Source organism: Cloacibacterium sp. Arc13 (assembly GCF_041431305.1).
GTDB classification, from domain to species: domain Bacteria; phylum Bacteroidota; class Bacteroidia; order Flavobacteriales; family Weeksellaceae; genus Cloacibacterium; species Cloacibacterium caeni_B.
In genome coordinates, this window is the sequence record NZ_JASMRM010000001.1 from 174,292 (window position 1) to 289,634 (window position 115,343).

The 115,343-nt window shown below is 32.8% G+C and carries 110 protein-coding genes and 3 tRNA genes (2 of these 113 only partly in view); 48 read left to right on the forward strand and 65 right to left on the reverse strand.

Translation table 11 applies throughout. The features are described 5' to 3' along the window. The 4 genes from QO190_RS00840 to QO190_RS00855 form a co-directional block, all read left to right on the forward strand. Nucleotides 1-1,545, forward strand: the 3' portion of a protein-coding gene (locus tag QO190_RS00840; protein WP_371460803.1) for a patatin-like phospholipase family protein. The gene continues 612 nt to the left of window position 1, outside the view; 1,545 of the gene's 2,157 nt are visible here — the last part of the coding sequence; its start codon lies beyond the left edge, outside the window; the stop codon is at nucleotides 1,543-1,545. A 12-nt stretch (nucleotides 1,546-1,557) separates the two neighbouring features. Continuing rightward, entirely contained in the window at nucleotides 1,558-1,968 is a 411-nt protein-coding gene (gene ybeY, locus QO190_RS00845) for an rRNA maturation RNase YbeY (protein WP_371460805.1), read from the forward strand. A gap of 182 nt (nucleotides 1,969-2,150) precedes the next feature. After that, the gene (mnmG, locus tag QO190_RS00850) at nucleotides 2,151-4,016 is read left to right on the forward strand and encodes a tRNA uridine-5-carboxymethylaminomethyl(34) synthesis enzyme MnmG (RefSeq protein WP_371460806.1); all 1,866 of its coding nucleotides are present in this window, start codon (nucleotides 2,151-2,153) and stop codon (nucleotides 4,014-4,016) included. Nucleotides 4,017-4,086: 70 nt separating this feature from the next. Continuing rightward, complete coding sequence (locus QO190_RS00855) at nucleotides 4,087-4,905, forward strand: class I SAM-dependent methyltransferase (RefSeq protein WP_371460807.1); 819 nt, start codon at nucleotides 4,087-4,089, stop codon at nucleotides 4,903-4,905. Between the two features lie 182 nt (nucleotides 4,906-5,087). On the opposite strand, the gene pgk is transcribed toward QO190_RS00855, so the two are convergent. Continuing rightward, nucleotides 5,088-6,278 carry a phosphoglycerate kinase gene (gene pgk, locus QO190_RS00860; RefSeq protein WP_371460808.1) on the reverse strand — a complete coding sequence of 397 codons (1,191 nt, stop codon included), beginning with the start codon at nucleotides 6,276-6,278 and terminating at the stop codon, nucleotides 5,088-5,090. A gap of 657 nt (nucleotides 6,279-6,935) precedes the next feature. Here pgk and QO190_RS00865 point away from each other — a divergent pair. The 7 genes from QO190_RS00865 (at nucleotide 6,936) to tsaB (ending at nucleotide 13,305) form a co-directional block, all read left to right on the forward strand. Then, nucleotides 6,936-7,367 (forward strand): RpiB/LacA/LacB family sugar-phosphate isomerase, encoded by a 432-nt coding sequence (locus QO190_RS00865; RefSeq protein WP_104793017.1) that lies wholly within the window; start codon nucleotides 6,936-6,938, stop codon nucleotides 7,365-7,367. Nucleotides 7,368-7,437: 70 nt separating this feature from the next. After that, on the forward strand, nucleotides 7,438-9,585 hold the full coding sequence (rnr, locus tag QO190_RS00870) for a ribonuclease R (protein ID WP_371460809.1): 2,148 nt from the start codon (nucleotides 7,438-7,440) through the stop codon (nucleotides 9,583-9,585). A gap of 111 nt (nucleotides 9,586-9,696) precedes the next feature. After that, entirely contained in the window at nucleotides 9,697-10,383 is a 687-nt protein-coding gene (locus QO190_RS00875; RefSeq protein WP_371460810.1) for a LysE family translocator, read from the forward strand. After that, complete coding sequence (locus QO190_RS00880; RefSeq protein ID WP_371460812.1) at nucleotides 10,380-11,309, forward strand: LD-carboxypeptidase; 930 nt, start codon at nucleotides 10,380-10,382, stop codon at nucleotides 11,307-11,309. Before QO190_RS00875 ends, QO190_RS00880 begins: the two co-directional genes overlap by 4 nt. 23 nt (nucleotides 11,310-11,332) lie before the next feature. Next, nucleotides 11,333-11,704, forward strand: coding sequence for a YraN family protein (locus QO190_RS00885; protein WP_371460813.1), 372 nt, complete (start codon nucleotides 11,333-11,335; stop codon nucleotides 11,702-11,704). Nucleotides 11,705-11,797: 93 nt separating this feature from the next. Further along, nucleotides 11,798-12,547 carry an SDR family NAD(P)-dependent oxidoreductase gene (locus QO190_RS00890; RefSeq protein ID WP_371460815.1) on the forward strand — a complete coding sequence of 250 codons (750 nt, stop codon included), beginning with the start codon at nucleotides 11,798-11,800 and terminating at the stop codon, nucleotides 12,545-12,547. 86 nt (nucleotides 12,548-12,633) lie between these two features. Then, nucleotides 12,634-13,305: a tRNA (adenosine(37)-N6)-threonylcarbamoyltransferase complex dimerization subunit type 1 TsaB gene (tsaB, locus tag QO190_RS00895; RefSeq protein WP_371460817.1), complete on the forward strand. Its 672-nt coding sequence runs from the start codon at nucleotides 12,634-12,636 to the stop codon at nucleotides 13,303-13,305. Between the two features lie 179 nt (nucleotides 13,306-13,484). On the opposite strand, the gene QO190_RS00900 is transcribed toward tsaB, so the two are convergent. Both QO190_RS00900 and QO190_RS00905 read right to left on the reverse strand, forming a co-directional pair. Beyond that, the gene (locus QO190_RS00900; protein ID WP_371460818.1) at nucleotides 13,485-15,953 is read right to left on the reverse strand and encodes a tetratricopeptide repeat protein; all 2,469 of its coding nucleotides are present in this window, start codon (nucleotides 15,951-15,953) and stop codon (nucleotides 13,485-13,487) included. Nucleotides 15,954-16,030: 77 nt separating this feature from the next. Continuing rightward, nucleotides 16,031-16,591, reverse strand: coding sequence for a Maf family nucleotide pyrophosphatase (locus tag QO190_RS00905; RefSeq protein ID WP_371460819.1), 561 nt, complete (start codon nucleotides 16,589-16,591; stop codon nucleotides 16,031-16,033). Between the two features lie 162 nt (nucleotides 16,592-16,753). Here QO190_RS00905 and QO190_RS00910 point away from each other — a divergent pair, with 162 nt between their 5' ends. Continuing rightward, a complete protein-coding gene (locus QO190_RS00910; RefSeq protein ID WP_371460820.1) occupies nucleotides 16,754-17,101 on the forward strand; it encodes a hypothetical protein in 348 nt (115 codons plus the stop codon). Between the two features lie 51 nt (nucleotides 17,102-17,152). Here QO190_RS00910 and QO190_RS00915 read toward each other — a convergent pair whose 3' ends face one another. From QO190_RS00915 to QO190_RS00940, 6 genes are all read right to left on the reverse strand, one after another. Then, the gene (locus tag QO190_RS00915; RefSeq protein WP_371460822.1) at nucleotides 17,153-17,671 is read right to left on the reverse strand and encodes a KdsC family phosphatase; all 519 of its coding nucleotides are present in this window, start codon (nucleotides 17,669-17,671) and stop codon (nucleotides 17,153-17,155) included. A gap of 82 nt (nucleotides 17,672-17,753) precedes the next feature. Further along, complete coding sequence (locus QO190_RS00920; protein WP_371460824.1) at nucleotides 17,754-18,509, reverse strand: Rossmann-like and DUF2520 domain-containing protein; 756 nt, start codon at nucleotides 18,507-18,509, stop codon at nucleotides 17,754-17,756. Nucleotides 18,510-18,635: 126 nt separating this feature from the next. Continuing rightward, nucleotides 18,636-19,541, reverse strand: coding sequence for a glycosyltransferase family 9 protein (locus tag QO190_RS00925; protein WP_371461065.1), 906 nt, complete (start codon nucleotides 19,539-19,541; stop codon nucleotides 18,636-18,638). Nucleotides 19,542-19,585: 44 nt separating this feature from the next. Then, nucleotides 19,586-20,005 (reverse strand): SufE family protein, encoded by a 420-nt coding sequence (locus tag QO190_RS00930; RefSeq protein ID WP_371460825.1) that lies wholly within the window; start codon nucleotides 20,003-20,005, stop codon nucleotides 19,586-19,588. Nucleotides 20,006-20,147: 142 nt separating this feature from the next. Further along, a complete protein-coding gene (locus tag QO190_RS00935; protein WP_371460826.1) occupies nucleotides 20,148-21,266 on the reverse strand; it encodes a glycosyltransferase in 1,119 nt (372 codons plus the stop codon). Nucleotides 21,267-21,278: 12 nt separating this feature from the next. Beyond that, a complete protein-coding gene (locus QO190_RS00940; protein WP_069799835.1) occupies nucleotides 21,279-21,497 on the reverse strand; it encodes a uroporphyrinogen decarboxylase in 219 nt (72 codons plus the stop codon). A 159-nt stretch (nucleotides 21,498-21,656) separates the two neighbouring features. Here QO190_RS00940 and QO190_RS00945 point away from each other — a divergent pair, with 159 nt between their 5' ends. After that, on the forward strand, nucleotides 21,657-24,173 hold the full coding sequence (locus tag QO190_RS00945) for an ATP-dependent Clp protease ATP-binding subunit (RefSeq protein ID WP_371460828.1): 2,517 nt from the start codon (nucleotides 21,657-21,659) through the stop codon (nucleotides 24,171-24,173). A 29-nt stretch (nucleotides 24,174-24,202) separates the two neighbouring features. Here QO190_RS00945 and QO190_RS00950 read toward each other — a convergent pair whose 3' ends face one another. Continuing rightward, on the reverse strand, nucleotides 24,203-24,664 hold the full coding sequence (locus tag QO190_RS00950; RefSeq protein WP_213197128.1) for a hypothetical protein: 462 nt from the start codon (nucleotides 24,662-24,664) through the stop codon (nucleotides 24,203-24,205). 2 nt (nucleotides 24,665-24,666) lie between these two features. Next, nucleotides 24,667-25,191 carry a hypothetical protein gene (locus tag QO190_RS00955; RefSeq protein WP_371460830.1) on the reverse strand — a complete coding sequence of 175 codons (525 nt, stop codon included), beginning with the start codon at nucleotides 25,189-25,191 and terminating at the stop codon, nucleotides 24,667-24,669. Between the two features lie 108 nt (nucleotides 25,192-25,299). On the opposite strand from QO190_RS00955, the gene mnmA reads away from it, so the two are divergent. Both mnmA and QO190_RS00965 read left to right on the forward strand, forming a co-directional pair. Beyond that, complete coding sequence (mnmA, locus tag QO190_RS00960; protein ID WP_213197126.1) at nucleotides 25,300-26,487, forward strand: tRNA 2-thiouridine(34) synthase MnmA; 1,188 nt, start codon at nucleotides 25,300-25,302, stop codon at nucleotides 26,485-26,487. Between the two features lie 130 nt (nucleotides 26,488-26,617). After that, on the forward strand, nucleotides 26,618-27,847 hold the full coding sequence (locus QO190_RS00965) for a DUF6051 family protein (protein WP_371460831.1): 1,230 nt from the start codon (nucleotides 26,618-26,620) through the stop codon (nucleotides 27,845-27,847). Here QO190_RS00965 and QO190_RS00970 read toward each other — a convergent pair. The 10 genes from QO190_RS00970 to QO190_RS01015 form a co-directional block, all read right to left on the reverse strand. Beyond that, nucleotides 27,835-28,275: a hypothetical protein gene (locus QO190_RS00970; RefSeq protein WP_371460832.1), complete on the reverse strand. Its 441-nt coding sequence runs from the start codon at nucleotides 28,273-28,275 to the stop codon at nucleotides 27,835-27,837. The two genes, QO190_RS00965 and QO190_RS00970, sit on opposite strands and share 13 nt — an antisense overlap. A 27-nt stretch (nucleotides 28,276-28,302) precedes the next feature. Further along, nucleotides 28,303-29,043, reverse strand: coding sequence for a LytTR family DNA-binding domain-containing protein (locus tag QO190_RS00975; RefSeq protein WP_104793032.1), 741 nt, complete (start codon nucleotides 29,041-29,043; stop codon nucleotides 28,303-28,305). 117 nt (nucleotides 29,044-29,160) lie between these two features. Further along, nucleotides 29,161-29,472, reverse strand: coding sequence for a 2TM domain-containing protein (locus QO190_RS00980; protein WP_371460833.1), 312 nt, complete (start codon nucleotides 29,470-29,472; stop codon nucleotides 29,161-29,163). A 4-nt stretch (nucleotides 29,473-29,476) separates the two neighbouring features. Continuing rightward, nucleotides 29,477-29,773 carry a 2TM domain-containing protein gene (locus QO190_RS00985; protein WP_165785711.1) on the reverse strand — a complete coding sequence of 99 codons (297 nt, stop codon included), beginning with the start codon at nucleotides 29,771-29,773 and terminating at the stop codon, nucleotides 29,477-29,479. 2 nt (nucleotides 29,774-29,775) lie between these two features. Next, a complete protein-coding gene (locus QO190_RS00990; RefSeq protein WP_371460835.1) occupies nucleotides 29,776-31,119 on the reverse strand; it encodes a 2TM domain-containing protein in 1,344 nt (447 codons plus the stop codon). Nucleotides 31,120-31,142: 23 nt separating this feature from the next. Beyond that, nucleotides 31,143-31,436: a 2TM domain-containing protein gene (locus QO190_RS00995; RefSeq protein WP_069799820.1), complete on the reverse strand. Its 294-nt coding sequence runs from the start codon at nucleotides 31,434-31,436 to the stop codon at nucleotides 31,143-31,145. Between the two features lie 214 nt (nucleotides 31,437-31,650). After that, entirely contained in the window at nucleotides 31,651-32,307 is a 657-nt protein-coding gene (locus tag QO190_RS01000) for a hypothetical protein (RefSeq protein ID WP_371460836.1), read from the reverse strand. 132 nt (nucleotides 32,308-32,439) lie between these two features. Beyond that, on the reverse strand, nucleotides 32,440-34,656 hold the full coding sequence (locus QO190_RS01005; protein WP_371460837.1) for a TonB-dependent receptor domain-containing protein: 2,217 nt from the start codon (nucleotides 34,654-34,656) through the stop codon (nucleotides 32,440-32,442). A gap of 96 nt (nucleotides 34,657-34,752) precedes the next feature. Further along, the gene (locus QO190_RS01010; protein ID WP_371460838.1) at nucleotides 34,753-35,658 is read right to left on the reverse strand and encodes a GyrI-like domain-containing protein; all 906 of its coding nucleotides are present in this window, start codon (nucleotides 35,656-35,658) and stop codon (nucleotides 34,753-34,755) included. Between the two features lie 130 nt (nucleotides 35,659-35,788). Continuing rightward, nucleotides 35,789-36,676, reverse strand: coding sequence for a GLPGLI family protein (locus QO190_RS01015; RefSeq protein ID WP_371460839.1), 888 nt, complete (start codon nucleotides 36,674-36,676; stop codon nucleotides 35,789-35,791). A 150-nt stretch (nucleotides 36,677-36,826) separates the two neighbouring features. On the opposite strand from QO190_RS01015, the gene QO190_RS01020 reads away from it, so the two are divergent. The 3 genes from QO190_RS01020 to QO190_RS01030 are packed head-to-tail and all read left to right on the forward strand — an operon-like array spanning nucleotide 36,827 to nucleotide 39,920. Next, a complete protein-coding gene (locus QO190_RS01020) occupies nucleotides 36,827-38,617 on the forward strand; it encodes a DUF885 family protein (RefSeq protein ID WP_371460840.1) in 1,791 nt (596 codons plus the stop codon). Nucleotide 38,618: 1 nt separating this feature from the next. Next, on the forward strand, nucleotides 38,619-39,200 hold the full coding sequence (locus tag QO190_RS01025) for a Crp/Fnr family transcriptional regulator (protein WP_104793041.1): 582 nt from the start codon (nucleotides 38,619-38,621) through the stop codon (nucleotides 39,198-39,200). 15 nt (nucleotides 39,201-39,215) lie between these two features. Beyond that, nucleotides 39,216-39,920: an MBL fold metallo-hydrolase gene (locus tag QO190_RS01030; protein ID WP_371460841.1), complete on the forward strand. Its 705-nt coding sequence runs from the start codon at nucleotides 39,216-39,218 to the stop codon at nucleotides 39,918-39,920. Here QO190_RS01030 and nth read toward each other — a convergent pair whose 3' ends face one another. Continuing rightward, entirely contained in the window at nucleotides 39,921-40,541 is a 621-nt protein-coding gene (nth, locus tag QO190_RS01035) for an endonuclease III (RefSeq protein ID WP_371460843.1), read from the reverse strand. Between the two features lie 147 nt (nucleotides 40,542-40,688). On the opposite strand from nth, the gene bcp reads away from it, so the two are divergent. Further along, on the forward strand, nucleotides 40,689-41,135 hold the full coding sequence (gene bcp, locus QO190_RS01040; protein WP_371460845.1) for a thioredoxin-dependent thiol peroxidase: 447 nt from the start codon (nucleotides 40,689-40,691) through the stop codon (nucleotides 41,133-41,135). Nucleotides 41,136-41,246: 111 nt separating this feature from the next. On the opposite strand, the gene QO190_RS01045 is transcribed toward bcp, so the two are convergent. The 4 genes from QO190_RS01045 to QO190_RS01060 form a co-directional block, all read right to left on the reverse strand. Then, nucleotides 41,247-41,759: a GNAT family N-acetyltransferase gene (locus QO190_RS01045; RefSeq protein WP_371460846.1), complete on the reverse strand. Its 513-nt coding sequence runs from the start codon at nucleotides 41,757-41,759 to the stop codon at nucleotides 41,247-41,249. A 5-nt stretch (nucleotides 41,760-41,764) separates the two neighbouring features. Next, on the reverse strand, nucleotides 41,765-42,832 hold the full coding sequence (locus QO190_RS01050; protein WP_371460847.1) for a calcium:proton antiporter: 1,068 nt from the start codon (nucleotides 42,830-42,832) through the stop codon (nucleotides 41,765-41,767). Between the two features lie 17 nt (nucleotides 42,833-42,849). Further along, nucleotides 42,850-43,326 (reverse strand): YdeI/OmpD-associated family protein, encoded by a 477-nt coding sequence (locus QO190_RS01055; RefSeq protein ID WP_371460848.1) that lies wholly within the window; start codon nucleotides 43,324-43,326, stop codon nucleotides 42,850-42,852. A gap of 166 nt (nucleotides 43,327-43,492) precedes the next feature. Beyond that, nucleotides 43,493-45,625, reverse strand: a complete 2,133-nt coding sequence (locus QO190_RS01060; RefSeq protein ID WP_371460850.1) for a S46 family peptidase — start codon at nucleotides 45,623-45,625, stop codon at nucleotides 43,493-43,495. Nucleotides 45,626-45,718: 93 nt separating this feature from the next. Between QO190_RS01060 and QO190_RS01065 the strand changes: the two genes are divergently transcribed. From QO190_RS01065 to QO190_RS01095, 7 genes are all read left to right on the forward strand, one after another. Beyond that, a complete protein-coding gene (locus tag QO190_RS01065; protein ID WP_371460851.1) occupies nucleotides 45,719-46,135 on the forward strand; it encodes an META domain-containing protein in 417 nt (138 codons plus the stop codon). A 110-nt stretch (nucleotides 46,136-46,245) separates the two neighbouring features. Then, nucleotides 46,246-46,509, forward strand: a complete 264-nt coding sequence (locus QO190_RS01070) for a SemiSWEET family sugar transporter (protein ID WP_371460852.1) — start codon at nucleotides 46,246-46,248, stop codon at nucleotides 46,507-46,509. A 70-nt stretch (nucleotides 46,510-46,579) separates the two neighbouring features. Further along, nucleotides 46,580-46,846: a SemiSWEET family sugar transporter gene (locus tag QO190_RS01075; RefSeq protein WP_213197109.1), complete on the forward strand. Its 267-nt coding sequence runs from the start codon at nucleotides 46,580-46,582 to the stop codon at nucleotides 46,844-46,846. Between the two features lie 48 nt (nucleotides 46,847-46,894). Beyond that, nucleotides 46,895-48,106, forward strand: a complete 1,212-nt coding sequence (gene hflX, locus QO190_RS01080; RefSeq protein WP_371460853.1) for a GTPase HflX — start codon at nucleotides 46,895-46,897, stop codon at nucleotides 48,104-48,106. A 196-nt stretch (nucleotides 48,107-48,302) separates the two neighbouring features. Beyond that, complete coding sequence (locus QO190_RS01085; protein WP_371460854.1) at nucleotides 48,303-48,956, forward strand: DUF4919 domain-containing protein; 654 nt, start codon at nucleotides 48,303-48,305, stop codon at nucleotides 48,954-48,956. Nucleotide 48,957: 1 nt separating this feature from the next. After that, on the forward strand, nucleotides 48,958-49,674 hold the full coding sequence (locus QO190_RS01090; RefSeq protein ID WP_371460855.1) for a DNA alkylation repair protein: 717 nt from the start codon (nucleotides 48,958-48,960) through the stop codon (nucleotides 49,672-49,674). 3 nt (nucleotides 49,675-49,677) lie between these two features. Further along, a complete protein-coding gene (locus QO190_RS01095; protein ID WP_371460856.1) occupies nucleotides 49,678-50,016 on the forward strand; it encodes a DUF6122 family protein in 339 nt (112 codons plus the stop codon). Here QO190_RS01095 and QO190_RS01100 read toward each other — a convergent pair. Next, nucleotides 50,011-50,397, reverse strand: coding sequence for a group III truncated hemoglobin (locus tag QO190_RS01100; RefSeq protein WP_371460857.1), 387 nt, complete (start codon nucleotides 50,395-50,397; stop codon nucleotides 50,011-50,013). The genes QO190_RS01095 and QO190_RS01100 overlap by 6 nt on opposite strands. A 62-nt stretch (nucleotides 50,398-50,459) precedes the next feature. Between QO190_RS01100 and QO190_RS01105 the strand changes: the two genes are divergently transcribed. Together QO190_RS01105 and QO190_RS01110 are read left to right on the forward strand one after the other, a co-directional pair. Further along, the gene (locus QO190_RS01105; protein ID WP_371460858.1) at nucleotides 50,460-51,392 is read left to right on the forward strand and encodes an ion channel; all 933 of its coding nucleotides are present in this window, start codon (nucleotides 50,460-50,462) and stop codon (nucleotides 51,390-51,392) included. Nucleotides 51,393-51,427: 35 nt separating this feature from the next. Then, the gene (locus QO190_RS01110) at nucleotides 51,428-51,916 is read left to right on the forward strand and encodes a YkgJ family cysteine cluster protein (protein WP_371460859.1); all 489 of its coding nucleotides are present in this window, start codon (nucleotides 51,428-51,430) and stop codon (nucleotides 51,914-51,916) included. A 71-nt stretch (nucleotides 51,917-51,987) separates the two neighbouring features. On the opposite strand, the gene gdhA is transcribed toward QO190_RS01110, so the two are convergent. From gdhA to QO190_RS01125, 3 genes are all read right to left on the reverse strand, one after another. Next, nucleotides 51,988-53,346 (reverse strand): NADP-specific glutamate dehydrogenase, encoded by a 1,359-nt coding sequence (gdhA, locus tag QO190_RS01115; RefSeq protein ID WP_104793057.1) that lies wholly within the window; start codon nucleotides 53,344-53,346, stop codon nucleotides 51,988-51,990. Nucleotides 53,347-53,531: 185 nt separating this feature from the next. Then, complete coding sequence (gene dprA, locus QO190_RS01120; protein WP_371460860.1) at nucleotides 53,532-54,635, reverse strand: DNA-processing protein DprA; 1,104 nt, start codon at nucleotides 54,633-54,635, stop codon at nucleotides 53,532-53,534. A gap of 24 nt (nucleotides 54,636-54,659) precedes the next feature. Next, a complete protein-coding gene (locus QO190_RS01125) occupies nucleotides 54,660-55,430 on the reverse strand; it encodes a rhomboid family intramembrane serine protease (RefSeq protein WP_371460861.1) in 771 nt (256 codons plus the stop codon). Nucleotides 55,431-55,595: 165 nt separating this feature from the next. Between QO190_RS01125 and QO190_RS01130 the strand changes: the two genes are divergently transcribed. Continuing rightward, on the forward strand, nucleotides 55,596-56,702 hold the full coding sequence (locus QO190_RS01130; protein WP_371460862.1) for a DUF3078 domain-containing protein: 1,107 nt from the start codon (nucleotides 55,596-55,598) through the stop codon (nucleotides 56,700-56,702). Between the two features lie 75 nt (nucleotides 56,703-56,777). Here the strand turns inward: QO190_RS01130 and QO190_RS01135 are convergent, their stop codons facing one another. From QO190_RS01135 to QO190_RS01160, 6 genes are all read right to left on the reverse strand, one after another. Next, entirely contained in the window at nucleotides 56,778-57,236 is a 459-nt protein-coding gene (locus QO190_RS01135; protein WP_371460863.1) for a hypothetical protein, read from the reverse strand. 20 nt (nucleotides 57,237-57,256) lie between these two features. After that, the gene (locus QO190_RS01140) at nucleotides 57,257-58,792 is read right to left on the reverse strand and encodes a YifB family Mg chelatase-like AAA ATPase (RefSeq protein WP_371460864.1); all 1,536 of its coding nucleotides are present in this window, start codon (nucleotides 58,790-58,792) and stop codon (nucleotides 57,257-57,259) included. Between the two features lie 179 nt (nucleotides 58,793-58,971). Continuing rightward, a complete protein-coding gene (locus QO190_RS01145; RefSeq protein ID WP_213190182.1) occupies nucleotides 58,972-59,529 on the reverse strand; it encodes a hypothetical protein in 558 nt (185 codons plus the stop codon). A gap of 115 nt (nucleotides 59,530-59,644) precedes the next feature. Continuing rightward, nucleotides 59,645-59,848 carry a hypothetical protein gene (locus QO190_RS01150; RefSeq protein ID WP_213190181.1) on the reverse strand — a complete coding sequence of 68 codons (204 nt, stop codon included), beginning with the start codon at nucleotides 59,846-59,848 and terminating at the stop codon, nucleotides 59,645-59,647. A 114-nt stretch (nucleotides 59,849-59,962) separates the two neighbouring features. Then, complete coding sequence (locus QO190_RS01155) at nucleotides 59,963-60,736, reverse strand: hypothetical protein (RefSeq protein WP_371460866.1); 774 nt, start codon at nucleotides 60,734-60,736, stop codon at nucleotides 59,963-59,965. A 316-nt stretch (nucleotides 60,737-61,052) separates the two neighbouring features. Further along, nucleotides 61,053-63,179 (reverse strand): elongation factor G, encoded by a 2,127-nt coding sequence (locus tag QO190_RS01160; RefSeq protein WP_371460867.1) that lies wholly within the window; start codon nucleotides 63,177-63,179, stop codon nucleotides 61,053-61,055. A 346-nt stretch (nucleotides 63,180-63,525) separates the two neighbouring features. Between QO190_RS01160 and QO190_RS01165 the strand changes: the two genes are divergently transcribed. The 4 genes from QO190_RS01165 (at nucleotide 63,526) to QO190_RS01180 (ending at nucleotide 68,134) form a co-directional block, all read left to right on the forward strand. Continuing rightward, nucleotides 63,526-64,926 carry a nucleoside recognition domain-containing protein gene (locus tag QO190_RS01165; RefSeq protein ID WP_069799765.1) on the forward strand — a complete coding sequence of 467 codons (1,401 nt, stop codon included), beginning with the start codon at nucleotides 63,526-63,528 and terminating at the stop codon, nucleotides 64,924-64,926. 96 nt (nucleotides 64,927-65,022) lie between these two features. Further along, nucleotides 65,023-66,336, forward strand: coding sequence for a TolC family protein (locus QO190_RS01170; protein ID WP_371460868.1), 1,314 nt, complete (start codon nucleotides 65,023-65,025; stop codon nucleotides 66,334-66,336). A gap of 126 nt (nucleotides 66,337-66,462) precedes the next feature. After that, nucleotides 66,463-67,068 carry a SprT-like domain-containing protein gene (locus tag QO190_RS01175; protein WP_371460869.1) on the forward strand — a complete coding sequence of 202 codons (606 nt, stop codon included), beginning with the start codon at nucleotides 66,463-66,465 and terminating at the stop codon, nucleotides 67,066-67,068. Then, nucleotides 67,055-68,134 carry a mannose-1-phosphate guanylyltransferase gene (locus QO190_RS01180; RefSeq protein ID WP_371460871.1) on the forward strand — a complete coding sequence of 360 codons (1,080 nt, stop codon included), beginning with the start codon at nucleotides 67,055-67,057 and terminating at the stop codon, nucleotides 68,132-68,134. The genes QO190_RS01175 and QO190_RS01180 overlap by 14 nt, the downstream gene beginning before the upstream one ends. A gap of 38 nt (nucleotides 68,135-68,172) precedes the next feature. Here the strand turns inward: QO190_RS01180 and QO190_RS01185 are convergent, their stop codons facing one another. The 8 genes from QO190_RS01185 to QO190_RS01220 all read right to left on the reverse strand — a co-directional run bounded on the left by QO190_RS01185 (nucleotide 68,173) and on the right by QO190_RS01220 (nucleotide 74,685). After that, on the reverse strand, nucleotides 68,173-68,643 hold the full coding sequence (locus tag QO190_RS01185; protein ID WP_371481225.1) for a hypothetical protein: 471 nt from the start codon (nucleotides 68,641-68,643) through the stop codon (nucleotides 68,173-68,175). Nucleotides 68,644-68,805: 162 nt separating this feature from the next. Next, on the reverse strand, nucleotides 68,806-69,657 hold the full coding sequence (accD, locus tag QO190_RS01190; RefSeq protein WP_069799756.1) for an acetyl-CoA carboxylase, carboxyltransferase subunit beta: 852 nt from the start codon (nucleotides 69,655-69,657) through the stop codon (nucleotides 68,806-68,808). Nucleotides 69,658-69,711: 54 nt separating this feature from the next. Further along, nucleotides 69,712-70,782 carry a class II fructose-bisphosphate aldolase gene (fbaA, locus tag QO190_RS01195; protein WP_213190175.1) on the reverse strand — a complete coding sequence of 357 codons (1,071 nt, stop codon included), beginning with the start codon at nucleotides 70,780-70,782 and terminating at the stop codon, nucleotides 69,712-69,714. 74 nt (nucleotides 70,783-70,856) lie between these two features. After that, a complete protein-coding gene (locus QO190_RS01200) occupies nucleotides 70,857-71,723 on the reverse strand; it encodes an NAD kinase (RefSeq protein WP_371460873.1) in 867 nt (288 codons plus the stop codon). 30 nt (nucleotides 71,724-71,753) lie between these two features. After that, entirely contained in the window at nucleotides 71,754-72,407 is a 654-nt protein-coding gene (locus tag QO190_RS01205) for a CBS domain-containing protein (protein WP_371460875.1), read from the reverse strand. Nucleotides 72,408-72,592: 185 nt separating this feature from the next. Next, on the reverse strand, nucleotides 72,593-73,468 hold the full coding sequence (locus QO190_RS01210; RefSeq protein WP_371460876.1) for a DMT family transporter: 876 nt from the start codon (nucleotides 73,466-73,468) through the stop codon (nucleotides 72,593-72,595). Nucleotides 73,469-73,574: 106 nt separating this feature from the next. Further along, nucleotides 73,575-74,237, reverse strand: coding sequence for a leucyl/phenylalanyl-tRNA--protein transferase (aat, locus tag QO190_RS01215; protein WP_371460877.1), 663 nt, complete (start codon nucleotides 74,235-74,237; stop codon nucleotides 73,575-73,577). Nucleotides 74,238-74,304: 67 nt separating this feature from the next. After that, the gene (locus QO190_RS01220; RefSeq protein ID WP_213197088.1) at nucleotides 74,305-74,685 is read right to left on the reverse strand and encodes a DUF3127 domain-containing protein; all 381 of its coding nucleotides are present in this window, start codon (nucleotides 74,683-74,685) and stop codon (nucleotides 74,305-74,307) included. A 164-nt stretch (nucleotides 74,686-74,849) separates the two neighbouring features. On the opposite strand from QO190_RS01220, the gene QO190_RS01225 reads away from it, so the two are divergent. The 3 genes from QO190_RS01225 (at nucleotide 74,850) to QO190_RS01235 (ending at nucleotide 75,111) form a co-directional block, all read left to right on the forward strand. Continuing rightward, nucleotides 74,850-74,931, forward strand: a tRNA-Leu gene (locus tag QO190_RS01225). Nucleotides 74,932-74,945: 14 nt separating this feature from the next. Next, nucleotides 74,946-75,018 (forward strand) — tRNA-Gly (locus QO190_RS01230). A gap of 9 nt (nucleotides 75,019-75,027) precedes the next feature. Next, a tRNA-Leu gene (locus QO190_RS01235) sits at nucleotides 75,028-75,111 on the forward strand. Nucleotides 75,112-75,303: 192 nt separating this feature from the next. Here the strand turns inward: QO190_RS01235 and QO190_RS01240 are convergent. The 9 genes from QO190_RS01240 to QO190_RS01280 form a co-directional block, all read right to left on the reverse strand. Further along, nucleotides 75,304-76,257, reverse strand: coding sequence for a hypothetical protein (locus QO190_RS01240; RefSeq protein ID WP_371481227.1), 954 nt, complete (start codon nucleotides 76,255-76,257; stop codon nucleotides 75,304-75,306). Nucleotides 76,258-76,277: 20 nt separating this feature from the next. Then, nucleotides 76,278-76,559, reverse strand: coding sequence for a hypothetical protein (locus tag QO190_RS01245; protein WP_371460881.1), 282 nt, complete (start codon nucleotides 76,557-76,559; stop codon nucleotides 76,278-76,280). Next, a complete protein-coding gene (locus tag QO190_RS01250; RefSeq protein ID WP_371481229.1) occupies nucleotides 76,559-77,023 on the reverse strand; it encodes a terminase small subunit in 465 nt (154 codons plus the stop codon). Before QO190_RS01250 ends, QO190_RS01245 begins: the two co-directional genes overlap by 1 nt. Nucleotides 77,024-77,059: 36 nt before the next feature. Continuing rightward, a complete protein-coding gene (locus QO190_RS01255; RefSeq protein WP_371460884.1) occupies nucleotides 77,060-77,662 on the reverse strand; it encodes a hypothetical protein in 603 nt (200 codons plus the stop codon). 37 nt (nucleotides 77,663-77,699) lie between these two features. Then, nucleotides 77,700-77,987, reverse strand: coding sequence for a helix-turn-helix domain-containing protein (locus tag QO190_RS01260; RefSeq protein ID WP_371460886.1), 288 nt, complete (start codon nucleotides 77,985-77,987; stop codon nucleotides 77,700-77,702). A gap of 98 nt (nucleotides 77,988-78,085) precedes the next feature. After that, complete coding sequence (locus QO190_RS01265; protein WP_371460888.1) at nucleotides 78,086-78,922, reverse strand: hypothetical protein; 837 nt, start codon at nucleotides 78,920-78,922, stop codon at nucleotides 78,086-78,088. A 1-nt stretch (nucleotide 78,923) separates the two neighbouring features. Continuing rightward, nucleotides 78,924-80,240 carry a tyrosine-type recombinase/integrase gene (locus QO190_RS01270; protein ID WP_371460890.1) on the reverse strand — a complete coding sequence of 439 codons (1,317 nt, stop codon included), beginning with the start codon at nucleotides 80,238-80,240 and terminating at the stop codon, nucleotides 78,924-78,926. Between the two features lie 266 nt (nucleotides 80,241-80,506). Further along, nucleotides 80,507-83,377 carry a type I restriction endonuclease subunit R gene (locus QO190_RS01275; RefSeq protein WP_371460892.1) on the reverse strand — a complete coding sequence of 957 codons (2,871 nt, stop codon included), beginning with the start codon at nucleotides 83,375-83,377 and terminating at the stop codon, nucleotides 80,507-80,509. A gap of 89 nt (nucleotides 83,378-83,466) precedes the next feature. Further along, a complete protein-coding gene (locus tag QO190_RS01280; protein ID WP_371460894.1) occupies nucleotides 83,467-84,390 on the reverse strand; it encodes a tyrosine-type recombinase/integrase in 924 nt (307 codons plus the stop codon). Nucleotides 84,391-84,518: 128 nt separating this feature from the next. Between QO190_RS01280 and QO190_RS01285 the strand changes: the two genes are divergently transcribed. Then, on the forward strand, nucleotides 84,519-85,769 hold the full coding sequence (locus tag QO190_RS01285) for a restriction endonuclease subunit S (protein ID WP_371481231.1): 1,251 nt from the start codon (nucleotides 84,519-84,521) through the stop codon (nucleotides 85,767-85,769). A 4-nt stretch (nucleotides 85,770-85,773) separates the two neighbouring features. On the opposite strand, the gene QO190_RS01290 is transcribed toward QO190_RS01285, so the two are convergent. The 12 genes from QO190_RS01290 to QO190_RS01345 form a co-directional block, all read right to left on the reverse strand. Further along, a complete protein-coding gene (locus QO190_RS01290) occupies nucleotides 85,774-86,937 on the reverse strand; it encodes a restriction endonuclease subunit S (RefSeq protein WP_371460896.1) in 1,164 nt (387 codons plus the stop codon). Nucleotides 86,938-87,075: 138 nt separating this feature from the next. Beyond that, nucleotides 87,076-87,561, reverse strand: coding sequence for a hypothetical protein (locus QO190_RS01295; protein WP_371460897.1), 486 nt, complete (start codon nucleotides 87,559-87,561; stop codon nucleotides 87,076-87,078). Continuing rightward, the gene (locus QO190_RS01300) at nucleotides 87,558-88,307 is read right to left on the reverse strand and encodes a DUF3800 domain-containing protein (protein WP_371460899.1); all 750 of its coding nucleotides are present in this window, start codon (nucleotides 88,305-88,307) and stop codon (nucleotides 87,558-87,560) included. The genes QO190_RS01295 and QO190_RS01300 overlap by 4 nt, the downstream gene beginning before the upstream one ends. 6 nt (nucleotides 88,308-88,313) lie before the next feature. Next, nucleotides 88,314-89,873, reverse strand: coding sequence for a type I restriction-modification system subunit M (locus QO190_RS01305; RefSeq protein WP_371460901.1), 1,560 nt, complete (start codon nucleotides 89,871-89,873; stop codon nucleotides 88,314-88,316). Nucleotides 89,874-89,984: 111 nt separating this feature from the next. Further along, nucleotides 89,985-91,148 (reverse strand): hypothetical protein, encoded by a 1,164-nt coding sequence (locus tag QO190_RS01310; protein ID WP_371460903.1) that lies wholly within the window; start codon nucleotides 91,146-91,148, stop codon nucleotides 89,985-89,987. A gap of 256 nt (nucleotides 91,149-91,404) precedes the next feature. Continuing rightward, nucleotides 91,405-92,340: a toprim domain-containing protein gene (locus tag QO190_RS01315; protein WP_313027003.1), complete on the reverse strand. Its 936-nt coding sequence runs from the start codon at nucleotides 92,338-92,340 to the stop codon at nucleotides 91,405-91,407. 222 nt (nucleotides 92,341-92,562) lie between these two features. Continuing rightward, nucleotides 92,563-93,801 carry a primase-helicase family protein gene (locus tag QO190_RS01320; protein ID WP_371460905.1) on the reverse strand — a complete coding sequence of 413 codons (1,239 nt, stop codon included), beginning with the start codon at nucleotides 93,799-93,801 and terminating at the stop codon, nucleotides 92,563-92,565. Between the two features lie 61 nt (nucleotides 93,802-93,862). Then, complete coding sequence (locus QO190_RS01325; RefSeq protein WP_116100112.1) at nucleotides 93,863-94,141, reverse strand: helix-turn-helix domain-containing protein; 279 nt, start codon at nucleotides 94,139-94,141, stop codon at nucleotides 93,863-93,865. Nucleotides 94,142-94,434: 293 nt separating this feature from the next. Continuing rightward, entirely contained in the window at nucleotides 94,435-95,658 is a 1,224-nt protein-coding gene (locus QO190_RS01330) for a phage integrase SAM-like domain-containing protein (protein ID WP_371460908.1), read from the reverse strand. A gap of 276 nt (nucleotides 95,659-95,934) precedes the next feature. Next, nucleotides 95,935-96,951 carry a type I restriction enzyme HsdR N-terminal domain-containing protein gene (locus QO190_RS01335; protein ID WP_371460910.1) on the reverse strand — a complete coding sequence of 339 codons (1,017 nt, stop codon included), beginning with the start codon at nucleotides 96,949-96,951 and terminating at the stop codon, nucleotides 95,935-95,937. Between the two features lie 50 nt (nucleotides 96,952-97,001). Then, a complete protein-coding gene (locus QO190_RS01340) occupies nucleotides 97,002-97,745 on the reverse strand; it encodes an NUDIX domain-containing protein (RefSeq protein ID WP_371460912.1) in 744 nt (247 codons plus the stop codon). Continuing rightward, nucleotides 97,735-98,958 (reverse strand): sugar MFS transporter, encoded by a 1,224-nt coding sequence (locus QO190_RS01345; protein ID WP_371460914.1) that lies wholly within the window; start codon nucleotides 98,956-98,958, stop codon nucleotides 97,735-97,737. The genes QO190_RS01340 and QO190_RS01345 overlap by 11 nt, the downstream gene beginning before the upstream one ends. Before the next feature lie 192 nt (nucleotides 98,959-99,150). Between QO190_RS01345 and QO190_RS01350 the strand changes: the two genes are divergently transcribed. The 11 genes from QO190_RS01350 to mutL form a co-directional block, all read left to right on the forward strand. Further along, the gene (locus QO190_RS01350) at nucleotides 99,151-101,943 is read left to right on the forward strand and encodes a SusC/RagA family TonB-linked outer membrane protein (RefSeq protein ID WP_371481233.1); all 2,793 of its coding nucleotides are present in this window, start codon (nucleotides 99,151-99,153) and stop codon (nucleotides 101,941-101,943) included. Nucleotides 101,944-101,962: 19 nt separating this feature from the next. Beyond that, nucleotides 101,963-103,414 (forward strand): RagB/SusD family nutrient uptake outer membrane protein, encoded by a 1,452-nt coding sequence (locus QO190_RS01355; protein WP_371460918.1) that lies wholly within the window; start codon nucleotides 101,963-101,965, stop codon nucleotides 103,412-103,414. A gap of 111 nt (nucleotides 103,415-103,525) precedes the next feature. Then, nucleotides 103,526-104,923, forward strand: a complete 1,398-nt coding sequence (locus QO190_RS01360; protein WP_371460920.1) for a glycoside hydrolase family 30 beta sandwich domain-containing protein — start codon at nucleotides 103,526-103,528, stop codon at nucleotides 104,921-104,923. 11 nt (nucleotides 104,924-104,934) lie between these two features. Then, nucleotides 104,935-107,154 carry a glycoside hydrolase family 3 N-terminal domain-containing protein gene (locus tag QO190_RS01365; RefSeq protein ID WP_371460923.1) on the forward strand — a complete coding sequence of 740 codons (2,220 nt, stop codon included), beginning with the start codon at nucleotides 104,935-104,937 and terminating at the stop codon, nucleotides 107,152-107,154. 49 nt (nucleotides 107,155-107,203) lie between these two features. After that, nucleotides 107,204-109,126 (forward strand): sialate O-acetylesterase, encoded by a 1,923-nt coding sequence (locus tag QO190_RS01370; protein WP_371460925.1) that lies wholly within the window; start codon nucleotides 107,204-107,206, stop codon nucleotides 109,124-109,126. Between the two features lie 20 nt (nucleotides 109,127-109,146). After that, nucleotides 109,147-109,986 carry an endonuclease/exonuclease/phosphatase family protein gene (locus tag QO190_RS01375; protein WP_371460926.1) on the forward strand — a complete coding sequence of 280 codons (840 nt, stop codon included), beginning with the start codon at nucleotides 109,147-109,149 and terminating at the stop codon, nucleotides 109,984-109,986. 3 nt (nucleotides 109,987-109,989) lie between these two features. Continuing rightward, entirely contained in the window at nucleotides 109,990-111,051 is a 1,062-nt protein-coding gene (locus tag QO190_RS01380; protein WP_371460927.1) for a family 16 glycosylhydrolase, read from the forward strand. A gap of 12 nt (nucleotides 111,052-111,063) precedes the next feature. Continuing rightward, nucleotides 111,064-112,506, forward strand: coding sequence for a glycoside hydrolase family 30 beta sandwich domain-containing protein (locus QO190_RS01385; RefSeq protein WP_371460928.1), 1,443 nt, complete (start codon nucleotides 111,064-111,066; stop codon nucleotides 112,504-112,506). Between the two features lie 16 nt (nucleotides 112,507-112,522). After that, nucleotides 112,523-113,950 carry a glycoside hydrolase family 30 beta sandwich domain-containing protein gene (locus QO190_RS01390; RefSeq protein ID WP_371460929.1) on the forward strand — a complete coding sequence of 476 codons (1,428 nt, stop codon included), beginning with the start codon at nucleotides 112,523-112,525 and terminating at the stop codon, nucleotides 113,948-113,950. An 82-nt stretch (nucleotides 113,951-114,032) separates the two neighbouring features. Next, nucleotides 114,033-114,749 carry a class I SAM-dependent methyltransferase gene (locus QO190_RS01395; RefSeq protein WP_371460930.1) on the forward strand — a complete coding sequence of 239 codons (717 nt, stop codon included), beginning with the start codon at nucleotides 114,033-114,035 and terminating at the stop codon, nucleotides 114,747-114,749. 74 nt (nucleotides 114,750-114,823) lie between these two features. Further along, nucleotides 114,824-115,343 carry the 5' end (the start) of a DNA mismatch repair endonuclease MutL gene (gene mutL / locus QO190_RS01400; protein ID WP_371460931.1) on the forward strand. The gene runs 1,259 nt beyond the window's last position, so the window shows 520 of its 1,779 coding nt (coding positions 1-520); it begins with the start codon at nucleotides 114,824-114,826; the stop codon falls past the right edge of the window.

Here is a 115,343-nt window from a genome sequence, read left to right on the forward strand (position 1 = left end):
GGCGATAGTATTTATGTAGACGGAGCAATGACGGTGAATTATCCTTCAGAATTTCTAAAGAAGAAGGGAATAGACATTGTAATCGGTGTAGATCTAAATCAAGGGCTTAACAAAAGGGATAAAATCAATAGCATTGTAGATATTTTGAATCAAATCATTGATTTTGGGATTGTAGAAGAAACCAAAAATCAAATAAAATTTACGGACGTAAATATAAAACCTAATCTTGAAGGTTTAGGAGTAACCAGTTTTGATGATAAAGCCAAAATTCTAAAATCTGGCTACACAGAAGCGATGAAATATGTAGAAGTATTTGATAAACTTCCTAAAAAAGGCTACGAATATCTTAGAATTCCTATCAATCCTATTTATTCTAATATCTATAAAATTGATGCATTAGAATTAGAAAATAATAAAATTTACAGCAAATATTACGTTCAAGGAAAGATGAATCTCCTGATTCCATCGGTACAAACCTATGGAAAGATTAATAAAATGGTAGATAAACTCTACGCTACCAATAACTATAAAATTATCAATTACGATATTATTCAACGAGATAACAGAAATATTCTAAAACTGAATGTAAGTGAAGACGACACAAGATTTTTCTTAAAATTCGGTCTGCATTATGATGAGATTTTCAAATCTGGATTATTGGCTAATATTACCATTAAAAGACTCGTTTTTAAAAACTCTAACATCTCTATAGATGGTGTTTTCGGGGACAAACCAAGATATTACATCAATTATTTCATTGATAACGGTTATATTCCAGGATTTGGCTTCTATGCTTCTGGAATGAGCTTTGATACAGAAAATGCAGACGGAACTGCGGTCAACAAGTGGAATTGGTACAGAAATGAAGCGTTTATTCAATCCATTTGGAAAGATAAATTTGCATTTGGTCTAGGTTTAAGCCATGATAATTTCTCTACTACAGAAATTATCACCAATAATGAAAAATTTGGCAATTATTTCAACCCTTTCATGTTTATGAGAGCAGATAATCAAGACAGTAAATCTTTCCCAAAAAGAGGATTTTATACCAACATAGAAGCAAAAATTTATAACATTTTTGATGACGAGCAAAATAAAAGAGCCTTCCAAATCAAAGCAGATTTACGAGGAAATTTTCCTATCACCAAATGGTTAACTTATCGTTTATCTTCTTTTTATGGAATTTCTATCAATCCTGTTAATGATTTTTACCAATATCATTTAGGAGGAGTTTTTGACCAAAGAATCGTTAATTTTGTAAGATTTAACGGGTATAACCTTGGCGAAGAAAAAGGAAATAATATTTTTACGGTTTCTAATAACTTTCAGTTTAATTTTTACAGAAATTTTTATGTGATTGCAGGAATTAATTCAGCCAATATTTTTGAAAATTTTGATGATTCTAAATTTCTTGATTTGAAATATAATTCAGCCGCAATTACACTAGGATACGACTCACCTTTTGGTCAGGTAAAACTTAATTACAGTCACGCATTTAAATCTAAACCTGGAATTTTCTCTGTTGTTCTTGGTCACTGGTTCTAAAAATATAAATTAATGATACATTTTTTTTACGAAAATATAGACGAAAATATAGACGAAAATCTTAAAAATTGGATCGAAAATATCATTATTTCCGAAGGAAAAAAACTCGGAGAAATCAATTATATTTTCTGTGATGATGAATATTTGCTCAAAATCAATCAAGATTTTTTAGACCATGATTATTACACAGACATCATTACTTTCGACCAAGTTCGCGGAAAAACCATTTCAGGAGAGATTTTTGTATCTTTGCAGCGAATTAAGGACAATGCTAGTCTTATTTCAAAAAATTACGAAGAAGAAAAGAAAAGAGTAATTGCACACGGCATTCTTCACCTTTGTGGTTATAAAGATAAAACCGAAGAAGAACAAATAACAATGCGTGCAAAAGAAGATTTTTATTTGTCATTAAAAACACAATAAGATTTTCAGAAGCTATTCACGCATTCCACTTTTACTCCTCACTCTTAAGATAAATCCAATGCTTGTTGCGGGCTAACCGTTGCAATCGGGGCTATTTACACTCCGTAATTTGTAAAAAAATTATACAATGTTTCACGTGAAACATTAAAAAAAATAGAAAATTTATAAATAAATAGATATAAATGTTATTTAACGAAACATATGATGTAATCGTAGTAGGAGCTGGTCACGCTGGTTGCGAAGCTGCTGCTGCTGCTGCTAATCTAGGTTCTAAAACCATGCTTATTACGATGAATATGCAAACCATCGGACAAATGTCTTGTAATCCAGCAATGGGTGGTATTGCAAAAGGTCAAATTGTAAGAGAAATAGATGCAATGGGTGGTTTTAGCGGAATTGTAGCTGATAAATCTGCCATTCAATTCAAGATGCTTAACCTTTCAAAAGGACCTGCAATGTGGTCTCCTAGAACACAAAATGATAGAATGAAATTCGCAGAAGAATGGCGATATGTTCTAGAAAATACACCAAATCTTGACTTTTTTCAGGATATGGTTAAATCTTTAATCATCAATAATGGCAAAGTAGAAGGCGTAATTACTTCTTTAGGTATAGAAATTAAAGGAAAATCTGTGGTTTTAACCAATGGAACTTTCTTAAATGGCCTTATTCACGTTGGTGATAAACAGTTAGGAGGAGGAAGAATGGGAGAACCAAAAGCTTATGGAATTACCGAACAATTGGTAGATTTAGGCTTTGAAGCTGGTAGAATGAAGACAGGAACACCAGTTCGTGTAGACGGAAGAAGTCTTGATTATTCTAAAATGGAAGAACAAGCTGGAGACGAAAATCCTCAAAAATTCAGTTATTTAGATACTCCAAAATTAACGAAACAACGCAGTTGTTACATTACTTATACCAATGATACTGTACACGAAATTCTAAGAACTGGATTTGATAAATCTCCAATGTTTAATGGTACTATCCAAAGTATTGGACCAAGATATTGCCCAAGTATTGAAGATAAAATCAATCGTTTTGCAGAAAGAAATCGTCATCAATTATTTGCAGAACCTGAAGGTTGGAATACGGTAGAAGTATATGTAAATGGCTTTAGTTCTTCATTACCAGAAGATGTTCAATTGAAAGCATTACATCATGTTCCTGGCTTTGAAAAAGCTAAAATTTTCAGACCTGGTTATGCAATAGAATATGATTACTTCCCTCCTACTCAATTAAAGCATACTTTGGAAACTAAATTGATAGAAAACCTATATTTTGCAGGTCAAATTAATGGAACTACTGGTTACGAAGAAGCAGCAGGACAAGGTTTAATGGCAGGAATTAATGCTCATAATAAAGTTCACGAAAAAGATGAATTCATACTTAGCAGAGATGAAGCATATATCGGAGTTTTAATAGATGATTTAATTACCAAAGGAACCGAAGAACCATACAGAATGTTTACTTCTAGAGCAGAATACAGACTGCTTTTAAGACAAGATAATGCTGACATTAGATTGACAGAAAAAGCTTACAATCTTGGTCTAGCTAAAGAAGAAAGACTCAAAAATATGGAAGAAAAAGTAGCTAAATCTTCGGAATTAGAAGAATTTTTAAGAGAAACTTCTTTAAAACCTGGTATTATCAATCCTATCTTAGAAGCTAATGAAAGTTCACCGGTAGACCAAGCTTATAGAGCTGCACAAATTCTTACAAGACCTAACCTTTCCTTAGAAAAATTAACTGCTATTGATTTCATCAAAGAAAAAGTAGAACAGTATAATGAAGAGCAAAAAGAACAGGCAGAAATCAATATCAAGTATAAAGGTTATATAGAAAAAGAAAGAGATAATGTAGCCAAATTACAAAGATTAGAAACCATTAGAATTCCAGAAGATTTTGATTATTCTAAAATTTCATCTCTTTCTGCAGAAGCAAAACAAAAGCTCAATAAAATTCAACCTAAAACCATTGCACAAGCCGGAAGGATTTCTGGTGTTTCTCCAGCAGATATTAATGTATTGCTAATTTATTTAGGAAGATAATAACAAAATGTTTCACGTGAAACATTTTTGAAATTTGTAATAAATTTAGATTGGACTTAGCAAATTAAATATGAAAATTAGAGATCATTTTTTAAGCAAAGAAATTTTTGAAATTAAAGAAACCGAAATAGAAGGAATTTTTAAGACCTACCCTATTCCAGAAAATTTAGGTAAATATTATGAGAGTAAAGATTACATTTCTCATCATCAAGATTCTAATTCTTTAAAAGAAAAAATTTACAAATTTGCCCAATCTTTTAATCTCAATTATAAAAGAAATATTCTTTCTTCTGTAAGTTTTGAAAATGCTAAAGTTCTAGATTATGGTTGCGGCGCTGGTGAATTTTTGAAACATATAGAAAATGATGTTCAAACTTTGGGATATGAACCAAGTGACGCTGCCAGAAATTTTGCCAAGCAAAAAACTACCAAAACAAAATTTATAAAAAACTTAAATGAAATAGAAAATGGTAGTTTAGATGTTATTACGCTTTGGCATGTTTTCGAACATATAGAAAATCAGACTGAGATACTCTCATTATTTTATGACAAATTAAAATCAAACGGACATTTAATAATTGCGGTTCCTAACTGTACTTCTTACGATGCTAAATATTATAAAGATTTTTGGGCAGCTTATGATGTACCTCGTCATATTTTTCATTTCTCAAAAAAAGGAATGGAAAAATTTTTTAACACCGAAAATTGGAAATTAGAAAAAATCAAACCTCTCCTACTCGATTCTTATTACATTTCTATTTTGAGTGAAAAATATAAGAAAAATCCACTTTTTTGGATTTGTGGAGGAATTCTTGGAGCAATTTCTAACATAAAAGCATCAAAAAACGGCGAATTTTCAAGTTTGTTATATATTATCAAAAAAATCTAGAAAATCGATTTTTAAGCTATTTCTGAAAGTCAATTTTCAGCTATTTTGATAAAAATTCTAGTTTTTGGAAATTTTATACTTTAAAAAATTCTTTCTATTATAAAATAAAAAAAATCTTCAGAAAAATTTCTGAAGATTTTTTTTAAACCTTTAAACTTAGATAAAGTTTAAATCAAAATTTTTTAATTATTAATCGCAGCAACTCCTGGAAGTTCTAAACCTTCTAAAGATTCTAACATAGCACCTCCTCCTGTTGAAACATACGAAACTTTATCTGCATATCCGTTTTGTTTAACAAAAGCAACAGAATCACCTCCACCAACTAAAGAGAAAGCTCCTAATTGTGTAGCTTCGTCTATACTGTCTCCTAAGGCTTTAGTTCCGGCTGAGAAATTCTCCATTTCAAAAACTCCAATCGGTCCGTTCCAAAGAATAGTTCTAGAATTCATAATCACATCATGGAAGATTTCTCTAGTTTTAGAACCTGCATCCATTCCCATCATATTTTCTGGAATGTGATAAATATCTACCTCTTCTCTATGTGCATCATTATTAAATTCATCTGCAGCAATTACGTCTACAGGTAAGAAAACTTTTACATTATTTAATTTAGCTTTTTCTAAAATTTCTAAAGCCAAATCCATTTTATCAGCCTCTAATAAAGAAGTTCCGATATTTCCGCCTAAAGCTTTAATAAAAGTAAAAGACATTCCACCTCCGATAATTAAATTATCTACAGCTGGCAAAATATTTTCGATAATGGTAATTTTAGTAGAAACTTTAGAACCACCCAAAATAGCAGTTACTGGTTTTTCACCACTTCCTAATACTTTATCTATCGCTTCTAATTCTTTAGCCATCAATAAACCGAAAAATTTAGTTGAAGGGAAAAATTTAGCAATTACAGCAGTAGAAGCATGAGCTCTGTGAGCCGTACCAAACGCATCATTTACATATACATCTCCTAATTTTGCTAATTTTCCTGCAAATTCTTCATCTCCAGCTTCTTCTTCATTATAAAATCTAAGGTTTTCTAACAATAGAATTTCTCCTGACTGAAGGTCTGCAGCAGCTTTTTCTGCTACTTCTCCTATACAATCAGAAGCAAATTTCACTTCTTTTCCTAATACCTTAGAAACTTCATCTACTATCTGAGAAAGAGAAAACTCTGGATTTACTTTACCTTTTGGTCTACCAAGATGCGTCATGATAATTACAGAACCTCCATCATTTAAGATTTTATCAATCGTAGGTTTTGCAGCAACTATTCTGGTATTATCCGTTACTTTTTTATTTTCATCTTGAGGTACATTGAAATCAACTCTAATTAATGCTTTTTTTCCAGCGAAATTAATATCATTAATGGTTTTCATAAATTTTTTTCTTTTTAAAGTTTTTAGATTATTCTGCTTTTTTTAAGCTTTACAAATTTAAGATTTCTAAAATGGCAAAAAGAAAAATCCTGAGAAAAATTTCCACAAACTGACGAAAAACATTTTCTAACATATTTTCTTCTTTTTAATAAAAAAAGAAATGAATACTATTGTTGTAGTTGTGAATAATGGGGAAAACTATTTTCTAATTTTTTTACGGAAAGAGTTGTAGTACAATTCATAAGTTTTCCATATTATAAAAGATTAATAATCAAATAAATAATAAGTTTACTAACAATTGTGAATATCTCTTATTTCATGCATATATTGAAAAACATGTTATGGAAAAACTAAATAATTTGACCTCAAAAAAATAGATAAACAAAATCTATAATCTTGCAAGATTTTTTCTATTACACAAAAATTCTTTACCTTTTTATTTTATTTAGCAGAAGTTTTAAACATAGTAATTAACATTCTGTTAATAATTGTGTAACATTCTCTTAAATTACTGTAAATTAGGATAATACAATTGAAAGTAATTTGCTGAGATTTTCTTAAACACTTGATTTTAAAGCTCATTTAAAAAATCGATTTTAAAATTTAATCCACAATTCACATTTAAAGTGTTAATTTTGTAGAAATAATAAGAATAAAATGAAAAAAATAGCAATCGCCGCAGATCACGCAGGCTATGAATACAAGGAATTTGCAAAGAAACAATTAGAAGGAAAATACGAGTTGGTAGATTTTGGAACCCATGGTTTAGATTCTGTAGACTATCCAGATTTTGTACATCCTGCTGCAAGTGCTGTAGAAAACGGAGATTGTGAATTTGGAATTTTATTTTGTGGAAGCGGACAAGGTGTACAATTAAGTGCTAATAAACACCAAGGAATAAGATGTGCTCTAGCTTGGATGCCAGAAATTGCAGAATTATCTCGCCAACATAACAATTGTAATATGGTTGCAATGCCAGCCAGATTTATTGCCAAAGAATTGGCGCTAGAAATCATAGAGAAATTTCTCACCACCGATTTCGAAGGAGGAAGACATCAGAACAGAGTAGATAAAATCACTTGTAAATAAAACCATCTCCGACGAAAGTTGGAGATTTTTATTTAAATTTATAAAAATTAAAAAGAACACTAAAACATATATGAAACAACAACATAAATCACAAAAACAAGACCAGAAACTTCGCGATATTGGGAAGCTCATTCTGCGTTTTATGAATAAAAAAGCGTCTAAAATCTATAATTACAAACAGATTGCTGACGGAATAGAATATAAAAATCCTAGACAAAGAGAACTCGTTATTCAGGCACTTCATAAATTGAAAGCCGAAGATAAAATTAAGGAAACGGAGAAGAATAAATTTATTGTAAACCTTCAAATTACCGATACTTTAACTGGAGTTATCGATTTTGCAGCCAATGGAAATGCCTATGTAAAAGTAGAAGGAGTAGAAGATGATGTTTTTATTCATCAAAAAAATGTAAAAGATGCTTTACAAGGTGATACGGTTCTTATCGTAACGTATCATTTTAAAGGTAAAAAACTAGAAGGTTCTGTTTTAGAAGTTCTAGAACGTGCAAATGATACTTTTGTAGGAACTTTTCAGTTTGTTCCGCATAAAGATTTTGGATTTGTAGTCATTGATAAAAAACAAATTAACAACGACTTCTTTATCCCGAAAAATAAAATAAACGGCGCTAAAGATGGCGAAAAAGTTGTGGTAAAAATGCTGAATTGGGATGCTAATTCTAAAAATCCAGAAGGCGAAATTATTCAAGTTTTGGGACTTCCTGGAGAACATGAAACTGAAATCCACTCTATTTTAGCAGAATATGGTTTACCTTATGAATTTCCACCAGAAGTAGAAGCAGAAGCAGATAAAATCAATAGAAAAATTACTGCTGCAGAAGTGAAAAAACGCAGAGATATGCGTAAAATTCTCACTTTTACGATTGACCCAAAAGATGCAAAAGATTTTGATGATGCCCTTTCTTTACAGAAATTAGAAAATGGAAACTGGGAAATTGGTGTTCACATTGCAGACGTTTCGCATTACGTAAGACCCGGAACTATTTTAGATGATGAAGCGTATAACAGAGCAACTTCAGTTTATTTGGTAGACAGAGTAGTTCCTATGCTTCCAGAAGTTTTGAGTAATGATGTTTGTTCGCTTCGTCCCAATGAAGATAAATTCACATTTTCAGCAGTTTTTGAATTGAATGACAAAGCTGAAGTTCAAAATCAATGGTTTGGAAGAACAGTTATTCATTCAGACAGAAGATTTACCTATGAAGAAGCGCAAGAACGAATTGAAACGAAAATAGGCGAATTGGCAGAAGAAATACTGGTATTAGATCAACTCGCTAAAATTCTAAGAAAAAATAGAATTAAAAATGGAGCAATTACGTTTGACAGAAGTGAAGTAAGATTCAATTTAGACGAAAATAATGAACCTATTGGTGTTTACTTTAAAATCAGCAAAGATTCTAATCATTTGATTGAAGAATTTATGCTTTTAGCGAATAGAAAAGTATCTGAATTTGTTTCACTAACTAGAAAAGGTGAAACTACAGGAAATACTTTTGTGTATAGAGTTCACGATGATCCTAATCCTACAAAATTAGAAGCATTGCGAGAATTTGTAGGAACTTTCGGATATAAAATGAATCTTGCCAATTCTAAAAAAGTAGCAGAATCACTCAATAATTTATTGCGAGATGTAAAAGGAAAAGGTGAAGAAAACATGATTGAAACTCTTGCCATGCGAAGCATGAGTAAAGCAGTTTATTCTACCAATCCTATTGGACATTACGGTTTAGGATTTGAATACTACTCGCACTTTACCTCTCCTATTCGTAGATATCCAGATTTAATTGCTCATCGTTTGTTACAGCATTATTTAGATGGAGGAAAATCTCCTTTTGCTGCAGAATACGAAGAATATTGCAAACATTGCAGTGATATGGAACGTCTCGCATCAGATGCAGAAAGAGATTCTATTAAATTTATGCAAGTAAAATTCATGGAAAAACATGTAGGAGAAGTTTTCGAAGGGGTGATTTCTGGAACTGCAGACTTCGGATTCTGGGTAGAAATTCCAGAAAACGGCGCAGAAGGTTTAATTAAATTGCGTGATTTGATGGATGATTCTTATTTCCATGAAGCTAAAACCCATTCTATCGTAGGAATGAGAACAGGTAAAACCTATCAATTGGGTGACACGATAAAAATTAAAGTGGTGAAAGCAAATTTGGTTGCTAAACAATTAGATTTTAAAGTGGTGGATTAATGCTATAAATCGCAAAGAATTAACTTTAAAATTTGTAAGATTTTAGTTCAACCAATAAGCAAAGTTTTAAAAAATATTAATCTTTAAATACTTATTTCTTACCTTTGTTAAATGCTTGAACTTATACTTTCGGCAATCGGATTAGGATTTATGTTGAGTCTTGTTTTCATAGGACCAATATTCTTTTTATTGATTGAGACTAGTTTTTGTAGAGGTCACCGTCATGCTTTGGCATTAGATTTAGGCGTGATTACTGCAGATATTTTGTGTATTGTTGCTGCTTATTTTGCCAGCGCAGATTTGGTAGAACTTATAGACAAACATCCAGGATTTTATAGAATCACAGCACTAATTATTTTGGTTTATGGTATCTTTATGATGGTTACCAAAACTCAAATGCATATAGCTAATGAGAAAAAAATCATCAGTCAAAATTATTTCAAAACCTTTGTTAATGGCTTTTTGTTCAATATTCTGAATGTAGGGGTTATTTTATTTTGGTTGGTTACCGTAATTTCGGTGAGAAATGAATATCCAGATTTGCAGAATTTCTTACTCTACATCAGTTTAGTGATTGCGACTTATCTTGTGATAGATTTACTCAAAATATTATTAGCCAAGCAATTTCACTATAAATTGACCCAAAACTTAGCCAATAAAATCAGAAAAACTGTAGGGATTATTCTTATCATTTTTAGTTTTTTCATCTTTCTGCAGAGTTATAAAAAATTCAATCAGTTTGATAAGCGTTTAGAAGAAGCAGAAAGCAAAGAAATCCTCTATCAAAAAGCAAAATGAAAAATATTATTTTTCCTAAAAATTTAAAAAAAGGTGACCAAATAGCCATTATTTCTCCTGCAGGATTTGTAGAAGAAGCATCACTTCAGAGTACTATTAATCTGATAAAATCCAAAGGCTACGAACCTATTTTAGGAAAATATACCCTTGGTAAATTTGAAAACGGTTACAATTATTCGGGAACCGAAAAAGAAAGAATTCAGGATTTAAATTGGGCTTTCAATAACCCAGAAATTTCAGCAATTTGGGCTTCTAGAGGTGGTTATGGTTGTCAGCATTTATTGAGACATCTCAAACTTTCAGAATTCAGACAAAATCCGAAATGGTACATTGGTTATTCTGATAATACAGTCATTAATAGTTATTTACTTAAAAATAATTTCGCTTCTATTCACGGACAAACCGTTAAAACAGCTAGTTTCGGGGTTTCTGAAGGAAGCTATGAAGATATTTTCAAAATTTTAGAAGGAAAAAAAATTCAATATTCCGTAGAAAAACATCAACTCAATAAAAACGGAAAAACAGAAGCAGAGCTCATTGGTGGAAATTTAGCTTTGATTTATGCCCTTTTAGGAACGCCGTATTCATTTGATTTCAAAGATAAAATTCTTTTTATAGAAGATATTGGCGAGAATTTTTATGCACTTGACAGAATGTTGATAAGCCTTGATTTGGCAGGAGTTTTCAGAAAAATTAAGGGATTAATCATCGGCGGAATGACCAATATGGGCGATGCAAAAGAAAATAAAAACTACGAGGAATCATTCGATGAATTCGCTTACGAAATCATTGCTCAAAGAATCAAAAAATACAACTTCCCTACTCTATTTGGCTTTCCAAACGGACATATTTTTGACAATAGACCATTAATTATTGGCGCAAAAGTTAAAATTGAGGTTGAGGAAAAGGTAAAAGTAGAATTTTAGCACGTTAAGCTCGGAACTCATTTATGGCAGAACACAATGATTTTGGTAAACTTGCAGAAGAATTGGCAGAGCAATTTTTAGTTGAAAAAAACTATAAAATCTTGGCCAAAAACTTTCGTTTTCAAAAAGCAGAAGTAGATATCATTACAGAATTTGAAGGGAAAATAGTAGTGATAGAAGTAAAAGCGAGAGGAACAGATATTTTTATGGAACCTCATGAAGCGGTGACCAAAAAGAAAATTAAATCCATCGTTTCTGCCACAGACGAATACCTAAAATCTCTAAATATAGACAAAGAAGTAAGGTTTGATATTATTTCTGTCCTTCCAGACGAAACAGGAAAACTTAAAATTTCACATTTAGAAGACGCTTTTGAAGCATTTGATGCGAATTAACTCTCGCATTCTGTGCTGATTATGCAGAAATTTTTTAAAAATTAATTATAAAATCAGCATAATTTGCTAAATCCGCGAGAAAAAAATATTAAAATGAAAACAATATTCATCACTGGTGCAACTTCAGGAATAGGAAAAGCTACCGCAGAAACTTTTGCTAAACAAGGTCATAGATTAATCATTTGTGGTCGTAGAAAAGAAGTTTTAGAGCAATTACAAATTGAATTAAGCAATTTAACAGAAGTGTACAGTTTGGTTTTTGACGTAAGAAACCAGCAAGAAGTAGAAAATGCCATCCATTCACTTCCAGAAGATTGGAAAAACATAGATGTTTTGGTGAATAATGCAGGAAACGCTCATGGTTTAGAATCGATTTCCGAAGGAAATATTGCAGATTGGGATGCGATGATGGATGGAAATGTAAAAGGACTGCTTTATGTTTCTCAACCGATTATTAAAATCATGAAAGCAAGAAATACAGGTCATATCATCAATATTTCTTCGGTTGCTGCGAGACAAACGTATGCAAACGGTGTGGTGTATTGTGCATCAAAACGTGCTGTAGACGTTATTTCTGAAGGAATGAGAATAGAACTTACAGAATTTGGAATTAAAGTGACTAATATTCAGCCAGGAGCTGTAGAAACTGATTTTTCTAAAGTAAGATTCAAAGGAGATGAACAACGTGCTGCAACTGTTTATGCTGGTTATGAAGCACTGAAAGCAGAAGATATAGCAGATGCGATTTCGTATTGTGTAAACGCGCCAGAAAGAGTTTCTATTGCAGAATTATGCATTTATCCAAAAGCACAAGCAGAACCGAGAACGATTCACCGTAAATAATTTGTTGATTTGTTAATGTGATGATTCGTTGATTATCTTTGCAAAAATTATCACATCATCACATTTTCAAATTACCACATCAAAAAATGAAAATCCTCCACATAGAAACCTCGTCTAAAAACTGTTCAGTTGCTATTTCTGATGGCGAAGAATTATTATGTCTTTGCGAAGAAGTTTCAGAAAACTATAAACAGTCAGAATCGCTACACACTTTTGTAGAATGGGCTTTAGAAGGCGCAGAAATTTCTCTGAAAGATATTGAAGCAGTTTCATTAGGAAAAGGTCCAGGTTCTTACACCGGACTTAGAATTGGCGCAGCTTCGGCAAAAGGTTTTTGTTATGGACTGAAAGTTCCTCTCATTGCTGTCAATTCTCTGGAAACGATGATAGAGCCGTTTTTAGGTCAAAACTATGATGTAATCATTCCATTAATCGATGCGAGAAGAATGGAGGTTTATTGCGCCGTTTTTGATGGAAATTCAGGGGAGATGTTGACGGAGACAGAAGCAAAAATCTTAGACGAACAATCTTTTAAAGAATTAGAAGGCAAAAAAATCCTTTTCTTAGGAGATGGAGCCAAAAAAGCGCAAGAGATTTTACAAATTTCGGGAGCAGATTTTAATGAAAATGTGTATCCATCTGCGAAATATCTCATCAAAAAATCGGTTGAGAAATTCAACCGACAAGATTTTGAAGACGTGGCGTATTTCGAGCCGTTTTATTTAAAAGATTTCCACGGGGTAAAGAAGAAATCATAATCTTCAATCCTTCCTATTTATCACGCAAAGATTTCTTAAAAATTGGTATAAGAATAAGAAAGCAAAGAAGCGAATAAATTCGCCTTTTAAGCGTTTGCTTTTTCATTCGCCAAAGCGAAAAAACTTTGCTCAATCTGTTAAAGATTGTAAAAATTTAAACTTTGCGTTCAGTAAACTGCTTATTTTTTAGGTTTTAAATCTTTTGGTTGTTGCGGATCATCTTGTTGGATTTCTTGCAAATTCCTTTGTTTAGAATTATTTTGCTGAATTCTTTCAGGATTTGTAGAGCTAGAATTCGCATTCTGTGGCGCAACTGCTGGTTCGTTTTTCGGTGAAATAGGATTTCCATTATCATCGAACTGTTCCACTTTTATATCGCTTTTCAGATATTGAAGCATTTCCTTTGCTTTTATACCTTCAGGAGTTTTCGCATAATTCAACATTAATTGTTCTAGTTGAAGAATCATGATTTCTTTTCCTGCAGTTTTTCCTGTGTTAAAGGCATTCAACAAGGTAAATTTAGGAACCAAAACATCTTTTGGATATTTCTGTAAAGTTTCTTCAATCAATTTTTTAGAATCGTCAAATTTTTCTTCGGAGTAAAGAGCAAAAGCTTGTGTATAGATTTTTTCTACTTCAGAATCAGAAGTGGTGAAATCTGCTTTCTTAGGATTTTTCACAAATTCTGCATAAGAAGTGTAAGGATATTTCTCTAAAATCAACTGTTTCGCACGTTCTGCAGCGCTAGGATTTTTCTCATAATTCATAGAAAAAATTTGATACAATGCTTGCAATTCTGTTTCTTCATCAGTCTTAGAATCTACCAAATTGTACAATGTTTTGGTGGCTAAAGAAGTATTAGAAAAGAAGTTTTCGTACATTCTTCCCAAACCAAGACTTGCCGTATCTCTGTCTTTTTTGAGTGCTAAAATTTCTTCTGTTTTGGTCGGAATTTTTTCAATATAGAAATCAGGTTCATATCTTCTAGGATCTGGAGCAGCCGTAATTCCGAGTGCTTCATTTTTAAGATCTTCTATAGAATTCATTTTGGTAGAAGTTCGCCAATTATCTGTAAGTGCTCTATTTCCCCAGATTTGCTTAAATTCTTTTTCGCCTTTAGAAATACTGGCTTGATTGGCAAAATAGAAGCCTTTACTTCCATTAAAATCCAAGAAAGAATTGTTGTTGTCATTATTTCCTAACAAGGCAAAATCTACGGTTTCTACTCTATTTTTGCTTTCTTTTTCTGCTTTTTTACGTTCGAGTTCTTCCTTTGCTTCTTTGGCTTTTATGCCTTCAATATGTTTGTTAAAAAAGGCAATTCGCTCATCATTAGACATTTTAGTCAGTTTCAGAATGCTGTCGTTCTTTTTGATGAGATAATAATTTTTAGAAATGTCTTTTATGTTTTCGGTAAGCGATTTCAGTTCTTCTTTTGCAGGTGCATAATTCATCGCGGCATAAGCAGAATCGTAATAAACACCAGCGCTTAGATAGTCATTATCTTCAAAAAACTTTTTCCCGATTTCATAGTAAGCCAAACCTCTAACTTGAGGATCAGATACTTTTTCTTTAATAGATTTCTGGAAAAATTCTTGTGCTTCTTCCTTTTTACCAGCTTTTTTCGCCATTAAACCTAGCGCATAATAGAATTCATTTTTTCTAGAAGCATAGGTTCCTTTTTTGCTGATTTTTTCCAAATATTCTTTTGCGCCATCGTAATCATCATCTTTTCCATTGAATGTTTTGGCGATTTCTACTTGAGATTTTACTTCAAATTCAAAATTTCTGGCGTTTTTATAAGCAGTCACGAAACTTTCTCTCGCTTCTTCATTTTTGCCAAGATTGGCAAGGATTTGTCCACGAAGAAAAGCAATTCTGCTTCTTAATTTTTTGTTTTTATTGAGTTTATACGCACTTTCTAATTCTGTTACTGCTTCTTCTTTTTTACCAGCGTTTAAAAGCATTTCCGAATAGAAAATACTCAGTAATTTTTTCTCAGATTTTTTGAGTTTTTTATTTTCTTTCAACTCACGGAAGGTTTCATCTGCACGGTAATAGTCCTTCATTTTTCCGTAAGTGTAGGCTTCGTAAACTTTGGCTAAAGAAAGTCTCTTGTCTTTTTTATAAATTTTTTGAACTGTATTGAGTGCGTCAAGTGCTTCCAAAGGCTTATTTTTGAACAATCTGGCTTTTGCTAAAACAAGATAAGCATCAAAAATAGTTTTGTTTTTTTCTTCGCCTTTAAACATCATCGAATGTTTATCAATCGCTTTTTGAGCCTTCATTTCTGCGATTTCTAAAGTGCTTACTCCAGTATTGGCAACAGAAGCTCCAGTTTCGGTGTCATCTCTGTAAAAATCTTCTGGTGCTACTCCTTCTTCGTTATCAGAAACGCCTAAATTTTCCATTTGAGCAGAAGAAATCTGCTCTTCGTAAGTGAGTAATTTAATGTAAGGCGCATGAAAATTATCTCGGTAAGATTTATCTCGCTGTTTCAATTCAGCATTGAGCGCTTCTTCTCCATTGAACAAAACATTGTAAAAAGTGGTGAAACCTTGATATTTACGGTTCAAATAGCCATCTTTTCTTGGCGAACAAGCCAAAAAAACTGCAGAACCTAAAGCGAGAAGTATATATTTTTTCATGGAGTGCTTTAATAACTGAAATTGCCACAATTTATTGTTATTGAGGCGAAAAACATTCAGTAAAAATAAGGAATTTTTTAGAAACCTAAATCTTTTAAAGTTTCGTAAACCAAATGTGTAGGCAATCCCATAATCGTGTAAAAACTGCCATTGATTTTTGAAATTTTTGCCATGCCTAACCATTCCTGAATTCCGTAGCTTCCGGCTTTGTCAAATGGATGATAATTTTCGATGTAAAAATTGATTTCTTGGTCAGAAATTTCTGAAAATTCTACATCTGCTATATCAGTTTTAGTGATAATTTTTTCAGAACTTTTAAATGAAACAGCGGTGTAAACTTGGTGAGTTTTCCCTGACAAATGTTGAAGCATTTCTACCGCTTCTTCTCTATTCTTAGGCTTTCCGAGAACTTTTCCTTCAAAGGTAACAATCGTATCAGAAGTGAGCAAAATTTCATTTTTTTCTAAATTTCTATAAGCACCTGCTTTGAGTTCCGAAAGGTATCCTGCAATATTTTCTACGGATAAATTTTCTGGAAAAACTTCGTCACAATCTATAGAAACCACCTCAAAATCAAAACCTAAACTTTGTAAAAGTTCTTTTCTTCTGGGTGAATTAGAGCCGAGTAATATTTTCATTTTTTCTTTGTAAAGTTGTAAAGTCGTAAAAGTGTAAATATGTTGTAATCTAAAAATGATTTTTAATCAAGCAAAATTAGTATTTTTGAGATGAAAAAAAACTTAAAGTAATGAAAGATAATGGCCATATTGACTTTTCAAAAGTTCAAATTAAAGTTTTTTTTGATTTTAGGTATTTGTATTCTTTTGGTGATAATTATTACAAAATTTCAATCTAATTCTTTCGACTACAATAAAAGTGAATATGATGCAATTAGAGAAAAAAAATATTCAGGTAAAATTGTAAATCTTTTCGAGGAAAGAAATCAAGGAAAGAGGTTTAAAGAAGTAAAATTAGAAAATGGCATAACAAAAGAAATTCCCTTTTTTATTTATGATAAACTCCAAGTTGGAGATTCCATTATAAAGAATAAAAACTCTGATTCTGTACTTTATTTAAGAAAAAATAAAATTATTGTTAGTGAAGATATTAACCAATTCTATAGAGAAAAAATTAAAACACTAAAATAAATTTTTTCATTCTCCCACTCTCCCACTCTCCAATTCTACAAACTCTCCCACTTAAATAGACTGCGTATCATCATCTTCCCAATTTCCTTGCACTTTCATGACTTGTTCTATCACGTCTCTTACAGCGCCTTTTCCACCGTAAATAGGAGAAATATAGTCCGAAATTTCTTTTACTTCTGCTACAGAATTTAGCGGACAAGCCGAAATTCCAGAAATTTTCATCATTTTGATGTCTGGAATATCGTCTCCCATCGTAAGAATTTCTTCGTTTTGAAGTTGATATTTGGCTTTAAACTCTTCGAATTTTTCTAATTTATGATGCACTTTTGAATAATAATCAGTGATACCCAAATAATGTATTCTGTGACGAACCATTGGGTCATCTCCGCCCGTAATAACACAGATTTTATATTTCTTTTTCAATGCTTTTACCACTGCAAAACCATCTAAAACATTCATCACTCTGCACATGTTTCCTTCTGGCAATAGATAAACGCTACCGTCTGTGAAAACACCGTCTACATCAAAAACAAAGGCTTTTATATTTTTTAATTTTTCTAAATGACTCATATTTTCTATGTTGTAAAGTTGTAAAACCGCTAAGTTGTAAAGTTGTAAAAAATACGATTAACGACTTTACAAATAAGCGATTTTACTCAAAATGATACATTTTCTTTATCGATTCGTTTAAGGTTTTATAGATTTTTAGTTTTTCTTCATCGGTTAATAAAGATTCATGAAGTTTTAGCACTTTTTCATCATTTCTAATAGCAGGTCCAGTTTGTGCCAATTTTGGTTCTAATTCATGTATTTTCTGGGTAGTTTCGTCAATTAATGGTAAGAAATAATCAAACGGAATTCCTTGACTATCAGATATTTCCTTAGCTCTCGCGTACAAATGATTCACAAAATTACAAGCAAAAACCGCGGTCAAATGAATGTATTTTCGTTTTTCATCATTGGCAAGCATTACGTTTTTAGAAATTTTAGAAGCCAAATTTTTCAAAATTTCTTCATCATTTTCATTTTCTGCATCTATGAAAAAAGGAATTTTAGAATAGTCTAAATTTTTAGATTTTGAAAACGTTTGAAGCGGATAAAAAACTGATTTTCTGTAATTTCCACTCAATGCTTCACGTGAAACAGAACCAGAAGTATGTGCAACCAAAGCATTTTCATTTTTGATGAGCGATGAAACTTCAGCAATCGAAGAATCACTCACCGAAATAATGTACAAATCTGCATCAGCAAGCGTTTCCGTAGAAAAAGGAATGGAAAATTGCTCCGAAATTTTCTGAAGTTCGGTAGTATTTCTTCCAAAAATTTGAGAAATAGGAATTTGAGCTTCGGTAAAAGCTTTTGCTAAGTGAAATGCCACATTTCCAGAACCGATGAGTACAATTTGCATAAAGCAAAGATAAGAAATACAAGTATTTATTGAGATTAAAATTTAAACATTAAGTCTCTATTAAGGGATTAAGTTCATTAAGAAAACATCTTAGATGTTTTTAAAAAATTATGAATGAAATTAAATCTAAATTTTCTTCAAGATTTCTAAAATTTCTATTTGGTTAAGGCAAGCATAATCCCCACGGAAACAAGGTTTATTGCCAAAAACAGAACAAGGTCTGCATTCTAAATCTGTAATTTCTACAATGTCATTTTCGGACTGTCCGTATCCTAAAAAGCCAGCGAAATAATGAGTAGCTCCCCAAACCGAAACTACTCTAGTTCCCACCAAACTTGCCAAATGCATATTGGCAGAATCCATAGAAATCATGAGTTCTAATTCAGAAATTTTCTGAAGTTCTTCTCTTAGTGAAAGTTTCCCAGCGAGAGAAGTTACATTTTCAATCTCTTGCTCCCATTTTGATAGAATTTCTACTTCCTTTTTTCCGCCACCAAAAAGATAAATTGGATGATTTTTAGAAAGTGTTTTCACCAATTCTAGAGATTTTTCAATGGGAAGCATTTTCCCTGCATGTTGAGCAAAAGGAGCAAATCCAATTCCAGATTTTTGTTGAGTTTTTGGCAATAATTGATGAGAAAGTTTTAGGGTAAAACCTAATTTTCTGAAAACATCTGCATAACGTTCTGTAGTTGATTTCAGTGGTTTTTTAATTTTATTTTCCTTTCTCGTAAGTAATTTTTTTTCGGTTCTTCCTTTGTCAAGTGTTGCCGTTTTTTTGAAGAAAAAACTCAGAATTTTAGTGCGCAAAACATTGTGCAAATCGGCTACAAAATCGGGCTGAAATTCCTTTTTCAGTTCTAAAGCCAATTTTCTAAGTCCGAAAAATCCTTTGTAATCATCCAGATTTACGCCACGAAAAGTCAATCGCTCTACTCCATCGAATAAATCAGCAAAGTTTTTTCTGGAAACGAAAACAATTTCTGTGTCAGGATTTTGTGCCAAAAATTCTTTCAGAACGGGCACAATCATCGCCACATCTCCAAAAGCTGAAAAACGATATGCTAGGATTTTTTTCACGATTTTAACTGAAATGCAACCGCGTAGAACTTAATTTGTTTCGTCATTGCCATCAAACCATTGGCTCTAGAAGGCGATAAAAATTCTTGCAAACCGATTTTTGAGATAAAATCAAAATCAGAATCCAAGATTTCTTGGGTAGAATGACCGCTGTAAATTCTCACCAAAAGTGAAACAATTCCTTTCGGTAAAATTCCGTCAGAATCTGCATTGAAGAACAATTTTCCGTCTCTAAATTCGGCGTCTAACCAAACTTTTGACTGACAACCTTTAATCAGATTTTCGTCTGTTTTTTTATCTTCAGGCAAACCTTTCAGTTCTTTTCCCAAGTCTATAATGTATTCGTATTTCTGTTCCCAATCGTCCAGAAACTCGAATTCTTCTATGATTTCTTGTTGTTTTTCTTGAATTGTCATGGTACAAAGGTAAGAATTTTTAGAAACAGAAAATTTCTAAATATTTTCACTTGTAGTCCCGCTTTTCGCTGCAATTCCTCGTGCAGCAACTTTCGCCAAAGCTTACTGCGGGATTTTCGCTGCAATCGGGGTTATCAATTGGTTATTCGCTTCTTTTGAACTGTCTATGTTGTGGAGCTACTCTTTCATAAAGCTCTAGAATTTTAGGGGTTTCATTTTCCCAGCAAATTTCTTGGGAAGCAATTTCCAGTTGAGGAAGATAAGAACTTCTCCCCTTTTCTAAAACGGTTTTTACTTTTTCGGCCAAATGTTTTGGTTCGTGAGAAGTGATGAATTCTCCTACATGATAATTTTCTACAATTTTCTGCATTTCGGGGAATTTAGAAACCACTACAGGAACTCTGGCTTGTATGTAATCTGAGATTTTATTCGGAAGTGAGTAGTAATAACTTAAACCTTTATTTTCTTCGATGCTTAAACCTACATCTGCTTTTTCGGTAATTTTTCTTAAATCATCTGGATGTAGATTCCCTAAGAATTTTACTTTATTTTCTAGATGTAATTTTTGGACAAGTTGTTGATATTCTTCTAAAAAAGGACCTCTTCCTGCAATATGAAATTCTGCATTTTCAATAAATTTCATCGCTTCAATCATTTTATCAATTCCTCTAGAATAATTGATGGTTCCTTGGTAAAGAATGATTTTAGGAGAATTTTCAACGAAACTTTTCGGTGGTTCTGATTTTTGAGGAAAATTTCTAATGACGATGGGCCTTTTAATCTTATAATTGGTTTCAAACCAGTTGGCATAAGAATCATTTGCCGTTATAAAATATTTGATTTTTCTAATCAAAGCATTTTCCAGAAGTCTCCAAACATGCTGAACCCAACGATTGGTAACAGTGGGCATTTCGGTAAAAATCTCGTGACTGTCCCAAACTAAAGGAATTCCTTTGATTTTTGAAACCAAATAATTGGGTAAAAGTGCATCTAAATCGTTGGCGTGAAGAGTTGTATTTCGGTCGGCTTTTTTCATCAATACCAAGAATAATTTCCACTGAAATTCTAAGTAAGCGAAACGTAATTTTTTGGACTGTAAAGAAATTCTTGAAAATGGATAAGGCCTTTTCATTTCGGGATTTCCGCCCCAATTATTGCCTATTACTTCTATTTGGTAAGCATTTTCGTGCAAGGTTTTGCAGAATTTTTCCACACGCTGATCGGTGTATAAATTATTGAAAACGCTTACCAAAATTTTCATTATGTAAAACTTTTAATCGTGTTTTATTAAATGATAAAGTTGTATAACGCAAAGAATTGCGTTAGGAATAATGATAGGCCACAACATTCCGCTGAAAACACCATAAATTACAAAAGCGATACAACCGATAAGATTAATCACTCTAATTTGCTTAATGTTTTTCACCATAAAGCTCAGCACTACAAAGAATGATGCAGCATAACCTACATAATTTGCCCAATTCGCGTCCATTTCAAAAAATTTAAGACGACAAAATTACTAATTTCCTGCTATTAATTTTGTAAAATAATGTCATAAAGTCATAATATAAGTTTGGTAAAGTATTTGTAACTTTGATTTACGAAATCAATTCATATTGACTTCATTAGAATTTTATTGAGAGAAATTATCATGGAAAATAAATTTTCAGAAGGCTTAACCAAAGTCTTCAAACACAGTAAAAGCGAAGCAAAACGTTTGCATAGCGAATTTTTATCGACTGAACATTTCTTGCTGGGAATTATTCAGACGGATAATTCAGCTAAAGAAATATTAGAAAATCTTCAGGCAGATCTTACTCAGATTCGCAGAAAGATTGAAAATATGAACGTAAATACCAATCCTTTTTCAGAAGAAAAGGAGAATGTTTCTTTCACCAAATTAGCAGATTATGCGGTAAAAAGAGCAGATTTAGAATGCAGACAATACAGAGCTTCAGAAATTAATACTGTTCATCTTTTGTTAGGAATTCTCTATAAAATGGAAGATCCTACTACCAATATTTTAAGCGCTTACGAAATTGACTATGATAGCGTAGCTAAAGAATATCAATCTATGCTTAAAAACTCTGGTCAGTTGCCAAAAAGTTCTGCGTATGATGATGACGAAGAGCGTGAAGAATATGGTCAAATGAAAAAGCCTACTGGAAATCTAGGAACAGGAAAAAGCAAAACGCCAACTTTAGATAATTTTGGTAGAGATCTTACTGCGCTAGCTTCTGAAGGGAAACTAGACCCTGTAATTGGTAGAGAAAAAGAGATTGAAAGAGTTTCTCAAATTCTGTCAAGACGTAAGAAAAACAATCCGCTTTTGATTGGGGAACCAGGCGTTGGTAAATCTGCCATTGCAGAAGGTTTAGCGCTCAGAATCATGCAGAAAAAAGTATCTAGAGTTCTGTTTAACAAGCGTGTAATTACGTTAGATTTAGCAAGTCTAGTTGCAGGAACTAAATACAGAGGTCAGTTCGAAGAGAGAATGAAAGCGATTATGACCGAGTTGGAGAAAAACAGAGACGTTATCCTTTTCATAGATGAGTTACACACGATTGTTGGTGCGGGAAGTTCTACAGGAAGTTTAGATGCTTCTAATATGTTTAAACCTGCTTTAGCAAGAGGCGAAATTCAATGCATCGGTGCGACTACTTTAGACGAATACCGTCAGTACATCGAAAAAGATGGTGCTTTAGAAAGACGTTTCCAAAAAGTAATGGTAGAACCTACTTCTGTGGAAGAAACCATTTTGATTTTGAATCAAATTAAAGACAAATACGAAGATCACCATAATGTAACCTATACAGACGAAGCGATTGCAGCGTGTGTAAACCTTACTTCGAGATATATTACCGATAGATTCCTTCCAGACAAAGCGATTGATGCGATGGACGAAGCAGGTTCTAGAGTGTATATCAAAAATATGAAAGTTCCTACTGACATCATTGAGCATGAAAAGCAAATTGAAGAAATTAAGGAACTGAAACAAAAAGCGGTAAAAGCCCAAGATTATTTAGAAGCGAGAAAATTAAAAGATGAAGAAGAGCGTTTACAACTAGAATTGGCAGTAGCTCAAGACAAATGGGACAAAGAAGTGAAGGAGAAAAAAGAAGTGGTAACCGAAGAAAATGTAGCTGAGGTAGTTTCGATGATGTCTGGAGTTCCAGTAACAAAAGTGGGCAAAAACGAGATGGATAAATTAGCCAATATGGATAATTTACTCAACGGAAAAGTCATTGGCCAAGAAGATGCTGTGAAAAAAGTGGTGAAAGCCATCCAAAGAAATAGAGCAGGTCTTAAAGATCCAAACAGACCGATTGGTACATTTATTTTCTTGGGAACAACAGGTGTTGGTAAAACCGAATTAGCAAAAGTAATGGCTCGTGAATTATTCGATTCTGATGATGCATTGATTAGAATAGACATGAGTGAATACATGGAGAAATTCGCAGTTTCTAGATTGGTAGGAGCGCCTCCAGGATATGTAGGTTATGAAGAAGGCGGTCAATTAACTGAAGCGGTTCGTAGAAAACCTTATGCGGTAGTTTTATTAGACGAAATAGAAAAAGCACACCCAGATGTTTTCAATATTTTATTGCAAATTTTAGATGAAGGTCACGTTACCGATTCTTTAGGCAGAAAAGTGGATTTCAGAAATACGATTATCATCTTGACGTCTAACATCGGAACCAGAGATTTAAAAGATTTCGGGGATGGAGTAGGATTCGGAACTTCTGCGAAGAAAACTTCTTCTGATGCGAGAGCGAGAGCAACCATAGAAAACGCTCTGAAAAAAGCTTTTGCACCAGAATTCTTAAACAGAATAGATGATATTATCATCTTCAATTCTCTTGAAAAAGAAGACATCAAGAAAATTATTGACCTTGAGTTAAATAAACTCTACAAACGTCTCGAAAAACTAAACTACAAAGTAGAATTAACAGACGAAGCTAGAGATTTCATCGCAGAGAAAGGTTGGGACAAAGATTTTGGAGCAAGACCTCTAAAACGTGCAATCCAAAAATATATAGAAGATTTATTGGCAGAAATGTTGGTAAATAAACAATTCTCTGAAGGCGAAACCGTAGTTCTCAAACTAAACGAAGCCAAAGATGCTTTAGAAGGTGAAACCCAAAAGAAATCTAAACAAAAAGCATAAAGCAAAACCTCCGAAATTTCGGAGGTTTTTTATGATTTAATTTTTGAAGAAAATTTAGAAAAAAGATATGTAAATATTGCAGATATTATAGACATTAACAAAGTTAACCAGCCAAATAAAAGAAGACTAAAAAAAGATAAGTATAATCCACCTGTCAACATTTCAAAAGGATTTGCGGGTCTTCCACCTAAAGAATCTACAAAGCTACCATTAATATAAAATCCTAATGTTGCAATTATACTATCAATAATAAAGCAAAAATAATGATTTAAAGTACCTGATAGTAAAGTGACAATAATGATTTTAAAAATATTAAAATTGTCTTTTCTAACTATTATTTTCCATAAAAAGAAAGATATGATAAAATTAGAAATTGGCAGAGTGACTATAAATATTTCGTATCCATCTCCAATAGATAGTAAATAAACAATTATTCCAATAAATATTCCAAAAATGGAATTTAAAATTCCAAATAATAAATAGCTTTTCATTTTTACAACCCAAAAACCACCCCAATATTAGGCACAAAACCACTGCTGAAAATACTGCTGTTTTGTTTCCAAAGTACGTTATACATTCCGCCAATCTGCAAATAAGAATTGTTGCCCATTCTCTGCATATAACCGCCACCAATGTAAAGTGCAGCTTCGTTTGAACTGTATTTTTCTTCTGAAGATTTTACTTTTTGACTGATAAAATATTCCTGAAATTGAGAACCCAAATAGAAATTTCTGCCCAAATAATAATTCACAAATGGCCCAATTCCAAACAAAGTAGAATAAGAATAAGATGAGTTTTGCCAATTGAGACTTCCCATCAAACCTGTTTCTAAATTTTCAGAAATTTTATAGCCTACTCTTGGTGCAATATGTACTGCAATGCTGCTATTACTGCCAAAACCGCCAGTTAAACCAGCATAACCACCAAAAGTCCATTTAGAGTTTTGTGTAGAGTTTTCCACCTGTGAAAATGCCGAAAAAGACATCAGCATCAGAAAGAAAAGAGATAATTTTTTCATTTTTAGAAAATTTCTATGATTCAAATTTAGCAGAAAAATTTCAAATGAGTTTTTAATTCGTAATTTTGCAGTCGTAAAACTTTCCCTTAACGAAAGCGTAACTCAATTATGAAAATAGTAGTCGGTTTATCAGGAGGTGTAGACTCCAGCGTTGCAGCGTATTTGTTGCAGAAACAAGGTCACGAAGTCATCGGACTTTTTATGAGAAATTGGAACGATGCTTCCGTAACTTTAGAAGATGAATGTCCTTGGATTGAAGACAGTAATGATGCTCTTTTAGTGGCCAAAAAACTGGGAATTCCGTTCCAAGTGATTGATATGAGCGAACTCTACAAAGAACGTATTGTAGATTATATGTTTGCCGAATACGAAAAGGGGAGAACTCCTAATCCTGATGTTTTGTGCAACCGAGAAGTAAAATTCGATGTTTTTCTAGAAACCGCACTTTCACTAGGTGCAGATAAAGTAGCAACAGGACATTACGCCAGATTAGATTCTTTTACCAATGAAAATGGGGAAGAAGTGTATCAACTTTTAGCTGGGAAAGATAATAACAAAGACCAAAGTTATTTCTTGTGTCAATTGAGTCAAAAACAGCTTTCTAAAGCACTTTTCCCGATTGGTGAACTTACCAAACCAGAAGTAAGAGAAATTGCCAGAGAAATGGAATTGGCAACTGCGGATAAAAAAGATTCTCAAGGTCTTTGTTTCATCGGGAAAGTAAGTTTACCGACTTTTCTTCAGCAACAATTAAAAGCCAAAGAAGGCGAAATTGTAGAAATTTTCAGTGATTTTGCTGAATATCACAAAGAAAAACCTGAATTTTCTTCAAAATTAGAAGAGTTGGAATATTTGTCTGCAAAAATCCATTACAAAAAATCAGACGGAAAAGTAATTGGCAAACATCAAGGTGCACAATTTTACACAATCGGTCAAAGTAAAGGTCTCGGAATTGGCGGTCATAAGGAATCTTGTTTCCTCATTTCCAGAGACATGGAAAATAATTTAGTGTATGTAGGCGAAGGAAGAAATTTCCCAGGATTATTTAGAAAAGCTTTGAAAATTGACAATTCAGAATTGCATTGGGTTCGTGAAGATTTACGCCTTAAAAACGGAGAATCTATGGAAGTTTTGGCGAGAATTAGATACCGTCAACCTCTAGAAAAAGCCACGCTTTATCAGTTTGAAGAAGGATTTTTCATAGAATTCGAAAATCCTCAATCTGCGATTGCAGAAGGACAGTTCGCAGCTTGGTATGTAGGCGAAGAATTATTAGGAAGCGGAGTGATTTCTTAGAAATTTTAAAAATATAAAGTAAAGCAGTCTGTCTTAGGCTGCTTTTTTTAGTTTAGAAAAAAAACCTTATCAATAAAGGCTTTTAAGCAATAAAAACTTTTATTTTGAAGTTATAATTAAAATGATGCTTATGAATTACAATGAACTCTATGAAATTTTAAAAGAAAACTTTGAAAAAGAAGGAAATTTCAAAATAATTGAAGACCTAAATGTAACGATAGAAACCATTCATTTTCATTCTAAAAAAGCAGATTTACTCAATGGTTCTTTTTATACCACATCCTGCGAAAAACACCTAACACATTTCAAAGAAAGCAATGAAAAACAAACGCTTTACGGTTTTTCCAGTATTGATGTAAAAGATTTTGACATCGAAAGAAATAAACATTTCGACTATTATATTCTCAAAAGAGCAGATGTAGAAATCGCCGAAGGAACGCTCATTTTTTTCCATGGATTGAACGAGAAAAAGTGGGATAAATATTTACCTTGGGCTTATGAATTGGCTCAAAAAACCAAAAAAGCCATCATTCTTTTCCCGATTGCATTTCACATGAACAGAGCCGAAGAAATCTGGAGTGACAGACGTGCAATGGTAGAAGTAGCACAGTTTAGAAAGAAAAATTATCCCGAAAACACCAATTGTTCATTTGTAAATGCAGCCATTAGTTCACGGTTAGAAGCGCATCCTCAGAGAATTTTTTGGTCTGGTTTTCAGACGTATTCAGATGTTATTCAAGTGGTGAAAGATATTAGAAATCAGAAGATTAAAAGTATTTCAACGGAAACTTCTATTGATTTATTTGGCTATTCTATTGGTTCATTTTTGTCGATGATTCTAAAAATGGCAGACCCTGAAGGAATTTTTGAAAATTCTAAATTATTCTGTTTTTGTGGCGGAATGACGATTGACAGAATGTTCCCGATTTCTAAATACATTATGGATGCAAGAGCTGCCATAAAAATGCAAACCGTTTTTGCAGAATTGTTAAGCTCTGATTTTCAGTCAGATGAAAGATTAGGTCATTTTCAAGACGAGAAATTACATCCACAGGAAAGTTGGTTCAAAATGATGTTGAGATACAATTATTTCCAAAAAGAAAGAGAAGACAGAATTAAAAAACTGCATCATCAAATTAAACTCTATGTCCTTGAAAAAGATGAAGTTGCACCACCTATGGAAGCGCTCAATACTTTGCAAGGCGGTTACAGAAATATAAAAACTGAGGTAGAAATTCAGGATTTTCCTTATGAATATTCGCACATGGTTCCGTTTCCTTTAACCAATAAAATTCAGAAAGAGGTTACGGAAGCTTTTCAGCATTTTATCAATTCTGCGAGTGAGTTTTATAAGGGTTGATTTGGTCCAAAACAGTCTTTAAAACTAAAATATAGAATTATTAAAGCTAATCCTCCAAAGATTATTTGGTCTATTAAAACATCATAGCGATATTTGGGAAGTTGATGTTCTGGATAATCAATTTCCCAAACCTTTGTATTAGCAAATTTTGTTAAAATTTCTGGAGTTATTGGGATTCTTTCTACGCTATCATAAGGAGGTTTAAAGAATATTTTTCCAATTGAAAAGTTATTGCTAATTTCTTCTTCATTATGAAAATACCATAAATAGTTATTAAAATTGACATTATATTTTTTGTGATAGCTTCCAAGAAATTCATCCATATCATCACCATAAATCCCTAAAGAAAAAATATCAGTGTCAGGAAAAATATTATCTTCTTTTAAGAAATCTTTTGTAAAATCTACAATTTCTTCTATAGTAATCATTTTCAATTTTGCACTTTCAATTTTCAATTACTTCACCAACCAATCTTTAAAATCTTTCACACGTTCTCTGCTAACTGTAATTTCTTCGGCTGGTTGCGCTTGTAATTCTACTTTATAATTCGGTGAAGTATGAATGTTTTTGATACAATCTGAACTGATGATAAACTGTCTGTTTACACGGAAAAACGTTTTTTCATTCAAAACTTCTTCCAATTCATCTAAGGTAAAATCTGTCGGAAAACTGCGTTCTAAAGTCTGTGCATAAACAATTTTGTTTTCAGAATAAAAACAGCAAATTTCTTCAGTTTTGATGACCTTCAAATTATATCCAATTTTCACTAGAATTCTAGATAATTTCGGTTGATTTTCTTTGATTAAAGATTTCATTTCCAAAGCGTTGTGTGTTTCTTCTGAAGGCAAAAAACTTTTGAATTTTTCAATTGCTTTGGCTAAATCTTCTTCTGAAATTGGCTTGAGAAGATAATCTATGGAATTGAGTTTGAAGGCTTTTAAGGTATATTGATCAAAAGCAGTAGTGTAAATGATGAAACTTTTGGTAGGAACTTTCTCAAAAATATCAAAAGACAAACCATCACCCAAAACGATGTCTGAAAATATCAGTTTCGGATGTTCGTTTTTACTGAACCAATCTACAGCGTCTTCCACAGAATGGAGCGTTGCAACCAATTGTAAATCAGTAAAATTGCTTAATAATCTTTCGAGTTTTCTCGCGGCTGGTTTTTCGTCTTCTATAATTACTACTTTCATATTTTCAATTCAAAGTTCAAGGTAAAGTTTGGTTTTCTAATGTCATTCTGAGTGAAGTGAAACGGAATGAAGAATCTATTTTTAAGAATAATTTCATCTCCAAATTAGCTCATTTTTTCAAATTTTCAAATTTCTATTTCTTTCCATCAATTCACGTATTTTCTTTTCTTCCCAGTTTTTTCCGAGGATAAAATTAGGCAAGAAAACGGATAAACCATGAGCAAAAAGTCCAATTCCCCAAAGTCCGATTCCCCAGAATTGATTCTGCTTGAAAAACGTTTCAAAAGAATCGTATTTTATGGATGTAGACAGAATTAAAAACAAGTTGACCAAAACATAAACCAAAGCGTGAATATAGAAACCTTTGATTTCTTTCACCCTTTTTCTGGCTCTTTCGTATTGAATATTTTTATCGTTTATAGGTTCCATTTTTTTAATTTTTTTGTTTGTATTTCTCCATTAATTCTTTGGTTTTTCTTTCTTCCCAATTTCTGAAATAAGGTGTGAATAAATAAATTCCGTAACCCAAAAGAAAAATTCCCCATAAGATAACTATCCAAACGCTGTAATTTCTAGAAATATTAAGAAGATTCCCGTCATAATTTCGGCTAACTATGAAATAACCCACTGCTAAATATCCCAAAACCATGTAATAATACGTTCTGATGTCTTTTACTCTTTTTTGAGCTTTTTTGTAAGCAATTTCGTTGAATTTATCTTGATTTTTCATAATTATTTCCATTTTCTGGCGTTTTCTTCTTCTTTTTCCATGTATTTTTTGATTTGGCGTTCTTCCCAATCTGTTCCGATTCCGAAAGTCTTAATTCCGTGAGAAATTACACCGATTCCCCAACCTAACATTGGCCACCAAAACCAATGATATTTAGGCGAAGTTTGGAAATTAATAAAAATTAAAAATGGAATAAAAATGCAGTAAGAAATTAAGTTTCCGTAGAAACCTTTGAGTTCTTCTACTCGTTTTGCGGCTTTTTCGTAAGCCAATTGTTCTTGTGATGGAGTATATGGATTCATAGGGTTCATTTTTTCTGTTAAAATAGGGAGTTTCACACGGAAGAAAGCTTCAGATTTTTCTACGAAGACATTTCTTTCGGTTAATAAATTATATCTCGAAACAATGTTTGCCAAACCTACTCCTGTAGATTTATTCGGCAATTCTCTGGTTTGCAAATTATTTTCGATGATGAGGTTTCCTTTTTCTGTAAATATTTTGATATTCAATGGTTTAGATGAGGTGGCAAAATTGTGTTTAATAGAATTTTCGAGCAAAAGTTGCAAAGAAAGTGGTACTACAAAACCTTTTTTGTCTTCCTCTGAAATGTTGAAATCAAAGGTTACAGCATCTTCAAATCTGGTTTTCAACAGTTCGCAATAGGTTTTGGCAAAATCTATTTCTTCTTCCACCGAAACCAGTTCCTTGTCTTTTTGTTCCAAAACATAGCGATAAATCTTCGACATAGAATTGGTAAAACGTTGCGCTTGAATAGGATTTTCTTCAATTAAAGAGTCTAAAACGTTCAGAGAATTGAATAAAAAATGCGGGTCTAATTGATTTTTTAAACTTTCAAATTGCGCATTGGCAGATTTGGCGATGAGTTTTTGTTCTACTACTTCTTTTTTGGTAGAGTTTTTCCACGCCGCCATAAAACCTCGAGCGTGACCAATTGCCGAAATCATAATCGCAAAATTGATGAAAAACCAATTGATGAAGTTCATCTCACCGGTGAAGAATTTTTCTGGATTTTTGCCTTGTATAACAATGAAATTCAAATAATTACAAAAATAAACCAGTGCAATATTCATCACCAAAGTTCCTACAATCGCCGCGATGGTTCTTTTGCGGGTTTCCTCTGTCCACGAGAATTTAGAATCTAGATAATCGTTTAAAAAACCGTTTCCTAAACCTATGAAAAACGTGTACATTCCAGAAATAAGGAAAGTAACAGAGTATCTTTCGAATGTTTTTTCTCCACCATCGATTAAGAAGATAAAAAGACTTACAATAATATTGATGTAGAGTAGGTTAAGCGCCGCTTTTTTGATTACCTCGAGTTTCATTTTCTAAAAATAATATTTTAAAATTATTTTTCGTTTAAAATTTCTTGGATTTTTCTTTCTTCCCAGTTTCTGCCTAAAAACAGCTCACCACCAAAAACCGATAAACCATGAGCCAATAAGCCGAAACCCCAGAAAAAAGCCGTGTAATAATTATCCATGTCATTAAAACCTTTTCCGTCTGCAATTGCATTAGAGAAAATAATAAATACGTTTACCAGTACGAAAACCAAAGCGTGCGTGTAAAAACCTTTGATTCTTTTTACGTGCTTTCTAGCGTTTTCTAGTTTCTGTTCTTGTGTAGTTTTGTACGTTTCCATAGTGTTTGAATTTTAAAAATTAATATTTTGTGATTGGGTTAAATTTCTTGATGTAAAGGTAGTTTTATAAGAGGCGCTTTCAAATTTTAGTTGACTGAACCGTCATTTTTGTATACTGAAATGTAAAAAAGAGGTTGGTTTTTTAGTTAAAGAAAACTATAGAAAATAAAAACCACGAAATTTCCGTGGTTTTTAAAGCAGTTTTTTTTGAAAACTATTTCGCTTGAGCAATAAAATAATTCGCTTCACCTTGTCCCCAATTTGGGTCAAGAGACGATTTTATTTTGTAAGTTTTGAACTGTTCTAAAGCTTTCTTAAAAAGTTCAATTCCTTTCGTTTTGCTTCCGCCGAATTGTTCTGGAGTGAAATATAAATCTTCGGCTTCCATAATTGTAATTCTAGGATTTTCTGGATCTAATTTTTTAGCGTCAGCAAGAGCATTTTGAGCAGCGAGACCTTCAGTCTGGTATCTTTCCATAGGGTTTACCATCATTTTAAGTCCGTGATTCATTTTTTTCAAAATATAGATTTCTGCATTATTCGGAGAAAGTGCTTCTGCTTTGTCAATGTAATTTTGAGCTTCTTTTGCCACTTCGTCTAGTTGTGCAATTTGGTTTTGTTGCATCAGTGTTCTTCCTTTTTTTAGAATAGAAAAAGCAGCGTAATAATACGGTTGCCAAAGTGTTTTTTCTTTGTCTCCAATTCTTGCAAAATCATTGGCTTGAGCAGTGTAATCATCTGGATTAGGTTTTGGCATTTCGATGGTTTGAACTTTCGGCATCATGGCTTTTTCGTAAGCAGTTTGTGCAAAAGTGTAAGTGGTAGATAGGCTAATCGCAAGCGTAAGAATGGTTTTTTGTAAAGTTTTCATATGTAATATTTTTTAGTTGTTTCAATTTTATGGTTCAAAGATATTTTGAAAGAAATTTTCTAGAAATTTTAGTTCACCGAACTGTAGTTTTTCTTGACTGAATGGTTTGTATGGTCAATTTTGGACTTAATTCTATAAGTTATTATTAATGGCTTCTTGAGTTCTGTCTGTCCCGAAACTGATGAATGCACCGATGAAAACAAAAGTATTGGTAGGAGGAACGATGGCTCTAGATTTCAATCCATTGCTCGAAAAATTGTATCCAAATTCATTTTTAGTTCCTAGAACGTTATTGATAGAAAGCACCAAAACAGTAAAAGCTCTCGCATCTTTTTTGCCTAAATTCGGTAAATAATTAAGGCTGAAATTCACCGCTTGATAATCTTTTACAAAGCCTTGATTTTTGAGAACAGTATTGCCATTTTCGGTCACGAAATTGTAATATGGTCTTCCAGAATTATAATTGTAAGAAATATTAAATCCTGTTTTCCAATTGGTTACAAATTTTTTAGCCACCACAGAAAGTGTATGTTTTGCCGCGAAATTGGGGAATAGACTTTCGGTGTAATTCAGGTAATCTCTTTTAGAATCTAGGTAAGAATAAGACACCCAATAATCTATATTTTTCAAAGATTTTTTATCTCGCCAAAATAATTCTACACCTTTTGCATATCCACTTCCGTTATTATTTACAGCGATAGGTCTGTAAAAATCTGTGGTGGTTTTTATTAAATCTTGATATTTTTTGTAATACGTTTCCAATCTCAAACTTCTTCCATCTGCTGCTCTTTGAACTTGAAAAATATAATGGTCAGCTCTTTGATAATTGGGTTGATAATTTTCGGTGAAAAATCTACTTTCAGGATTTTGGAAGAAAGTTCCGTAAGCTAATGAACTCGTCCAATCTTTAGAAATTCTGTAAGCCATGGCAAATCTTGGCGAAAAATTCCAACGGTTGATCGAAGAAGAGTTTTCTGCTCTTGCTCCTATTTTTAAAGATAAATCATTGCTGATTCCCAAATCGGTTTCCGCGAAAAGTGATGTGATATCATCTCTAAATTCATAATTTTTTTGAGCGATGGAAACCCAAGTTTCTTCTTTGGTTGTATTCAGTTCTATTCCTGCTCTTATTGCCGAAATTTTAAATAATTTTCTCTCCATCAATGCTTTGGCGTTGAAATAATTGCCTTTAGAATCTATATCATTATTGAATGGAGAACTTCCGTTTTGGTCTACATTAGAAAAATGAAGAATATTTTGATTATAAGTATATGAACTCCCAAGATTCAAAGTATATCTCCCAAATTTTTCTTTGTAAGAAAGCGAGTGAAATGTATTTTTCCCGTTTTGATTGATTTTATCAGAAGAAGTTTCGTCGTCTAAATTGGGAGAAGAAAGCTTCATAGAACTGGTGTCATAACTTCCGTAATATTTGATAAAACCGCCTCTTGACGTTTTAATTCTGAAGTTTCCATTGCCACCGAAACTGTTAGGTGCTTTTTCGAAATCGGTATTGAATTTTAGAATTTTCTTCATGAGTTCTAGGTTAGAATAGCCTAAAGAAATTCCGTAAGAATGTGTTTTTTCTTGATTAACTCGCTGAATTCCACCACTTGCAAAAATGGGAGAAATCCCAAAATCCGCAGCATTTCTCTCTGGTAAATCGATACTTTCCAAAGCTAAAACTCCAGATAAAGCTTGTCCGTAAACTGCAGAATAACCTCCACTGGAAAATACATTTCCTTTAAAAAGTGAAGTATTCAATCTATCCATCGCTTTAATTCCGGGTACAGAATTTCCGAAATAATTATTGACCAAATTTCCATCCATAAAGAATTTGGTTTCCGTTCCGGTTCCTCCTCTCACGAAAAGACCTTCTGATTCTCCCACTTTTTGAACTCCAGGTAAGGTTTCTAGCGCCGATGAAATTTGACCATTTGCTCCAGCTGTTGTGTAGACGTCAATGGGCGTCAATAGAGTAGTGGCGCGTTTTTTATCGCTGGCTTCTATACTTCCCGCAGAAATGATTACTGCATCTATTTCGCTCACCGATTCTTTTAGTTCAGCATTTAGAATAAGGTTTTTGTCTTCAATTTGAATAGATTTTTCGATTTCTATAAATTTAGGATGAGAGAAAATCAAGGTTTGGCTTCCTTTTTCAGAAGTTTCAAACTTATAATTTCCTGTTTCATCTGTTGTAGCGCCATCATAAGTATCTTTCAGCGTTACAGAAACATCTTTCAGCGGTTTGTTATTTCTTCCTAAAACTTTTCCAGAAATGGTAATTTGAGCAATTAAGGTAAAAGTAAACACAAAGGTAAAGAGTAATGTAAAAATGCGAGTTTTCATAATTCTGTTTTTGATGAAGCAAAGGTATCTCTGCTCATTTCCGAAAAGAAATAAGTTTTACTGAACCGTAAAAAATAGAAACTGAACCGTAGAAAATTACAAAATAGGAATGCAGAAATCTACCAAACACTTTTTCTCAGGGTGTTCTTGGTAATCATTATGGTAAATTTCATAAGGACATTCTTTTCTGAACTTGTGTCCGTTTTCGTTCATCCAAAGGAAAAGTGCGTTCCAAGCAGTTTCGAATTCGGGAAGCGTAATTTCTTGTCGAGAAACGATATATTTCCCTTTTGGCAAAATTTCTAGAAAAACTTCGCCTTCATTTTTGATGGCTTCTTCTAGCAACATTCCTGCGTGAATTCTCACTTTATTGGGAGCACTAACTTTGAAACTATCGTGATAAACGGTAATCATTTTCACATTTTCTCTAGGGAAAATATTTTTAGAAATTGCCCAAGAAATAAGGGTGTTGTAAGCATTTCCTATATTTTGTATACCAATGCTTAATACTGATGCAATCTGCATTTCTGGCATTTCTTTTATTTGGATATTGGCTTTATTTTCCATAAAAAATTTCATTTGTTCTAGTTGGTAAAGATATTGCTCGAAAACGACTTCTTTTTGTCCGATATTGCTGATAATGGTTTGAATTTTCTTAAAATTTTCTGGCGAATTTTTTCTAAAAGCAGCAGGAGAAATCCCAAAGTGCTTTTTGAAGGTTTTGCCAAAAGTAGAATGACTATTGTATCCTATTTCCAAGAAAATCTCTTCTAAAGATTTATCTTTTTTCAAAGAAAGCATCATGGCAGCTTTTTCCATGCGTTTTCTGGTGATGTAACTTAGCAAAGTTTCACTGGTAACCGCGCGAAAAATTCTATGAAAATGAAAAGGCGAGTAGTAGCCCATTTCTGCGAGTTTTTCCAGAGGAAGTTCATCGTCCAGATGTTGGTCAATGTAATCTAAAACCTTTCTAATTCTTGCAAGATGTTCTTGTGAAGTCAACCGATTATTTTTTACAAATATAGAACTAAAAACCACAGCGCAATGGTCTATTCTTGCTCTTATAAAATGCAAAAAACTCGAAGACGAATCCTCGAGTTTTCTGTTACAAAAGTTTAATATGAAGGGAATTTTATTTTTTCGCTTTTTCTGGAGTGTAGATTTCTACGGTATTATTGCTTGCGTTGTAGAAATCTTTAATTGATTTTTCTTGATCACTCATCATTTCACCCATCGTTTTATCATTTCCTGGCATTTTCATCGCTTTCATTTCTGGAGTGATTTGTGCTCTTATTGATGCAAAAGGATCTTTTTTATATTCCTCAAAAGAAGATTCAAATTTATCTCTGTTGATAATCGTTACCTCATTTCTCGCACCGAATTGTGCCGATAGTTTTTCGCTGTAAGAAAGTTCTTCAAATTCTTTTAGCGGTTTATTCGCTGTTAAAACCCAAGAGAAATTTTTATCAGCATCTTCTATTTTTACGATTAATCCTGGTAAACCAGAGAATTTATACGGACCATCTGGGAAAGGAATAGATTCTGTAAACCAAGCCGTCCATTTTCTTCCACCAAATTCTGTGGTAGCTTTTTGAGCTTCGTATTCGCCTATTTTTTGTTTATCGTTTGATATTTTCCAGTTGAATTTTGGCTCTTCATTATATCCAAAAACAGAATTCAGCATTCTTTCGCTAAAGTTTACCTTCATGGTAGGATATTCTTTAGTGATTTTATAAGCAAATTTTGGCATTTGGAAAGACTTTGATAAATCTTTGAAAACACCTGCTTTTTGCATTTTTTCAACTTCAATTTTTAGAACAGAATCCTGTGAAACCGTCAAGTAATCTCTATAAAGTGATTTTTTATCGGTTACGTCTAGAATCATTACTGTTTTTTGTAAAGAGTCTATTCCTTTTTTGGGTTTAAAGGTTAATTCATAAAAAAATCTATTAGCAGACTGTGCATTTGCAAGAACTACTAAAAACAATAAAGCAAAGCTTAAAGATTTATACCATTTCATTTTTTAAATTTTATTAATTAGTAAGGGATTTTTTACTTTGTTACAAAAATTTATGAAAAAAATTACTCTTAATGCTTTAAAACTATTTTTTTATGATTTTAAAATCCACATTTACAGATAATTTATATTTTTGTTTAAAATTTAAGACAAATGAGATTCTTTAGAGCGCCTATTTTAGGAATATTTGCAATGATGCTTTTCGTTATCAGTTGTAAAAAATCAGACATTGCTTTGCCAAAATCCGAAGCCAATATAGACAGCATTGCTTCTAAATATTATGAAGGTTACCTGAAAATGTTTCCTCTGGAAGCTACTATGCAAGGCGATAATAGATATAATGACCAATTGCCAAATGCGATCAGTCAGGATTTTATTTCTAAAGAAATCGGTTTCTATACCGAAACTCAAAAAAAGTTGCAAACTCTTGATTATGAATCTCTTTCGGATAAAGACAAAACCGTTTATGATGTTTTAGATTTTACCTTAAAAGATAAGATTGAAAAGTATGCGTATCATCCAGAACTGATGCCTTTTAACCAATTTGAAGGTTTGCCATTAGATTTTCCCTTGTTAGGAAGTGGAGATGGAAATCAACCGTTTAAAACGACTAAAGATTATGATAATTTCTTGAAAAGAATAGATGCCTTTGCCGTTTGGATGAATACTGCCGAAAAGAATTTCAGAGATGGAATGAAACAAAATGTGATGCTTCCAAAAAAACTGGTGGTGAAAATGATTCCTCAAATGAGAGGTGAAGAGATTATTTCTGAAAATTTTGATAAAAATATTTTCTACGGCCCTATCAAAAAAATTCCAGCCAATTTTTCTGCTGCAGATAAACAAAAGTACACCGTACTTTATCAAAACGCCATCAAAACGCAAATTATTCCTGCTTACAAAAGAATGGGTGATTTTCTAGAAAAAGAATATTTGCCAAAAGCGAGAAATACAGATGGAATTAACGCTATTCCAAATGGAAGCAATATTTATACTTATCTCGCAAAATCTTGGACTACCACTAATCTTACTCCCGATGAAATCAATAAAATTGGGTTGAGAGAAGTAGCCATGTTAAGAGCAGAAATGGAGAAAGTAAAAACTCAATTAGGTTTTAAAGGAACACTCGAACAATTTTTGGTAAGTCTAAAAACGGATAAAAAAGCAATGCCTTATAAAACGCCAGAAGAAGTAATTGCCGCGTTTAATGGGATTTTAAAGAAAATTGAACCTAAGCTTCCAACGATGTTTAGTCAATCTCCTAAAACGCCGTTTGAAATAAGAAGAACCGAAAAATTTAGAGAAGCAAGTGCAAGTGCAGAATACAAACCAGGTTCTGCAGACGGAAGCAGACCAGGAATTTTTTATACGCCTATTCCAGATGCTACTCAATATAATGTAACCAATGGTTTTGAATCTTTATTCCTACACGAAGCTATTCCGGGACATCATTATCAAGTTTCGCTTCAACAGGAAAATATGGAAATTCCTAAATTCATGAGATTTGGTTGGTTCGGAGCTTATGGAGAAGGTTGGGCGCACTATACCGAAACTTTAGGGCCAGAGTTTGGTTTGTACACCGATCCTTATCAAAAAATGGGTTATTTAAGTGATCAAATGTTACGTGCAGTTCGATTGGTGGTAGATACAGGAATTCACACAGGGAAAATGACCAGAGAAGAAGCGATTCAATATTATCTGAACAATATTTCTGATTCTGAAGAAGGTGCAACCGCAGCAATTGAGCGTTATATGGCGATTCCGGGACAAGCATTAGGTTACAAAATCGGTTCGCTTAAATTTTTAGAATTAAGAGCTAAATATCAAAAAGAACTTGGTAAGAAATTTAGTTTGGCTAAATTCCATGATGAAATTCTGAACCAAGGATGTCTTCCATTATCCGTTTTAGAAAGAAAGATGGAACTTTGGGCAAAGAAACAGTAAGATGACTTCCAAAGAAATTTTTTCAGGGCAAATTTTAGAATTTGTAGATATTTCCGTTGAAGAATTAGAGAAATTTTTCAATTCTTTTGAGAAAAGAAAATTAAAAAAAGGCGAATTTTTTATAGAAGAAAATACTTATTGTAAAGAAATTGGCTTTATTGTAAAGGGGTTCTTTAATTCATTTATTTTACAGGTAGATGGTACAGAAAAAACCGTTTGTTTCAATCTAGAAAAAGGTTTTTTGACTTCTTATGAAAGTTTCATGAATGATAAAAGATCAGATATTTCTATAAAAGCACTTGAAGATTCTGAAATTTTGGTGCTTAAGAAAAAAGATTATGTTCATTTAATTTCTCAAAACCCAAAATTAGAAAAACTTACCCTAAAGATTTTAGAACAAAGTCTTGAAGAAAAGTTGAAATATGTTTCTTTTTTGAACGAGATTAAAGCAAAAGATAAAATAAAAAAGTTTAAAACTATTCAACCAAATGTTTACAAAAGACTTACACAAGAACAACTTGCTGCTTTTCTAGGAATTACGAGAAGAACGGTTTCCCAAATCATCAATAATGAAGAATTTTGAGAAATTTTTCTCAAAATGAAAGGAAACATTCTAATTACTTTTGCCAAAAAAATTATGAATTTAATTGCAAAAGAAGTTTATCAAATCCCGCTTTTATTTAGAAATAGCATTAATTGTTATCTAGTAGAAGGTTATGTAATAGATTCTGGTATCAAAAGTTCTTTTAATAAAATAAAAAAGAATTTATATGGAAAAGATCTAAAAGGTCATGTGATAACCCATGCTCATCCAGATCATCAAGGAAGTTCTCATTTACTGTGTAAAACTTTCGATATTCCTTTTATTTGTAGTGAAAGGGATAAAGAAAACGCAGAATCAGGAGAAGTTACCTCAGAATATCCATCAAAAAATTTAGTAGAGAGATTTCAAATGAAGTTTTGGGCAGGAACAGGATACACGGTTTCTAAAACGCTACGAGAAAATGATTATTTAGGAAGTTTCAGAGTTATAGAAACGCCAGTTCATTCTATGGGGCATATCTCTTTTTTTAGAGAAGAAGACGGAGTCCTTATTGCGGGTGATGTTGCCACAAACATGAATTTACTCACTACAATTCCTGGTTTACATCTTCCACCAAAAATGTTTACTACAAATCAAGATTTAAACGTAAAATCACTTCAGAAACTATCAGCATTAAATCCCCAAATTATTTGTTTTGGACATGGACCAATTCTTTATAATAAGGATAATATTTTCCAAAAATTTGTAGAAAAAATCTGATTATTTCTCAAAAAGCATCTTCGTGAGGTAATCTTTCTCCTGATTTCCTCTGGCTGGAGAATATTCTCTGCCGTAGAAAATGATTTGAAGGTGAAGTTTATTCCAAGTTTCTTTAGGGAAAAGTTTTTTGGCGTCATTTTCAGTTTGAACCACGTTTTTTCCTTCGGTTAATTTCCATTGTTTCATCAATCGATGAATGTGTGTATCTAGTGGAAATGCAGGCACACCAAAAGCCTGACTCATTACTACACTCGCCGTTTTATGACCTACTCCCGCTAAATTTTCTAAATCTTCAAAATTAGAAGGAACTTCGCCGTTATGTCTTTCCAGAAGTTGATTGGCCATGATTTTTAGATTTTTGGCTTTGGTGGTAGACAATCCGATTTCTTTAATCAATTCCTTGATTTCAGGTTCTTCCAATGCTGCCATTTTTTCTGGATTGGGAGCTACAGAAAACAATTTGGGAGTGACTTCGTTTACTTTTTTATCAGTAGTTTGTGCAGAAAGTGCAACTGCAACCAATAGTTCATAAGCATTTCTATGGTTCAGTGGAATAGGAACTTCGGGATAGATTTTTTCTAACTCAGTCATTACTATTTTTGCACGCTCTTTTTTAGTCATTTTCTGTAAATTTGAGCAAAAATAAGAAACTCTCGCTGATTTTACAGATTAAGCTGATTGTAACCTTTCAAATTTATTTGAAACTAGTTATCTCAATTTCTTAATCAAGTTAGAGTGTTTTAAATCATAATCTAAAATTTTATAATTATGTTAAAAATAGGTGATACACTTCCTACGTTTCAATTAGATAATCAAGACGGAAATCTGGTTAAATCTTCAGATTTCAAAGGAAAAAAATTGGTGGTTTTCTTTTATCCGAAAGCCAATACGCCAGGTTGTACAGCAGAAGCTTGTAACCTTAATGAAAATATAGAACACTTAACGAAACAAGGTTTTACGATTTTGGGAATTTCTGCAGATCCTGTGAAAAATCAAAAAAAATTTCATGATAAATTCGGGTTTAAATATGATTTATTAGCCGACGAAAACCATGAAGTTTGTGAAAAATTCGGGGTGTGGCAACTCAAAAAATTCATGGGAAAAGAATTCATGGGAATCGTGAGAACTACCTTTTTATTTGACGAAAATTCTGTTTGCACAGAAGTCATCGAAAAAGTAGAAACCAAAAATCACGCAGCTCAGATTTTGAAGTAATTTTTTTTAGATTGTCATTCTAAACGAAACGCAGTGAAGTGAAGAATCTGTTCTATATTAAAGAGATTCTTCATTCCGTTTCACTCCATTCAGAATGACAGATAATTTTATTTAAATATCAGCTTCGAAATATAATAATTCTTCTGGATCACCATCCATGAAGAATTTTTTTTGGAATTTTAAACCTAGTTTTTCTAATAATTTTCTGGAAGCGTGGTTGTATTCTACCGTAATTCCGCCCAATTTGGTAATGTTGAAATCATTTTTAACCAAATTTTTTAGAAAACTAGCACTTTCATAGCCATAACCTTTTCCTTCAAATTCTGGCAAAAAAGCAAAACCAATATCAGGAGCATTGTCGGTGTTTTCTCTAGCGTAAACTCCACAAGTTCCCATTTTAGAAGAATCTTCCTTTAGAATTACGGTGAAACTTCCGTAACCTAGTCTTTCAAACTGAGGAAAACATCTATTGCGAATGTAGTTTTCGGCGTCTTCTATGGTTCTTACGTTTCTGTCACCAATATATTTGATGAAACTTTCAGAATTTAAAAGTTGAAGAATAAATTCGGCATCCTCTAAATCTGTAGGTTTGAGTAAAAGTCTTTCGGTTTCGTAGGTTTTCATATCAATTAAGGATAAATTACAGTAAAAATATAAGCTGCTAAGTTCACGAGTAAAACTACACCGTAAAGAATGTTGGTTTTTCCTCGACTTAGCGATAACATGGTGATAAAAATAGACAATCCCAGCAAAACCATCGATTTATAATCTAATCCTAAAACAAGGTCTAAATCAAAAATACTGCACACTACTGCAACTGCGGGAATAGTAAGTCCAATAGAAGTCAAAGCGGAACCTAAAGAAAGATTGAGGCTGGTCTGTAAATCATCTTTTCTGGCTGCTTTAATGGAAGCGATTCCTTCTGGTAATAAAATCACTGCTGCAATGATAACTCCAACCAAAGATTGTGGCAATCCTGCATTTCTAATGATGGTTTCTATAGGTGTAGAGAGTTTTTTTGCCATTAATACTACAATTCCTAGACAAACCAATAAGGTAATAAAACTAAGAATACTTTCTTTAAAAGTAGGAACAGAAACCTTTTCTTCTTTGTTTTTGGGTAAAAAATAATTTCTATGTCTCACCGTTTGAACCAATAAAAAAGTGCTGTAAATGGTGAGACAAGCTATAGAAACAAAAATCAATTGAGGTTGCGTATAAACAGGACCATTTGCACTGGTGGTAAAATTAGGAAGAATAAGAGTAAGCACTAAAATAGCAATCAAGGAAACGAGTAGGGAATTGGCAGAAGTTCTGGCAAAAAACTGTTCGTGAAATTTCACACTTCCTACCAATAAACTTAAACCTAAAACACCGTTTAAAATAAGCATTACCGCTGCAAAAACGGTATCTCTGGCGAGATGTGAGGTTTCTTTTCCTCCTGCTGTCATGAGCGAAATAATAAGTGCTACTTCTATAATTGTAATAGAAATCGCCAAGACAATGGTTCCAAACGGTTCGCCAATTTTATGTGCGATGACTTCTGAATGGTGTACTGCAGAAAACACACTTAACATTAAAAAAACGCCACAAAGCATTAAAATAACTGTACTGTCTGAATCGGGAATTAAAAAGTAAATAACCCAAGCTAAAATAGGAGCAATAACCGTCCAATGGAAAAGTTTTTTTAATTTCATACGCGTTTATATATAATTTATATTCCTTTTTTACCTGCTAAAATCATTTCTATCAATTTTACCTTTCGGTTTTCTCTGGTTTCTGGTTTTTTGGCATCGGTAATCCATCTCATGTATTCTTTCCGATGCGTGTAAGACATTTTTTGATACATTTCAAAAGCATCTTTGTTCTTTTCGAAAACTTCTAAAACATCTTCAGGAATTTCTACAATTCTTTCATCTTGGTCTTCCCAAAGTTTCACTGCAACCTTATCGCCAAACGTTTTCCCAAGTTGTTTTCTCACCTCTTGAGTTAATCCAAGAAGATGACCATCACTTTTCATTTTGGCAAGGCTTCCTCTGTATTCTACTTTTTCGTCAAGCAAAGCTTTGATTTTTACCTGACCTTTTTTGCCAAATAATTCTTCTGTAGAGAAAGGAAAATCTACAAAGGCAGCGTTCATAGTGCCATTTTGCTTAATTTCTGCTTCAAAAGTGATGTAATCCGTTGTCATTTTTATGAATTTTGAGAAAAAAGAAACATTTAAAAAATTATGATTTCCTAAAAATAAGAAAATTTGAGTTTTTATAAAAGTTTTTTAAAAACTAAACGGAGTAAAAAGTAATAAAAAACCTCGAAGAAATTTCTCCGAGGTTAATTTTAGAAGCAACAAAGTTGCCTTATTTTCTGATAGTCATTTCGTTTAATAAATAACCAGCTCCGTGATATTTATCCATTACCCAAAGTAAGAATCTTACATCTAGGTTAATGGTTTTTTGCCATTGTTTTTCGAAAACGATATCTCCAGAAAGTGCTTCAGAGTTACCATCGAAAGCAAGACCAATTAATTCACCATTTCCGTTTAAGATAGGAGAACCAGAGTTTCCACCTGTAATATCATTATCTGATAAGAAGTTTACAGGCATGTAACCTTTTTTGTCTTTGTATGGACCGAAATCTTTTTTCTTGTATAGATCTAACAATCTTTGTGGTAAGTCAAACTCTGCGTCGCCTTTTTTGTATTTAGCCACCATACCTTTCATATCAGTATAGAAGTTATCTTTTACGCCATAATATTGTCTGTCTTTTCTGATTGGTAATCTATCTACTTTACCGAAAGTTACTCTCATAGTAGAGTTAGCATCTGGATAGAATTCTTTTTCTGGCATAGATTTTCTAAGACCGTCAAAATATAATCTAGTGTTTTTAGCAAATTGGTCATCAGCTTTTACATATTTGTCTCCAAACATCATAGCTTCTGCTACCATAATTCCTGAAAATTTGTAAAGCGGATCATTTTCTAGAACAGCTAAACTAGGATTTTCGATGAATTTAAGTAAAGATTCTTTGGTGCTGAAAATAGAAGTTTCTGCTTGGTTAGCTAATTCTGCTGGATTAGAATATTTCATTACCGGAAGTTGATAATCAAACGGTACTTTGTTCTTATAAAGAGAAAGTAAAGTTTGTAACATATCTTTTTCTACTACTGGGTGGAAACCATCGTAAGAAGCTTCTACACCAGCAAGAAGTCTAGCTTTCATAGCAGATTTACCTGCTTCGTTTTGCTCAATATAAGATTTAAGAGCAGCGCCAATTCTGTAAGGAAGAACTGCATATTTAGCATTTCTTTGGAATTGAGTAGCGTAGTTTCTTTCTAAATTTCTATCAGCAATCAATTTGTAATATGCTTCGATTTCTGAAAGAACATTTCCGTAAGTAGCTTTGTTTTCTGCTAAGTTTGCCCATTCTTGGAATTTAGCTTCTACTTTTTGTTTGTCTGCAACTGTTCCGTTTTTGTTTACAGATTCTATGGTTCCAGCTCTGTTCTTCCAGTAGTTTGCTACAGAAGCGTATTGAGAAGCGTAATCTAATCTGATTTGAGTGTCTTTGTCCATGTACTTCTTCATCACATCCATTGCAGATTTAGAAGCTTCTACCCAACCGATATAATCTTTAGTCACCAATTGATTGATTCCATAAGAAGTTAAATATCTGTTCGTTCTACCAGGATAACCCATAATCATGGTGAAATCACCAGGTTTTACGCCTTTCATAGAAACAGGAAGGTGATATTTAGGTTTTAATGGAACGTTGTTTAATGAATATTCTGCAGGATTCCCGTTAGCATCTCCATAAATTCTGAAAACAGAGAAGTCACCAGTGTGTCTTGGCCATTCCCAGTTATCGGTATCACCACCGTATTTACCAATAGATTCTGTAGGAGTTCCTACTAATCTTACGTCTTTATAATCTTGATATACGAAATAGTAGAATTCATTTCCGCTGAAGAAATCTCTTACTACTACAGTATATTTACCATTTTCTGAATTTTCTTTTTGGATGGCTTTGTATTCTGCTTCGATTACGGCGCGTCTTTCGTCAGCAGACATTTGAGGATTAAGTTTCCCGTTGATTCTTGCAGTTACATCATCCATTCTTACTAAAAATCTCACATAAAGATTTTTTGCAGGAAGCTCTTCTTTGTTGTTCATGGCGAAGAAACCATCTTTTAAATAATTTTTTTCTGGCGTAGAAAGTGCTGCAATAGCATCATAACCACAGTGGTGGTTAGTGAAAAGCAAACCTTCTTTAGAAACTACTTCTGCGGTACAACCACCATTAAACTGTACGATGGCGTCTTTTAGGCTAGAGTTGTTTACAGAATAAATTTCTTCTGCAGTTAATCTAAGACCTTGTTTTTGTAAGTCTTTTCCGTTTAATCTCTTTACGAGCATCATCAGCCACATTCCTTCGTCTGCACGCATTTGTGCAAAGCTTAATAGAAATGTGAATAGTAAAAATATTCTTTTCATTGATCTAAAAAATTTTATGGGTAAATGTATGAATTAAAAGCGATTTTTGAAAATTGGTATATAATTTGACTGGTCTGTTACAAATTACCTATGATGAAAACACGTTTTTTTATAATCAGTTTATTATCAATTTCATTTTTTATGATGAGTTTTGCTCAACAGAAAGAAGTTTCTTCACTGAAAAGAAAGTGGATGTTGGTTGAATTTCAAGGATTTACCAAAGAAGAACTCATTCAGAAAAAAGCATATCTAGACCTAACTCACTTGGAAAAAGGAGGTGGCGCAAAAATGGGCTGCAACAGTATTTTTTTCTCTGTAAAATTGAAAAATAATCACAGAATACATTTCTCAGGAGTTGGTTCTACCATGATGTATTGTGACGGAAACATGAAATTAGAAGAAAACTTCGGGAAATTATTACCTACGATAACCAAATATCAAGTAAAAGGACATTTTTTGACTTTGAAAAATAAAAATGGACAAACCATGAAATTTGTTGCCGAAGATTGAGACTGATAGTTTGATATAAAGTAGATTTGATGAAGATTTTGAAAAAATTCGCAAATTTGAATTAAAAAAAATCATCATATCAACTCATCATCATATTAACACATTATCAAATGAATTTTAACCCAGAAATTCTCGGCTTGGTTGCAGGAACATTGTCTTGCATTACCTTTGTTCCGCAAATTTTTAAAACTTGGAAGTCTAAATCGGTGAAAGATATTTCTGTAACGTCTTTTATGATTGTGGTGACCAGTACTTTAATTTGGTTGGTTTACGGAATTTGGAAAGAGCTTCCTTCAGTAATTCTCACCAATGTAGTGGTTTGTATATCAGCAGTTATTATGCTTTTGCTCAAGTGGAAATATTCTGAAAAGTAAATTCTATAAAAGATTCTCTAAACCTTGAAATGTTCTTTTGGAGAAAAGGAATTTTCTTTGAAAGAAAAACATGAATATCAATCCGGAAGTCTTTGGGTTTATAGCTGGTGGAATTTCCTCAGCGCTTTTTATCCCTCAAATTATTAAAATTTTCAAGGAAAAATCAGCCGAAGAAATCTCTTTGCTCACTTGTATTATAGGAATCATCAGCAGTGTGCTTTGGTTGTATTATGGTGTGGTAAAAGACAGCATTTCTATGATGGTGACTAACAGTATTTCTATCGCCATCACCGTTTTTTTATTGATTTTAAAATGGAAATTCTCAAAATCTCTATGATAGATGAATATATATTACCTTTGTAAAATAATGTAGTCAGTAAACCTTATGCTCGAAAAAAAAGAACATCAATACGAAAAAGCCGTTTTAGTAGGCTTAATTACACAGCATCAAGACGAAGAAAAACTTACCGAATATCTCGATGAGTTAGAATTTCTTGCCTATACTGCAGGTGCAACTGTAGAAAAACGCTTTACGCAAAAATTATCTCAACCAGATTCTAGAACCTTTGTAGGAAGCGGAAAAGCAGAAGAAATTAAAAATTTTGTAAAAGAAAACGAAATAGGAACCGTTATTTTTGATGACGAACTTTCACCTTCTCAATTGAAAAATTTGGAGCGAGAAACGGAAGTAAAAATCCTCGATAGAACCAATCTTATCCTTGATATTTTTGCACAAAGAGCACAAACTTCTTACGCAAGAACTCAAGTAGAACTCGCTCAATATCAATATCTTTTACCAAGATTAACCAGAATGTGGACGCACTTAGAACGTCAAAAAGGAGGAATCGGAATGCGTGGTCCTGGTGAAACCGAAATTGAAACTGATAGACGTATTATTCGTGATAGAATTACGCTTCTAAAAGAAAAGTTGAAAACCATTGATAAACAAATGGCGACTCAACGAAATAATCGTGGAAAAGTAGTGAGAGTTGCGTTGGTAGGATATACCAACGTAGGAAAATCTACTTTGATGAATGCGCTTTCTAAATCTGAAGTTTTTGCAGAAAATAAACTTTTTGCAACGCTAGATACTACCGTTCGTAAAGTAGTGATTGGAAATTTGCCGTTTTTATTGACAGATACGGTTGGCTTCATTAGAAAATTGCCGACTCAGTTGGTAGAATCTTTCAAATCTACGCTTGATGAAGTTCGCGAGGCTGATTTACTCATTCACGTAGTAGATATTTCTCACGAAAGTTTCGAAGACCACATTGATTCTGTGAATCAAATTCTCATGGAAATCAATGCGCATCAGAAACCTATGATTATGGTTTTCAATAAAATAGATGCTTTTGCTTATGAGAAAAAAGACGAAGATGATTTAACTCCAGCTACCAAAAAGAATATTTCTCTAGAAGAATGGAAAAAAACGTGGATGGCAAAATCTAAATATCCTACGGTTTTCATTTCGGCTTTATCTAAAGAGAATTTTCCAGAAATGAAGAAAATGATTTACGATGAGGTTCATAAAATTCATATTTCTAGATTTCCATATAATGATTTCTTGTTTGAGTATTTCGAAGACGAGGAGAACTAGAGTGTGAGAGTTAGAGAATTGTAGAGTTGGAAAATTTTAGAATTATGGAGTGAGTTCTGGAGGAACGAACGATGTTTAGCATTGGAATTTATTCCAATGAAATAGAAATTGATGAAAGTGAGTTCCGTAGGAACTATAGGTTTGTAGAAAAATAATAACCATTAAAATAAGTTCGTAGGAACGACAGAAAAATCACATGAAAAGTTTTTTAAATCTATTTTTGATATTTTCATTTCAGTTTTATTTTTCTCAAATTAATATTGAGGAAATAAAGAAAAATGTCACCGTAAATCCTCAAAAATATTATTATGAATATTTAGAAATTTTCAAAACTGCTCCAGAAACACTTTCTCAAGAACAACTTAATTATATTTATTACGGGAATAATTATGTAGATTATGGATATGACAGATTAACATTTAATCAAAAATCTGGTAAAATTTCAAAATTCGCACATAATAGAATTTCAAAGAAATTTGCAGAGAAAATTTTACTAGACGCTTTACCTCTCTATGAACAAAATCCATTAAATAAAGAACTTTTACTTTGTTTGTCAGATTTGTATAAAGCTAAAAGTGACCAAGAAAAAAGCGATTTTCATTATAATCAATATCAGCTTCTAATTAAAACCATAGAAAAAAGTGGAAATGGAAAGTTAGACAATTCAGCTATTCTAGTGACAAGTTTTCAAGATTTGATGCTCTCTGTAGAAAAATTTTCTATTGTATTTGTTCCTGGTCTTGATTTTAAAGAAAAAGTTTTACCAGATGGTTCTTGGCTTTACATTTTCAAGAATGGTCTTGATTTATTTTTTGTAAGATTAGTCCACCATAAAGACGCATTTAAATAAAATGAAATTCCACAACCAAATCCTTGAAGCCTTACAATTTCTTTCTACACCAGAAAAGAGAGATTTTTTGCCATATTTTTTTAAAACAGGAAAAGGCCAATATGCAGAAGGTGACCAATTCATTGGTGTAGTGGTTCCAGATTCTAGAAAGTTGGTGAAGGAGTATTGGCAGAAAGCATCTTTAGATGATGTTCAAGAAATTTTGAAATCAGAATTTCACGAGATGAGATTAGTGGCGCTGTTGATTTTAGTAACAAAATTTGAGAAATCTAAAGACGAAAAAGAGAAAAAAAATCTCGTTGATTTTTATCTAAAAAATACAAAGTATATCAATAATTGGGACTTGGTAGATTTGTCTTGTTATAAATTATTAGGAAGATATTGTTTTGAAAATCAGAAAGATGAAATCTTGAAAAAGTTATCGAATTCTGAAAACATGTGGGAAAAACGCATCGCCATTGTGGCTACAATGTATCATATCAAAAAAGGAAGTCATGATCTAACCATAGAATTGGCACTGAATAACTTGAATCATTCACATGATTTGATGCACAAAGCAAACGGTTGGCTTCTAAGAGAAATGGGCAAAAAAGATGAAGAAAAATTAATGAATTTTTTGAAAAAACATTACCAAAATATGCCCAGAACTTCACTTCGCTATGCGATTGAAAAACTAGACGAAGATTTACGCCAAGACTTTTTAAAAGGAAGAATTTAAACTTTGGAAATTGCAAAAATCATAACACACTATTTTTTACACTTGATATTTCCAGTGTTTATAGCGCTTATTTTCTTTAGAGAAAATTGGAAAAAGGCTTATTTCATTATGTTAGCCACCATGTTGGTAGATGTAGATCATGTTTTTGCTACGCCAATTTTTCAGGAGGGAAGAAGCAGCATTGGTTTTCATCCATTGCATACTTATCCTATGATTTTTTTATACTTTTTAGGCGTTTTATTCCTGCGAGGAAACTACAGAATCATAGCAATAGGATTGCTATTTCATATGTTTACAGATTTTCAGGATTTTTATTTCTGGAAATGGTTAATGAAATTATAGTTTTCTCAGTTTGGTATCCATTTCCATTTTATAGGACATTAAACTGGCAATATTTTCGGCTTTATATTTGGCAGATTCTGCAATTTCTCCAGAGAATAATTGGTCTACAGTAGATTTCCAAAGGCTCAACCACGTGTCAAAATGATGTTTTTCCATTGCCATTTTTTCATTAATCGGGAAATGAGCACCCATTGGATTTCCGTCAAATTTCACATCAGCAAATAACAAAGCTTGCCAGAAAATGTACATTTTAGGCAAATGTTTTTCCCAATTTACTTGGGCGATTTCTTCAAAGAAAAAAGCGATTTCTGATTCTCGAACGCTTTCGTAAAAGGTATTAACGAGTAGTTGTATATCTTGAGTGGTGGTAATGTCTTTCATTTTACAAAAATAAGATAAATTTATCTTAATTAAATAATTTTAACTTTTTTTACATTTGTGTTATGGGAAAACGAAATTTAAAAATCAAGGAAGAAAAAGATAGTGGCTTTTCTGCCATTGCTTCTGGAAGATTTACCAATAAAGATGGGCAATATAATGTAAAAAGAACAGGAATTAACATTTTTGATCGTTATAGTTGGTATCATACTTTTTTATTATTACCAAGATTTAAATTTATTGGCATTTTAGTTATTTCTTACATCATTGCAAATTTATTTTTTGCGTCTATTTATTATGCTATTGGGATAGAACATCTCACAGGAATTGATAAAAGTTCGCCTTTTCAGGAGTTTGTAGATGTATTTTTCTTCAGTGCTCAAACTTTTACTACAGTAGGTTATGGTAGAATAGCTCCAGTTGGTGCTTTAGCAAGTTTTGTGGCTACATTCGAAGCATTTTTAGGATTATTGGGATTCGCCATTGCTACTGGTTTATTTTATGGAAGATTTTCTAGGCCAAGAGCATTTATAAAATTCAGCGAAATAGCTGTAGTAGCACCTTATGAAGATGGAATGGCCATAATGTTTAGGGCCGCTCCTTTTAAAAATAATATGCTTTCAGAAGCCGAAGTTACCATTACCGCAGCCATTGAAGAAAAAATAGATGGAAAAATGGTAAGCAGTTTCTATCAATTAGAACCTACTTTGCCTAAAATAAATAGTTTTAGTCTCAATTGGACAGTAGTACATAAAATCCACAGTGAGTCTCCTTTTTACGGATTCACCGAAGAAGATTTTAAAAATACAGATATAGAATTAATCATTATGATAAAAGCTTTTGATGAAGTTTTTGCCAATACAGTAGTTCAAAGAACCTCTTATATAACTCCCGAAATTATCTTTGGCGCAAAATTTTTGCCGATGTATCATTCTTCTGAGGACAATAAGACTACGATTTTGGATTTGGATAAAATTAATGACTATCAAAAAGTATAAATTTAGATTTCAAAAAATATATTAGCTTTCCTTTTATGGATTTAGAATTTTATAAAAACCAAGCTTTACAGAAGCAAAAAGAGCACAAAAAATTTCTGGAAAATCTCAAGAAAAAACCGCCGAAAAATTTAGATTATGTGGTTCAAGAAGTGCATGATGAGGTTTTCGAGGATATAGATTGTTTAGCTTGTGCCAATTGTTGCAAAACTACAGGTCCGCTTTATACTGAAAAAGACATCGAGAGAATTGCTAAACATCTCAGAATGAAACCAGCAGATTTTGAAGCAAAATTTCTAAGAATAGACGAAGATAATGACAAAGTGCTGCAAAATTTACCTTGTTTTTTCCTGAATGAAGATAACACGTGTTCTATCTACGAAGTAAGACCAAAAGCTTGCAGAGAATATCCTCATACTGATAGAAAAAAGATTTATCAAATTAATAACCTTATGTTGAAAAACACGGTAATTTGTCCAGCTGCTTTTACGTTTGTAGAGAAAATGATGAAAAACCTTGCCAAATAAAAAAGTCTCGAATAAAATCCGAGACTTTCTACCGTTTTACGGGTCTTTATTTTGAAAAAATCATCAATTATTTATACAACACCTTGTGCAAGCATTGCTTCAGCCACTTTTACGAAACCTGCAATATTAGCACCTTTTACATAGTTTACGTATCCATCTTCTTCTTTACCGTATTTTCTACAAGCATTGTGAATACCAATCATAATTTCTTTCAGTCTAGCGTCTACTTCTTCAGAACTCCAGTTTAATCTGATTGAGTTTTGCGTCATTTCTAGACCAGAAGTTGCTACACCACCAGCGTTAGAAGCTTTTCCTGGGCTGAATAAAACTTTATTATCTAAGAAATAGTTAATAGCGTCTAGAGTAGAAGGCATGTTTGCAGCTTCTACTACACATCTACAACCGTTTTCCACTAAATTTTTAGCATCTTCTAGGTGAAGTTCGTTTTGTGTAGCAGCAGGAATAGCCACGTCACATTTTACTTCCCAAGGTCTCTTACCAGCATGGAATTCTGCAGTTGGGAATTTCTTAACGTAATCTTCAGCTCTGTTGTTTCCAGAAGCTCTTAATTCTAATAAGAAATCTATTTTTTCGCCAGTAATACCGTCTTTATCATAAACATAACCATCAGGACCAGAAATAGTTACTGCTTTTCCGCCTAATTCCTCTATTTTTTTGATAACTCCCCAAGCTACGTTTCCGAAACCTGAAACTGTTACGATTTTATCTTTGAAATCTTCGCCTTTTGTTTTTAGCATTTGTTCACCAAAATATACTACACCATAACCTGTAGCTTCTGGTCTGATTAATGAACCTCCGTATGCTAAACCTTTACCAGTAAGAACTCCGGTAAACTCATTTCTAATTCTCTTGTATTGACCGAAAAGGTAACCAATTTCTCTAGCACCTACTCCGATATCTCCTGCAGGAACGTCTGTTTCAGGACCGATATGTTTACACATTTCCGTCATGAAAGATTGGCAGAAACGCATAATTTCGTTGTTTGATTTTCCTGTTGGGTCAAAGTCAGAACCTCCTTTTCCACCACCCATTGGTAGAGTAGTTAATGAGTTCTTGAAAACTTGTTCGAATGCTAAAAATTTAAGCACTGATAAGTTTACTGTAGGATGGAATCTGATTCCTCCTTTATATGGTCCGATTGCAGAGTTCATCTGAATTCTGAAACCTCTATTTACCTGAATTTCACCTTTATCATCTACCCAAGGAACTCTGAAAATGATTACTCTTTCAGGTTCAGCCATTCTCTCTAGAAGCTTCATTCCTCTGTACTCTTCTTTGGTTACAATAAAAGGAATAACTGTAACTGCTACTTCTTTTACCGCTTGTAAAAATTCTGGCTCATTTGGGTTTTTTGCTTCAATTTTCGCAACGAACTCTTGTATTTTTTGTTCGATAGTGTTTTGTTCCATAGATGTTATGAATTATTAAAGACAAATTTAATTTTTTTTTCTATTCTCACAAGGAATATTTTGACTTTAATGAAAATTATATAAATTATGTTAAAAATTTTATTAAATTCATAATTATAATGTTTCTATTAAGGAAAACATGATGTTATGTGAAAAATAATGAAATATTAAAAAATTGTGAATTTTTAAATTATAGAATATTGCTTTCCGGAAAGTGCTTTAATGTATCCTTTTAACTCAAAATCAAGCAAAATGGGCAATAATTTATAAGGAGGAATGTCTAGTTTTTCGCTCAAGTCGTCTAACGAAATTTGAGGTTGAGAAGCAATCGCGTCATAAATCGGTTGCAACTCTTTGCTCAGTTTAATTTCTCTCGCAGCAAAAAGGCTTCCTATCTTTTCTTTTTCTTTACCCAATTGCAATTCGTCTAATATTTCTTCAAAATTTTGTAAAATTCGGGCTTTATTCTGTGCGATGAGCAAATTACAACCTTGGCTGTACTTATCATTGATTTTTCCAGGCAAGGCAAAAACTTCTCGGTTATAATCATTGGCATAACTTACAGTACTCATAGAACCGCCACCAAAAGCCGTTTCTACCACAATGGTAACAGGCGAAAATCCTGCTACAATTCTATTTCTTTGCAGAAAATGTTCTCGGTCTGGTTTTTCACTAGAATTAAATTCTGTAAGCAAAGCGCCATCTTGTTCTAAAATTTCTGCGGCTAATTTTTTATGCTGAGAAGGATAAATAAGATGCAAACCATGAGCTAAAACTCCTGCTGTTTTCAGTTGGTTTTTTAAGGCTTCTGTATGAGCGCAACCATCTGTTCCGAGTGCCAAACCACTTACGATGAGCACTTTTTTATTTTTTAAAATTTCTAGAAATTCTTCAATGAAATGTTTGCCATAACTCGTCATGTTTCTGGTTCCTACGATGGAAATGGGAGTTAAACTTTCGTCTATACTTCCTTTTTGGTAAAGAATTGCAGGAGCATCATCACAGTTAGAAAGCAATTTTGGAAGTTCTTTTAAATGGCGAAGATTAATTTTAATGTTATTTTTTTGACAGAAATCAATTTCCTTTTCTGCGAATTTCAAATAAGTTTCGTTGCCGATTTCTTGAGTAATTTTTGAGCCAATTCCCGGAATTTCTTTCAGCAATTTCTTAGAAAGATGCCAAGTTTCTTTGGCAGAACCTGTAATTTCTACCAACCTCATAAAATTTACATCGCCAATAAGCGGAGTAGCGCGTAACGCTATGGAATAAAGATGTTCTTCATGTAACATTCTCAAAAATAAGAAAAAATCGCTTTACTTTTTTCTGATTTCGTCTAAATGTTCCCAGATTTCTTCTTTCTTTTTTTGTTGCATTTCTAGAAAATGTTCAGGATGACCTTCGATGTATTCTTGCCAAAGTTTATCGTCTTTTTCGCTGTAATAATTTGGGAATTCCCAAATGAATTTTTTCTTTTTTTCTTGATGTTTTTTTCTGAAAATAAGCGCCAGAGAAATGCCTACTACTGCTCCAGAAAGATGAGCTTGCCAAGAAATTCGGCTGGGTTCGTCTAATCGATAGAATAATTCTTCTGGAAAAATCCCCCAGATTAAACTTCCGTAATACAAGGCGACTAAAAGGGAAACGGTAAGCAGTTTTTTGTCTTTTCTAAAAATTCCGCTGAAGAATAAGAAAAATGCAAGCATATATACAATTCCACTCGCTCCGATGATGCAGGTATAAGTAGCTTCTTGTCCGAAAAAATTCATGGGTGGCAGTAACCAAACTACGAGTCCTGTAACAATCCATCCGTAAAAAAATACAGGATTGGCCAATTTAGGATAAAACTGATAAAGCAAGAAAAGCAATGCTGCAATCGGTACAGAATTACTAGCGATATGTTCTAAATTTCCGTGTAAGAGTGGAGAAAATATTACGCCTTTTAATCCTTCTGGAACCAGAGGAATAAGAGAGCCTTCACAGTTTTCTACAAAACCGATGTGTTGTAAAAAGAAACCTAACCACATGGCAGAGAGCATGAAGAGAGGAATTAAAAGCGCTTTGATGTGGATGGTGTTTTTTAGCATAAATAAAATGTGACTAAATAAATGCCAAGACAATTTTATGGAAAATTTGACTATAAATCCCCGATTTTTTTAAAAATTATAGACAAAAAGTAAGATTTTTTCGTTTTCAAGACTTCCATTCGTTTTACAAATTGTATTTTTGAACTGGTTTTTTAAATTTTGAAAATGAAGAAGTTGTTAATTTTTGTGTTCGGTTGTCTATCTATAAATATGTATTACTCCCAAATTGAGAGTAAAAGAATTCTAGATTCCATCAGCGCAGAAAACTGGAAAAAAAACATCCCTAACTTAGATTCTTTGGCAGAAATTAATTTGCAAAAAATAGATGTAAAGCACAAGGATTCCATTATTCTAAAAACCGATAAAATTACTGCGGAACTCGGCACAGAGATTCCTATTACACCGTTTCAATTGATTAAGACCAAAGAAGAAAAAGTTTGGTATTTCTATGGTCAAAACAATATGGTTTTTAATCAGGCGAGTTTCAGCAACTGGAATTCTGGGGGAAATAATAACATTGGGATTTTAGGGAAAATCAATTATAATTTGAGTTTCAAAAAGCGAAAGCATTATTTAGAAAATAATTTCCAATTAGGATACGGCATTGTAGCAGCAAGCGGGCAAACCACCAGAAAAACAGAAGATTTCATCAATATCATGGCAAATTATGGTTATGATTTAGGAAGGAATTATTACTTGTCTTCAGGTTTGCAGTTTATTTCTCAGTTTGCGCCGGGTTATAATTATGTGAAAACGCCAAGTCCGAATTTTGATGACAGAATTTCTAAATTTTTAGCTCCAGCATATATTAATACGGGTATTGGTATCTCGTATAATCCTAATGAAAATTTCCAAGTCATTTTTAGACCAATTAATGGTAAGTTTACCATCGTAGCAGATAAACATTTGCAAAAAGTAGGTTTTTATGGTTTAGAAAAAGATGGTCAAAGTCTCAGAAAAGAGTTAGGAGCCATGGTGAATATTTTGTACAGACAAAAAATTTATAAAGACATTAATTTGGTGAATCAATTGAACTTCTTTACCAATTATTTATATCATACAGAACGAGTGGATTTTTCTTACAACGGTCAATTAAATTTCAGAGTTAATAAGTTAATTTCTGCCAATGTAAGTGCAGATTTATTGTATGACCATGACCAAATTAAAAGAATGCAGTTTAAGCAAACTTTAGGTTTAGGTTTCTCTTATAATTTAGGAGTAGAAAACCAAGATAAGCCGAAAATTAAAAAAGTGGTAAAACCGTTTTTATAATATAATTTGAATAATTCAGCGAAAATTAAATCCACCAAATTTTTGGTGGATTTTTTATTTAAGTAGAAATATCTATTAATTCATCATCGCAGCAGCTCCCACTCCAATTAGAGCAATGAAAATAATAATTGCATAAAGAGAAAGCATGATGATGGTCAAAATTCCTATAAATTTATAATGAGATTTTAAAAACTCAAAAGCGTCTCTAATAGCGTTGTTGTCATTGTTTTCAATTGCCTTTTTAGTATTTTCTGAAAATTGATATAAGTAAGAAATTGGGAAATAGTATAAAACCGCAAATGCTAAATAAAAGAGCATCATAAATATCTTCCCACCAAAAGGAAAATCTCCACTAGACATTACTGATGACGGTGCAAAAAGCATTACTAATGAACCCAACACCATTAATCCAATTCCTACGAAACCTAAAATGGCTAGAAACTTAGCCCATTTTGCAGTTTCTTTTAAAAATTCTTTTGAACGCCAATCGATAATCAAATTTTCGCCGTTCTCTACATGTAAATTGTCTTCCATAAATTATATAGTTTAAAAAATTAAGCATTCCAAAATTCTCTATCCAGACTTCTGTATTGTATGGCTTCAGAAATATGATGAGAAAGAATATGTTCTGATTGTTCTAAATCTGCAATGGTTCTAGAAACCTTCAAAATCCTGTCATAAGCTCTCGCCGAAAGATTTAGTTTTTCCATGGCGTTTTTGATGAGGTTTTTAGAATCTTCATTCAGTTCGCAGTATTTTTCAATTTCTTTAGGCCCGATTTGAGCATTGTAACTAATATCTAAATCTTGGTAGCGCACATTTTGCATTTCTCTGGCTTTCAAAACACGCTCCCGAATTGCAATACTGCTTTCGCCTTTTCTTTTGTCTGAAAGTTGCTCGAATTCTACTTTTTGAACTTCTATATGAATATCAATTCTATCTAACAAAGGACCAGAAAGTTTGTTCATGTAGCGTTGCATTTCAAATGGAGAAGAAGTATTATTAGGATCATCAGGGAAATAACCACTTGGACTTGGATTCATACTTGCTACCAGCATAAAACTTGCAGGATAATTCACCGAAAATCTCGCTCGGGAAATGGTTACTTCTCTGTCTTCCAACGGTTGACGCATCACTTCTAGAACCGTTCTTTTAAATTCTGGCATTTCATCAAGAAATAAAACACCATTATGCGCCAAAGAAATTTCGCCAGGTTGAGGATAACTTCCGCCACCAACTAAAGCCACGTCAGAAATCGTGTGATGCGGACTTCTAAAAGGCCTAACTGTCATCAAAGAATTATTGGCGCCCATTTTTCCTGCCACAGAATGAATTTTGGTGGTTTCCAAAGCTTCTTTCATGGTTAAAGGTGGCAGAATACTTGGAACACGTTTAGCAAGCATGGTTTTTCCACTTCCGGGAGGACCGATGAGAATAATGTTATGACCACCAGCTGCGGCAACTTCCATCGCTCGTTTTGCGGTTTCTTGTCCTTTCACTTCAGAAAAATCAAAAGGAAAATGGTCTATTTTTTCTTGAAATTCTTTTCGGGTGTCAAATTCTGTTCTTTCTAGCGGAATATCTTCGTTAAAGAAATCAATAACTTGTTTAATGTTTTCTACACCGTACACTTCCAGATTATTGACTATTGCGGCTTCTCTTACGTTTTGTTTGGGTAAAATAATGCCTTTGAAACCTTCTTCTCTGGCTTTTATGGCAATGGGCAGAACGCCTTTTATCGGTTGCAAACCTCCGTCTAAGGAAAGTTCGCCCATGATGATGTATTTTTCTAAATTTTCGGCTTTTATTAAGTCTGAAGCAGCCAAAATCCCAATAGCAATGCTTAAATCATAGGCAGAACCTTCTTTGCGCAAATCTGCAGGAGCCATGTTAATGGTGATTTTCTTACCCGGAATTTTGTAGCCTACATTTTTGAGTGCGGCATTAATTCTATAGCTGCTTTCTTTAATGGCATTATCTGGTAAGCCTACAAGATGATAGCCTACTCCGCCTGTGTCTACATTAACTTCTATAGTGATGGTTTGCGCCGAAACGCCATGAATTGCGCTCCCGAAAATCTTTACTAGCATTTTGGTTATTAATTTTTTATAAAAGTAAAAGTAAGGATTTTTTTGAAATGAAAAAACCTCAATTTTTGGTTGAGGTTTTATGTATTGTTTAGGATTTAAATCTGTAATGTAGGGGTGTAGTTTAATTGTCTTTTCCTCTCGTCTTTTACAAATAATATTTTGCCTTTTTTAGTCTCTTTTTATTTTATAATTGTCCACTTTTTAGATTCTGTAGGTTTTAATCTTTTTAGAGTAAACTTTTTAAAATCCTTTGTTTGATACTCTAATTGAAATCTTTCATCGCTGAAATTTTCGCTATTAACATCTTTTACAAAACGCATAATTAGTCCCAAATGAAAGATTCCATTTTTGTCTTTTTTCAAAACTTTTCCAATGGATTGCCAACCTTCGATATATTCAAAATGTCCATTTTTAGGTGAATATTTATTTACTTGCTCAATCGTTGGATTGGTTTCTATTTGAATTAACTTATTGTTTTTTATCCAAAAAGTCTCCACTATTGAATAAGTAGCCCTATCATTTTCCCAGCCAATAATTTCTCCAGGAATACTTTCCCAGACATTTGGCTCTTGCTCAACCTCGTCAATTTCAGAAATAAATTTTTTCAGGATTTCAATAGAGTATTTTTTGTATTTAAATTCTTTTTGAACTTGTTTTAGAGTAATTTTTGCTACCGAATTTTGTGCAAATAAAAACCCTCCCAAAAAAATAGAAGAAATGATTAAAAGTTTTTTCATGATTTTTTTAATATTAATTAGGTTATATTTAAACCAAGCAAATCGCTTTTTCCTGATTACTAAATTATGAAAAAAAAGTAATATGAAAAGCATGTTGTGGCTAAATTTCTGATTACTAACCTAAAAATATACGTTCTGAAATTATAATTTGCGGTTTTGGAATGGTTTTTTTAGGTTCTAAACTTATCTTTTTAGGTTTTTGAGAAAAAAATATACGTTTCCAGCTGCGCAAAGTCTCCTGACTTTGAGCCCAATTACTCATCATAATTACTATATTTCCAAAACTCACTTGTTTTATCATTTTTTCAATCTTGCTCAAAGTTGCAAACTTTGCGCAGCTGGGGGGGATTTTTTTGAAATGAAAAAACCTCAATTTTTGGTTGAGGTTTTGGTTATTTTTATTTCAGATTTTGAGTAGAAGCGTCAGTTTTCTTTACGCCATTCCAGCAATGTTTATAAAATTGAATTGTTTGGTTGTCAGATTAAATTCTAAATAAACATTACAATTGCCACCATCGTGCATATCTGATTCATAATATTGATAGCTTTCTAATAAAAAGGAAGTCTTACAAAAGAAACGCGCTTGAATTAGTATTTCATTTCTACTGTTTTTCACTGCAACAATCTGTTTTAGGTATTCATTGAAATTTCTTAATTTTTTATTTTTGAGAAATTCCTTTTGAAAAATTTGATCTAACACTGATAATTCTCGAGTGTTTAAATCGTAATTTGAGTAATCTTGTTGCCATTCACCATTGTCAAAATTCTTATTTAACGTGAAAACAGCATAGTTGGGAAATTTATCCAGGTTAAGATTATTTTTAACAGGTAATGTTGTTTTCTCAATTTTCATTCTATCTGGGTTTTCACCATCAATAAACTCAATAAATCCATTTTTCAAAACTGCTGTTTCTGCGTTATTAAAATCAAGTTTAAAAGGATGAAATTTAATTGAATCCTTATTTATTTTCACTAGTCCTTCAAAAGTTTCATTCTTATTATGATTGGGTTCTCTTAAATTTTCTATAAACGTGTAAGTGCTGTCTGAAAATATTGTTAAAGTTCTTTTAACTACTTTAATGTTATTAAAATTTTGCGTTGCGATTAATAATGTTTCTTTCTGTTTATGGTTTTTTTTATCAAGCTTTGAACAGTTTGAAAAAAATAACAAAAAGGTCATTAAAGTTATTTGAATTAAGATTTTCATAAAATTTTGCCTAACACTCAAATATACAAAAGTTTTAAGAACTTAATATCTCTCTTATTTTCTTTAACTCAAGTTCGAGTCAAAGTCCACTCAAGTTTTAGGTTTGTTCGTGGCTTGTTCGTAATTTATGGTACTTTTCTGAGGCTGATTCGAAGGAAACACGAACAAACCACGAACAAACGTAGAGCAAGACTCCTAAAAGACTGCTTTTTGAGTGCTACTTACTTGGTGAAATTTTTATCAAGAAAAAAGAATATGCACCCAACAAAAAACCCCAACTTGCGTTGAGGTTTTCTTCGAAATTATATTAGAAAAACTATGCTTCTACTTTTTCAGCAGCATGTTTTTTCACGAGGTCTTGTTGTACATTGGCAGGAACTAATTGGTAGTCACTGAATTTCATAGAGAATTTTGCTCTACCTCCTGTTAATGAGCGCAATGTAGAACCGTAATCGTTCATTTCAGCCAATGGAACTTCTGCCATAATTTTTTGATAATGACCTTCGCTATCCATTCCAGAAATCATGGCACGTCTGGTTTGTAAATCTCCCATTACATCACCGGTACATTCGTCTGGAGCTAGAATTTCTACATGATACATAGGTTCTAACAATTGAGGATGCGCATTGTGGAACGCTTCTTTAAACGCGCCAGAAGCTGCCAATTGGAAAGAAATATCATTAGAGTCTACACTGTGCATTTTTCCGTCATATACAGAAACTCTGATGTTTTGGCAGTGTGAACCAGTTAATGGACCTTCTTTTAACTGTTGCATAATTCCTTTTTTAATGGCGCCGATGTAGCGAGAATCTATCGCTCCACCTACGATACACCAGTAGAAAGCAAATTTTCCGCCCCAAGGTAAATCTTCGAATTCTTTGCTTCTAATGTTTACGCCTTCTGGTTCTGGCATTCCTTCGTAGTAATTTTCTACTCTCATGTGAATTTCACCAAACTGACCAGCTCCACCAGATTGTTTTTTGTGTCTGTAATCTGCTTCTGCTTTTCCAGTGATGGTTTCGCGGTAAGAAATTTTAGGATTTTTCATTTCCATTTTCACACCGAAATCTTTTTCGAGACGATATTTTACCAAGTCAAGGTGCAATTGACCTTGTCCTCCTAAAATGGCTTCGTGGGTATCATGGTCTATCTCTACTTTTAAGGTAGGATCTTCTTCTTTAAGTTTATTAAGCGCAGCAAAAAGTTTTTCGGTTTCTGCTGTATTTTCTACGAAAACAGCTTTTCTCAATCTGCTTTCTGGGAATTTCATAGGTTCTATTTTTCTATCAACACCTTTTGTATTGAGGGTATTGTTAGAATGTCCGTTTTTAAGTTTTACGGTAACGCCTAAGTCACCCGCAACTAATTTATCTACGGCGGTTCTCTCTTTTCCTTCTGCTACGAAAATTTGAGAAATTCTTTCAAGTTCACCGTTATTGGCATTAATCAGTTCATCACCTGGTTTTATTTCCCCAGAGAACACTTTGAAATAAGAAACTACGCCAACTTGCGGTTCAGATTGAGTTTTGTAAATGAAAATAGTGGCTTTGTCTGCAGCATTACAAGCTAAAACCTCTCCATTTTCCAGTTTGCTACCAAAACGGTCAGCAGGAGATGGAGCGATATCATCTATAAAGCCCATAATTCTACCAGAGCCCATATCTTTAGCACCAGATGCTACAAATACTGGGAAGAAATCGTGTTTTGCTAGACCAATCATTAAACCTTGTGCCAATTCTTCTTCAGAAAGATTTCCTTCTTCGAAATATTTTTCCATTAATCCTTCTTCGTTTTCGGCAGCCATTTCTACTAGTGCATTGTGCATTTCATTAGCTCTTGCCATTTCAGATTCAGGGATTGGTTTTTTCTCTGGTTTTCCACCAATTGTAGGAAACTCATACATTACCATTCTCAAGGCATCCACAATTTGGTTAAATCCGTCACCAGAATTTAGTGGATACTGAATAGGAATAACTTTGCTTCCAAATCTATTTTTAAGTTGTTCTAAAGTAGTGTCGTAATCAGCTTTTTGATGATCCATCTGATTAATCACGAAAATAGAAGGTGTTTTATAATCTTCTACATATTCCCAAACCAATTCAGTGCCTACTTCTACACCAGCTGCAGCATTTACCATAATCAGTGCAGTATCTGCTACTTTTAAGTTGGCAATTACTTCACCTACGAAATCGTCAAAACCTGGGGTATCTAAAATGTTGATTTTATTTTTTTTCCAATTCACGAACATTTGATGTGAGAAAATCGTGTTTTCGCGTTCGTGTTCTAGGTCGGTATTGTCGGAAACGGTGTTGTGTTGTTCTACAGTTCCTCTTCTTTTGATCGCTCCACCTTCGTAGAGCATGGTTTCTATAAATGTAGTTTTACCGCTTCCTGAATGCCCGAGTAAAACTACGTTACGGAGGTCTTTAGTGTTAGTGCTCATATCTTTTGAGTTTTAAAATTATTTTCATCTATCACATCTGATTTACTAAAATTCAGACGGAATGCACACTGCAATTCCTTATAAGGCGAAAATTTTTAAAATCAAGAATGTCTTAAAAGGCACTTTGAATGTAAAAATTTAGGATACTAAAATTACAAAAGATTTTAATACAATGTAAACTTTGGAACATGATTTTTGAAAGGTCGGGAATTGTGAGGTGATGGAAGCTGGATGTTTGATGTTAAAAAAAAGTAGAAAACATTTCTGTACTTTTTCTAAAAAACTTCTGACTTCTGACTTCTGACTTCCAGCAAAATTAGTTACTTTTATCAAAATTTTAAAGGAAATGGTTTTAAGCAGAATTTGGAGCGCATTTATTATTGTAGCCATTGTAGTGGCAAGTATTAAATATTTATTTAGCGATAACTACAAAGCAATTTATAATGATTTGGTAGTAGGAAAAAGTGGAGACACGGTTCAGATTGCTAAAGTTCCTGTTCAAAAACTTTCTGCGGAAATTCAGAAATCTTTAACCGAAAATCCAGACACCGAACTAGCGAGAATTAATTACAAAAAAGATTCTACCAATCAAGTAGCTGTTTATAGAGTTCAAAAAGCAGATGGTGTAATCTCTACCAGTAAAACTGCGGTAGAAATTTCCCTTGGTTTAATAGGAATTATGACGCTTTTTATGGGTTTTATGAGCATCGCCGAAAAAGCAGGTGGTATCAATTTTCTTTCAAGAATGATTCAACCATTTTTCTCGAAACTTTTCCCTGAAATTCCTAAAAATCACCCTTCTTTCGGTCACATGACGCTTAATTTCGCCGCGAATTTATTAGGTTTAGACAACGCTGCAACGCCTTTTGGTTTAAAAGCCATGGAAAGTTTACAAACCTTAAATCCAGATAAAGACAGAGCTTCTAATGCACAAATTATGTTTCTGTGTCTTCATGCAAGTGGATTAACGCTAATTCCTGTTTCTATTATTGCGATTAGAGCTTCCATGAATTCTGCAACGCCAACTGATATTTTCTTGCCGACTTTAATTGCTACTTTTTGTGCAACCATGGCCGCGATGATTATTGTTTCCATCAAACAAAAAATCAATCTTTTTCAGCCTACACTTTTGGCTTTCGTAGGTGGAATTTCGGCACTCATTGCATTGTTGGTTTGGTTTTTAGTAAGATTGAGCAAAGAAGAATTAGATGATGTGAGTAAACTTATCAGCAATGGAATGATTTTGTTGATTTTCTTTGCAATTATCGCAGGAGCTGTTTACAAAAAAATCAATGTTTTTGATGCGTTTATTGATGGTGCAAAAGAAGGTTTCAATGTCTGCGTAAAGATTATTCCGTATTTGGTAGGAATGCTGATTGCGATTTCTCTTTTGAGAACTTCTGGTGTTTTTGATGTCATTATAGATGGAATGAAATGGTTTGCCCAAATTGCCAATTTAGATACCCGATTTGTTGATGGTTTACCAACGGCTTTAATCAAACCACTTTCTGGTTCAGGAGCAAGAGGAATGATGGTAGACACAATGAATGTTTTTGGCGTAGATTCTTTCCCAGCCAGACTTTCTGGGATTTTACAAGGTAGTTCAGATACTACTTTTTATGTGATTGCAGTGTATTTCGGAGCGGTAGGAATTAAGAACACTCGTTATACAGTTGGTGCCATGCTATTGGCAGATTTAGTGGGAATTGTTACTTCTATTTTAATGGCGTATTTGTTTTTTGGGTAGTATTTTTTCTAAATAAATGAACAAGAGAAGCAGAAATGCTTCTTTTTTTGTAACAAAAAACACCATTCTTCGTCTAATTGAGAAACTTTTCATCCTATGAAAAAAATATTTTCACTCGTATTGCTATCAGCATTTTCTTTAGGGTTTTCTCAGAAGAAATGGAGTTTACAAGAATGTGTAGATTATGCTGTTAAAAATAATTTGCAAGTTATTAGCAATCAATATAATGCAGATATTCAGGCTAAAAATCTAGAAATTTCTAAAAGAGATAAATTGCCTTCAGTTTCGGGTAGTTTTAACAATAATATGAGCTTTGGAACTACGCAAGGTTTCCAAGGAAGTATCGGTAGAAATGATAATTTCAGTAACAGTGCTTCGGTTGGTGCAAATATGCAATTGTACAATAACGGAAGATTGCAGAAATCTGCCGAAAAATCTCAATATGATTTAGAAGCGAGTTTGTTAGATGCAGAACGAGTGAAAAATGATATTTCACTTCAAATTGCACAACAATATTTACAAGTTTTACTGAATAAGGAAGTAAAGAAAATCTCTGATGAAGCCGTAGCAAATGCCGAAAAAGTATTGAGCAGAGCGAAAATTACTACAGAAGTAGGAACCACGCCAAAAACGGTAGAAGCAGAAGCAACTGCAGGTTTAGCAAGAGAAAAACAGCGCCAAAAATCTGCTGAAATAGATATTCAGCGTTCTCTTTTTTCATTAGCGATGTTATTGCAACTAAAAGATTATCAGAACTTTGATGTGCAAGAAGTTCCTTTGCCAAGTTTATTAGACGCACCGCTTAATTCTACAGAAAATATTGTAGAAAAAGCATTTGAAAATCAACCACAAGTAAAAGCTGCTGAAACCAGAATTCTTTCTGCTCAAAAACAAACCGAAATTGCAAAAACTGCTTTTTATCCTTCCGTTTCTGCTTCTGCTGGAATTGGAACCAATTATTTTGATTCTTTAAGTAGAAGTAATGATGGTTTTTTTAAACAATATGGAGATAATTTTGGTCAACAATTAGGCGTTTCTGCAAACATTCCCATTTTTAACAAAGGGATTACCAAATTACAAGTAGAACAGGCTAAAATTTCTGAAAGCATTGCTAAAAACACTTTAGAACAACAAAAAGTAGAAGTTCAGCAAAATGTTCAGCGTGCTTATTTTGATGCCAATGCTAATTATGAAAACTATCTGGCAGCTTTAGAAGCCGAAAAATCGACCAAGTTAGCATTAGAATTTGCCGAGAAAAGTTATGAAGCAGGTAGAGCTACCATTTATGACCTGAACAATGCAAGAAATAATTACATCAATGCGCAAGGTTCTGTTTCTCAAGCGAAATATAATTTTATTTTTAGCACAAAACTGTTGAATTTCTATGCAGGAATTCCGCTTTCGTTGTAATTGAATCGTGAATATTTTCCTTTAGAAAAGTGAATGTCGAATTTTTTTAATGTATATATTTGTAAAAATTCACTCAAAGAAATTCACAGAGAAACGAATTGATTTGAAAAAATTCACTCGAACTAAATGTCTGTTTCCGTTTTAGAAAAATTTTTGCCAGAGAACGCGCTTCCTTATCTCAAAATTTGGTTTGGGAGTTATCCTTGTCATCTTAAAATTACTAAAAACAGAAACAGCAAACTGGGAGATTACCGAAAATTGCCAGATAAATCTCACCAAATTACCGTCAATGGAACACTAGAGCCACAATTGTTTTTCTTTGTGCTTACGCATGAATTGGCGCATCTGATTGCTTTTGAAAAATATGGCAGGAAAATTTCGCCTCATGGTGCAGAATGGAAGCAGACTTTTAGAGAAATGTTGCTAGAAAGTTTGACCGTTTATGCAGAAGATTTACGTCCCATTATTCAGAAATTTTCAAAATCTCCGAAAGCTAATTTTATGGCTTCTCCTGAATTAGTGAAATATTTTCATGTGCCAGAGGAAGATGAGTTATTATATCTAGAAAGCCTTATCGTTGGGGATGTTTTTGTCCTTAAAAATAAAGTTTTCGTAATTGAAGAAACAACAAAAAAGCGCTATCTTTGCCGTAATTTAAAATCTGGGCTAAAATATAAGGTAAATACATTAGCTCGGGTAAGAAAAATCGATGATCAATATGAAAAACAGTAACTACTGCGTAATCATGGCAGGTGGAATTGGTAGCAGATTTTGGCCAATGTCTACTCAGAAATTTCCGAAGCAGTTTCAAGATATTTTAGGAACGGGAAGAACCATGATTCAGCAAACTTTTGACCGAATTAAGCAAATCGTTCCTTCCGAAAATATATACGTAATCACCAATCAGGAGTACGTAGAATTATCTCATCATCAGTTGCCAGAGATTCCTCTAGAAAACATTGTTGGCGAACCTGTGATGAAAAACACAGCAGCCTGTAACATCTACATGGTTAATAAAATTGCAGATAGAGATCCTGATGCAAATGTAATTGTTTTACCAGCTGATCATTTAATTATTAAGGAGAAAACTTTTTTAGAAAAAGTAGAATTAGCTTTTGATTTAGCGAGCAAGCATGACTACCTTATCACACTAGGAATTACACCCACTCGTCCTGATACAGGATATGGTTACATACAATTTATTGAGAAAAAAGAGGAAGAAGTTTTTAAAGTAAAAACTTTTACCGAAAAACCTAGTTTAGAAATTGCTAAAGCTTTTTTAGAAAGTGGAGATTTCCTTTGGAATGCAGGAATTTTTGTATGGAATGTTAAATCAATTCATAAAGCGTTTCAAGAGTTTTTACCAGAAATGACACATGAATTTGATACTTGCGAATATAATAGTGATCAGGAAACTATTTGCATAGAAACCATTTATCCAAAAGTAGAAAAAATCTCTATAGACAATGGAATTTTAGAAAAAGCGAAAAACGTTTATGTTATTCCTGCAGATTTAGGTTGGAGTGATTTAGGAACTTGGACTTCTGTCTACGAGAATGCTGAAAAAGATGAGAACAATAATGCAGTTAAATCTAAGCACGTTCTAACTTATAATTCTAAAGGAAACATCGTCAGACTTAGAAATAATAATAAAGCAGCTATTATAGACGGTTTAGAAAACTACATCGTGGTAGATACAGAGAAAGCTCTCCTGATTTGCCCAATTAGCAATGACCAGTTAATTAAGGACTACGTTTTAGACTTGAAAAACTTTAAAAAAGGAGAAAAATTCATGTAATTTTTATTCTTTAACTTTATAAAAACAAAAAGAGAAACTTATGATAAAGTTTCTCTTTTTTCGTCTATTATAATCAGTTCAAAACCGAAAGTTTCGTCTTCTCTTTTTACCGTTTTAATTTGCTGAGTTAATGCTAACAGTTTTTCTACAAAAAAACTGGTCTCAAAAAACTGTCTGTGAATCGTAGGTAATAATTGCATAAAATAATCACGCCCCACTTTATTATTGTGCAAATCCATTTTTCGTTGTAGAGGCTCATTGGGAAATAAATCTTCGTGCATTTGCGTGATTTTTTCAGTCCAAATTAGCGCTTTTTTCGGGGAAGAAACCTTGCAGCAATACATCATGATTAAACTGTTCCAAAGTGCGTGTCTGAAAGCATTTCCTGTACCGTGTAAACCATGTGTTTTGGGGAACAATTTTTCAGAAATTTTGTACGTTTTGTAGGTTGCGAAAAAGGTAAGAACAGAAAAAATAGGATGACTAAACCCAATAAAAAATAATTTCAAAAGGTTTTTTAAACTTAAGCTTTTTAAGACATTAAAAACAAGTTTAGGTGTCATTCTAAGGGTTTTTCTAAGATTAGTAAGTGTTTTTTTTAAAATGTTTCAAACAAAAATCGTAAAACAATTAAGTTTTACGATTTAAAATTATCTCAGAGAATAAATATTCTATTTATTCATCAATAGTTTCACTGTTTTAGAAACCGTTTCTTTAATTTCAGTTCTTTTTACAATAAAATCTACAAATCCTTTTTCCTGAATAAATTCAGACGTTTGGAAACCTTCTGGTAAATCTCTACCGATGGTTTCTCTAATTACTCTAGGACCTGCAAAACCGATTAAAGCGCCAGGTTCTGCCATGATTACATCTGCAGTCATTGCAAAAGATGCAGTAATTCCACCAAAAGTTGGGTCGCATAAATAAGCAATGTAAGGCAATTTCTTATCAGAAAGTTGAGCCAACTTAGACTGTACTTTTGCTAATTGCATCAAAGAATAAGCCGCTTCTTGCATTCTAGCACCACCAGATTGGCAGATAATCATGTAAGGAAGTTGATGTTCTATACAATAATCTACAGCTCTTCTGATTTTTTCGCCCATTACAGAACCAAGTGAACCCCCGATAAACGCAAAATCCATACAAGAAATCACCATGTCTACACCATTTACGCTTCCTCTTGCATTTCTGATGGAATCTTTAAGTTTTGTTTTAGATTTTACTTCTTTTAATCGGTCTGTATATGCTTTTGTATCTTTAAATTTAAGCATATCTACACTTTCTACATCAGGATGTAATTCTGTGAATTTCCCTTCGTCAAAAAGTATATCGTAGAACTCTGCGCTTCCTATTCTCACGTGGAAACCGTCTTCTGGAGAAACGTAATTATTTCTCTTAAGCTCGTCATGTTCTACAATCTTACCAGAAGGAGTTTGATGCCAAAGACCTTTTGGAACGTCTTTTTTCTCTTCGGTTCCTGTGGTAATATTTTTTTTCTTTCTTTTAAACCAATCAAAAGCCATAGTTATTTATTTAAGGTTAAAATTGAGGTTTCGAATTTAGTGAAATCTTTGATTTTAGCCTAATGTATTTACGTTATTTAAATCTTCAAAGGCTTTTACCAATCTATTTACGAAAGTTTCTTCTCCTTTTCTAATCCAAACTCTTGGGTCATAGAATTTTTTGTTTGGTTTTTCTTCACCTTCTGGATTACCAATTTGAGTTCTTAAATACTCGATATTAGAATTCATATAATCTCTAATTCCCTCTGTGTAAGCAAACTGAAGGTCTGTATCGATGTTCATTTTGATAACACCATAAGAAATCGCTTCTCTAATTTCTTCTAATGTAGAACCAGAACCACCGTGGAATACGAAATTTACTGGTTTTTCAGAAGTTCCGAATTTTTCTTGTACATATTTTTGAGAATTGTCTAAGATTTTCGGAGTTAATTTCACGTTTCCTGGTTTGTAAACACCGTGAACGTTACCAAAAGCTGCAGCGATCGTAAATTCTGGAGAAATAGCTTTTAATCTTTCATAAGCGTATGCTACTTCGTCTGGCTGAGTATATAATTTAGAAGAATCTACATCTGAGTTGTCTACACCATCTTCTTCACCACCAGTTACTCCTAATTCTATTTCTAGAGTCATTCCCATTTTAGCCATTCTTTCGAAATATTTAGTAGAAATGTCTAAATTTTCTTCAATTGGTTCTTCTGATAAATCTAGCATGTGAGAAGAGAACAATGACTTACCAAAAGCTTTGTAATGCTCTTCGCTTGCGTCTAATAATCCATCAATCCAAGGAAGTAATTTTTTAGCACAGTGGTCTGTGTGAAGAATTACGGTAGCTCCATAAGCTTCTGCAAGGGTATGAATATGTCTAGCTCCTGCAATTCCTCCTAGGATTGCAGATTTTTGATTTTCAGTACTAAGGCTTTTTCCTGCGTTAAATGCAGCTCCTCCGTTTGAAAACTGAATAATTACTGGAGCGTTTAATTTAACTGCTGTTTCCATAGTAGCGTTTATGTTACTAGAACCTACTACGTTTACTGCAGGAAGTGCGTAATTATTTTCTTTTGCGTGTGCAAAAATTTCTGATACTAATGAACCTGTGGCAACACCTGCCGGAAATTTTCTGCTCATTTTCTTTTGTTTTATTATTGATTGTTAAATGTAAATTTCGAAATGTAAATTTAGTGAATTTTATGCTATTAATACTAATTTCTTTTGTCTTTGCCCCACAGTAATTTCTGCCTTAAAGTTTTGAAAAAGCTCAAGTCTTTTGGGTGCATTAAGATCAATTGGAAGTCGGCTTTTTTTACCGTAATCACATCATCATTTTTCATGTGATAGAGTCTAGAATCTAGAGAAAGAGAATATTGTGGAACTCTGCTTTCGACTTTTAAGGTAATTTCTATATCGTCTCTTAAAACAATTGGTCTCACATTAAGATTATGAGGCGCAATTGGCGTAAGTGAAAGAATTCCGTTTCCTGGTGAAATGATAGGTCCGCCACAACTCAATGAATATGCGGTAGAACCAGTAGGTGTAGAAATAATTAACCCATCTCCCCAATAATAGGTTAGAAACTGGTCGTTAATATGCGTTTCTATGGTAATCATAGAAGTGGTTTCGTTTCTAGAAACGCTCAAGTCATTTAGTGCATACGGAAAATCAATAGGAGTGCCAGAAGAAGTAACGTGCAAAACGCTTCTTTTGCTCAAATTCATTTCTTTGGTGATGATTTCGTCTATGTGACTGAAGATTTCTTCTTTAGAAAAACTTGCCAAAAACCCTAATCTACCCGTGTTTACACCGATGATAGGAATTTCTAATTCTTTGATAAAGTTTAAGGCATTTAGAATGGTTCCGTCTCCACCAAAACTGAAGAAAAAATCTATTTTTTCTTGTTTTACATCTTCGTAGTTAGAAAAAGTAGAAAACTCTTTAGAAAATTCTAAATCTTTGAAGAGCTGTTCATATATAATAGCTTTTACACCTCTTTTGCTAAGTTCTGATATAAACTTACTTAAGTATAAAAATGTATCTAAGTCTTTTTTCTGTGAATAAATGGCAGCTTTCAAAATAAATCTTTTTATAAACTCAAAAATACATTAAAATTCTAAATATTTTTGAAAATATTGATATCGGTCTTTGATGAGGTCTTCTTTTTCGTCGTTATAAAATTTATGAACTACGTGATAACCAAATCGGTCGAAGGTTTCGTCTATAGAACTTAAATTATCATGATTAATTTTCATGGTAACTTGTATTACATCATCATTTACATGACTGATGAACGCTCCGTAAAATTTAGAATTGTTGCTTTCTACAATTTTGGCAATTTCAGTCATTGAAAACGATTTTAAGTTGGTTTCTACCGTTAAAACCGCTCCGTTTTCAGAAAATAAAGGATATTTCGACAGTTCATTAAAAACATCATCGTAAGCAATGTATCCTAGATATTCTTCATTTTTATTGATAATGGGAATAATATTAGCGTTAAAAGTATAGAATAATTTTACAGTGTCTAATATGGTTCCGCCTTCTAAAATAGCAAAACGTTCGATGTGAATAAGGAGTTCTTCTAAATTCATATCAGGGTTTTCTTCCAAAAATTCTTTGCAGATTCCTCCCAAAAAAAGATTGTTCTTTTGCACAAAAATATGGGTGAAACCAAATTCCGAGGCTATTTCTAGTGCTTCTTCTGCTGATGAATCAACTTCAAAAGCGGGAAAATCTTTGGATATATATTCAGAAATTAACATGTTGCAAAGGTAATTAATTCTTATCAATCAGCTAAATGACGGAAATCATAAAAAATTTTCAAACATTTTTGAATTTTATTGAAAAAAAATTTTATCTTTGTCACCTTTCATTTTTACTTTTTATTAGATTTATTTCAAACTGCATTGCTTCTTAAGGGGTTATGCAGTTTTTTTATGTAAAAATGCTAGCTTTTTTTCTTTCTCAGAAAAATTAGTCCTCCTAGAATAATAGCACCACCTATTCCTTGCAAAAAAGTAAAACTTTCTCCGTCAATTATTCCCCAAGCAACCGCTACAATTGGCATTAATAAAGTTACAGTAGACGCAAATAGTGGATTAGAAACGCTCATTAATCTATATTGTAACATCATGGCTAGTCCAGTTCCGAAGATAGATAAAGTCGCTACAAATCCTAATCCTATCATGTTTTCTCTTGTAAAAGAAAACTCGTGGAAGAAATTTGAGAAATATAAAGCCAATAAAGACGGTAAAAACAAGACGTAGAAAAATACAAATGAGGAAAGAAGTTTTGCAGGAATGTGGGTGAGTTTTGCGCCAACTGTAGTTACGCTTACAGCGTATAAGAAAGCAGCAAAAAGCAACAGTCCGATGTAAAATAAGTGTTCTGTATTATTGTCATGCCCTGAATTCATTAATAAAATCACCCCAAAGAAACTGATGACAATTCCTAAAATTTGTCGAGGAGTGGTTTTGGTTTTCCAAAATGCAGCACCTACTATAATCACAAAAAGTGGCATCGTAGAATTGATAATTCCGGCAATACTGCTGCTGACTTTGGTTTCCGCAATAGGGAATAAGAACATGGGAATAAAATTTCCACAAAGTGCTGCTATAATCAACCATTTTAGATGTGATTTAGGGAACTTTTTGATGTTCAATAAAGCAATCGGCGAGAGTAAAACCCCAGAAATAAGAACTCTAAGCGCTCCTACTTGATATGGATTAAAGTGTTCCAGCGATTTTTTTATCAAAATAAAAGAAGAGCCCCAAATCAAAGAGAGCAATATTAATAAAATCCATTTTTCTTTTTCAGGGTTCATATTTTTTTTAATTTTTTTGGCGCCAATTTCCTCGTTCCGCTCTCGCTTTTTTAAAATTTATAAATTTTAAAAAGAGCTCCGCTCAACTCGGGGCGCAATTTCTTTATCATTTTACGTTCTCGTCTGAGAAATTTTGTTTTAAAATTTTCAGAAACTCCCTTTTAGGAATTTCTTTAGCGCCTAAAGAAGCTAAATGCTCAGTGTAAACTTGGCAATCAATCAACTGATACTGACTTTTATATTTTTCTACAAAATAAATAAAACCCGCTTTACTAGCATTGCTCACTTTGGCAAACATGCTTTCTCCACAGAATATGTGACCTAAATCTACTCCATATAAACCTCCCACTAATTCATCATTTTCCCAAACTTCTATGCTTTTGGCTTTTCCAAATCGGTGAAGAGTGCTGTAAGATTTTATCATCTCATCGGTTATCCATGTTCCATCTTGACCTTTTCTTTCTGCGGCTTGGCAGTTTTTCATCACTTCTTCGAAACATTTGTTTTCAGTAAAAGTAAATTTTTCCTCTCTCAGAATCTTTTTCATGGATTTAGAAATTTTCAAATCTTCTGGAAACAATACGAATCTAGGATCGGGACACCACCACAAAATATCGTCTTCAGGATTAAACCATGGGAAAATCCCGTTTTGATAAGCAAACCAGATTCTTTCTGGAGATAAATCTCCGCCCATTGCCAGTAATCCTCCTTCAAAATCATACAAAGCAGGGTCTGGAAAAGCAATTTCTTCGGAATCTAGTAGAAACATATCTTATTTTAAAAACGAAATCCCACTTATTAAAGTAGGATTTCAAATGTATAAAATTTCTATTATTTTAGAAAGGTAAATCGTCATCACCTTCGTCTGCGAAAGGATTTTCATTAGTAGTAGCTGGAGTAGCCACTGCAGATGGAGCAGCATAAGTAGGTTGTGCACCGTTATCTGCTACTTTTTCTAATCTCCAAGCTGTAATAGAGTTGAAATATTTTACTTCACCTTGTGGGTTAGTCCACTCTCTACCTCTAATATTGATTCCTAATTTTACAGTTTCGCCTTCAGAAACATTATCTAATAAATTAATTTTATCTGATAAAAATTCTATTGAAATAGGCTGAGGATATTGTTCCTGAGTCAATAAAACCATTTCTCTTTTTTGAAAACCGCTTGCAAAAGTCTGGGTATCAAATATTTTCTTAACCGTTCCTTGTAATTCCATATCTATTAATCTTAAAGTTGTAAAAGTAATAAAAACAGAAACAAAAATCTAATTTCTAAGTTTTTTTTTCAAAAAATAAAAATTTTCAAAAAAAAATTGTGAACATTAGGAAAAAGTTTCTATATTTGCACTCACAAAAAACGAACAAAGTTCTTTAAATATTAGCGGATGTGGTGTAATTGGTAGCCACGCCAGACTTAGGATCTGGTGCCGTGAGGCGTGGGGGTTCGAGTCCCTTCATCCGCACACGAAATAGAAATGCGAAAATAGCTCAGCTGGTAGAGCACAACCTTGCCAAGGTTGGGGTCGCGGGTTCGAATCCCGTTTTTCGCTCTCCATTTTGCCCTGGTGGTGGAACTGGTAGACACGCAGGACTTAAAATCCTGTGTCCGCAAGGACGTACGGGTTCAAGTCCCGTCTGGGGTACATTAAACCGCTGTTAATTGTTTGATTTTCAGCGGTTTATTCTTTTTAATGGGGCGTTTGTCCCGAAAATGTTCCTAAAAACTGAATTGTAGTTTAAAAATTCCGTGCATTTTTTCGCTCGATTTCCTCCCCTTTTTTCTACTCTAATTGTGCAAATTCCAAGTTTATCAGTGAAAACGGTCATTTTTGATTTTAAACTTTTGCCCTGTTTATGGGGGTTTTCTGTGTGGAAAATGCACAATCAAAAAATGTCCCGAATTTCTCAATTATTTTGGTCATAATTTCACGGTGTAAATTGTCATTTTTCGGGACGGTTTTATAATACCTTTCTTTGTTTTCCCTCCAAGAGTTTCGGCTCATTTCCTCCCTTACATATTCCCAAAATCCGACCTTTTTGCAGTTGGATATAAAACGCACCTCATCGGGCTTTAATCCTTTCAAATTTGGCTCTGAATTGATTATTAATATTTGCTCCCATTCTCTCAATATGGTTTCCGCTAATCGGCTGTAAGTTTCCAATTTCAGTAAGTCGTTTGCGTTATGGATTCCGTATGTTTTAATATTTTTCCCCTGTTTGGTCTTTATCTCAAACCTCAATGTATTTGAATTAATTCCGTATTCGGGAAAATCTGCAAACTGCAAACCTTTGGCGTATGCTTTTAAAAATTTGTAGGTGGTTGCATCGGTCTTTTTGAAATATGGAAAATCCCCGACTTTAAAAGGTGTTTTTTTGTAGAATAAAATCCCATTGATGAGGTTTTTAATATCGGTTTCGGGTATTATGTTTAATCCAAATTCAAGATTGCAGACTTTCAGGGCTTCCAATTCCTCCGCTTTTATTCCAAGATAGGTAAGAATATCCGAAACGGATTTTATACAGTTTTCGGGCGGTAAATCGTCCCCATTGTGGCGGTATTCGTTAAAATGATAATGTGGACTAATATTGATTTCCAAATGTCCATAACCGACCACCTCCCCATTTTCGACCGCTTTGCGAAAATCTAAACTCAATTTGATTCCAAAATCTTTGTGCATCAATGAATGATAATAATTGTTTTTTGGTTTGCATCCGACAAAATCAGGGTGTAATAACATCCTGTTTATTATCTGCAAATCTGTCGTTAAAAACTTAGTATTATCTAACATCGTATTAAAAAAATGGACTGCTATTGCAATCCGTTTTGTTCATTTTCCCCGTTTTCTTCGTGTCGGGTTCGTATGTGTCGAATGATGACAAAAAGCCGTATATCAGGCGTTTTTGATTGTTCCGTATTTATGAAGTCATCAAACGCCTTTTTTTGCTCTTTTGTGGGTTCATCGGGCAAACCATCCCGATAAATTACGGTTCGGGTTTTTACCATAATCGAATTACTCAAACCATTTTTAAGTTTTAACGCCTCCTTTTTGTCCCCTCTGACTATTGCGTTTACAATTCCTTTTTTGCTCATCATCCTAATTTTTCAATTAATCTATTTGCGAGTTTTTCGATTTCGTCCTCTGACAATCGGGAAATTAATTTGGCATCATCCGCATACGCTCCGAGATACTTCAATAGCATATCCATTGCACGAAGTCGCACCGTTTCATTTTTCCCCTCTGTCGCTATTTGCTTCACGAGTTTAACGACATCCGAAACACTTAACTCCGCTTTTTCGAGGGCTTCGCTCTGCATCCGCTCAATTTCTTTTCTGATTTCAACATTTTTCAACAATCTTTGTCCTGTGCTGTATGCTGTTTTGTCAGAATATCCCGCTTTTTTTGCGGATTCTGTGGCGTTCCCTGTTTTGACATATTCGGAAACAAATATTTTCTGTTTGTGTGTCATATTCTGAAAGTCTGCCTTTAACTCACTTTGATAATTTTTTGCAAATTTTCCCCATAAATAGGCGGTTTGTTTAATTCTGCCTTTCACTCATTAAAAGACTGCCTTAAACCGACCTAACAAAAATCACTCATCAAATAGCGTTAATAATTCATCTATTTTGTCAGTCAATTCCATTCCCTCGCTGTGGAAACGCTCCATTTTTTCTGCTTCGATTTCTTTGGCTCTCATTGGGCTTATTTCCCCTTTTCTTTGATACATCTTTTCGATTTTTTCCGTTGGTGTTATGGTTTCATCTAAAAGCATATTGATATAATCCAATTCCTCTGACGGTTTCCGCTTCCATATTTCGGACATCTGCAAACGTTCGTTTAATGGTATTTCCTCCCTGTTTACGAGCTCCAAATATTGCTCCTCTGTCAAACTCCAAACTTTATACTCTAATTGGGAGGGTTCGTTGTTTGGTCGGTCGCTTTGGTAGTCTTTAACTAACTTTTCTACAATGTTTTTTGCAGAGTAGAAACAAACTATATCCCTGTCATTGTTGGTTAATTTTACCTCATCCAAATCGACCGTTAAGACATCCGTACCCTCTTTAATTTCAAAATCAGGGAACGCCTCAAAGGTTTTCTTAATGCTTTCCGCTACACTCATCGGGAGCGTTGGAAAATTGTTTTTTAAGTAGGTTAGCATCCTTTTTTGTGCTATGTTCAAATTTTGTGTGTCCATTGTGAAAAATTTATTTTGATTAAAAATTAATTGCTGTTTATCGGGTTTTATTGTTGGTAACTGCTTCCAAGATTTCCGAGTGTTTATACCTAATTCGGTTTCCTATTCTGTAACCTGTAATAATTCCCTTTTTCTCCCAATCTATTACGGTTGGAAGTGTTACTCCTAAAATATTTGCGGTCTCCCTCCGTGTTATTAAATTGTTATTTTCGGGCGTGGATGGTTCGGGGACGGTTTGCCCTGTCAATACATTTGTGAGCGTGTCCAATTTTTCTGCGAGGGCGGTAATGTCCAAACCGTTTACCTCAATTTTTACTGTATTCATTTTGCTATGATTTTACTTTGTTGGGACAATAATAGAGCAAAAAAAAACGGACAAAATCCAAAGTAGGTAGATTGTCCGTTAAATCACTGTAAAAAAGATTAAATAAGAGCTGAAAGTATTTTATCAATATCGGGTTTTAATCCGTCCGTTTTCATTTTATGGTAATTTATAATTTTCTTTTGTGTCAATATTTCTCCTTTCCAAAGAAACACTTTATTATTCTGTAATTCAGGGTAATTTCTTCCTTTTATTATTTTGTCGATAAAATGCTTAAATTCCTCCATTTTAATACTCTTTTTTATAACTATCGGATTTTCTAAAACTTCCCCTCTCAATAGTTGCTTCCACTGCTCAATGGTAGATTCGTCAAATAGTAATTTATTAATATCAGATAAAATGATTTCCATATCATCCAAACAGCCCTCTAAATCATTATTAAAGGCTAAAATTTTGTTGTTATTTGGTTTGATAGTCCCCGATTTTTTCAAAGTAAAATCAATAATGTTTTGTAATTGCTCTAATCGTGCAATAGCAAAATTAATTTCACTTTCTAAGTCAGAATTTAGATGTAATTGGGCTTTCAATTCATCTTTTAAAAAGTCTAAAATTTCCTTTTCTTTAATAAGATATTCTTTGAAATTATCTTTGTTTTGACGGCTATCAATTTCCTTTAATTTGGAATAATAAAAATGTTCGATACCTGTTTTTATATTCCCATTTCGCAAAAGAAATTTATAATACTCAAAAGGATTTCCGTACAATTCTAAGGAATTAAAATTGTCTTTCAATTCGGGATTATCTGCAAAGAATTTTTCTAAGTCATCAATTTTGTTCCCCTCGTTATCGGTTAAATAAAATTTCTGTTCTGAAAGGAATTTATCTAAATCCTCTATTTTATTTCCGTCTTTATCAATTAAAATAAGTGGCTTTTCCATATCAAACTATTTTCAAACTCGTTTCCAAGCCGTTTTCCTTTGCACTACGTTTATAGAAATTCCTTAACACCTCCGCATTTTCTGCGGTTGTTTTCTTTATGTAGGTCAAAAATTGGGTTTCGGTTGCGTGTCCTGTAATGGACATAATTACGGGCGTTGGAATGTGTCCGTATAGGTTTGTAGCAAACGACCGTCTGCAAATATGTGAGGTCATTAATTCGTACTTTGGGAACGTTCCCGATACTTTGCGGAATTGTTTTTTTTCGTCCTCTTTTTCCTCATTAATGCAGACCATTTTTGCACCTTTTACCATTTCGGTAAATCCCACCTTTTCCCCAATCTCTTTGATATAATCGTTAAATTTTTGTTCGCTAATTGGATGAGGTAACGCTCCGCCTCTTTTGTTTAGAGTTTGTTCTATTTGGTCGTTAATCGGAATTTCTGCGGTTTTTCCTGTCTTTTGGGCTTTTATTCGGATTGTGTCCGCTTTTATGTGAGATAAGTCCAAACGCATAAAATCCGACACTCTAAGCCCTGTATTAAGTCCTATAATCAGTAAATCCCTCGCATTGTCCAAATAAGGCGTGTCATCAAAATTGTAATTGAATATTTTTTGAATTTCTGCGGTGGTCAAATAAATATCCTCTGCGGATTCCCCAATACTCATAAACTCGCTGTTTTTGTAATGGTTTGATATTGGTAAGCCCTCCAAATCTATTTGACCACAAAAGAATTTTATTTTTTTGATATACGTTCCGATTGTGTTGGTACTATGTTTTAAGATACTCCTACAAAAGTCCACAAAGTCAAAGTAAAAAGTCATTGTAATATCCTCAAACCTCAAACGCTTTCCTCTGTCGGCTTCATATTGGGTTAGTGTATTTAGTGTAGTAGTATATTTTTTTAGAGTGCTTTGGCTTATCGGTTTGCCTTTGTATAATCTTTTTGGAGCGGTTTCGATAAATACCTTAATCCAATCAATGAAATATGTTAATTCGGGCTTACTTTCGTCCACACGGTTAAAAAATCTATCGACTTTGGTTTTTAACCAATCATTTGAAATTGATTTTTCACTATTGTAGTCAAGATTAAAATTTTCAATAACATTCTTTTTCAGTTCCAAAAGTTTCGAGTTAATAAAATCTTTGTCTAATGCTTCGACTTTATTTTTTACTTTTTCGTTTCTGCTATCCCAATAATCAAATTTAATTTGCAAACCTGTCGAGGTTGTAAAATCATACTTTTTGCTCTCCCAAAGTCTGATGTAAATTTTAGAATATGGATTTTTTCGTTTTTTGATAAAAAATAGCACTTTCATTGACTACAAATATTTATGCTAAATTAATTAAATCCCGAATATGTCCCGAAAAAAAGTTTATTTATTTTTATTTAGCTTTATTTTGCTTTATTCTTAAAACGCTATTAATAGGGCATTAAAGCCGATTAACAGTAAAAATAACAATGATTTTATAGTAGTGGGTTTTCCTACCGTCTGGGGTACAAAAAACGCTGTTAATCATTTGATTTTCAGCGTTTTTGTTTTTTAGGGGTGGCTAAAAGGGTGGCTTTTTTAGTAATTCGTTTTTAATTCCCAGATATTCCATTCACAAAAGTATCTACAAAACTGATTATTTTATGTAAGATTCTGTCTCCGATTTCTTTAGATTGTAAAACACTTGGTCTTCCCTCATTTCTTAAATCCAAAATTTCTTGACGTATGGGCTCTCGTTCTGTAAAAAGATAGTTTTCTATTAACCTTTCTGTTTTTTCTTTCGTTAAATTTTCTGTTTCGATTAATTCTTTGAGTGCTTTTTCTTGTTCAACGCTCCAGAATTTTTCAAACTCTTCCGATATAGTGTCTGTATCTTCAATATATGGCAAATTTTCTTGAATAAATTTTTCAATTAACGCTCTTTTGCTTCTTAGTGAAACATCTGTGTTTAGTAAGTTGAAAATATCTTTTTCAATACTTTCTTTGTCTTTTTTACTGTGTTTTGACTTCAAATTAATCAATAACTGAACAATGTAGGTTACATTAATGGTATCACGCCTTATTAGTTCCAATTCAAAATCAATATCATTCAGAATTGATGTTTTTTCTGGTGAAGAATGAGGACCAATTTTTTCTTTTAGATCAAGATATTTACTGGTATAATCAGCAAAAAGCTGCTCTTCCATTTGCAAATCCTCCCAAGTAAATTCGGTGTAATGGCTCATTTTTTTGTGCAAACGCATTAAGTTACGGAACGCCAAAATAAACTGCAACTGATCTTCTTCGGTAAACAATCCGTCCACCGATTTCACTTCCGGAACAATGGTTAGTAATTTTTCTACTGCTTCATTAAATTGCTCTACATATTTTTCATAAGGCTCTACAATAATTTCATCAATTGCTTCTTTGTTGCTGAATAACGCAATGGCTTCGTCTGTTTTATCTTTTAAATTTCGGAAACAAACGATATTTCCTTGTGTTTTGTTCTTATCTAAAATCCGATTGGTTCTACTGAATGCTTGTATCAATCCGTGATATTGTAAATTTTTATCTACATACAATGTGTTCAGATGTTTGCTGTCGAAACCTGTCAAAAACATATTGGCGACTAACAAAATATCCGTTTCGTTTTGCTTCGATTTTTTGGCAACAGCATTGTAATAATTGTAAAAGCTTTCGGTGTCTTTGATGTTGTGTTTTTCTCCAAATAGTTCATTAAAATCTTCTACATAATGTTCTAAAACTTCTCTACGATGTGGCTTTGGATTGCCATATTCTGCTTGGTCTTCTGCAACCATAGCGAGTTGAGAAGAAGTTGCGTCTTCCATTTCGTCTTCATTTTGACCAAAACTAAAAATGGTGGCAAGTTTTAAATTATGTTCTCCGTTTTGTTTTTTGCGTTTGAAAATTTCATAGTACTGAATCACCGCATCAATATCTTGCACACACATCATTGCACAGAATTTTCTGCTTTGTGTTTTTTGATCGTGATGTAGAATGATATAATCTACAATGGCTTCTTTACGTTCAGGTGCTTCAAAAACTTCTGTTTCGTTGATTTGCTCTACTTTCAAATCAATAATTTGTTCTTTCTGCTTGAAGGTTTGAATGTATTCTACCGAAAATTTCAACACATTTTCATCTCGAATAGCATCGGTAATCACATATTTATGCAAGCATTTTCCAAACAAACTTGCTGTGGTTTTTTCGCCGTTTGCGTTTTCTGCTAAAATAGGTGTTCCTGTAAAGCCAAACAGTTGAATATTGGTAAAATAACTGACAATGTTTTTATGCGTATCCCCAAATTGCGAACGATGACATTCGTCAAAAATAAAAACCATTCTTTCGTTCTGAATTGATTTCATTTTCAATAAATTTCTGCCCGAAATAGCGTTGTTCAGTTTCTGAATGGTGGTAACAATAATGCGAACATTCGGGTCGTTAAACTTCTTGATTAAATCTTCTGTATTGGTGGCAGAACTTACTGAACCTTTACTGAATTTATCATATTCCTGATTGGTTTGATAATCCAAATCTTTTCTATCCACCACAAAAACCACTTTTTTAATGGCGGGAATTTTAGATAAAATCTGGCTGGCTTTGAAGCTAGTTAATGTTTTTCCACTTCCCGTTGTATGCCAAATGTAGCCGTTCTTATCAATGTTATAACCGTTCAGAATTTCGTTTTCTTTTACTTTTTTGATGATGCTTTCTACCGCATAATATTGGTATGGACGAAGTACCATCAAGGCTTTGGCGGTTTCATTCAGCACAATGTATTTACAAATCATTTTACTGATGTGACAAGGTTCTAAAAACGCATCAGTAAATTCTTCCAACAGATTGTTGAGTGGTTTATTCTCTTCGTCTGTCCAATGAAAAGTTTGCAAAAATTCTTGTGGATGCAAACCAAAGTTGCTGAAATATTTAGTGTTGACTCCATTACTGATAATGAACAATTGTACAAAATGGAACAATCCTTTTCCTGCACCAAAACTGTGCTTTTGATAACGATTGATTTGATTGAACGCTTCCTTCATTTCCAATCCTCTACGTTTCAATTCTATTTGAACCAATGGCAATCCATTAATCAACAGCGTCACATCGTAACGGTTTTCATATTTTCCTTCTTGCGTAATCTGGTTGGTTACCTGATATTCGTTTTGACACCAGTGTTCTACATTCAAAAACTCAAAATACAGATTATCCCCATTATCACGAATGATATGATGTTTCTTTTCTCTTAGTAGTTTCGCTTTTTCAAAGACAGAACCTTTGTTGAGAATATTTAGAACTTTCTCAAATTCACTGTCAGTAAATTGGATATGATTGTGCTTTTCTAATTGTGTTTTAAGGTTTACCAATAAAGCTTTTTCATCTTTTATGGAAACATATTGATACCCTATTTTTTGAAGTTGGATTAACAGTTGTTCTTCCAATATATGTTCTGATTGTTTACTCAAAATAATTATGAATTAGGAGGTTATTATGGTTTTTCAACTACTTACAAATTTAGTAAAATAAAATATTCTCCCAATTCATAATTTAGAACTTATCTCAATGTCTTAAACATCTGCTCAATGGCTTTCTTTTTTTGTTCCATATTTGGGTGAACATATAAATTTAAAGTTGTACTGATGTTGGAATGTCCGAGTAATACACTTACTGTTTTGTAATCGCAATTACTTTCAATACAGCGTGTGGCGAAACTGTGTCTTAATCCGTGAAATTTTATTTCGGGGATTTCTAAATAACGCATTAGGTTTTTGTAAAAACTTCTGTACGTTCTAGGTTCTGTAGGTTTGGCATCATTGGTGAGTACAAAAAATGAGGGATTTACTATTTTTTTGATGGGTTTTATCAATCGAATCAAGTCTCGGTTCATCGGGATTTCGCGAATGGAATTTTTGGTTTTTGGCGTGTCTAAAATGAGTTCTGTTTTTCGAGTACCCTCTTCTATCACATAGATTCGTTGAATGGTACGATTCACGCTGATGACTCCGTTGTCGGTATCAATGTCCTCCCAAGTTAAAGCACATATCTCGCCAATGCGCATTCCTGAAGACAAACAGATTAAAACACCTAAATTCCGAAAGGTAAAATGCTCTTGTATGTAATTCATTATTTTTTTTTGGTGCGTTCTTGAAAGCACTTCTATTTGCTGACTTTCTCGGATGGTAGGATATTGAATTTCGAAAGGTTCATAAGCAATCCATTTGTTTTTAGCACCAAATTTCAGCACCATTTTCAAAACGATTAAAATGTCTTTGATGGTTTTTTGGCTTAAACCAGCTTCTAATTTTTGCAATACAAAAGTTTGTACATCGGCTTCCTGAATTTCGTATTGATTGCCAAAAGAGGGTAATAAATGATTTTCGATGAGTAACACATACGCCGAAAAGGTTGATTTTTTCACATAGTTTTTTTTGTCTGTTTTCCATAAAGAAATGACTTCTGAGAGTTGTTTTTTGTCCATTTTTTTTGAATTAAAGATTTAAAAGAACAAAGGAAGTAGAAAGTAAATAAATGCGTTAGTATTTCAATCGGCGGATAATATTCTCCTTAATTTTCATAAAAGAGATTTCTAATCTTGGTGTTCCAAATTTGAGATTCCCTGAGTTTGAAGGAGAGTGGGAAGTGAAGAAGTTGGGGGAGGTTATGGATTTCAAAGTGACCAATTCTTTTTCTCGTGAAAATCTGAATTATGAATATGGAACAGTCAAAAACATCCATTACGGAGATATTCATACTAAATTTCAAACTTTATTTGATATTAATTATGAATCTGTTCCTTTCATTAATGAAGAAATAGACATTAGTAGAATTTCGGAGGAAAATTATTGCAAAAATGGAGATGTTATATTTGCAGATGCTTCCGAAGATCTGAATGATGTAGGTAAAAGTATTGAGATTATCAATATTAATGAAGAGAGATTACTTTCAGGATTGCATACTTTATTAGCAAGACCAAAAAAAGATATTTTTCATCTAGGTTTTAGTGGTTATTTGTTTAAATCTAATTCTGTCAGAACCCAAATTCAAAAAGAATCTCAAGGCTCAAAAGTTTTAAGTATTAGTGTTGGAAGAATTTCCAAAATTGAATTGTCTTTTCCTTCTGTAGAAGAGCAAAAGAAAATCTCTTCGTTTTTGGCTTTACTTGACGAACGCATCCAAACCCAAAGCAAAATACTGATACATCTTAAATCCTTAATTGAAAGTCTTAATGATTCTTTATCGGAACAAAAAATAAGAATTAATTCTAATTTCGAAAATTGGAAAAAAATAAGACTTGGAGATTTGGGATATACTTTCACTGGTTTGTCTGGAAAAACAAAAGAAGATTTTGGTAATGGAAAAAGGTACATTCAATACAAGCAAATTTTTGATTCTTCCAAAATCGTAATTGAAAACTGTGGATATGTAAATGTTTCAGAAAATGAAAATCAAAATAGTGTAAAATATGGGGATATATTTTTTACAATTTCTTCTGAAACGCCTGATGAAATTGGGATGAGTTCAGTTTTGTTAGAAGATGTGAAAAATGTGTATCTCAATAGTTTTTGTTTTGGATTTAGACTTAATTCCTTTAAGGAATTACTCCCTGAATTTGCTCGTTTTTTATTTAGAAGTAAAGTCGTTCGGAATGAAATAAAAAAGTTAGCACAAGGAAGTACAAGATATAATATGTCGAAAACAGAACTTTTAAAATTAGAAATTTTATTGCCATCAATAAAAGAACAAAAAGAAATTTCGGCATTTCTTTCTTCCCTATACCAAAAAATCCAAACTGAAAAAACCATTTTAGAACAGCTGGAAACGCAAAAAAAATATCTATTACAGCAAATGTTTGTTTAACATTCTAAACAAACATATTTTGCAGCAAATACTTTTTCTGCGCTTCTAATTTTTGCAAAAGTTGGTTTTCAATATCAATTTTTGAGTCAATAGAGGAAAGGAAATTGGCGATTTTGGTTTGTTCGGGAAATGAGGGTAAACCAATTATTTCTTTAGAGTAATCTTTAAAATAGATGTGTGGAATGGTACTTCCTGTGGTGAACTTTGTAAAATCAATAGTCTCCAAGAGATAGTATAAAAATAGCAAGTCAGTTTGTTCTTTATTTTTGATAATATCCAATGTTCCCAAGACAGAGGATTTTCCCTCACACAATAGAAGCCTTCCAACTCCAGCCCCATCTTTAACAATAGCAATATAAGGCTTTTCTTCTCTATAAAAGTCTATCTCTTTTAATAATCCATTTGCTCCATAAATTTTAAAATTACCCTGATTTTCTTCTAGTGTATTTGCTGAAATATTTGATGATTTTTTGATTGAAATATCACCTAGTTTTTTATCCTCCCATTCCGAAAAATCATTTCCATTATCATCTTTAAACCTCAATTCTCCTGAAAATATTTTTTTGGCAGTGGCTATTTTTAGAGTTTTTAAATCGTTAATTATTTTGTTTTGGGTTGTAATGCGTTCGTCTATGAGTGAAAGAAATGAAGCGATTTTTTGTTGTTCTTTATTTGAAGGAAATGAAATTATTATTCTGTAAAAATCTGAATGATTTAAATCAGGAATTGTTGATGTTCCTGCAAATCGAAGTATTTGATTTTGTGTTTTGTTTAATTTCAAAAAGTTATACAAAAAAATCTTATCAATGTATTCTGGATATGCTACTTTGAAAAAGTTATTATGAAAAGCGCCTGATACATTAGTAACAACTTGTCCAGTATTTCCTGTTCTAGTCATTAATATGTCTTTTTCATTACATATCACAGATTGTGGAGGATTTAATATATAGTATTTTTTTCCAGAACCTGCTTTTAAAAATTCATTAGTTATATAGAAATATGAACCTGTTTTATTCTCAGTAGATCTTTCAGATATTGCTATTTGTAGCCCTTGGTTAATTTTCACAACTTCTCTCAGCGGCTTACTTTCCCATTGCTCCGTGAATTCAGGGAATCTCAAATTTGGAACTTTACCACCACTTTTATTTTCTTTTTGTATATCGGTCATACTATTATCTTCTTTTTCAGCATTAAGGATTTAATCTATTTGCTTTTTTATTTTTAATGTGTATCTTTGCAAAAGCTCAGTAACCATTCCTTTATTGGTTGTAAGTGTTAAAGGAGTATAAGAAGCCGTTTAGTTCCGCTAAGCGGTTTTGGCTTTTATATACGCTTCGTATTCTTTTAATAGCTTTCTTTTTCTATGTTCTGTTTCAATATAGTAAGCCGTTATGAACATATAATATTCTCCTCTGTCGGTTAAAATCACAATATAATTTTCGGTTTCATTAAACAAAACAATACGTTCGTCTTTACCTCTTACGTTTTTCCAGATGAGGATTTCTTCGTGTTCAAAGTTTTCTATAACAAACTTTGGAAAACGGATACGTTCCATTCTTCTAAAATCTGGTTGTCTATTAGCTTCGTCTTGTCCTTCGTGGGTAATATGGTAAAATGTACGATGCATTCCGTCCACTTCAGGATATTTTCTTACAGCTACTTTTAGCCCTTCATAATTGGGTTGAGTTTTAATAAAATCATTATGAAAAACCAAATAAACTGCTTCAAAATATGACGTGAAATCACCACCAAAATCACTAAATGGTATTAATTCGGGAAATACTAAACTCATACAAAATAAGGTTTTTGTGGTTCCCAAATAAAAACATTGAACTTTCTCTCTTTTAGCAAAGTAGATTTTGTTAAGGAATATTTAGAACGGTGTTTAATGAGATTGATTAATTCATTTTTTGCTTTACTGTTTGCTAATCCTCTATTCACATAAGCGGTAGCTCCCACTAACAAATCTGCCAATTGCAAAATTTCTACTTCGTGAGATCTTACCTGCTGTACTTTTTTAATGATTTCCTTAGAATAATCATATTTATCATTCCTTAAAACTTGTTCTAGTTTGTGAACTTTTTCCTTGCTCTTGGTATCTTTAATATCAATGTAAATATGATGTGAGTTTTCAGGATTCAAGATAGCTTTCAACATTCCAAAATACATTTTATAGTAAAATGTATCGTGTGTATGATTGAACTTTTCATAATCTATTGCAGATTTATTAGAAACTACAAGCACCCGAAACTGTAAATCATCATCATCAAAAAAATAATTAATTACATCTTTGTAGTACTCAATTTTTGATTTAGAGACTTTGTTCCATTTTAATTCATAATAGGGACGATTGTCTTTGTCATTCTTTTTATTTTTAGGAATAAGATTGTGCTTAACTTTAAAGCTATATAATCGCTCAAAAATTTCTTCCTTCTTTTCGATTGGGCAATAAACCGCACCGATAACCATTACAGGTTCTTTGTCATTTTGCAAATGACAACTTTCGTCACAATATATATTGATCGTTGGCTTCATCATAAAAATTTAAAAAACAAGTCCTAATTCTTTAAAATATACATCAATCTCTTTGTCCAGATCTGCACGTTTTGTTTCCAAAGATTTTATTTTCTGCATTACCGCTTGAATGTCAATTTCTTCTTCGGCTTCAAAAGTATCTACATAACGAGGGATGTTAAGATTGTAATCATTATCTGCCACTTCTTGTAAGGTTGCCAAATGACTGTATTTTTCAATAACTGTTCTGTTGCGATAGGTTTCTACAATTTTATTGATGTGGTCTTCCCGGAGCATATTTTGGTTTTTCACCTTTTCAAATTCCTTGCTGGCATCAATAAACAAAATGTGTTCAGGATCTTCCTTACATTTTTTAAACACCAAAATACAAGTAGGAATGCTGGTTCCGTAGAAAATATTGGCAGGTAAGCCAATTACGGCATCTAAATAATTTTTCTGTTCAATCAAATATTTACGAATATGCAATTCGGCTGCACCACGAAAAAGCACACCGTGTGGTAACACAATAGCCATTGTTCCGTTTTCTGCCAAATGATAAATCATATGCTGAACGAAAGCAAAATCGGCTTTACTAGAAGGAGCTAATTTTCCGTACTGACTAAAACGGTCATCATTTAAAAATAAAGGATTCGCGCTCCAATTCGCCGAAAAAGGAGGATTAGCTACAATGGCTTCAAAAGGCATATCGTTCAAATGCTGTGGATGTTCCAACGTATCTTCTTGCTTAATATCAAACTGAAGATAATGTACGCCGTGAAGAATCATATTCATTCGGGCAAGATTGTACGTGGTGCGGTTCATTTCTTGTCCGTAAAAATTGCTTACATCTTTTACTTCTCTTGCAACCCTCAATAACAACGATCCTGATCCACAAGTGGGATCGTAAACCGATTTCAACCTATTCTTACCTGTAGTAACAATTTTTGCCAAAATTTTAGAAACTTCCTGAGGCGTATAAAACTCGCCTGCTTTTTTTCCTGCTCCGCTTGCAAACTGACCAATTAAATACTCGTAAGCATCGCCTAAAACATCTAATTCGGTATCATTGAGTTGAAAATCAATTTCATCCAAATGTAATAAAACCTTTACAATAATTTCGTTTCTTGCATCGGCTGTTTTGCCCAGTTTGGTACTGTTGAGATCCATATCTTCAAAAAGATTATCAAAATCTTCTTCGCTTTGCGTTCCCATTGTACTCAACTGAATATTGGTCAATATTTTTTGTAAATCTTCTAGAATAAATGTGTTGGAATCACTATTTCCACGTTTGGCTATTTCGCTAAAAAGTTCAGAAGGTTTTAGAAAGTATCCTAAGGTTTCCAATGCTTCTTCTCTAATCGCATCAATGTATGCTGAACCTTCTACGGTATCTTCTTTTATTTCTCTGAATTGGATTTTATCTTCTTTTAAAATGGAATTGGCGAAAATTTCCATTTTTTCAGCCAAATATTTATAAAAAATGAATCCTAAAATATAATCTCGGAATTCATCGGCGTTCATTTTTCCACGTAGTGTATTGGCAATATTCCAGAGCTGTTGTTCTAGTATTTTCTTTTGTTCTTCTGACATTTGTGATGAGCGTTAGTTAAATTAAGGATTTATAAGCCTAAAGTTTGGCTAAAATACTAATTTTTTGACTTAGTACATTACTTAAAAAAATCTAATAATTAGAATAAATCATTATTGTCCCAATCTTTTATTTTTAACATATTCTCTAATATCCTCATTTTGGTTTACTGTATATTTTCTAACAGTCAACAAATTAAAAATATAAGCAGTTTTATTTGAATCTTTAAAAATCTCCACAAACGCAGAATCTGGAATATTATTTTCCTGTGCTATTTTTTCACAAATCCTAGCAACTTCATCAGAAATTTTGAAATTATTAGATTTTAAGCGGTCATAAAAAGATACTTTCAAACGTTCATTTTCAATGGTTCTCTTAATCACATTAACTATTGATTCCAGATATTTTTTCTTTTCAACAGCAAAAATAGTTTCATTGGTTAACAGAGCGGAATTTTTGCTTTTGAAGATGGAAACCTCTTTTTTAAGACTTTCAATGTTGGTTTTGAGTTCTACAATTTGTTTTTCTTTGGATTCCAATTCTGTTTTATTTTTAAGAAGTTGAATGGATTTTGTTTTGATTGCCTTTTTGTAGTTTTCAATGGTTTTGTCCTTTTTTATTTTCTGAAAACCAAAAAAATCGGATTCTTTTACAATTAAATCTTCAGATTTTTTAGATTCCAATTCAGTTTTTATTTCATTGTATCGTTCCTCCAAAATTTTCAAATCTTCTTCTCTTTTCTTGATTTTAAATTCTACCGCTTCCAGTCTGGCTAACGAGCCTGAAATTCCTCTTTCCATTTCTAAACATTCTGCTGCCAAATCTTGCATTTTGGAATAATGAAAAGATTGATGTTTTAAGGTTTTACCAGTTTGCAAATCTTGCCAATCTGCGACCAAATGAGCGTGATAATTTGGTTTCCACTCTTTGGTGTCTTTATCATAATGCCCTTCATCTTTGTGTATGGCAATTTGAAAAATTCGGATTTTAAGTTCTTCTTCCAATCTTTTTGATAGGTTATGCAAATCCTGCATCGTTGTATTTTCTTTAATGACAACTACCGCTTCTCGAACTGGCATTGCATTTTTCTGTAATTTTCTTCCAGATTTTTCTTTACAAAAAGCTTCTATTTTTAACAGTCGATCCGCAATCTTTTGTTCCATCCAATATTCATTTTTATGAGTTAAATCTTTGCGGATATAGTCAAATGATTTTTTTCTGAAATTATGAATTTCAGAATCAGATTTTACGGCTTTGAAGTTAATTGATGTCTTCATTTTTTTAATTAGATAAAAATTCTACCTGTATCTTTTTTACTCAGTTACTTTACATCTTGATTCTTTTTTAACCAGGCTATAAAATGACGATTTATTATTTTTGTAATTTCTGAAAAAAGGCACCTGTATTTATTTTACTCAGGTTAAAGCCTCGCAGAGCGAAGAAGAAACTTTGTTGGGAGAGTATCGACCTTCAAAGTTGCGAATGAGCTCCTAACTTTCGCCGATAGTTGATAAAAATAGGTAACCCACATAATCAGCGTTTTCTTTTGTAAGTTTGATATATTTCACTTTCCTCTTGTTCTTGTTTTGATTTCAAGTCTATCTGCTGTTTTTTTTCGATTTCAGTGTTGTTTTTGAATTGTAAATAGTCGTTCAAATCTTTATGAAGAGCATAAATTTCAGAATGATTTTTGGCTTCGGGAAAAGATTTCAGAATTGAATTTTTACAAGTTTCTCCTGCTTTGTCATTGTCTAAAAACAAGTTGATTTCGGAGTAGTTTTTTAAATATTCTTTTGTTCTATTCAACAATGAAATAGAATTCATCACCAACAAATCACCATTGAAAAACGGCTTCATTTCAACAAAAGATAAAGCATCGGTAAAGCCTTCAAAAACGGCTACATTTTTATTTTCTGTCTGATTATTCAGATTAATGAGCGAAATGTCTTTCTTCTGTAATGAACCTTTGTAAAATGAATTTCTAAGTTCCCAACCTCCAGAAAAATTTTCAAAACCTATAGCGTAGAGTTTCTTTTCTCCAATGGTAAAATGAATTTCTTTAACTAACGGATATACTACTTTTGAAAGTCCTCTTTGATGAAGATAGCTTTTAAGATGTTCGTTTTGGAGTTTTTTGATTTCGGTGATTTGATAATTTGGTTTTGAATTTATTGAATGAATAACATTCTGCTGTTGAAAAGAAGAAAAATTTTGCTTTTCTGCCCATTCTAAAACTTCTTTTACTGATTCGTTTAGATATTTTTTCATAAAATCGACATTGTTTCCGCCAATTCCTTCGGAGTGTAAATACCAATAATTCAGATTTTTATTAATTTTAAAAGAGGCTTGTGTTTCTGTGTAAAAAGGATTGAGAAACCAAGCTTCTTTTTCATTTTGTTTTGTTGGATGGTGTCCGAGTGAAACAAGGATTTCTTCCAACTTTACAGAGTTGAATTGTTTGCAGTTCATAGATGAAAAATGTTAGGGTTTAATTTTCGCAAATATTTTGATGAATTGATGAGATAGCCGTATATGTTGCTGTATTTTAAAAGATTACATTCTCATCAAAGACTCATCATCTCATCAAACTTCAAATTTTTTGCTCATCAGTTTCTCATCAAAAATCAAGGTTTTATATTTTGATGAGAGTTTTGATGAGATATAAACCATTGATTTTGTTTTCATTATCAATTAATTCATCATTTCATCAAATTTTTGAAGGATAAAATCTTTTTTAATCGTGAAATAGCGTCCAGTTTTATTCGATTGATAAAAACTTCCTGAATAATCAATGTCATATTTGATGTAAGCCAAAGAGTTATTTTGTGGTTCAAGTTTCCATCTTTCTTTTAGAAGCTTTCGGATGTCGTTTACAGTCCAATAATGGTTTCTGAACATTCTTCCGAGCATATTGAAAATATCCTGCGGAATGACTTGGATTTCATTTTCTTCGGTACTCTCAAAAAACTCATACAAGAGCTCAATAATTTTTGATTCAAGTTTGTTATTGTTTTTCCAAACCAATTTTTGTAACGCCTTTGTTCTTATCTCAGAATCAGTAAACCACATTCGGGTTTGTTTCTGGCTACAGAACGATCTTTGAATCAGATAGCGAAGGAAATAGGGAATTTCTTTAATTAGGTTTTGAAGGAATTCAGTATTCTCTGTTTTTATAGATTTAACTTTGATAATCCAGAACCGAATTTCTTCTTCATCAATCTGAATAAAATTGTCTTCATTGTTGGAACAAAGAATGAATTTTCCAAAAAATTCAACTTCCTCACGATCTTTTCCTTTCGCTTCTTTCTTATCTTTATCTGTTGTGGAAAGGTACTTAAGGCGCTCAGTAATCTCTTTTTTGTCGAAAAACACCTCATCAATAGCTACAATGAGCATTGACGCCCAATCTGAATTAAATTGACTGTTAAAGGAATCTCCTTTAATGTAAGTCATATTCAACCCGAAAATGGATTTTAGCCATTTGATAAAAGTGGATTTTCCTGTAGAACGCTCCTTGCTTACCAAACATAGAATCGGAAGCATTTGTGTGGGTTTCTCAAGCAATATTTTTATGTAATCTAATCCTAACTCCAATTGTTCGCCGAAAATATGTTCCATAAAATTCAGAGAAAACTTAATTTTTTCTTTTAGTGCATCGGAATTTAAGCTTTCTTCAATTGGTTGATGTGGGATTTCATTGTACATATTGTAAAACCCTTCGATTATTTTTTCATAATTCAGATGACTTGGAATACAACAAAAGCCATCGTATTTTGGAATTTGTGAAAGATAATTTTTTCCACAGTCGCTGATAATGGTTTCCCGATTCCATCGAAACAAAATGGAAATTTTATCACCTGAAATTAATGGTTTTTCTATGGTTTTGTAGTATGTTGTGCCTACTCGTAAATAGGGAATTTTTTTGTTCATTTTAAGAATGATTTTAATACGAAATTGTTAAACAATAGAAATTGTAATGCTCGAACAGAGGTTACATTCTTCGGTTTTTTCCGTATTCCAAAAGTTCCTTTTTAGAATAGTAGTATCGCCCATTAAAATTGTAATGAGGCAGACTCTTATTTTTCCGCCAGTCAATAATTGTTGGAACAGAAATGTGCAGAAATTTTGTGGCTTCGATTTGAGAAATTAAATCTTCGGGTTGTTCTTCTGCTTTTTTAACGGGTAATGTGAAGTCGGTTGCTTTTTTTAGAATAATTTCAACCGCTTTTTCCAAATCTGCTTTGGAATGTGAAAAAAGTTGTACTGACATTTTATTGTATTTTAATTAGTTTAAATTAAAATGCAATAATATCAACTTAATGTCTGAAAATCAAATACTTGCGAATCACCCAAAATGGTCTAATTTAATCTAAATTAGTCCAGATTAATCTTAATTAATCCAGATTAGACTTTTAATAAACCATTAATTTTAACAAAATTTAACTAAAACGCTTCTGTTTTAACAAAGTTTAACGTTTTTTACTTGATTCAAAAATAAAGGATGTTGTATTTCGTTTAAAAATCCTTTTACTGGATTTAACAAAACGAGAACTTCTAATCAATTTATCCCCACGCTTTATTCATTTGTTCGTCTGTAAATGCTTCCGTCACTTTCATATATTTGTCCAAAACTGCATCTTTTTTGATGTTTGCAATCTTCTTAATGGCTTTAGGTTCCATTCCCAAAAGCAGGGAATTGGTTATGAATGTTTTTCTTGCGGTGTGACTTGTAATAAACTTGCATTTTGGTTGAGTTAAAGACTTTTTCTTGTTGCCAACAAACCAATGAATAGTAAATGGTTGTGTGATTTCTGCCAATTCGCAACATTCCTTGATGTATTCATTAAATTTTTGTGATGAAATTATAGGTAAAGGTTCATAGATTGTTCCTTTGTATTTTTCCAAAATAGCTTTTGCATATTTATTGAGTTTAATGGCGTGATTTTGGGTTTTAGTTTTCTGAATAGAAAGAATGATATGGTCGTCAGAAATATTAGCTAAATGTAATTTCGACAAATCAGAAAATCTTAATCCTGTAAAACATCCCATACAATAGAAGTCTCGGACTTGAGATAATCTATCATTATCAAAGTCTTTTTCATAGAGTTTTATCAGCTCATCAAATGAAAGATAAACAATATCAATATCGTGTTCAGTTGCTCTGAATTTTTCAAACGCTCGATTCGTGTTATATCCTTTTTCAGTTGCCCAATTTAAAAATGACTTTAAAACCTTAATTACTTTAGCGAAATAATTTTGTTTCATTTTTTTGGTTTCATAAGAATAGTCTCTCAATTGTTCAAAAAAAGCATCGTCAATATTGTGAAATGAAAGCGAAAATCCATTTTCTTTACAAAAGAATTCCAAATAGTTTTTTATTGTGTTTTGTCCCTTAATTGTATTTGGTGTTTTTGTTAGTTTTCCTTTTTCAATGTATTCTTCAAAGCAAGAAAAGAAATCAAATTTATTATCTGAAGGTTCTTCTTTTTTTTCAAATATTTCATTGAATTTTTCGACTGAAAAAGGAATATCATTACCCTTTAAAAAAAGAAATAACTTGTTTATTTTTTCTTCAATTAGTTGTAACTCATTATTTATTATTTCATAATTGTTGTTAGGTTCTTTTTTAAGGTTGGGTTTAACTCTATGTCCATTCCAATGACTTTCTAATACAGAAAGACCTGTGTTTTTTCTTATTCTTTTTCCGTCGTGTCTTACAACGAGTTGAATTGGAATTAAACCATTTTGAGCTATTTTTTCTTTTCTTAATTCAAAAACTATCTTCATTGTGAAATTAAATTTAATAAACGTAAATAAAGGGTGGCTAAAAGGGTGGCTAAATTTGAAATTAAACCGACTAAATTTCAAAAAAACCATAGTTTTATTTTCCTTTATAATTCAAAGATACTGAATACAAACGGATTAAAAACAAGAAAAATTGAGAAAAGTATTGTGGTAGTCCCGTCTGGGGTACATTAAGAAGCCTTCTCTTTTGAGAAGGCTTTTTTATTTTATAATATTTTGAAAAATTTATTTTTTTAATTGAATTAAACCTAATTGTATTTATGCAAGAAGTTGTTGTGCGATTTCAATAAGAGGTTTTTTCAGTGCAACTACACTCTCTATGCCGTTACAATCATATTTTACACCATTAATTTCGATAAAATATTTATTCTTTTGACTTGTTATTTTAGCGATTAATTTCTTGTTATTATCATCTACAAGTATATTAAAACTATTTTTTTGATCTCTGTAAGAAATTCTTTCTGCATCAATCTTTTTTAAAGAATTTAAGATTGTAGTTTTAATGGCATGATATATTTTTAACTCTTCAAAAGTTGTAATAATTATGTTGCCATTTTTAGCTTCATTTTCGAGGATAAAAGGCAAAGCATTTTGAATTGTAGTAGAATTGATGAGGTTTTTTAGTTTTGACTTAATCTGGTCTGTCATTCTTTTGCCTTCCATTCTATTAAAGATGGCTTTTACAAAATCATCAGAAGGGTCAGAAAGTTCATGCGCTAAAGCATCTGAAAAGCCTTCTAGGAAATAAAAGTCTTGAGCCTCGTTATAGAGCTCTTTGATGTCAATGTTGTTTTTATGGAATTTAGAAAGTGTTTCTAATAATTCATCATTTATGTTATTAAAATCAAGAACTAAATATGGTACTTCGTAAAGTTTATCTTCCTTAGTAGAATCATTAGGAAAGTATATTCTCCATTCTATACCGTTTGTTAAAATACCACATTTCGTATTTTTGGTATTGATGAAATAGTTGTTTAATTGTGAAGCTTCTTTGTCTGTTAGCCTTTTTCCGAATTTTTTACATTCTATAATTATTTCTGGTATTTTACCATTAATAATTAATCCTATATCAGCTTTGTCATTTTTCTTTCCCCAACCAGCATTAATTTCTGTGGTCATGTCATCAATTCTGCTGTAACCAAGAATTTCTAATAGTGGTTCTATTAAGTTAAATCTTGTTTGAGCTTCATTAGTACATTTTTCTTCCAATTTTGAGAAATCAAATTTTGATAAAGACTTCCTTATTGCATTTACAATTTGTTTGTTTACAGGCATAATTAGTTTTTTTAAGAAGTCTATAAAATTAAGAAAAAAAATCTCTCAATTTATTTTTTCTTAAAAGAATAAAGATAAGGTGCCTTATTTGCAGAGCCGCTAAAAAGTTTTTCGTGTCTATCTAAAATATTTAAGCTGAGCATTTTACGCTGAAAGTTGTTTCTTCTGAATTTTTCTCCCAAGATGGCTTCATACAGATTTTGCAAATCTTTCATGGTGAATTTTTCTGGTAGCAGGTTGCTTCCTACAATGTCATAATCTAGCGTTTTTCTAAGGTGCTCTATGCCTTTATCAATGATTTCTTTATGATCAAAAGCCATTTCAGGGAGGTCATGTACATCAAACCAAGCGCAAGTTTCATTGAACGCATCTGGGAAGGTATGAGATAAGGTGTAGTCTATCAATGCATAATAGCCTACAGTTACAAATCTTTTATTAATCCAGTGGTCTTTATCTGTTTCTATTCCTTTGTTAGCTAATAATTGACGGTGCGGATTGTTTTTTTCGGTTCTGTCTATTCCACCAAATGCGTAGAACTGTTGCAAATAAACGTCTTCTAAATGAGTTCTTTCATATAAAATTCTGTGTGCAGCATCGTCTAGATGTTCATCTTCGAAGATGAAACCTCCAGGAACCGCCCAAAGATTGAGTTCGTGATATTTAAGCAATAAAATTTTTAAAGAATTGTCGTGAAAGCCAAAGATTGCACAGTCTACAGATAATTGATTAATAAAGTTTTTGGTATCAATCAATTCTTGTAGGGTCATCTTATTTTTAGAGTCGTCAAGTTTCATGATCATTTTTATTTATAGACATTCTTTCTTTGATGGAAAATAAAGAAGAAAGTATCAGTATCAAAATTAATGGAATTGAAGCAAATAACAAGTAATAATTTGCTAAATTTTTTTGAAAAATATATGCAGTGCTTATTGAGCCTATAGAACCGCCTAAAGAAGTGAACAAAATGATGAAGGAAACCATTCTGCTTATTTTTTTCTCGGGGTAGTTGCCTAGGAACTTAGAGTTTAGCATAGGATAAAGTGGCGCAATAAAAAAGCCAATCAGTGGAAAAATAAACATTAATATCTTTATTTTTAAATCGCTTTCTTGCCCTATAAAAAATGCTGAGCTGATGAGAATAATCCCAGAAATTAAGCTGGTGTAAAAGATTTTCATGGGGCTAAATCTATGAATGAGTTTAGAAGCGATTATTCTCCCTAAAAAGGAGAAGAACGCCAGTAATGCAGAAGATTGTAGCGCAAAAAAAGAAGAAGAATTGAGGGATTTTTTATAAAAAGTGGGAAGCCACGAGTTGAATATTTGTTCTGCAAAAATAATGAGTGATATAATAACCAAAAACAGTAAAGAACTTTTGTTCAGTAAAATTGTAAAGTCGATTTTTGATTTTTTTACGGGAATGGGTTCAGTATTTTTATGAGTGTGGTGATGTCTTATAATTTGTATGCCTGTCCACAACGAAATAAATCCTACCAACCAAAATCCAAATCTCCAAAATTCTTGATAATCACTACTTAGAATAAGTGCAAACTCCATGTTCACAATGAAAATTCCGAGCATAAAAGCAGCTTCTGTTCGGCTCATGGTGATAGAGAATTCTTTTTCAGTTTCTGTTGTGTTTTTGATGATGCTAAACACACAGATTTTGCCTATAGAAAATGAAATTCCGATAAGAATGAACCATATTTTTAAAAACCAAAATTCAGTTAAAAAGGGAATACTAAAACTGCAGACGGTACAAATAAATAATGCAAATGCTAATGAAAGGTAGTAACTCTTTTTTTTAATATAATCTACCAAAAAAATAGAAACTAAAGCTATGGGAATATCCTTGAAAAATTCTAAAATGCCTAATCCTGTATAAGTATGCTGAGCATTTTGGGAAAGTTGTAATATGATAATGCTCATAGAATTAAGGAGCATAGAAAAGACTATGAAACTTAACATTAAGTTAACATTAAGTGATTTATTTTTCTTGTTTATTAACATAATGTTAAAAGTTGACGCTATTTTTAGTTAAAATATTTTTGAAAAAATAAGAGGTTTTACTCCTAAAAAGGGATTTTGACCACTCCAAAAGTATCTCAAATAAACGAAAAATTAAAATTATTAAGAAATTATTTTTTTCTTAACTAAATTCATTTAAATTTATTGTCTCAAAATGAGATAAAAAAATATATTATGAACATGAATATTAAAAAAGGGTTAGGACTGATAGCAGTTCTTTATTTTACCTCAAGTTTTCAGGCTCAAATTAAAAGCGATTCTTCAGCTATAAAAGAGAAGAAAATAGATGAGGTGGTTTTGATTGGTTATGGTGGTATTAAAAAACAAAACCTAACAAGTGCTATTTCTACACTTAAATCAGATGCTTTTGATAATAGACCAATTTATAATGTTGGTCAAGCATTACAAGGAAGTGTAGCTGGTGTTACTGTAGTGCAAGCTTCTGGTAAGCCAGGCGTTTCAATTGATGTGAAAATTAGAGGTAATAATTCTATTTCTTCTGGTGTAAATCCTTTGTACGTAGTAGATGGTATTCAGACTTTTGATATCAGTGGACTCAATACTGATGATATTGTAAGTATGACGATTTTAAAAGATGCAACCTCTACAGCAATTTATGGTATTAATGGCTCTGGAGGTGTAGTTATTGTGACTACTAAAAGAGGTAAAGGGGGTAAACCTCAATTAAATTTTAATGCTTACTGGGGAGTTTCTAAATCTGTAGATAATATTGATGTATTAAATATGGATCAATATAAAGCATTGATGAATGAAATTAATCCAGCTTTCTTAAATACGATCAATAACCCTCGTTATCAGGGAATTAATACTAATTGGAGAGACGAAATTTTCAGAACAGGATTTGATCAAAATTATAACGTAAATTATTCATTTGGAAATGATAAAGTTAGAGCTTATACGGCTTTAGGATATCAAGGTATTGCAGGAATTATAGAACCAGCCCAGTTTGATAGGGTTTCAGCAAAAGTTAATCTAGATGCAAATATTGCTAAATGGCTTAAATTAAATGCAAGTTTAAATTACATCAACACTAAACTTAATAATACTAATGATAATGCAGGTGTTGCAAGAGGAGGTGTGGTATTAAGTACATTAAATACCCCTGAGTTTTTACCAATTTATGGTAGCCAAGTAAATTTTATTAATTCAGACGCTACAGTATATGATCAAACAACTGGAGAGGTAAAAGATGGTTATAAGCCAGGGCAGTTTGCACCGAACCCATTCCAATCAGGCTGGGAAAACCCGGTAGCTTTCCAATCAAGAAAGAATCTTACTAATACTCAGCGTTTTTTAAGTAATTTAGGATTAGAAGTTACATTAGCTAAAAATTTAACATGGAAACCACAAGTTTCTTATGACATAATAGATAGTGTAAACGACCAATTTATTGATAACTATTCCTCAGTATACGGAAGACAAGAGAAAGGTTTAGGAGGTGAATATAACTATCTATATAAAGATCTTAATATAGAAAACACTTTAAACTATAAACTGAAACATGAGGCTCATGATTTAGATTTATTAGCAGGTTTACAAATTCACGAAAGAAATACAGAAAATCATAATTATACAGGAAATGTTTTCCCAGCTGGAACTACAGATTTTAATTATGATTTAGCAACCTATCAACATGAAGTTTTGCAAAAAGAACAATTAAGAGAAGTTTCTTATTTTGGTAGAGCAATTTATACTTTTGAAAATAAATATACCATCATGGGAGTATTTAGATATAATGGTAGTTCTGCATTAGCTCCTGGAAACAAATGGGGATTCTTCCCAGGTGTATCTGCTGCTTGGACTATATCTAATGAGAACTTCCTAAAAGATAATCCCACTATTTCTGAGTTAAAATTAAGAGGAGGCTGGGGTAAAACAGGTAACGCTTCTGGAATTCCTACTTACTCACACTTTAACTTAGAGCGTCTTACAGAACTTGGTCCTAATGGAACTTGGTATACCCATCAGTGGGATAGCAGTGATTTAGGATGGGAAGTAACTACGGATACCAACTTTGGGGTAGACTTAGGATTAATGAACAACAGAATTAAGTTAACTGCTGATGTATATCAAAGAAAGACAGATGATTTAATTTTACCAATTGGAATGGGTAGTTTAGGGAATATCCTTAAAAACGTGGGTTCTATGGAAAATAAAGGAGTAGAATTTAGTATAAATACAGTTAACTTCAAAAGAGAGGATTTTTCATGGAATAGCGGATTAAATATTTCATTTAGTAAAAACAAAGTACTTAGCATGAATTACATGCCTACAATTGATAAGGCATTTATAGAAACCGTTGGAGGCTATTTAGTAAGATTTTCTGCAGAACAGCCAATAAGTTCTTTCTTTGGTTATCAATTTGATAAGGTAGACCCTACGACTGGTGATGTTCTTTACAAAGACCTTAACGGTAATGGATATTTTGATACAGGTGATAGAACTTTCATTGGAAATCCAACTCCAGACTACACTTTAGGATTTACTAATAACTTTAAATATAAAAATTGGTATTTAGATGTATTAGTTACTGCTTCTCAAGGAAATGATGTTTACAATGCAACAAGATTTGATTTAGAGTTAATGAATGATTTCAAAAACCAATCTACAGTAGTTCTTGATAGATGGACTACAGCTGGTCAAATTACAAACATTCCTAAAGCAAATACCTCTACCGCAATGTATATTTCTGACCGTTTCGTAGAAGATGGATCATTTGTAAAACTTAAAAATGTAACCTTAGGTTATAATTTCAATAATCCTTTCAAAGGAGTGAGTAAACTAAATGTTTATTTAACTGGACAAAATTTATACACTTGGACTGACTATACAGGATTTGATCCAGAAGTTAATGCTTTTAATACTACAAATGGAGTGTTTGGTATAGACTATGGAACATACCCACAAGTAAGAACTGTTATTTTAGGTCTTAAAGCTAATTTTTAATTAACACATCATCACGATTATGAAACTTAATAAAACATTTTTTTATATATTATTAGGCTCAATGCTGACTGCTAGTACAGTATCTTGCTCAGATTATTTAGATACCGAGCCTATTACAGATAGAGCAGTTCCTCTTTCTGATACACCATATACTAAAGCTTCCGAAGCAGAAGACTTAATGACTGCATTATATTCGGATTTTGGAAATGAGTATTGGCAATTAGATTACTTTTTTAATGGAGATGCTCAAGCAGATACTGCATATACAGGAGGTGACAATCCACAAAACATGCAACAAGGTGAATACCGTATCATCGCAACAAATACAAACGTAGCAAGAGATTGGAAATATCTTTACGGTTTTATCAATAACTGTAATAAAGTTTTAAATTATGTAGATAACATTGCAGATCCTGCACTGACTAGTGCAAGAAAAAATGAAATGAAGTCTGAAGCGGCTATTTTAAGAGCTTTATATTATTTTCATGCGGTACAATTATGGGGAGATGTTCCTTTAGTTACTAAAGCAGTTATAGGAGTGAATTCAGAAAACTTTGAAGAAGTATACAGCCAAGTATATCCTAAAAGAGCAACAACCGCTGAAATATACACTCAAATTATTACAGATTTAGAAGGAGCTCTAGCTAGTGCACCAAGTGCATCAAATAAATTCAAAGCCAACAAAGGTTTTGCATTGGCATTATTAGCAAAAGTAAATGCAACTAAACCATCTCCTGATTATACTAAAGTAGTTTCTTATACGGATCAATTAATGACTCTAGGCTATAGCTTAGTTCCTACTTATGATCACTTGTTTGATGGATCTCATGAAGCAAATGCAGAATCTATTTTTGAAGCAAATGGAAACGGTGGAAACGTTTGGGCTTGGGGAACTTTCATGTTTGTGGGAAATGATTGGAAAAAATTTAATACACCTTCTAATGATGTTGTAAAATCTTTTGATGATGAGGGAGATGTTATTAGAAAGCAATCTTCTGTAACTTTTGATAATGTAGGTTGGGCGGATAACTATTGGCCAAGTAGCCATTATCCTTTCATGAACAAAATGAGATTAACAGATGGTAATCAAAATTTTTATGTTGCCAGATATGCAGATTTGCTGTTAATTAGAGCAGAAGCAAAAGTAAATTTAGGAGATTATACTGGTGCTGCAGCTTTGGTGAACCAAGTAAGAACAAGAGTTAATTTGCCAGATATCACTATTTCTAGTAAAGAAGATGGTATTAATAAAATCTTAAAAGAAAGAAAATTAGAACTTGCTTTTGAAGGAGAACGTTGGTTTGATCTTAAGAGAACTGGCAAAGCTGTAGAAATTCTTAGCAATAGAAAAGATGGAAATGGAAATGTTATAAGTTTTGCAAAAAATATTAATCAAAATCGTTTATTATGGCCTATTCCTCAATCTCAGATTGATAATAATCCTAATTTAACTCAAAACGCTGGTTATTAATCTTATATCAAATTAGAATTTATATAACCTTATTCTAAAAAAATTGCTGCGCATATTATCGTGCAGCAGTTTTTTTGAATATTAAAAATAAATGTTATGGTTCTAAAAAAAATGATCCCCGCCTTAGTTTTAGGCTCTATAGCTTCTCTTATCTCATGTAATTCTTTTACAAAAATAGAAGCTCCACAAATAATAGAATATTGGCAAACTAATGCTGATGAAACTTTAAAACTTCAAAAACAAAACAATCTTATTTTTGATAATCCACAAAATAATTTCCAAAATATTCTCATCAATCCTTCAGAAAAATTCCAAACCGTAGATGGTTTTGGGTATACTCTTACCGGAGGAAGCGTAGAAGTAATCAATCAATTATCTCCAGCGAAGAAAAAAGAACTTCTTCAAGATATTTTCGGAAAATCAGAACAATCCATAGGTGTAAGTTATCTTAGATTAAGCATTGGTGCATCAGACCTTAACAGTTCTGTCTTTTCTTATGATGATGTTCCCGCAGGTCAAACAGACGAAGACCTGAGCGAATTCAGCTTAGCTAAGGACCAACCAGTGATTGATATGTTAAAAGAAATTTTAGCCATTAATCCAGATATTAAAATTATTGGCGCACCTTGGTCACCACCTGTTTGGATGAAGGATAACGGAAATAGCATAGGAGGAAGTTTAAAAACAGAATACTATCAAGTTTATGCAGAATATTTCGTGAAATATATTCAGGAAATGAAGAAAAATGGAATCACCATTGATGCCATTACTCCTCAAAACGAACCACTACATCCTGGGAATAACCCAAGTATGTATATGACTGCAGAACAACAAAGAGATTTCATAAAAAACAATTTAGGTCCAGCTTTTAGAGCAGCCAATATTGCTACAAAAATAGTATTGTACGACCATAATTGCGATAAACCAGAATATCCTATTACAATTCTCCAAGACCCAGAAGCTGCACAATATGTAGACGGATCAGCGTTTCACCTTTATGCAGGAGATGTTTCAGCTCTTGGTGTTGTAAAGAACGCATTTCCAAATAAAAATCTGTATTTCACAGAACAATGGACGGGTTCTACAGGAACTTTTGCGGGAGACTTCATTTGGCATACCAAAAATGTAATCATAGGAACGATGAGAAATTGGAGCAAAATTGCATTAGAATGGAATTTAGCAAATGACGCACAATTCCAACCTTTTACTCCAGGAGGATGTACTCAATGTAAAGGAGCGATCACGATCAATTCTGCTGAATCTTACACTAAAAATGTAGCGTATTACATCATAGCTCACGCTTCTAAATTTGTACCTCAAAATTCACAAAGAATAGGTTCTACACAAGTAGGAAATTTAAGTACAGTAGCTTTTAAAACGCCAGAAGGCAAAATAGCTTTAATCGTTTTAAACGAAGGAGCAGAAGTTGAAAATTTTAATATTACCTTTGATGGTAAATCTGTAGCAGCATCATTGCCATCTAATTCAGTGGCTACCTACACTTTTTAAAAATAAAATTTATGAAAAAAATATTTCTTTCAATTTTTTTAGCAGGATTGGGAATTACCGTCTCTGCACAGAAATCAATCGACCAAAAAGTTACAGAGCTGATGGCGAAAATGACTTTGGAAGAAAAAATAGGACAGCTCAATCAATACAATGATGATATTACAGCAACCGGTCCTATTACGAAAGATGCAGACAAAGCTGGTCAAGTTCGTGCAGGGAAACTAGGCTCTATTTTAAATGCTGTAGGAACTAAAAACACTAAAAACTGGCAAGACCAAGCCATGCAGTCTCGTCTTAAAATTCCTTTACTTTTTGGGCAAGATGTTATTCATGGTTTTAGAACTACTTTTCCTATTCCGTTAGGCGAAACCGCTACTTGGGATATGAATTTAATTGAAAAATCTGCTAGAATTGCAGCCATTGAAGCTTCAGCCTATGGAATTCACTGGACTTTTGCACCAATGGTAGATATAGGAAGAGATCCAAGATGGGGACGCGTAATGGAAGGAGCTGGTGAAGACACCTATTTAGGAACATTGGTAGGAAAAGCTAGAGTAAAAGGTTTCCAAGGAAATGGCTTAGGAAATAAAGATGCAGTAATGGCTTGTGCTAAACATTTTGCTGCTTATGGAGCTGCTGTTGGCGGAAGAGATTACAATTCTGTAGATATGAGCCTTAGACAATTGCACGAAACGTATTTGCCACCTTTCAAAGCGGTGTCTGATATGGGAGTAGCTACTTTTATGAATTCTTTTAATGATATCAACGGAATTCCTGCCACTGGAAATAAATACATTCAAAGAGACTTATTAAAAGGTGTTTGGAATTTCCAAGGATTTGTGGTTTCTGACTGGGGAAGCATTGGCGAAATGATTCCTCACGGTTTTGCTAAAGACAATAAAGATGCTGCTCTGAAAGCAATTATCGCGGGAAGTGATATGGATATGGAAAGCCGTTCTTATACCAATCATTTAGCAGAATTGGTAAAAGAAGGAAAAGTAGATATTCAGTTAGTAGATGATGCAGTTCGCAGAATTTTGACTAAAAAATATGAACTTGGACTTTTCGATGACCCTTATCGTTTCATTAATGAAAAGAGAGAGAAAGAACAAGCCAATAATCCAGAACACAGAAAATTTGCAAGAGAAATTGGTTCAAAAAGTATTGTTTTACTAAAAAATGAAAATCAATTATTACCACTTTCCCCTACCACTAAAAAAGTGGCCATTATTGGTCCATTTGCGAAAGCTACAGTAGAAAATCACGGCTTCTGGTCTATCGCTTTTCCAGATGATAGTCAAAGAATTGTCACTCAGTTTGACGGAATTAAAGCTCAATTGGATAAAAATTCAGAATTGCTTTATGCGAAAGGATGTAACGCAAATGATAATGATAAATCTCTATTTGCAGAAGCGGTAGAAACTGCCAAGAAAGCAGATGTTGTAATTATGACTTTAGGCGAAGGTCACGCAATGAGTGGCGAAGCAAAAAGCAGAAGCAACATCCATTTTTCTGGAGTTCAGGAAGATTTATTAAAAGAAATTGCCAAAACAGGAAAACCAATTATTTTAATGATTAATGCCGGTCGTCCTTTGGTTTTTGATTGGGCTTCAGAAAACATTCCTACCATTGTTTACACTTGGTGGTTAGGTACAGAAGCTGGAAATTCTATTGCAGATGTACTTTTTGGGAAAATAAATCCTGGCGGTAAATTGCCGATGACTTTTCCTAGAACTGAAGGTCAAATTCCTATTTATTACAATCATTACAATACAGGAAGACCTGCTAAAAATAATACAGACAGAAACTATGTTTCGGCGTATATCGACTTAGATAATGACCCAGCTTATCCATTCGGATTTGGCTTGAGTTATACTACATTTCAATATTCTGACGTAAACGTAAGTGCTACTCAACTGAAAGGCAATCAAACCTTGACGGCTTCAGTTACGCTTACCAATTCAGGAAATTATGACGGAGAAGAGGTGGTTCAGTTGTACATCAGAGATTTAGTAGGAAAAGTAGTTCGTCCTGTAAAAGAACTGAAAGGTTTTCATAAAATATTCTTGAAAAAAGGAGAAAGCAAAACCATTTCTTTTAACATTACACCAGAAGATTTAAAATTCTATGATGATGAACTCAATTTCGATTGGGAATCAGGAGAATTTGACATCATGATAGGAACCAATTCTGCTCAGGTACAAACCAAAAGAGTAAATTGGGAAAAATAACATCCTAAAAAAATAACCTTATAAGAAATAAATCTTAAAGGGAATTAAAATGAAAAAATCAATCAGCGTATTCTTATTATTGACCATTCAATTATTGATGGCAAATGTTTCTTTACCATATATTTTCTCAGATAATATGGTTTTGCAGAGAAATTCTAAAATTCCAGTTTGGGGTTTTGCATCACCTCATGAAAAAGTGTCGGTAAGTTTTAAAAATCAAACCAAATCCACTGTTGCTGACCAAAATGGCAATTGGAAAGTAGATTTAGACCAAGAAAAAGAAGGTGGTCCTTTTACATTGACAATTAAAGGAAATAATGAAATTGTTTTCAAAAATGTTTTGGTAGGAGATGTTTGGTTATGTAGTGGACAAAGCAATATGGAGTGGGCGCTTTCGTCTTCTGAAGGTTATAAAGAGGAATTAAATCAAAAAGAGTTTCCGCTCATTAGACATATTAAAATTGAGAGAAAAATAAATTCTTTACCTCAAAACAACCTTGCGAAAACAGAATGGAATGTTGCGAATGCTTCCACTATAGGAGATTTTTCTGCAGTAGCCTATTTTTTTGCTAAAAAAATGTATCACGAGAGACAAGTTCCTATCGGAATTATAAATTCTTCTTGGGGCGGAACTGTAATCGAAGCTTGGATTCCTAAAAATGCATTCGAGCAATCGCCTTATTTCAAAGAAATGATTGCCAATATGCCACAAATAGACATAGAAAGTCTTCAACAGAAAAATTTCGAGGCTAAAACTGTTTTTTTTGAGAAAAAACTGAATGCTAAAATTGCAGATTTTAATCAAGAACAATTCTTGAGTGCAGGGTATAACGCTTCTGCTTTAAAAGATTTATATGTTCCAAAAGCTTGGGAACAACAAGGTTTCGAAGGTTTAGACGGAGTAGCTTGGGTTAGAAAAACCATTGTTCTTTCAGACGAAGACCTTACTGGAAATGCGGTGCTGTATTTAGGAAAAATTGATGACGAAGACCTTACTTATTTTAATGGAAAATTAGTAGGGCAAATGAAACAATGGTCAGATGATAGAATTTATACCATTCCGAAAGAAATTTTAAAAAAAGGAGAAAATATTATTGCAGTAAAAGTTAATGACACTGGTGGTGGCGGTGGTTTGTGGAGTAATGATTATGAGGTGAAATTAGTCACCGCTCAAAAAAGTATTCCATTAGCAGGAAATTGGAAATTTGCTGTAGAAAAAATTTATGCAGCTATCAATCAAAATGAATTTCCTTCTTTGATTTACAATGCCATGATTCACCCGATTGAAGATTTTAGAATTTCTGGAATGCTTTGGTATCAAGGAGAATCAAATGCAGAGAGAGCTTATGAATATAACCAAAGTTTCCCATTGTTGATTAACAGTTGGAGACAGAAATTTGGAGAAAACTTACCTTTTTATTTCGTTCAATTAGCCACTTTTAATACTAAAGGAGACAGTAATGAAGGTTGCGATTGGTGTGAAGTACGAGATGCTCAACTGAATACTACCAAAATGAAAAACACTGGAATGGTAGTAACTACTGATGTGGGAAATCCGAATGATATTCACCCAAGAAATAAAAAAACAGTAGGAGAACGATTGGCTAATTTAGCCTTAAATAATGGTCTGAAAAGCCCAATTTATCAAAAATCAACGGTAAAAGGAAATAAAATTACCATCAGCTTTAATACGAAGGAAAAATTAATTTCTAAAAATAATGAAATCTTAAAAGGTTTTGAAATTGCAGGAAATGACCAAAAATTCTATCCAGCAAAAGCAGAAATTAAGAAAAATAAAATTGTAGTTACATGCGAAAAGGTAAGCAATCCCGTTGCTGTAAGATATGGCTGGAAAGGAGATGATTCAGAAATTAATCTTTTCACCGAAAAAGGATTTCCAGTAGCGCCTTTTAGAACAGATTCTTTTAAACTTTCTACAGAAAACAAGAAATATCAGTTCGAGTTAAAATAATTTTAATCAAGAATTAAAATATGAAAACAAAAAACATTTCTACCATTTTGTTTATACTTTTTGCATCGTTTTTATTCTCACAAACCATTGATGTGATGAGTTTTAACATCAGATTGGCAAGCGTAGATGATGGGGAAAATCACTGGAACATCAGAAAAGATAAAGTAAAAGACCTTATTTCTTATTACGAAGCAGATTTTGTAGGCTTACAGGAAGCGCAGAAACCTCAGATTGATTATTTATTAGATAACAACTCTGCTTATGGTTTTTTAGGAAGACCGAGAACAGATGAAGCGAATGCTGAATTTTCATGTATTTTTTATCTGAAAAGCAGATATAAAGTTCTGGAACAAAATACATTTTGGCTTTCAGAAAATCCTGAAAAATCAGGAAAATCTTGGGACGCAGCATATCCTAGAATCGTTACGTATGCTCTTTTTGAAAATATAAAAACCAAAAAGAAAGTTTGGGTACTGAATACGCATTTTGACCATGTAGGTGTAATTGCGAGACAGAAATCTGCAGAAATCATCCTAGAAAAAATTAAAACCTTGCAGAAGAAAAGAAATGTTCCTGTAGTTCTTACGGGTGATTTTAATTCTGTAGAAAGTGATTCATGGATGAAACCGCTTTTTGAAAATTTACAAGAAGCCAGAAGCAATAGCGTTACAAAACCTTACGCCGAAAAAGCAACTTGGAATGGATTTAAATTCAATGAAAAACCTAGCGAACAAATAGATTTTATTTTTAGCTCAAAAAACAATACGAAAGTTTTAAAATACAGAACGATTACAGACTTTTATGACTATAAATATCCGTCTGATCATTTTCCTATAGTAGCAAAAATACAATTGAAATAGGTTATGAAAAATTATAAATTTTTACTCATAATTTCCTTTTTTTCATTTCTTTTTTTTAGTTGTGGCGGCAGCAGTTCAGGTTCTTCAGAGCCAGTTGTAACTACGCCTACTAATTTAGTAATTAATAAAGTAGTGGTAGGTTCTTCTGCTACTATGCCAAATGGTGATGGAACAGGTGTGGTAAATTTTACCGCTTTTGCAAACAATGCCAAAGAATATAAAATGTCAGTAGACGGAGAAATTCTTACCTCTACCACAGGTAACTTCACTTATACATTTAAGCAATCTGGGACTAATGAACATACCGTTTATGTTTCGGCATATAATGGAGATAAATCTATTTCTGGTAGCACAAAAGTAACGGTGTATGTCATTCCAAAAGCAGTTTTTTTTGATGAATTTAATGTTGATGGAGCGCCAGATTCTTCTAAATGGGGCTATGATTTAGGAAACAATAATGGTTGGGGAAATAATGAGGCGCAATATTATACCAATAGAACTCAAAATGCCGTAGTAAGTAACGGAACTCTTAAAATTAACTTAATCAAAGACGCATACCAAGGATATAATTATACTTCAGCAAGACTTCTTTCTAAAGGAAAATATTCTATGAAATACGGAAAAGTAGAAATTAGAGCTAAAATTCCATCTGGTGGCGGAACTTGGCCTGCACTTTGGATGTTAGGTGACAATATCGATTCTGTAGGTTGGCCTGCTTGTGGTGAGATAGATATTATGGAACACGTAGGAAACCAATTAAATAGAATTTTTGGAACCCTTCATTACCCAGGTCGTTCTGGTGGAAATGCAGATGGTACAAGTGTTATGATTCCAAATGCAACTACAGAATTCCACATTTACAGTATGGAATGGAATGCAAGTACTATAAAAATCTATGTAGACAATCAATTGTTCTTTACTTACAATAATAATGCAAATTCACCATTCAATCAGAATTTTTTCTTCATTATGAATGTAGCAATGGGAGGTAATTTTGGGGGAACCATAGATCCGAATGTGACTAACGCAACTATGGAAGTAGATTACATTAGAGTATATCAATAAAAATTTAAATTTATGTTTTTAAAAAAATCATATCTATTCATTTGGGCGATTGCCAGTATGATTGCAATGGCGTATTGCTCTAGAAGTACTTCGTCACCTACGCCAGAACCGCCCAAACCTACTCCTACCAATGATGTAGAAGTATGGCTTACTAAAGGAGATCAGTCTGTAAAACTTCAGAAACAAAATACTATTCTTGGTTTTACTACTAACTCTAATTCTTATCAAAATATTCAGATAGACGAAAGCCAAACTTATCAAACAGTTGACGGATTTGGTTATACTTTAACAGGAGGTAGTGTAGAAGTTATTAATAGTCTTACTGCTACTAGAAAACAAGAACTCTTACAAGAACTCTTTAGCAGTAACGCTAATTCTATTTCTATAAACTATCTTAGATTAAGTATAGGTGCTTCTGATCTTAATAGCAGCGTATTTTCTTACAATGATCTTCCTGCAGGAGAAACAGATCCTACGTTGTCAAAATTCAGTTTAGAAAAAGACCGTCCTTTAATTGATATGTTAAAACAAATTCTTGCCATAAATCCTAATATTAAAATTATGGCAACTCCTTGGTCTGCTCCACTTTGGATGAAAGATAACGGAAGTTCTATGGGAGGAAGCCTAAAAGAAGAATATTTCGGTGTATATGCACAATATTTTGTGAAATACATCACCGCTATGAAAAATGAAGGCATTACCATAGATGCCATTACACCACAAAATGAACCATTAAATCTTAAAAATAATCCTAGTATGGTAATGACTGCTGAAAAGCAAGCAGAGTTTATAAGAAAACATCTAGGACCAGCTTTTAAAACTGCTAATATTTCTACTAAAATTGTAGCATTTGACCATAACTGTGATACACCATATTATCCAATTGCTGTTTTGTCAGATAAAGAAGCAAATCCATATATTGATGGAACCGCTTTTCACTTATATGACGGTTTTATTACAGCTCTTGGAGATATAAAAGCTACTTTCCCTACTAAAAATATATATTTTACAGAACAGTGGACTTCTTCTACTGGTGATTTTGGTGGAGATTTAAAATGGCACCTGAAAAATGTAATTATAGGTTCCATGAGAAACTGGAGTAAAATTGCTTTAGAATGGAATTTAGCCAATAATTCTCAGTTTAAACCTCACACAGAAGGTGGTTGTACCATGTGTAAAGGTGCAATTACCATAAATTCTTCAGAAAGCTTCGAAAGAAACGTAGGCTATTATATCATTGCTCATGCTTCTAAGTTTGTTCCACAGAATTCTATAAGAATTGCAAGCTCTCAATCAGGAAATCTTAATAACGTAGCTTTCAAGAGAGCCGATGGTAAAATTGTTTTGATTGTAGAAAATGATGGAGGTGCACCAGAAACATTCAATATTAAAATTAATGGAAAAATTGCAACTACATCTTTAGATGCAGGAGCAGTAGCTACTTATATTTTCTAATTTTTAAAATAAAAAAATGAAAAGTAATGCAGTGATTATCATGTCTTTCTTGGCATTTAGTGTAGGTTTTGCACAGCAAAAAAACACACTCAAAGACGTTTCGATATATACTACTGCCAAAAACCAAACTGAAAAGTTTGTACCCAGTAAAGGCAGTTTTCATAATTTCCCTCAACCGAAGGAAACAGATATTTGCGTTTTTGTAGACCCTGATTTTAAGTACCAAAAAATCACAGGAATTGGCGGAGCAATTACAGATGCTTCTGCAGAAACCTTTTATAAATTGCCTCAAGACAAGCAAAAAGAATTTTTAGAATCCTATTTTGTCAAAAATGGCTTACAGTATAACTTGATTAGAACCAGCATGAATTCTAGTGATTTCAGCAGTGGAAGTTATACCTATGTAGAAGAAAATGACAAGGCGCTCAAAACTTTTAATATCCAACATGATGAGCAATATAAAATCCCGATGATTAAGGAGGCTCAAAAAATGATTGGCAAAAATTTCAAATTTTATTTCAGTCCGTGGTCTCCACCAGCTTGGATGAAAGATAACAATAATATGTTGAGAGGCGGTAAACTTAAAAAAGAATACTATCAGCCTTGGGCAAATTATTACGTTAAATTCATCAAAGAATATGAGAAAAGAGGAATTCCAGTTTGGGGACTTTCTGTTCAAAACGAACCTATGGCTACTCAGACTTGGGAATCTTGTATCTATACCGCCGAAGAAGAAGCAGAATTTTTAGGAAAATATCTAGGGCCTACCCTTTGGAAAAACGGTTACAAAAATAAAGAAGTCATCATTTGGGACCATAATAGAGATTTATTATACCAAAGAGCTACCACTACATTAAGTGATCCTTTGGCGAATAAATACGCTACAGGAATAGGTTTCCACTGGTACGAAACATGGACGAAATCTCAACCACTTTTCGAAAATGTAGAAGAAACCGCAAAAGCCTTTCCTAATAAGTTTCTCATTTTCACAGAAGGTTGTGTAGAAAAATTTAAATTCGAGGAAATCTACGATTGGAGATTAGGCGAAATTTATGGTAAAAACATGATTAATGATTTTAACAACGGAATTTCTGCTTGGACAGATTGGAACATTCTCTTAGACGAAAAAGGAGGCCCAAATCATGTAGGCAATTTCTGTTTCGCACCGATTATCGCAGACACCAGAACCGGAGAATTACACTACACCGCAGAATATTATTACATAGGACATATTTCTAAATATGTACAAAAGAACGCAAGAAGACTAGGAACCGTTACCAATAGAGATTTTCTAATCTCTTCTTCATTTATGAATCCGAACGGACAAATGGTAGTAGTAGTGATGAATTCTTCTGACCAAGAAACCCAATACAATCTTTGGATAGAAGGTCAGTCAGTCAGCGTAAAATCACCCGCAAATTCTATACAAACTATAGTTATTTGATTCGTTTTTCAGACGAAGGCGCATCCTAGGATGCGCCTTTTTTATTTATTTTGTATTTTTATTGGCTCAAAATATTTTTCAGATGAAGAAAGAAGAAGTTTCTCAGTTCTATGACCAGTTCTCCGAAAGACAAATAAAAATAGGAGTTAATGAAAGATTGATTTTTTTGTTTAAACAACTTAAAAAATTAGGACTTACTAAAAAATCTAAAATTTTAGAACTGGGTTGTGGAGTGGGAGCTTTTACCTATTTACTTTCTAAAAAAGTAGAAAAAGGTTATATAGAAGCAGTAGATTTAAGCGAAAAAAGTATAGAAAACGCACAGAAAAATATCCAAAAAAATAACGTTCAACTTTTTGTAGGAGACGTGGTGCATTATCAGCCCCAAGAATCTGATTTTGATTTCATCACACTGTTAGATGTTATAGAGCATATTCCTGTAGAAGAGCATTTTAATTTGTTTAAAAACATCAGCACTTATATTTCAGAAAAATCTCTTTTACTCATCAATATTCCAAATCCAGAATACATTAAATATCTTCATCAGCATCAGCCAGAATCACTACAAGTGATAGACCAACCCATCGAATTGCCAACTTTAGTAGAAAATCTTGATAAAAATAATCTAGAGATGGTTTTCTTTCAGAAATATGCAATTTGGGAGCAAGAAGATTATCATCTTTTTGTAGTGAGAAAAAAAAGAGAATTTAAACTTCGTCATCTTGCTGATGAAAGAACATTAACCCAGAAAATCACTAAAAAACTTCGTCAGAAATTAGACTTCATAAAATTTTCTTAACAATCAGGATTACTCATCCACAAATTCAATTTTTTTAGAAATTAAACACTATTTTTGGAGTTTCAATTATAGAAATGTCAGATATTATTCAACTTTTACCAGATCATGTTGCCAATCAGATTGCTGCAGGAGAAGTAGTGCAGAGACCTGCTTCTATTGTTAAGGAATTGCTAGAAAATGCCATAGATGCTGGTGCTACTAAAATAGAACTGATTGTAGAAGAAGCAGGGAGAAATCTCATAAAAGTAGCAGATAACGGAAGCGGAATGTCTGAAACCGATGCTAGAATGGCGTTCGAAAGACACGCTACTTCTAAAATTAGAACTACAGAAGATATTTTTCATATCGCTACCAAAGGTTTTCGTGGTGAAGCATTGGCTTCTATTGCTGCGGTGGCTCAGGTAGAACTCAAAACCAAAAAACAAGACGCAGAAATAGGAACCGTCATCTACATAGAAGGCGGAGAATTACAATTTCAGGAACCTGCACAAACTACGGAAGGTGCTGTGTTTTCCGTGAAAAATCTGTTTTTTAATGTTCCAGCGCGTAGAAAATTTCTGAAATCTAACAATATAGAATTCAGACATATCATAG

Bases quoted from the DNA above. Each gene is read 5' to 3' on its own strand.
- bcp (WP_371460845.1), top strand. From the start codon at position 40,689: ATGTTAAAAATAGGTGATACACTTCCTACGTTTCAATTAGATAATCAA.
- QO190_RS01060 (WP_371460850.1), bottom strand. From the start codon at position 45,625: ATGAAAAGAATATTTTTACTATTCACATTTCTATTAAGCTTTGCACAA.
- QO190_RS01360 (WP_371460920.1), top strand. From the start codon at position 103,526: ATGATCCCCGCCTTAGTTTTAGGCTCTATAGCTTCTCTTATCTCATGT.
- QO190_RS00955 (WP_371460830.1), bottom strand. From the start codon at position 25,191: ATGAAAAAATTATCTCTTTTCTTTCTGATGCTGATGTCTTTTTCGGCA.
- fbaA (WP_213190175.1), bottom strand. From the start codon at position 70,782: ATGAGCAGAAAATTTCCGGCAGGTGTTGCCACAGGTTCATTAGTATCA.
- QO190_RS00915 (WP_371460822.1), bottom strand. From the start codon at position 17,671: ATGAGTCATTTAGAAAAATTAAAAAATATAAAAGCCTTTGTTTTTGAT.
- dprA (WP_371460860.1), bottom strand. From the start codon at position 54,635: ATGTTACATGAAGAACATCTTTATTCCATAGCGTTACGCGCTACTCCG.
- hflX (WP_371460853.1), top strand. From the start codon at position 46,895: ATGCTCGAAAAAAAAGAACATCAATACGAAAAAGCCGTTTTAGTAGGC.
- QO190_RS01055 (WP_371460848.1), bottom strand. From the start codon at position 43,326: ATGACAACGGATTACATCACTTTTGAAGCAGAAATTAAGCAAAATGGC.
- QO190_RS01015 (WP_371460839.1), bottom strand. From the start codon at position 36,676: ATGAAATGGTATAAATCTTTAAGCTTTGCTTTATTGTTTTTAGTAGTT.
- QO190_RS01320 (WP_371460905.1), bottom strand. From the start codon at position 93,801: ATGAACAAAAAAATTCCCTATTTACGAGTAGGCACAACATACTACAAA.
- QO190_RS01245 (WP_371460881.1), bottom strand. From the start codon at position 76,559: ATGAGCAAAAAAGGAATTGTAAACGCAATAGTCAGAGGGGACAAAAAG.
- QO190_RS01205 (WP_371460875.1), bottom strand. From the start codon at position 72,407: ATGTTAATTTCTGAATATATATCCAAAGATTTTCCCGCTTTTGAAGTT.
- QO190_RS00905 (WP_371460819.1), bottom strand. From the start codon at position 16,591: ATGAAAATATTACTCGGCTCTAATTCACCCAGAAGAAAAGAACTTTTA.
- QO190_RS01045 (WP_371460846.1), bottom strand. From the start codon at position 41,759: ATGAAAACCTACGAAACCGAAAGACTTTTACTCAAACCTACAGATTTA.
- QO190_RS01130 (WP_371460862.1), top strand. From the start codon at position 55,596: ATGAAGAAGTTGTTAATTTTTGTGTTCGGTTGTCTATCTATAAATATG.
- QO190_RS01155 (WP_371460866.1), bottom strand. From the start codon at position 60,736: ATGAAAATCTTAATTCAAATAACTTTAATGACCTTTTTGTTATTTTTT.
- QO190_RS01145 (WP_213190182.1), bottom strand. From the start codon at position 59,529: ATGAAAAAACTTTTAATCATTTCTTCTATTTTTTTGGGAGGGTTTTTA.
- QO190_RS01365 (WP_371460923.1), top strand. From the start codon at position 104,935: ATGAAAAAAATATTTCTTTCAATTTTTTTAGCAGGATTGGGAATTACC.
- QO190_RS00950 (WP_213197128.1), bottom strand. From the start codon at position 24,664: ATGAAAAGCTATTTATTATTTGGAATTTTAAATTCCATTTTTGGAATA.
- QO190_RS01305 (WP_371460901.1), bottom strand. From the start codon at position 89,873: ATGTCAGAAGAACAAAAGAAAATACTAGAACAACAGCTCTGGAATATT.
- QO190_RS01110 (WP_371460859.1), top strand. From the start codon at position 51,428: ATGGATTTAGAATTTTATAAAAACCAAGCTTTACAGAAGCAAAAAGAG.
- QO190_RS01260 (WP_371460886.1), bottom strand. From the start codon at position 77,987: ATGAATACAGTAAAAATTGAGGTAAACGGTTTGGACATTACCGCCCTC.
- QO190_RS00990 (WP_371460835.1), bottom strand. From the start codon at position 31,119: ATGAAACTCGAGGTAATCAAAAAAGCGGCGCTTAACCTACTCTACATC.
- QO190_RS01295 (WP_371460897.1), bottom strand. From the start codon at position 87,561: ATGAGTTTAGTATTTCCCGAATTAATACCATTTAGTGATTTTGGTGGT.
- mnmA (WP_213197126.1), top strand. From the start codon at position 25,300: ATGAAAATAGTAGTCGGTTTATCAGGAGGTGTAGACTCCAGCGTTGCA.
- QO190_RS00920 (WP_371460824.1), bottom strand. From the start codon at position 18,509: ATGCAAATTGTACTCATCGGTTCTGGAAATGTGGCATTTCACTTAGCA.
- QO190_RS00875 (WP_371460810.1), top strand. From the start codon at position 9,697: ATGCTTGAACTTATACTTTCGGCAATCGGATTAGGATTTATGTTGAGT.
- QO190_RS01290 (WP_371460896.1), bottom strand. From the start codon at position 86,937: ATGACCGATATACAAAAAGAAAATAAAAGTGGTGGTAAAGTTCCAAAT.
- QO190_RS01370 (WP_371460925.1), top strand. From the start codon at position 107,204: ATGAAAAAATCAATCAGCGTATTCTTATTATTGACCATTCAATTATTG.
- QO190_RS01265 (WP_371460888.1), bottom strand. From the start codon at position 78,922: ATGGAAAAGCCACTTATTTTAATTGATAAAGACGGAAATAAAATAGAG.
- QO190_RS01180 (WP_371460871.1), top strand. From the start codon at position 67,055: ATGAAAAACAGTAACTACTGCGTAATCATGGCAGGTGGAATTGGTAGC.
- QO190_RS01325 (WP_116100112.1), bottom strand. From the start codon at position 94,141: ATGTCAGTACAACTTTTTTCACATTCCAAAGCAGATTTGGAAAAAGCG.
- QO190_RS01330 (WP_371460908.1), bottom strand. From the start codon at position 95,658: ATGAAGATAGTTTTTGAATTAAGAAAAGAAAAAATAGCTCAAAATGGT.
- QO190_RS00965 (WP_371460831.1), top strand. From the start codon at position 26,618: ATGAATTACAATGAACTCTATGAAATTTTAAAAGAAAACTTTGAAAAA.
- QO190_RS00940 (WP_069799835.1), bottom strand. From the start codon at position 21,497: ATGGACGCGAATTGGGCAAATTATGTAGGTTATGCTGCATCATTCTTT.
- QO190_RS00900 (WP_371460818.1), bottom strand. From the start codon at position 15,953: ATGAAAAAATATATACTTCTCGCTTTAGGTTCTGCAGTTTTTTTGGCT.
- QO190_RS01090 (WP_371460855.1), top strand. From the start codon at position 48,958: ATGAAATTCCACAACCAAATCCTTGAAGCCTTACAATTTCTTTCTACA.
- QO190_RS01385 (WP_371460928.1), top strand. From the start codon at position 111,064: ATGTTTTTAAAAAAATCATATCTATTCATTTGGGCGATTGCCAGTATG.
- QO190_RS01000 (WP_371460836.1), bottom strand. From the start codon at position 32,307: ATGAAAACTTTACAAAAAACCATTCTTACGCTTGCGATTAGCCTATCT.
- QO190_RS01390 (WP_371460929.1), top strand. From the start codon at position 112,523: ATGAAAAGTAATGCAGTGATTATCATGTCTTTCTTGGCATTTAGTGTA.
- QO190_RS01255 (WP_371460884.1), bottom strand. From the start codon at position 77,662: ATGGACACACAAAATTTGAACATAGCACAAAAAAGGATGCTAACCTAC.
- QO190_RS01270 (WP_371460890.1), bottom strand. From the start codon at position 80,240: ATGAAAGTGCTATTTTTTATCAAAAAACGAAAAAATCCATATTCTAAA.
- QO190_RS00930 (WP_371460825.1), bottom strand. From the start codon at position 20,005: ATGACAATTCAAGAAAAACAACAAGAAATCATAGAAGAATTCGAGTTT.
- QO190_RS00880 (WP_371460812.1), top strand. From the start codon at position 10,380: ATGAAAAATATTATTTTTCCTAAAAATTTAAAAAAAGGTGACCAAATA.
- QO190_RS00985 (WP_165785711.1), bottom strand. From the start codon at position 29,773: ATGAAAAATCAAGATAAATTCAACGAAATTGCTTACAAAAAAGCTCAA.
- aat (WP_371460877.1), bottom strand. From the start codon at position 74,237: ATGTTTCTACTAGATTCCGAAGAAATTGCTTTTCCAGACCCTGCTTTG.
- QO190_RS00925 (WP_371461065.1), bottom strand. From the start codon at position 19,541: ATGATTGTGCCCGTTCTGAAAGAATTTTTGGCACAAAATCCTGACACA.
- QO190_RS01085 (WP_371460854.1), top strand. From the start codon at position 48,303: ATGAAAAGTTTTTTAAATCTATTTTTGATATTTTCATTTCAGTTTTAT.
- QO190_RS01345 (WP_371460914.1), bottom strand. From the start codon at position 98,958: ATGTTAATAAACAAGAAAAATAAATCACTTAATGTTAACTTAATGTTA.
- QO190_RS01030 (WP_371460841.1), top strand. From the start codon at position 39,216: ATGAAAGGAAACATTCTAATTACTTTTGCCAAAAAAATTATGAATTTA.
- QO190_RS01050 (WP_371460847.1), bottom strand. From the start codon at position 42,832: ATGAAATTAAAAAAACTTTTCCATTGGACGGTTATTGCTCCTATTTTA.
- QO190_RS01170 (WP_371460868.1), top strand. From the start codon at position 65,023: ATGAAAAAAATATTTTCACTCGTATTGCTATCAGCATTTTCTTTAGGG.
- QO190_RS00945 (WP_371460828.1), top strand. From the start codon at position 21,657: ATGGAAAATAAATTTTCAGAAGGCTTAACCAAAGTCTTCAAACACAGT.
- QO190_RS01025 (WP_104793041.1), top strand. From the start codon at position 38,619: ATGACTTCCAAAGAAATTTTTTCAGGGCAAATTTTAGAATTTGTAGAT.
- ybeY (WP_371460805.1), top strand. From the start codon at position 1,558: ATGATACATTTTTTTTACGAAAATATAGACGAAAATATAGACGAAAAT.
- QO190_RS01240 (WP_371481227.1), bottom strand. From the start codon at position 76,257: ATGTTAGATAATACTAAGTTTTTAACGACAGATTTGCAGATAATAAAC.
- QO190_RS00970 (WP_371460832.1), bottom strand. From the start codon at position 28,275: ATGATTACTATAGAAGAAATTGTAGATTTTACAAAAGATTTCTTAAAA.
- QO190_RS01375 (WP_371460926.1), top strand. From the start codon at position 109,147: ATGAAAACAAAAAACATTTCTACCATTTTGTTTATACTTTTTGCATCG.
- QO190_RS01220 (WP_213197088.1), bottom strand. From the start codon at position 74,685: ATGGAATTACAAGGAACGGTTAAGAAAATATTTGATACCCAGACTTTT.
- QO190_RS01300 (WP_371460899.1), bottom strand. From the start codon at position 88,307: ATGATGAAGCCAACGATCAATATATATTGTGACGAAAGTTGTCATTTG.
- QO190_RS01165 (WP_069799765.1), top strand. From the start codon at position 63,526: ATGGTTTTAAGCAGAATTTGGAGCGCATTTATTATTGTAGCCATTGTA.
- pgk (WP_371460808.1), bottom strand. From the start codon at position 6,278: ATGAAAACCATTAATGATATTAATTTCGCTGGAAAAAAAGCATTAATT.
- QO190_RS00995 (WP_069799820.1), bottom strand. From the start codon at position 31,436: ATGGAAACGTACAAAACTACACAAGAACAGAAACTAGAAAACGCTAGA.
- QO190_RS01315 (WP_313027003.1), bottom strand. From the start codon at position 92,340: ATGAACTGCAAACAATTCAACTCTGTAAAGTTGGAAGAAATCCTTGTT.
- nth (WP_371460843.1), bottom strand. From the start codon at position 40,541: ATGACTAAAAAAGAGCGTGCAAAAATAGTAATGACTGAGTTAGAAAAA.
- gdhA (WP_104793057.1), bottom strand. From the start codon at position 53,346: ATGGAACAAAACACTATCGAACAAAAAATACAAGAGTTCGTTGCGAAA.
- rnr (WP_371460809.1), top strand. From the start codon at position 7,438: ATGAAACAACAACATAAATCACAAAAACAAGACCAGAAACTTCGCGAT.
- QO190_RS01280 (WP_371460894.1), bottom strand. From the start codon at position 84,390: ATGGACAAAAAACAACTCTCAGAAGTCATTTCTTTATGGAAAACAGAC.
- QO190_RS01355 (WP_371460918.1), top strand. From the start codon at position 101,963: ATGAAACTTAATAAAACATTTTTTTATATATTATTAGGCTCAATGCTG.
- QO190_RS01020 (WP_371460840.1), top strand. From the start codon at position 36,827: ATGAGATTCTTTAGAGCGCCTATTTTAGGAATATTTGCAATGATGCTT.
- QO190_RS01065 (WP_371460851.1), top strand. From the start codon at position 45,719: ATGAAAACACGTTTTTTTATAATCAGTTTATTATCAATTTCATTTTTT.
- QO190_RS01350 (WP_371481233.1), top strand. From the start codon at position 99,151: ATGAACATGAATATTAAAAAAGGGTTAGGACTGATAGCAGTTCTTTAT.
- QO190_RS00865 (WP_104793017.1), top strand. From the start codon at position 6,936: ATGAAAAAAATAGCAATCGCCGCAGATCACGCAGGCTATGAATACAAG.
- QO190_RS01135 (WP_371460863.1), bottom strand. From the start codon at position 57,236: ATGGAAGACAATTTACATGTAGAGAACGGCGAAAATTTGATTATCGAT.
- QO190_RS01005 (WP_371460837.1), bottom strand. From the start codon at position 34,656: ATGAAAACTCGCATTTTTACATTACTCTTTACCTTTGTGTTTACTTTT.
- QO190_RS00890 (WP_371460815.1), top strand. From the start codon at position 11,798: ATGAAAACAATATTCATCACTGGTGCAACTTCAGGAATAGGAAAAGCT.
- QO190_RS01140 (WP_371460864.1), bottom strand. From the start codon at position 58,792: ATGCTAGTAAAGATTTTCGGGAGCGCAATTCATGGCGTTTCGGCGCAA.
- accD (WP_069799756.1), bottom strand. From the start codon at position 69,657: ATGGCTTTTGATTGGTTTAAAAGAAAGAAAAAAAATATTACCACAGGA.
- QO190_RS01160 (WP_371460867.1), bottom strand. From the start codon at position 63,179: ATGAGCACTAACACTAAAGACCTCCGTAACGTAGTTTTACTCGGGCAT.
- QO190_RS01340 (WP_371460912.1), bottom strand. From the start codon at position 97,745: ATGAAACTTGACGACTCTAAAAATAAGATGACCCTACAAGAATTGATT.
- QO190_RS01070 (WP_371460852.1), top strand. From the start codon at position 46,246: ATGAATTTTAACCCAGAAATTCTCGGCTTGGTTGCAGGAACATTGTCT.
- QO190_RS00885 (WP_371460813.1), top strand. From the start codon at position 11,333: ATGGCAGAACACAATGATTTTGGTAAACTTGCAGAAGAATTGGCAGAG.
- QO190_RS01075 (WP_213197109.1), top strand. From the start codon at position 46,580: ATGAATATCAATCCGGAAGTCTTTGGGTTTATAGCTGGTGGAATTTCC.
- mnmG (WP_371460806.1), top strand. From the start codon at position 2,151: ATGTTATTTAACGAAACATATGATGTAATCGTAGTAGGAGCTGGTCAC.
- QO190_RS00855 (WP_371460807.1), top strand. From the start codon at position 4,087: ATGAAAATTAGAGATCATTTTTTAAGCAAAGAAATTTTTGAAATTAAA.
- QO190_RS01100 (WP_371460857.1), bottom strand. From the start codon at position 50,397: ATGAAAGACATTACCACCACTCAAGATATACAACTACTCGTTAATACC.
- QO190_RS01125 (WP_371460861.1), bottom strand. From the start codon at position 55,430: ATGCTAAAAAACACCATCCACATCAAAGCGCTTTTAATTCCTCTCTTC.
- QO190_RS00975 (WP_104793032.1), bottom strand. From the start codon at position 29,043: ATGAAAGTAGTAATTATAGAAGACGAAAAACCAGCCGCGAGAAAACTC.
- QO190_RS00935 (WP_371460826.1), bottom strand. From the start codon at position 21,266: ATGAAAATTTTGGTAAGCGTTTTCAATAATTTATACACCGATCAGCGT.
- QO190_RS01105 (WP_371460858.1), top strand. From the start codon at position 50,460: ATGGGAAAACGAAATTTAAAAATCAAGGAAGAAAAAGATAGTGGCTTT.
- QO190_RS01335 (WP_371460910.1), bottom strand. From the start codon at position 96,951: ATGCCTGTAAACAAACAAATTGTAAATGCAATAAGGAAGTCTTTATCA.
- tsaB (WP_371460817.1), top strand. From the start codon at position 12,634: ATGAAAATCCTCCACATAGAAACCTCGTCTAAAAACTGTTCAGTTGCT.
- QO190_RS01310 (WP_371460903.1), bottom strand. From the start codon at position 91,148: ATGAAGACATCAATTAACTTCAAAGCCGTAAAATCTGATTCTGAAATT.
- QO190_RS01395 (WP_371460930.1), top strand. From the start codon at position 114,033: ATGAAGAAAGAAGAAGTTTCTCAGTTCTATGACCAGTTCTCCGAAAGA.
- QO190_RS01210 (WP_371460876.1), bottom strand. From the start codon at position 73,468: ATGAACCCTGAAAAAGAAAAATGGATTTTATTAATATTGCTCTCTTTG.
- QO190_RS01380 (WP_371460927.1), top strand. From the start codon at position 109,990: ATGAAAAATTATAAATTTTTACTCATAATTTCCTTTTTTTCATTTCTT.
- QO190_RS00980 (WP_371460833.1), bottom strand. From the start codon at position 29,472: ATGGAACCTATAAACGATAAAAATATTCAATACGAAAGAGCCAGAAAA.
- QO190_RS01175 (WP_371460869.1), top strand. From the start codon at position 66,463: ATGTCTGTTTCCGTTTTAGAAAAATTTTTGCCAGAGAACGCGCTTCCT.